General features: G+C 61.7%; 102 protein-coding genes (2 of these 102 cut by a window edge). 39 read left to right on the forward strand and 63 right to left on the reverse strand.

Annotated features, from left to right (window positions below; all coding sequences use genetic code 11):
- From MUN81_RS00725 to MUN81_RS00755, 7 genes are all read left to right on the forward strand, one after another.
- Positions 1–132, forward strand: partial view of a glycogen/starch synthase gene (locus tag MUN81_RS00725; protein WP_190926432.1) — the 3' portion only. 681 nt of this gene lie to the left of the window's left edge; only the last 132 of its 813 coding nucleotides appear in the window; the start codon falls outside the window, past its left edge; its stop codon occupies positions 130–132.
- A complete protein-coding gene (locus tag MUN81_RS00730; protein ID WP_245114493.1) occupies positions 116–1,663 on the forward strand; it encodes a DUF4270 family protein in 1,548 nt (515 codons plus the stop codon). The genes MUN81_RS00725 and MUN81_RS00730 overlap by 17 nt, the downstream gene beginning before the upstream one ends.
- A 67-nt stretch (positions 1,664–1,730) precedes the next feature.
- A complete protein-coding gene (gene glmS / locus MUN81_RS00735; protein WP_245114494.1) occupies positions 1,731–3,566 on the forward strand; it encodes a glutamine--fructose-6-phosphate transaminase (isomerizing) in 1,836 nt (611 codons plus the stop codon).
- 135 nt (positions 3,567–3,701) lie between these two features.
- Positions 3,702–4,085 (forward strand): RidA family protein, encoded by a 384-nt coding sequence (locus MUN81_RS00740; RefSeq protein WP_245114495.1) that lies wholly within the window; start codon positions 3,702–3,704, stop codon positions 4,083–4,085.
- Positions 4,086–4,143: 58 nt separating this feature from the next.
- Positions 4,144–4,335, forward strand: coding sequence for a hypothetical protein (locus tag MUN81_RS00745; RefSeq protein ID WP_245114496.1), 192 nt, complete (start codon positions 4,144–4,146; stop codon positions 4,333–4,335).
- 149 nt (positions 4,336–4,484) lie between these two features.
- Positions 4,485–6,041, forward strand: a complete 1,557-nt coding sequence (gene gltX, locus MUN81_RS00750) for a glutamate--tRNA ligase (RefSeq protein ID WP_245114497.1) — start codon at positions 4,485–4,487, stop codon at positions 6,039–6,041.
- Positions 6,042–6,162: 121 nt separating this feature from the next.
- Positions 6,163–6,555, forward strand: a complete 393-nt coding sequence (locus tag MUN81_RS00755) for a hypothetical protein (RefSeq protein WP_245114498.1) — start codon at positions 6,163–6,165, stop codon at positions 6,553–6,555.
- 9 nt (positions 6,556–6,564) lie between these two features.
- Here MUN81_RS00755 and MUN81_RS00760 read toward each other — a convergent pair whose 3' ends face one another.
- On the reverse strand, positions 6,565–7,149 hold the full coding sequence (locus MUN81_RS00760; RefSeq protein ID WP_245114499.1) for a hypothetical protein: 585 nt from the start codon (positions 7,147–7,149) through the stop codon (positions 6,565–6,567).
- Between the two features lie 152 nt (positions 7,150–7,301).
- Here MUN81_RS00760 and MUN81_RS00765 point away from each other — a divergent pair, with 152 nt between their 5' ends.
- Complete coding sequence (locus MUN81_RS00765) at positions 7,302–8,084, forward strand: TIGR00266 family protein (RefSeq protein WP_245114500.1); 783 nt, start codon at positions 7,302–7,304, stop codon at positions 8,082–8,084.
- An 18-nt stretch (positions 8,085–8,102) separates the two neighbouring features.
- On the opposite strand, the gene MUN81_RS00770 is transcribed toward MUN81_RS00765, so the two are convergent.
- The 3 genes from MUN81_RS00770 to lptB form a co-directional block, all read right to left on the reverse strand.
- Complete coding sequence (locus MUN81_RS00770) at positions 8,103–8,366, reverse strand: hypothetical protein (protein WP_245114501.1); 264 nt, start codon at positions 8,364–8,366, stop codon at positions 8,103–8,105.
- Between the two features lie 145 nt (positions 8,367–8,511).
- Complete coding sequence (locus MUN81_RS00775; RefSeq protein ID WP_245114502.1) at positions 8,512–10,065, reverse strand: GH3 auxin-responsive promoter family protein; 1,554 nt, start codon at positions 10,063–10,065, stop codon at positions 8,512–8,514.
- Between the two features lie 52 nt (positions 10,066–10,117).
- Entirely contained in the window at positions 10,118–10,849 is a 732-nt protein-coding gene (lptB, locus tag MUN81_RS00780; protein ID WP_245114503.1) for an LPS export ABC transporter ATP-binding protein, read from the reverse strand.
- Positions 10,850–10,998: 149 nt separating this feature from the next.
- Between lptB and MUN81_RS00785 the strand changes: the two genes are divergently transcribed.
- Together MUN81_RS00785 and MUN81_RS00790 are read left to right on the forward strand one after the other, a co-directional pair.
- Positions 10,999–12,285 (forward strand): outer membrane protein transport protein, encoded by a 1,287-nt coding sequence (locus MUN81_RS00785; protein ID WP_245114504.1) that lies wholly within the window; start codon positions 10,999–11,001, stop codon positions 12,283–12,285.
- A gap of 30 nt (positions 12,286–12,315) precedes the next feature.
- Positions 12,316–13,746, forward strand: coding sequence for an SGNH/GDSL hydrolase family protein (locus MUN81_RS00790; RefSeq protein WP_245114505.1), 1,431 nt, complete (start codon positions 12,316–12,318; stop codon positions 13,744–13,746).
- Between the two features lie 89 nt (positions 13,747–13,835).
- On the opposite strand, the gene MUN81_RS00795 is transcribed toward MUN81_RS00790, so the two are convergent.
- Complete coding sequence (locus MUN81_RS00795) at positions 13,836–14,810, reverse strand: YpdA family putative bacillithiol disulfide reductase (protein WP_245114506.1); 975 nt, start codon at positions 14,808–14,810, stop codon at positions 13,836–13,838.
- Between the two features lie 113 nt (positions 14,811–14,923).
- Between MUN81_RS00795 and MUN81_RS00800 the strand changes: the two genes are divergently transcribed.
- A complete protein-coding gene (locus MUN81_RS00800; protein WP_245114507.1) occupies positions 14,924–15,838 on the forward strand; it encodes a class I SAM-dependent methyltransferase in 915 nt (304 codons plus the stop codon).
- A gap of 146 nt (positions 15,839–15,984) precedes the next feature.
- Here MUN81_RS00800 and htpG read toward each other — a convergent pair whose 3' ends face one another.
- The gene (gene htpG, locus MUN81_RS00805) at positions 15,985–17,814 is read right to left on the reverse strand and encodes a molecular chaperone HtpG (protein ID WP_245114508.1); all 1,830 of its coding nucleotides are present in this window, start codon (positions 17,812–17,814) and stop codon (positions 15,985–15,987) included.
- 135 nt (positions 17,815–17,949) lie between these two features.
- The gene (locus MUN81_RS00810; protein ID WP_245114509.1) at positions 17,950–18,459 is read right to left on the reverse strand and encodes a hypothetical protein; all 510 of its coding nucleotides are present in this window, start codon (positions 18,457–18,459) and stop codon (positions 17,950–17,952) included.
- A gap of 144 nt (positions 18,460–18,603) precedes the next feature.
- Between MUN81_RS00810 and MUN81_RS00815 the strand changes: the two genes are divergently transcribed.
- The 11 genes from MUN81_RS00815 to MUN81_RS00865 all read left to right on the forward strand — a co-directional run bounded on the left by MUN81_RS00815 (position 18,604) and on the right by MUN81_RS00865 (position 27,807).
- The gene (locus MUN81_RS00815) at positions 18,604–18,954 is read left to right on the forward strand and encodes a hypothetical protein (protein WP_245114510.1); all 351 of its coding nucleotides are present in this window, start codon (positions 18,604–18,606) and stop codon (positions 18,952–18,954) included.
- Positions 18,955–19,045: 91 nt separating this feature from the next.
- Positions 19,046–21,526: a TonB-dependent receptor gene (locus MUN81_RS00820; RefSeq protein ID WP_245114511.1), complete on the forward strand. Its 2,481-nt coding sequence runs from the start codon at positions 19,046–19,048 to the stop codon at positions 21,524–21,526.
- A 174-nt stretch (positions 21,527–21,700) separates the two neighbouring features.
- Positions 21,701–22,255 carry a sigma-70 family RNA polymerase sigma factor gene (locus MUN81_RS00825; RefSeq protein ID WP_245114512.1) on the forward strand — a complete coding sequence of 185 codons (555 nt, stop codon included), beginning with the start codon at positions 21,701–21,703 and terminating at the stop codon, positions 22,253–22,255.
- A 3-nt stretch (positions 22,256–22,258) separates the two neighbouring features.
- Positions 22,259–22,513 (forward strand): hypothetical protein, encoded by a 255-nt coding sequence (locus tag MUN81_RS00830; RefSeq protein ID WP_245114513.1) that lies wholly within the window; start codon positions 22,259–22,261, stop codon positions 22,511–22,513.
- A gap of 161 nt (positions 22,514–22,674) precedes the next feature.
- Positions 22,675–23,367 (forward strand): ATP-dependent Clp protease proteolytic subunit, encoded by a 693-nt coding sequence (locus MUN81_RS00835; protein WP_280638247.1) that lies wholly within the window; start codon positions 22,675–22,677, stop codon positions 23,365–23,367.
- Between the two features lie 74 nt (positions 23,368–23,441).
- Positions 23,442–24,404, forward strand: a complete 963-nt coding sequence (locus MUN81_RS00840) for a cation diffusion facilitator family transporter (RefSeq protein WP_245114514.1) — start codon at positions 23,442–23,444, stop codon at positions 24,402–24,404.
- 46 nt (positions 24,405–24,450) lie between these two features.
- Positions 24,451–25,689: an MFS transporter gene (locus MUN81_RS00845; protein ID WP_245114515.1), complete on the forward strand. Its 1,239-nt coding sequence runs from the start codon at positions 24,451–24,453 to the stop codon at positions 25,687–25,689.
- A gap of 286 nt (positions 25,690–25,975) precedes the next feature.
- The gene (locus tag MUN81_RS00850) at positions 25,976–26,182 is read left to right on the forward strand and encodes a hypothetical protein (protein WP_245114516.1); all 207 of its coding nucleotides are present in this window, start codon (positions 25,976–25,978) and stop codon (positions 26,180–26,182) included.
- Between the two features lie 114 nt (positions 26,183–26,296).
- Positions 26,297–26,743 (forward strand): DUF6526 family protein, encoded by a 447-nt coding sequence (locus MUN81_RS00855; protein ID WP_245114517.1) that lies wholly within the window; start codon positions 26,297–26,299, stop codon positions 26,741–26,743.
- A gap of 110 nt (positions 26,744–26,853) precedes the next feature.
- Positions 26,854–27,156 carry a DUF4286 family protein gene (locus MUN81_RS00860; RefSeq protein WP_245114518.1) on the forward strand — a complete coding sequence of 101 codons (303 nt, stop codon included), beginning with the start codon at positions 26,854–26,856 and terminating at the stop codon, positions 27,154–27,156.
- Between the two features lie 63 nt (positions 27,157–27,219).
- Positions 27,220–27,807, forward strand: a complete 588-nt coding sequence (locus tag MUN81_RS00865) for an arylesterase (RefSeq protein ID WP_245114519.1) — start codon at positions 27,220–27,222, stop codon at positions 27,805–27,807.
- Positions 27,808–27,925: 118 nt separating this feature from the next.
- On the opposite strand, the gene MUN81_RS00870 is transcribed toward MUN81_RS00865, so the two are convergent.
- Positions 27,926–28,846, reverse strand: a complete 921-nt coding sequence (locus MUN81_RS00870) for a DUF72 domain-containing protein (protein WP_245114520.1) — start codon at positions 28,844–28,846, stop codon at positions 27,926–27,928.
- A gap of 347 nt (positions 28,847–29,193) precedes the next feature.
- On the opposite strand from MUN81_RS00870, the gene MUN81_RS00875 reads away from it, so the two are divergent.
- The 4 genes from MUN81_RS00875 to MUN81_RS00890 all read left to right on the forward strand — a co-directional run bounded on the left by MUN81_RS00875 (position 29,194) and on the right by MUN81_RS00890 (position 34,835).
- On the forward strand, positions 29,194–30,075 hold the full coding sequence (locus MUN81_RS00875; RefSeq protein ID WP_245114521.1) for a septal ring lytic transglycosylase RlpA family protein: 882 nt from the start codon (positions 29,194–29,196) through the stop codon (positions 30,073–30,075).
- A gap of 168 nt (positions 30,076–30,243) precedes the next feature.
- A complete protein-coding gene (locus MUN81_RS00880; RefSeq protein ID WP_245114522.1) occupies positions 30,244–32,694 on the forward strand; it encodes a penicillin acylase family protein in 2,451 nt (816 codons plus the stop codon).
- 55 nt (positions 32,695–32,749) lie between these two features.
- The gene (locus tag MUN81_RS00885; RefSeq protein ID WP_245114523.1) at positions 32,750–33,577 is read left to right on the forward strand and encodes a TonB family protein; all 828 of its coding nucleotides are present in this window, start codon (positions 32,750–32,752) and stop codon (positions 33,575–33,577) included.
- Between the two features lie 124 nt (positions 33,578–33,701).
- On the forward strand, positions 33,702–34,835 hold the full coding sequence (locus MUN81_RS00890) for an energy transducer TonB (RefSeq protein ID WP_245114524.1): 1,134 nt from the start codon (positions 33,702–33,704) through the stop codon (positions 34,833–34,835).
- A 103-nt stretch (positions 34,836–34,938) separates the two neighbouring features.
- Here MUN81_RS00890 and MUN81_RS00895 read toward each other — a convergent pair whose 3' ends face one another.
- The 4 genes from MUN81_RS00895 to MUN81_RS00910 form a co-directional block, all read right to left on the reverse strand.
- On the reverse strand, positions 34,939–35,256 hold the full coding sequence (locus tag MUN81_RS00895; protein WP_245114525.1) for a hypothetical protein: 318 nt from the start codon (positions 35,254–35,256) through the stop codon (positions 34,939–34,941).
- Positions 35,257–35,446: 190 nt separating this feature from the next.
- A complete protein-coding gene (locus MUN81_RS00900) occupies positions 35,447–37,024 on the reverse strand; it encodes a DUF1501 domain-containing protein (RefSeq protein ID WP_245114526.1) in 1,578 nt (525 codons plus the stop codon).
- A 19-nt stretch (positions 37,025–37,043) separates the two neighbouring features.
- On the reverse strand, positions 37,044–38,711 hold the full coding sequence (locus tag MUN81_RS00905) for a DUF1800 domain-containing protein (protein ID WP_245114527.1): 1,668 nt from the start codon (positions 38,709–38,711) through the stop codon (positions 37,044–37,046).
- A gap of 303 nt (positions 38,712–39,014) precedes the next feature.
- Complete coding sequence (locus MUN81_RS00910; protein WP_245114528.1) at positions 39,015–39,704, reverse strand: NlpC/P60 family protein; 690 nt, start codon at positions 39,702–39,704, stop codon at positions 39,015–39,017.
- A 335-nt stretch (positions 39,705–40,039) separates the two neighbouring features.
- Here MUN81_RS00910 and MUN81_RS00915 point away from each other — a divergent pair, with 335 nt between their 5' ends.
- Both MUN81_RS00915 and MUN81_RS00920 read left to right on the forward strand, forming a co-directional pair.
- Positions 40,040–40,390, forward strand: a complete 351-nt coding sequence (locus MUN81_RS00915; protein WP_245114529.1) for a hypothetical protein — start codon at positions 40,040–40,042, stop codon at positions 40,388–40,390.
- 183 nt (positions 40,391–40,573) lie between these two features.
- Positions 40,574–41,476 (forward strand): hypothetical protein, encoded by a 903-nt coding sequence (locus MUN81_RS00920; protein ID WP_245114530.1) that lies wholly within the window; start codon positions 40,574–40,576, stop codon positions 41,474–41,476.
- An 80-nt stretch (positions 41,477–41,556) separates the two neighbouring features.
- Here the strand turns inward: MUN81_RS00920 and MUN81_RS00925 are convergent, their stop codons facing one another.
- Together MUN81_RS00925 and MUN81_RS00930 are read right to left on the reverse strand one after the other, a co-directional pair.
- The gene (locus tag MUN81_RS00925; protein ID WP_190926340.1) at positions 41,557–42,483 is read right to left on the reverse strand and encodes an AraC family transcriptional regulator; all 927 of its coding nucleotides are present in this window, start codon (positions 42,481–42,483) and stop codon (positions 41,557–41,559) included.
- Positions 42,484–42,641: 158 nt separating this feature from the next.
- Positions 42,642–43,802, reverse strand: a complete 1,161-nt coding sequence (locus MUN81_RS00930) for an acyl-CoA dehydrogenase (protein ID WP_245114531.1) — start codon at positions 43,800–43,802, stop codon at positions 42,642–42,644.
- A gap of 192 nt (positions 43,803–43,994) precedes the next feature.
- On the opposite strand from MUN81_RS00930, the gene MUN81_RS00935 reads away from it, so the two are divergent.
- Entirely contained in the window at positions 43,995–44,351 is a 357-nt protein-coding gene (locus tag MUN81_RS00935) for a DoxX family membrane protein (protein ID WP_245114532.1), read from the forward strand.
- Between the two features lie 46 nt (positions 44,352–44,397).
- The gene (locus MUN81_RS00940; protein ID WP_245114533.1) at positions 44,398–44,979 is read left to right on the forward strand and encodes a hypothetical protein; all 582 of its coding nucleotides are present in this window, start codon (positions 44,398–44,400) and stop codon (positions 44,977–44,979) included.
- A gap of 4 nt (positions 44,980–44,983) precedes the next feature.
- Here the strand turns inward: MUN81_RS00940 and recJ are convergent, their stop codons facing one another.
- The 12 genes from recJ to pdhA all read right to left on the reverse strand — a co-directional run bounded on the left by recJ (position 44,984) and on the right by pdhA (position 59,658).
- Positions 44,984–46,723 carry a single-stranded-DNA-specific exonuclease RecJ gene (recJ, locus tag MUN81_RS00945; RefSeq protein WP_245114534.1) on the reverse strand — a complete coding sequence of 580 codons (1,740 nt, stop codon included), beginning with the start codon at positions 46,721–46,723 and terminating at the stop codon, positions 44,984–44,986.
- A gap of 350 nt (positions 46,724–47,073) precedes the next feature.
- A complete protein-coding gene (locus MUN81_RS00950; RefSeq protein WP_245114535.1) occupies positions 47,074–48,897 on the reverse strand; it encodes a tetratricopeptide repeat protein in 1,824 nt (607 codons plus the stop codon).
- 188 nt (positions 48,898–49,085) lie between these two features.
- Entirely contained in the window at positions 49,086–51,209 is a 2,124-nt protein-coding gene (locus MUN81_RS00955; protein WP_245114536.1) for a SurA N-terminal domain-containing protein, read from the reverse strand.
- A 176-nt stretch (positions 51,210–51,385) separates the two neighbouring features.
- Entirely contained in the window at positions 51,386–51,649 is a 264-nt protein-coding gene (locus MUN81_RS00960; protein ID WP_245114537.1) for a hypothetical protein, read from the reverse strand.
- Between the two features lie 24 nt (positions 51,650–51,673).
- Positions 51,674–52,237: an LPS export ABC transporter periplasmic protein LptC gene (lptC, locus tag MUN81_RS00965; RefSeq protein WP_245114538.1), complete on the reverse strand. Its 564-nt coding sequence runs from the start codon at positions 52,235–52,237 to the stop codon at positions 51,674–51,676.
- A 27-nt stretch (positions 52,238–52,264) separates the two neighbouring features.
- On the reverse strand, positions 52,265–53,608 hold the full coding sequence (locus tag MUN81_RS00970) for a hypothetical protein (RefSeq protein ID WP_245114539.1): 1,344 nt from the start codon (positions 53,606–53,608) through the stop codon (positions 52,265–52,267).
- A gap of 18 nt (positions 53,609–53,626) precedes the next feature.
- Positions 53,627–54,334, reverse strand: a complete 708-nt coding sequence (locus tag MUN81_RS00975; protein ID WP_245114540.1) for a type III pantothenate kinase — start codon at positions 54,332–54,334, stop codon at positions 53,627–53,629.
- Positions 54,335–54,478: 144 nt separating this feature from the next.
- Positions 54,479–56,422 carry a pseudouridine synthase gene (locus MUN81_RS00980; RefSeq protein WP_245114541.1) on the reverse strand — a complete coding sequence of 648 codons (1,944 nt, stop codon included), beginning with the start codon at positions 56,420–56,422 and terminating at the stop codon, positions 54,479–54,481.
- Between the two features lie 154 nt (positions 56,423–56,576).
- Positions 56,577–56,960, reverse strand: a complete 384-nt coding sequence (locus MUN81_RS00985) for a TraR/DksA C4-type zinc finger protein (RefSeq protein ID WP_190926318.1) — start codon at positions 56,958–56,960, stop codon at positions 56,577–56,579.
- A gap of 185 nt (positions 56,961–57,145) precedes the next feature.
- Positions 57,146–57,622, reverse strand: a complete 477-nt coding sequence (ribH, locus tag MUN81_RS00990; protein ID WP_245114542.1) for a 6,7-dimethyl-8-ribityllumazine synthase — start codon at positions 57,620–57,622, stop codon at positions 57,146–57,148.
- Positions 57,623–57,744: 122 nt separating this feature from the next.
- Positions 57,745–58,512: a tetratricopeptide repeat protein gene (locus MUN81_RS00995; protein WP_245114543.1), complete on the reverse strand. Its 768-nt coding sequence runs from the start codon at positions 58,510–58,512 to the stop codon at positions 57,745–57,747.
- Positions 58,513–58,626: 114 nt separating this feature from the next.
- Positions 58,627–59,658, reverse strand: a complete 1,032-nt coding sequence (gene pdhA, locus MUN81_RS01000) for a pyruvate dehydrogenase (acetyl-transferring) E1 component subunit alpha (RefSeq protein ID WP_245117442.1) — start codon at positions 59,656–59,658, stop codon at positions 58,627–58,629.
- A 212-nt stretch (positions 59,659–59,870) separates the two neighbouring features.
- On the opposite strand from pdhA, the gene recF reads away from it, so the two are divergent.
- Together recF and MUN81_RS01010 are read left to right on the forward strand one after the other, a co-directional pair.
- Positions 59,871–60,986, forward strand: coding sequence for a DNA replication and repair protein RecF (recF, locus tag MUN81_RS01005; protein ID WP_245114544.1), 1,116 nt, complete (start codon positions 59,871–59,873; stop codon positions 60,984–60,986).
- 71 nt (positions 60,987–61,057) lie between these two features.
- The gene (locus MUN81_RS01010; protein WP_245114545.1) at positions 61,058–61,366 is read left to right on the forward strand and encodes a DUF721 domain-containing protein; all 309 of its coding nucleotides are present in this window, start codon (positions 61,058–61,060) and stop codon (positions 61,364–61,366) included.
- 264 nt (positions 61,367–61,630) lie between these two features.
- Here the strand turns inward: MUN81_RS01010 and MUN81_RS01015 are convergent, their stop codons facing one another.
- Together MUN81_RS01015 and MUN81_RS01020 are read right to left on the reverse strand one after the other, a co-directional pair.
- Positions 61,631–62,074 (reverse strand): helix-turn-helix domain-containing protein, encoded by a 444-nt coding sequence (locus MUN81_RS01015; protein WP_245114546.1) that lies wholly within the window; start codon positions 62,072–62,074, stop codon positions 61,631–61,633.
- Between the two features lie 206 nt (positions 62,075–62,280).
- Positions 62,281–63,135, reverse strand: coding sequence for a glycerophosphodiester phosphodiesterase family protein (locus MUN81_RS01020; RefSeq protein WP_245114547.1), 855 nt, complete (start codon positions 63,133–63,135; stop codon positions 62,281–62,283).
- A gap of 135 nt (positions 63,136–63,270) precedes the next feature.
- Here MUN81_RS01020 and MUN81_RS01025 point away from each other — a divergent pair, with 135 nt between their 5' ends.
- Entirely contained in the window at positions 63,271–63,894 is a 624-nt protein-coding gene (locus tag MUN81_RS01025; protein WP_245114548.1) for a hypothetical protein, read from the forward strand.
- Positions 63,895–63,980: 86 nt separating this feature from the next.
- On the opposite strand, the gene MUN81_RS01030 is transcribed toward MUN81_RS01025, so the two are convergent.
- The 13 genes from MUN81_RS01030 to MUN81_RS01090 form a co-directional block, all read right to left on the reverse strand.
- The gene (locus tag MUN81_RS01030) at positions 63,981–64,250 is read right to left on the reverse strand and encodes a PLD nuclease N-terminal domain-containing protein (protein ID WP_190926304.1); all 270 of its coding nucleotides are present in this window, start codon (positions 64,248–64,250) and stop codon (positions 63,981–63,983) included.
- Between the two features lie 101 nt (positions 64,251–64,351).
- Positions 64,352–65,002: a rhomboid family intramembrane serine protease gene (locus MUN81_RS01035; protein WP_245114549.1), complete on the reverse strand. Its 651-nt coding sequence runs from the start codon at positions 65,000–65,002 to the stop codon at positions 64,352–64,354.
- An 85-nt stretch (positions 65,003–65,087) separates the two neighbouring features.
- Positions 65,088–66,059, reverse strand: a complete 972-nt coding sequence (locus MUN81_RS01040) for a polyprenyl synthetase family protein (RefSeq protein ID WP_245114550.1) — start codon at positions 66,057–66,059, stop codon at positions 65,088–65,090.
- A gap of 118 nt (positions 66,060–66,177) precedes the next feature.
- The gene (locus MUN81_RS01045) at positions 66,178–66,483 is read right to left on the reverse strand and encodes a DUF2695 domain-containing protein (RefSeq protein ID WP_245114551.1); all 306 of its coding nucleotides are present in this window, start codon (positions 66,481–66,483) and stop codon (positions 66,178–66,180) included.
- A gap of 149 nt (positions 66,484–66,632) precedes the next feature.
- On the reverse strand, positions 66,633–69,116 hold the full coding sequence (gene rnr / locus MUN81_RS01050) for a ribonuclease R (protein WP_245114552.1): 2,484 nt from the start codon (positions 69,114–69,116) through the stop codon (positions 66,633–66,635).
- Between the two features lie 334 nt (positions 69,117–69,450).
- A complete protein-coding gene (locus MUN81_RS01055) occupies positions 69,451–71,535 on the reverse strand; it encodes an ABC transporter ATP-binding protein (RefSeq protein ID WP_245114553.1) in 2,085 nt (694 codons plus the stop codon).
- A 128-nt stretch (positions 71,536–71,663) separates the two neighbouring features.
- Positions 71,664–71,954, reverse strand: coding sequence for a GIY-YIG nuclease family protein (locus tag MUN81_RS01060; RefSeq protein ID WP_245114554.1), 291 nt, complete (start codon positions 71,952–71,954; stop codon positions 71,664–71,666).
- A gap of 68 nt (positions 71,955–72,022) precedes the next feature.
- Complete coding sequence (locus MUN81_RS01065; RefSeq protein ID WP_245114555.1) at positions 72,023–72,385, reverse strand: hypothetical protein; 363 nt, start codon at positions 72,383–72,385, stop codon at positions 72,023–72,025.
- A gap of 97 nt (positions 72,386–72,482) precedes the next feature.
- A complete protein-coding gene (locus MUN81_RS01070; protein WP_245114556.1) occupies positions 72,483–73,151 on the reverse strand; it encodes a lipoprotein signal peptidase in 669 nt (222 codons plus the stop codon).
- A gap of 206 nt (positions 73,152–73,357) precedes the next feature.
- Positions 73,358–74,029, reverse strand: a complete 672-nt coding sequence (locus MUN81_RS01075) for a lipoprotein signal peptidase (protein WP_245114557.1) — start codon at positions 74,027–74,029, stop codon at positions 73,358–73,360.
- Positions 74,030–74,317: 288 nt separating this feature from the next.
- Positions 74,318–77,722 carry an isoleucine--tRNA ligase gene (ileS, locus tag MUN81_RS01080; protein ID WP_245114558.1) on the reverse strand — a complete coding sequence of 1,135 codons (3,405 nt, stop codon included), beginning with the start codon at positions 77,720–77,722 and terminating at the stop codon, positions 74,318–74,320.
- A gap of 161 nt (positions 77,723–77,883) precedes the next feature.
- Positions 77,884–80,328 (reverse strand): MMPL family transporter, encoded by a 2,445-nt coding sequence (locus MUN81_RS01085; RefSeq protein WP_245114559.1) that lies wholly within the window; start codon positions 80,326–80,328, stop codon positions 77,884–77,886.
- A 236-nt stretch (positions 80,329–80,564) separates the two neighbouring features.
- Positions 80,565–82,067 carry a glycine--tRNA ligase gene (locus MUN81_RS01090; RefSeq protein ID WP_245114560.1) on the reverse strand — a complete coding sequence of 501 codons (1,503 nt, stop codon included), beginning with the start codon at positions 82,065–82,067 and terminating at the stop codon, positions 80,565–80,567.
- A 289-nt stretch (positions 82,068–82,356) separates the two neighbouring features.
- Here MUN81_RS01090 and MUN81_RS01095 point away from each other — a divergent pair, with 289 nt between their 5' ends.
- Positions 82,357–83,766, forward strand: coding sequence for an inorganic phosphate transporter (locus tag MUN81_RS01095; RefSeq protein WP_245114561.1), 1,410 nt, complete (start codon positions 82,357–82,359; stop codon positions 83,764–83,766).
- Positions 83,767–83,953: 187 nt separating this feature from the next.
- On the opposite strand, the gene MUN81_RS01100 is transcribed toward MUN81_RS01095, so the two are convergent.
- From MUN81_RS01100 to MUN81_RS01160, 13 genes are all read right to left on the reverse strand, one after another.
- Complete coding sequence (locus MUN81_RS01100; protein ID WP_245114562.1) at positions 83,954–84,439, reverse strand: hypothetical protein; 486 nt, start codon at positions 84,437–84,439, stop codon at positions 83,954–83,956.
- Between the two features lie 133 nt (positions 84,440–84,572).
- Positions 84,573–85,067 carry a DUF4385 domain-containing protein gene (locus MUN81_RS01105; protein WP_245114563.1) on the reverse strand — a complete coding sequence of 165 codons (495 nt, stop codon included), beginning with the start codon at positions 85,065–85,067 and terminating at the stop codon, positions 84,573–84,575.
- A 918-nt stretch (positions 85,068–85,985) separates the two neighbouring features.
- Positions 85,986–87,620 (reverse strand): Ig-like domain-containing domain, encoded by a 1,635-nt coding sequence (locus MUN81_RS01110; protein WP_245114564.1) that lies wholly within the window; start codon positions 87,618–87,620, stop codon positions 85,986–85,988.
- Positions 87,604–87,879: a hypothetical protein gene (locus tag MUN81_RS01115; RefSeq protein WP_245114565.1), complete on the reverse strand. Its 276-nt coding sequence runs from the start codon at positions 87,877–87,879 to the stop codon at positions 87,604–87,606. Before MUN81_RS01115 ends, MUN81_RS01110 begins: the two co-directional genes overlap by 17 nt.
- A complete protein-coding gene (locus MUN81_RS01120) occupies positions 87,879–88,784 on the reverse strand; it encodes a class I SAM-dependent methyltransferase (protein ID WP_245114566.1) in 906 nt (301 codons plus the stop codon). The genes MUN81_RS01115 and MUN81_RS01120 overlap by 1 nt, the downstream gene beginning before the upstream one ends.
- 222 nt (positions 88,785–89,006) lie before the next feature.
- On the reverse strand, positions 89,007–90,875 hold the full coding sequence (gene mnmG, locus MUN81_RS01125) for a tRNA uridine-5-carboxymethylaminomethyl(34) synthesis enzyme MnmG (protein ID WP_245114567.1): 1,869 nt from the start codon (positions 90,873–90,875) through the stop codon (positions 89,007–89,009).
- 227 nt (positions 90,876–91,102) lie between these two features.
- Positions 91,103–91,828, reverse strand: coding sequence for a GNAT family N-acetyltransferase (locus MUN81_RS01130; protein ID WP_245114568.1), 726 nt, complete (start codon positions 91,826–91,828; stop codon positions 91,103–91,105).
- A gap of 193 nt (positions 91,829–92,021) precedes the next feature.
- Positions 92,022–92,519 (reverse strand): rRNA maturation RNase YbeY, encoded by a 498-nt coding sequence (ybeY, locus tag MUN81_RS01135; protein ID WP_317173387.1) that lies wholly within the window; start codon positions 92,517–92,519, stop codon positions 92,022–92,024.
- A gap of 16 nt (positions 92,520–92,535) precedes the next feature.
- Positions 92,536–92,982: an ATP-binding protein gene (locus tag MUN81_RS01140; protein WP_245114569.1), complete on the reverse strand. Its 447-nt coding sequence runs from the start codon at positions 92,980–92,982 to the stop codon at positions 92,536–92,538.
- A 166-nt stretch (positions 92,983–93,148) separates the two neighbouring features.
- A complete protein-coding gene (locus MUN81_RS01145) occupies positions 93,149–96,688 on the reverse strand; it encodes a DUF4175 family protein (protein ID WP_245114570.1) in 3,540 nt (1,179 codons plus the stop codon).
- 161 nt (positions 96,689–96,849) lie between these two features.
- The gene (locus tag MUN81_RS01150; RefSeq protein WP_245114571.1) at positions 96,850–97,620 is read right to left on the reverse strand and encodes an exodeoxyribonuclease III; all 771 of its coding nucleotides are present in this window, start codon (positions 97,618–97,620) and stop codon (positions 96,850–96,852) included.
- A gap of 66 nt (positions 97,621–97,686) precedes the next feature.
- Positions 97,687–98,070: a hypothetical protein gene (locus tag MUN81_RS01155; RefSeq protein WP_245114572.1), complete on the reverse strand. Its 384-nt coding sequence runs from the start codon at positions 98,068–98,070 to the stop codon at positions 97,687–97,689.
- Positions 98,067–98,486: a carboxymuconolactone decarboxylase family protein gene (locus MUN81_RS01160; protein ID WP_245114573.1), complete on the reverse strand. Its 420-nt coding sequence runs from the start codon at positions 98,484–98,486 to the stop codon at positions 98,067–98,069. Before MUN81_RS01160 ends, MUN81_RS01155 begins: the two co-directional genes overlap by 4 nt.
- A 221-nt stretch (positions 98,487–98,707) precedes the next feature.
- Here MUN81_RS01160 and MUN81_RS01165 point away from each other — a divergent pair, with 221 nt between their 5' ends.
- Positions 98,708–99,409, forward strand: coding sequence for a phosphoribosyltransferase family protein (locus MUN81_RS01165; RefSeq protein WP_245114574.1), 702 nt, complete (start codon positions 98,708–98,710; stop codon positions 99,407–99,409).
- 81 nt (positions 99,410–99,490) lie between these two features.
- Here MUN81_RS01165 and MUN81_RS01170 read toward each other — a convergent pair whose 3' ends face one another.
- The 3 genes from MUN81_RS01170 to MUN81_RS01180 form a co-directional block, all read right to left on the reverse strand.
- On the reverse strand, positions 99,491–100,774 hold the full coding sequence (locus MUN81_RS01170; protein WP_245114575.1) for an SUMF1/EgtB/PvdO family nonheme iron enzyme: 1,284 nt from the start codon (positions 100,772–100,774) through the stop codon (positions 99,491–99,493).
- Between the two features lie 68 nt (positions 100,775–100,842).
- The gene (locus MUN81_RS01175) at positions 100,843–101,886 is read right to left on the reverse strand and encodes a PorP/SprF family type IX secretion system membrane protein (RefSeq protein ID WP_245114576.1); all 1,044 of its coding nucleotides are present in this window, start codon (positions 101,884–101,886) and stop codon (positions 100,843–100,845) included.
- A gap of 92 nt (positions 101,887–101,978) precedes the next feature.
- The gene (locus MUN81_RS01180) at positions 101,979–103,187 is read right to left on the reverse strand and encodes an OmpA family protein (protein WP_245114577.1); all 1,209 of its coding nucleotides are present in this window, start codon (positions 103,185–103,187) and stop codon (positions 101,979–101,981) included.
- Between the two features lie 367 nt (positions 103,188–103,554).
- Between MUN81_RS01180 and MUN81_RS01185 the strand changes: the two genes are divergently transcribed.
- Together MUN81_RS01185 and MUN81_RS01190 are read left to right on the forward strand one after the other, a co-directional pair.
- A complete protein-coding gene (locus MUN81_RS01185; RefSeq protein WP_245114578.1) occupies positions 103,555–106,593 on the forward strand; it encodes an AsmA-like C-terminal region-containing protein in 3,039 nt (1,012 codons plus the stop codon).
- Positions 106,594–106,809: 216 nt separating this feature from the next.
- On the forward strand, positions 106,810–107,646 hold the full coding sequence (locus MUN81_RS01190; RefSeq protein ID WP_245114579.1) for a DUF4382 domain-containing protein: 837 nt from the start codon (positions 106,810–106,812) through the stop codon (positions 107,644–107,646).
- A gap of 75 nt (positions 107,647–107,721) precedes the next feature.
- Here MUN81_RS01190 and MUN81_RS01195 read toward each other — a convergent pair whose 3' ends face one another.
- The 6 genes from MUN81_RS01195 to fumC all read right to left on the reverse strand — a co-directional run bounded on the left by MUN81_RS01195 (position 107,722) and on the right by fumC (position 112,124).
- Positions 107,722–108,345 carry a thioredoxin family protein gene (locus MUN81_RS01195; protein ID WP_245114580.1) on the reverse strand — a complete coding sequence of 208 codons (624 nt, stop codon included), beginning with the start codon at positions 108,343–108,345 and terminating at the stop codon, positions 107,722–107,724.
- Positions 108,346–108,437: 92 nt separating this feature from the next.
- The gene (locus MUN81_RS01200) at positions 108,438–108,935 is read right to left on the reverse strand and encodes a DinB family protein (RefSeq protein ID WP_245114581.1); all 498 of its coding nucleotides are present in this window, start codon (positions 108,933–108,935) and stop codon (positions 108,438–108,440) included.
- Positions 108,936–109,013: 78 nt separating this feature from the next.
- A complete protein-coding gene (locus MUN81_RS01205) occupies positions 109,014–109,472 on the reverse strand; it encodes a hypothetical protein (protein ID WP_245114582.1) in 459 nt (152 codons plus the stop codon).
- Between the two features lie 89 nt (positions 109,473–109,561).
- A complete protein-coding gene (locus MUN81_RS01210) occupies positions 109,562–109,969 on the reverse strand; it encodes a diacylglycerol kinase family protein (protein WP_245117444.1) in 408 nt (135 codons plus the stop codon).
- The gene (locus tag MUN81_RS01215) at positions 109,962–110,555 is read right to left on the reverse strand and encodes a GNAT family protein (RefSeq protein ID WP_245114583.1); all 594 of its coding nucleotides are present in this window, start codon (positions 110,553–110,555) and stop codon (positions 109,962–109,964) included. Before MUN81_RS01215 ends, MUN81_RS01210 begins: the two co-directional genes overlap by 8 nt.
- 174 nt (positions 110,556–110,729) lie before the next feature.
- Complete coding sequence (fumC, locus tag MUN81_RS01220; protein ID WP_245114584.1) at positions 110,730–112,124, reverse strand: class II fumarate hydratase; 1,395 nt, start codon at positions 112,122–112,124, stop codon at positions 110,730–110,732.
- Positions 112,125–112,338: 214 nt separating this feature from the next.
- Between fumC and MUN81_RS01225 the strand changes: the two genes are divergently transcribed.
- Together MUN81_RS01225 and MUN81_RS01230 are read left to right on the forward strand one after the other, a co-directional pair.
- Positions 112,339–112,713 (forward strand): dodecin family protein, encoded by a 375-nt coding sequence (locus MUN81_RS01225; RefSeq protein ID WP_190926230.1) that lies wholly within the window; start codon positions 112,339–112,341, stop codon positions 112,711–112,713.
- A gap of 219 nt (positions 112,714–112,932) precedes the next feature.
- Positions 112,933–113,683: the 5' portion of a proline iminopeptidase-family hydrolase gene (locus MUN81_RS01230; protein ID WP_245114585.1), read on the forward strand. 332 nt of this gene lie beyond the right edge of the window; 751 of the gene's 1,083 nt are visible here — the first part of the coding sequence; it begins with the start codon at positions 112,933–112,935; its stop codon lies beyond the right edge, outside the window.

The following is a 113,683-nucleotide window of genomic DNA, read 5'->3' on the forward strand; positions in this document are numbered from 1 at the left end:
GACGAGGACTTCAGCGAAAACATGAACGGCATGTTCCACGAATACGCCCTCAACAACAAGCTCAGCCAGGTAGCCACCGACGAAAACCTGCACACTTCCTACCTAGCGCTTTACAATGAATTGGCTAACTAGCCGCAGTGCTCCCTTCGTGGCCCTGGCCGCCCTGGCGCTGGCCAGCTGCGACAAAGGCACGGACCTGAACGTTGACCTGCCCGACACCACGTCCGTCAGCACGGAGTACAAAGACCTTCCGTTGATAGCAAGCACCGTGCGCATTGCGCCGGTCCAAACGGCCAAAACCAATCAGTTCCTGGTGGGCCGCCTAGCCGACAACGTAGCCGGCAATACCACGGCCGCCGCGTACTTCAACGTGGTGGATGCCAGCGGTGTCAACGCCATCATTTCGGCCGGTGGCGGCACTCCCGCCGATTCGCTGCCTTCCACCGTTACTTCGCCGGCACTGGATTCGGTGGTGCTGGTGATGGGCTTCGACCGGGTGTATGGCAGCTCGACGACGCCCGTCAAGTTTGACTTGTTCAACCTGGCGGCACCGCTCGACGAGCGGCAGGTGTACAACGGCGCCACGCCGGTTGCGCTGGGGGCGCCCATTGCCCAGGGCCTCACCAGCCGCCTCGACCGTACCATCACCGTGGCCACCGCGGCCGTGGCCGCCACCTCCACCAGCCCGGCCATTCCGGCTGGCACCACCGTTACGCCCGACCCCACGGTGCGCCTGCTGCTACAACGGACGGCCGTGCCCCCGGGCCCGGGCCAGCCCGGCGTGCCGGGCGTGAGCTCGTCTTTTGCCACGGGACTGTACGCCAAGCTGAATACGGCTGGGTTCAACCAAGCCCAGTTGGATAGTTACCTGAAAGGCTTGGCGGTATTGCCCAATGTGGACCACAACAGCAGCATCGTCAGCTTTAGCAAAACCTACAAGTCGCGCATCCTGGTTTACTACCACCACAGCAAGTCACCTCCTGCGTACTCCACCATCTACTCCATCTATTTTGGCCCCGCTTACAGCGGCATAAGTACCACGTACTCGTCGGCGCGCGACCCGCGCTACTTTACCACCATCGACAACGTGCTGCCGCCTTCACTGTCGGCGCTGGCCGCGCGGTCGGGGTCGGTACCGCCGGCGCTGCTGGGCGGCACCAGCTACGTGCAGGAAGGCACTGGCCTAGCTACGCGCGTGCTGATGAAGGGCCGGGTTACGCTGAAACGCCTCATCGGCTCTAATGATACGGTGGGCGTGGTCATCAACCGGGCCGAGATTATTGTGCCCATTAAGCCGTTTACCAACGCCTTGTATGGCAACCCCGGCCAACTGTATGCCGTGGAAGTAAACGCCGCCAACGAGGTGTTGCAGCGCGTCATCAACTTCCTGCCCACCGACCGCATCGTGCAGGCCGATGGCACCAATCAGCAGGGTTCGGGCAGCCCGACCGCGGGCGTGCTCAACGCCAGCGGTGCGCAGTCGTATTACGCCATTCCGGTCACGGCCTACATGCAGGCCTATTTCTACAACAACCTGGGTGGCACGCCCGACGCCCTGGTGCTGGCGCCCAACATCCGTTCTTCCGCAGCGCTGACGCTGGACCGGGCCGCGCTCGACGCAGCCAACATCCGGCTGCGCGTGTACTACTCGCAGAAGCGCTAGGCTTTTCGGCCCAGCCAACCGGCCGCTCTGGCGCGTTCTCCTCATCCATTACTTAATCTAATTTGCCATGTGCGGCATTGTTGCTTACCTGGGCCATCGCGAGGCCTGCCCCATCATTCTCAAAGGCTTGCACCGGCTCGAATACCGGGGCTACGATTCGGCCGGTGTCGCGCTGCTCAACGGCGACCTGAACGTGTACAAGAAAAAAGGCAAGGTCAGCGACCTTGAAGCCTTTATTTCGACCAAGGACACGCACGCCAAGGTAGGCATGGGGCACACCCGCTGGGCCACCCACGGCGAGCCCAACGACGAAAATGCCCACCCCCACTACTCGACGTCGGAGCGCATTGCCATCATTCACAACGGCATCATTGAGAACTACGCGGCCCTGAAGACGCACTTGCAGCAGCAGGGCCACGTGTTTCATTCCGACACCGACACCGAAGTTTTCGTCAATTTGATTGAGGAAATCCAGAAGCAGAATGAATGTTCGCTGGAAGAGGCCGTGCGCCTGGCCCTGCACGAAGTGGTGGGCGCTTACGCCATCGTGGTGCTCAGCAAGGATGCTCCCAACCAGCTCATCGCCGCCCGCAAGGGCTCGCCAATGGTGATTGGCATTGGCGAAGGCGAGTTTTTCATTGCTTCCGACGCCACGCCCATCATCGAGTACACCAACGAGGTGGTGTATGTAAACGACTACGAAATCGTGGTGATTCGCGACGGCCAGCTGGAAATTCGCTCCAAGGAGGACGTGAGCCAGACGCCCTACATCCAGAAGCTGGAGCTGGAGCTCGACAGCATCGAGAAAGGCGGCTACGAGCACTTCATGCTGAAGGAGATTTTTGAGCAGCCCCGCTCAATTCTCGACTCCATGCGCGGTCGCCTGGAGCTGGAAGCCGGCCACCTGAACATGGGCGGCATTCGGGCTTACGAGCAGAAGTTCATCAACGCGCAGCGCATCATCATCGTGGCCTGTGGCACGAGCTGGCACGCCGGCCTGGTGGCCGAGTACCTCATTGAGGATTTGGCCCGCATTCCGGTGGAAGTGGAATACGCCTCGGAATTCCGCTACCGCAACCCGATTATCACGGAGCGCGACATTGTGATTGCCATCTCGCAGAGCGGTGAAACGGCCGATACGCTGGCCGCCATCGAGCTGGCCAAGAGCAAAGGTGCCACCATCTTCGGTGTGTGCAACGTGGTGGGCAGCAGCATTGCCCGCGCCACCGACGCCGGCGCCTACACCCACGCCGGCCCCGAAATCGGGGTGGCTTCTACCAAAGCCTTCACGGCGCAGGTGACGGTGCTCACGCTGCTGGCCATGATTATGGGCCAAAAGCGCGGCACCATCACCGACACCAAGCTGCGCGAGCTGATGGTGGAGCTGGACACCATTCCGACCAAAGTAACCAAGGCGTTGGAACTGGACGCCCAAATCCGCGAGATTGCCGAGGAGTTCAAGGACGCCACCAACTTCCTGTACCTGGGCCGCGGCTACAACTTCCCCGTAGCCCTGGAAGGCGCGCTTAAACTCAAAGAAATCAGCTACATCCACGCTGAGGGCTACCCGGCGGCCGAGATGAAGCACGGCCCCATTGCCCTGATTGACGAGAACATGCCGATGGTGGTGATTGCCACCCGCGACAGCTCGTACGAGAAGGTGGTGAGCAACATTCAGGAAGTGAAGGCCCGCAAAGGCCGCATCATTGCGGTGGTGAGCGAGGGCGACAAGGTGATTCCGGCCATGGCCGAATTCGTGATTGAAGTGCCTCACACCAGCGAAGTGCTGATGCCGCTGGTGTCGGTGGTGCCGCTGCAGTTGCTGAGCTACCACATTGCCGTGCTGCGCGGCTGCAACGTGGACCAGCCCCGCAACCTCGCCAAGTCGGTGACGGTGGAGTAAGGTGAGTTGGTGAAACAGTGAATTGGTGAGTTTTTTTGACTTACCGATGGGAAGCCGCTTCTGGAAACAGGGGCGGCTTTTCGCGTTATTTGCGTTACCTAAACTCACCTATTCACTGTTTCACCAACTCACCGCATGGCTCACCAGATTATTCTTACCGACCAGGCCCCGGCTCCCATCGGCCCCTACTCGCAAGCCGTGAAAGCGGGCAACACCGTATACGTTTCGGGTCAGATTCCGCTGGATGCCGGCGGTCAGCTCGTGCCCGGCGATATTGCGGCGCAGACGCACCAGGTGCTGAAGAACCTGACGGCCATTCTGGCCGCCGCCGGCCTCACGCTGGCCGATGTGGTGAAGTGCAGCATCTTCGTGAAGGACCTTGGCGATTTCGCCACCATCAATCAGGTGTACGGCTCCTATTTTGACGAGGCAACGGCGCCGGCCCGCGAGACGGTGGAGGTAGCCCGATTGCCGCGCGATGTGCAAGTGGAAATTTCCTGTATTGCCGTGGGTGCATAATATCCTGACGGAGCGGGCGTTGGCAATGCTTTATTTCCAACCATAAACCCCGCCTCGCATGAAAGAACTTGGACTCGGCTTGCTCATTATCGGGCTCATTTCGCTGGTGCTGCCGCTCATCAACCCCAACATTCACTACGTTTTTCTGACGTGGATTGACCGGTGGGGCCCGGCTGTGGCCTGGGTCATCCGGGGCGGCATCACGCTGCTGGGGCTGGTGCTCTGGCTGGGCTTCAAGAATAGGGACTAAAAAACCAGTTAGCAGTTGTCAGTGAACAGTTAGCAATGAGTAGTTGGCCTTGAATAGTTCATTGCTAACTATTCACTGACAACTGCTAACTGCCCTTGGCCTTACCTTTGCAGCGCGTTCCGAACTCCGGGGCGCGCTTTTCATTTGTTATGGCTGAAAGAGAAGTTCGGGTGCGCTTTGCGCCCTCGCCCACCGGGCCGCTGCACATCGGCGGCGTGCGCACCGCACTGTATAACTACCTGCTGGCCCGCAAGCTGGGCGGCAAGATGCTCCTGCGCATCGAAGACACCGACCAGAACCGCTTCGTGCCCGGCGCCGAGGAGTACATCCTCGAGGCCCTGGCTTGGTGCGGCATCGTGATTGACGAAGGCCAGGGCGTAGGCGGTCCCCACGGCCCCTACAAGCAGAGCGAGCGCAAGCCCATGTACAAGCAGTACGCCGACCAGCTCATCGCCGACGGCCACGCGTACTACGCCTTCGACACGCCCGAGGAGTTGGACGCCATGCGCGCCCGCCTGCAAGCCGCCAAGGTGCCCAACCCGCAGTACAACAGCATTACCCGCGCTCAGATGCGCAACTCCCTCACCCTGCCCGAGGACGAGGTGAAGCAACTGCTGGAGAGCGGCGCGCCCTACGTCATTCGCCTAAAAGTGCCCCGCAAGGAGGAAGTGCGCTTTCAGGATTTGATTCGCGGCTGGGTGGTGGTGCACTCGTCGGCCATCGACGACAAGGTGCTGATGAAGTCGGACGGCATGCCGACCTACCACCTGGCCAACATCGTGGACGACCACCTGATGGAGATTTCGCACGTCATTCGGGGCGAAGAGTGGCTGCCCTCGGCGCCGCTGCACGTGCTGCTCTACCGCTACCTGGGCTGGGAAAAGACCATGCCGCAGTTTGCCCACCTGCCCCTGCTGCTGAAGCCCGACGGCACCGGCAAGCTCAGCAAGCGCGACGGCGACCGCCTGGGCTTCCCGGTGTTCCCACTGGAATGGCACGGCATCGACGGCGAAACCGGTGAGCCCACCGTGAGCCGCGGCTACCGCGAGGACGGCTACCTGCCCGAAGCCCTGGTAAATTTCCTGGCTTTCCTGGGCTGGAACCCGGGCACGCAGCAGGAAATCTTCTCGATGGACGAGCTGATTCAGGCCTTTTCCATTGAGCGCGTGAGCAAGTCGCCGGCCAAGTTCGACCAGAACAAGGTGAAGTGGTACAACGAGCACTACCTGCGCGCCAAGTCCGACGCCGAGCTGGCGCCCTACCTGCTCACGGCCCTGCAGGAGCACGGCATCGAGTGCTCGCAGGAGAAAGCCGAGCAGATTGTGGGCGTGATGAAGGAGCGCGTGAGCTTCCCGAACGACTTCTGGCAGGAAGCCAAGTACTTCTTCGCGGCTCCGACGGAATACGACGAAGCGGTTATCAGCAAGAAATGGAACGCGCAGGTGAGCGCCGCCCTGGCGGCCTACGCCGACGCCCTGCCCGCCAACTCGGAGCCCAGCGCCAACGCCGAGGTTCTGAAAAGTATCTTCAACCAAACGGTGGAAGCCCAGGGCATGAAGCCCGGCCAGGTGCTGCAAGCCCTGCGCGTGGCCGTGACCGGTGCCGCCGCCGGCCCCGACCTGTTCGAAACGTTGGCCATTCTGGGCAGCGGCGAAGTGGGCACGCGCCTGCGGGCCACCGTGGAGCGCCTGGCATCGCGTGTGTAGCCGCATTTTTCCGGAATAGTAGAAAGGCTGGCCCTTGGGCTGGCCTTTTTTTATGCGCGGCCGGTTCACCCGCGGGCCCGAATTCGCGTAGAGTGGTGCACATCTGCCCAACTTTTCCGTCATGGCCAAAAAACCCGTCAAACCGAAGAAAGCCGCCGACCCCGACAAAAAAGCCCGCGTCCACAAGGAGCTCGAAGGCTTTGAGATTGGGGTGAACCCGCTCGGGGAAATCACCTCCAACTACAGCATCGAGCAAATCAACCAGTTTCTGGGCCGGCACGTGCGCGACAAAAAGCTGGTGGACCGCGCCGGCCAGTTCGGCGAAAAGCCGGGCCCCGACGAAACCGAAGATGAAGCCTTCCCCATTGCCGACGCCGAGCACGCGCCCGAACCCGAGGAGACGGACGAGGATTTCATGCGCCGCACCAGCCGCGAGGCCAAGCGCAAAAAAGCCGCAGAGGACCCCGACCGCGCTGCTGCCGAAACCCGCGGCGAGCTGCCGCTCGACGAGTAAACCGCCGCGCTACAAGGTATTGGTATTGCCCGTGCGGAGGCCTTTCTCAAAGGTTTCGACGCGAATGAGCTGGCCGTCCTGGTACGACTCTGTGCGGGTGGTTTTGTTGCCTTCGTAGGTTTCTACCTGCGTGAGCTTGCCGTCTTCGTATTTCTCGGCGCGCGTGATGGTGCCGTCGGTATAGGTTTGCACGTCGGTCACCTGGCCGGCGGGGTCGTAGCTCGTCCAGGGGCCATACCAGTAGAAGCGCGGGGCTTTGCCCTGCCCCGTGACCCATTGCGCGGTGCCGCGCCGCGCCACTTTGCCATCGGGGTGCCAATAGGTTACTTCGCACAGGCCGTCGCGCCCGTACACTTCGGAGCGCTCAAGCGCACCCGTGGGCGCGAAGTAGCGGAACGTGCGCACTGGGCGCCCGTGGCGGTACTGGCCGGTGGTGAAAAGCTGCTTGTTGGCGGCATCGTGGTAGGTGCGCCAGCGGCCCCGGGCCAGGCCGTGGCGGTCCGAGCGGTTGGGGTTCCAGAAGCCGCGCGCCCCGGCGCAGGCATTGAGAATGGCCGCGAGGCCGAACAGCAACAGCAAACGGGAAAGGCGCATGAGGCGAAGGGGTTAGCGACAACTATAAAGTTAGTTGTATTGGCTTTCCCAACGCAACAAATTCAAAATATTGTTCCCACGCCGATTTTTTGAAATGCAGGAATTTGAGCCGTTTCCTATCTTTGGCCGCTCACCTTTTCTGCTTTTGCGCCATGACCTCCCACGACGTTGATTACCGCATCCTCGGCTCCGACATTCAGGTGCTGGAAATTGAGCTCGACCCCAACGAAACCGTCATTGCCGAGGCCGGGGCCATGGTGTACATGGAAGAAGGCATTGCCTTCGAAACCAAAATGGGCGACGGCTCCGAGCCCGACCAGGGCTTCATGGGCAAGCTGTTCTCGGCCGGCACGCGCTTGATTACCGGCGAGTCGCTGTTTCTCACGCACTTCACCCACCGGGGCGGCTATGGCAAAAGCCGGGTAGCCTTTTCGGCCCCCTACCCCGGCACCATCATCCCCGTCAACCTGCGCGACATGCCCGCCGGCCTCATTGTGCAAAAAGACGGCTTCCTGGCCGCGGCGCGGGGCACCAAAATCAGCCTGCACTTCAACCAGAAATTCGGCGCCGGCCTGTTTGGCGGCGAGGGCTTTATTCTGCAAAAGCTGACCGGCGACGGCAAGGCTTTTGTGCACGCCGGCGGCACCATCATCGAGAAAAAGTTGAACAACGAGCTGCTGCGCGTCGATACCGGCTGCGTGGTGGCCTTCGAGCCCAGCATCGACTTCAGCGTGGCCCGGGCCGGCGGCCTCAAATCCATGATTTTTGGGGGCGAGGGCCTGCTGCTGGCCACGCTGCAGGGCACGGGCCGCGTGTGGCTGCAATCGATGCCCGTGAAGAAGCTCATTCGTGCCCTGGCACCCAGCGGCGGCAACGCCCAGAAGGAAAGCGGCAGCGTGCTGGGCGGCCTGCTGGGCAATATGCTGGACGAGTAGCGCGGGACGCGAACGCCGCTATGCAGCGGCGGGAAGCGCGGGCGCGGCCAAGGCCACGGGTACGGCCGGCGATGCGTCGCTGCTGTCGGCCATGCCCTTGATGGCAAAGCCCACCGCCAGCAGCAGCAGAAAGCCAACGCCCACCGCCACCTTTATCAGGAACTTGAAGTCGGCGCTTTCGTCGTGCTTGCGACGGTCGGCCAAGCGGCGTTGACTACGCGTTTTATACGGGCGCTGATAAGCCGTTTTTTTGGCCGCAGGTGCTTGAGTAGTATAGGACATAGGCATGAACGTTACGGTAATATTACCACTTTTTGCAATATTATCGTTGGGCAAGCCGCATTTAGTCGACTGAATGCCTCTTTATTCTCGCTAAAAGCCTGTTTTTACTCTGCCAGTCGGGCTTGCCGCCTTCACCAGCAACTGGTTAACGCCCCGGCTTGGCCGTGGCGCCGGCGGTGTGCAGCACGGCTTCGAGCACATCGCGGGTGTTGAGCAGGCGCGGCACCTTGTGCTGCCCGCCCAGCTTGCCCTGACTGGCCAGCCAGGCTTCGAAGGTGCCGGCGGGCACGGCCCGCAGCTGCGGCGGGGCCAAGGCCAGGCTGCGGTGGCGCTTGGCGGCGTAGTCGGAATTGAGTTCGCACAGCGTGGCGTCGAGCACGGCCCCGAAGCGGGCCAGGTCGGGCCGGGCGGGGCCGGTGGCAAACTCCACGGCCCATTCGTGCCCACCGCGCGAAGTGGCATTATCGGCCGCAAACCAGACCGGGGCCACGGTAAAATCGCGCACGGCGGCGCCGGTGGCCTGGCTGGCGGCGGCCACAGCCGCCTCGGCGTTCTCGATAACGACTTCTTCGCCAAATGCATTGAGAAAATGCTTGGTGCGTCCGGTGATGCGCACCCGGTAGGGCGCCAGCGAGGTGAAGCGCACGGTGTCGCCCACGAGGTAGCGCCACAGGCCGGCATTGGTGCTGATGACCAGGGCGTAGGGCCGATGCAACTCGACCTGAGCCAGCGGCACGGGGCGCGGGTCGGGGGCGTCCCATTGGTCGGCGGGCAGGAACTCGTAGTAGATGCCGTGGTCGAGCAGCAACAGCAGGTCCTCGCTGTCGGGCTGGTCCTGCAGGGCGAAGTAGCCTTCGGAAGCGTTGTAGATTTCGAGGTAGCGCATGCGCGCATCGGGAATCAGCTGCCGAAACAGCTCGCGGTAAGGCCCAAACGCCACGGCACCGTGCAAAAACAGCCGCAGCTGCGGCCACACCTCGGTGATGTTGTCGGCGCCGGCCAGGGCCACCACGCGGCGCAGCAGCACCACCATCCAGGTGGGCACGCCGGCCAGGGTGCGCACGTCCTGCCGGAGCACGTGCCGGGCAATGCGCTCGATTTTCTCTTCCCACTCGTCCAGCAGAGCCAGGCGCAGCGGCGGGGTGCGCAGCTGCTCGGCCCACCACGGCAGCTGCTGCATGATGACGGCCGACACGTCGCCGGCCCGCGAGGCGGGCTCCTGCGGCCGGAATGGGTTGGCGGCGTGGGCCCCGCCCAGCGAGAGCGTTTTGCCGGCCAGCAGCCGCTCCCGAGGGTAGAAGTGGGTGCTCAGGGCCAGCATGTCGCGGCCGGCGCGGTAGTGGCACTCGTGCAGCGACTCCGTGGTGACGGGGATGAACTTACTGCGGGCGTTGGTGGTGCCGCTGCTTTTGGCAAACCACTGCGGGCGGCCAGGCCACAGCACGTCGGGGGCGCCGCGCAGCACTTTTTCCAGCTCGGGATACAGCTGCTCGTAAGTGCTCACCGGCACCCGGCGGCCAAACTCGGCGGCCGATAATTGCTCCCGAAAGCCGTAGCGCCGGCCCCACTCGGTGGCTTTGGCCCGGCTCAGCAGGTGCGTCAGCAGCCGGGCCTGCAGGGCGTCGGGCTGCTCGCGCACGCGGGCCAGCCGGGGCAGGCTGCTCCATTGAACGGCGTGGGCGAGTAGCTGGTCGAGCATAGGCAATGTGCTGAGTGAAACGGAGGCCTGGATTTCTTTCGCTCCGCGGCCCTTAAAACGTGCGCTTGAGCTCGAAATTCTTGCCCAGGTACACGCGGCGCACGGTTTCGTCGCTGGCCAGCTCTTCGGCGGTGCCGGCTTTCAGCAGCTTGCCTTCGAAGAGCAGGTAGGCGCGGTCCACGATGTTGAGGGTGGCGTTCACGTCGTGGTCGGTGATGAGCACGCCGATGCCGCGGTGCTTGAGCTTGGCCACAATGCCCTGGATTTCTTCGGTGGCAATAGGGTCGACGCCCGCAAACGGCTCGTCGAGCAGCACAAACTTAGGGTCGACGGCCAGCGCCCGGGCGATTTCGGTGCGGCGGCGCTCGCCGCCGCTCAGCACCTTGCCCAGGTTTTTGCGCACGTGCCCGAGGCTAAACTCTTCGAGCAGCTCCTCAACCTTGGCCTGGCGGGCTTCCTTTTTGAGCTTGGTCATTTCGAGCACGGCCATGATGTTTTCCTCCACGCTCAGGTCGCGGAACACGCTGGCTTCCTGGGCCAAATAGCCCACGCCGAGCCGGGCCCGCTGGTAGATGGGCATGGTCGTGATTTCGGTGTCGTCGAGGAAAATGCGGCCGGCGTTGGGCTTCACCATGCCCACCATCATGTAGAAGCAGGTGGTTTTGCCAGCGCCGTTGGGCCCGAGCAGGCCCACGATTTCGCCCTGCTCCACGGTCACCGACATGTCGTTGACGACGGTACGGGCTTTGTATTTTTTGATGAGGTGGTCGGCGCGAAGAATCATAGGGCAAAGGTAGGGGCTTGCGGCACGGCGGCCGAACCCGGGAAATAAACGAAAGCAACGACAAAATCAGTCGGCTTGCCTAACAATTGACTTGAATTTTTCCGCTACTTTTAGCCTCTCAAAAAACCCCACCCCAAAATTTAAATTATATGACGGTAAAAACACTACTCCTCGCAGGAGGTGCGCTGCTTGCCAGTGCGTCGGCGGCGTCGGCCAGCGGCTTTCAGGTGAACCTGGGCGGACAGAAAAATATCGGCATGGGCGGCGTCGGCGTGGGCTTGTCGCTCGACCAGGCGGCCATGTTCTACAACCCCGGCGCCCTGGCCATGGTGCGCGACAACGGTGTGCAAGTGGGCGTGAACGCCGCCCTGGCCCGCATCAGCTTCCGCAGCGAAAACGACGGCGGCCAGCGCACCCTGCAAAACAGCGTGGTGACGCCCTTTAACTTCTACGCCGGCTTCGGCCCGAAGGACGCCAAATACAAGTTCGGCGTGGCCGTGTACACGCCCTACGGCAACAAAGTGAAGTACGCCGACGGCTGGGAAGGCCGCTACGCCCTCACCGAAATCGACCTGAAGGCGGTGTACGTGCAACCCACCTTCTCCTACGCCATCACGCCGCAGCTGAGCGTGGGCGCCGGCCTGATGATTCTGGCGTACGGCTCGGTGAACCTGCAGAAGGACCTGCCCCTGCCCACCGGCGCCGGCCACATCGAGCTCGATGGCAAGGCCAAGACGCAGTTTGGCTACAACGCCGGCGTCTTCTTCAAGCCCTCCGACAAGCTGGGCGTGGGCGTGAGCTACCGCTCGCAAATTGACGCCAAGGTTGAAAACGGCAAAATCACCTACACTGGTCTGCCCACGGGCGCCAGCGCTGGCGTTGTGAATCCTTCGTTCACGGCCAACCAGTTTGCCGCCACGCTGCCCCTGCCGGCCGTGGCCAGCATTGGCATCGGCATCAACCCCACCGACAAGCTGACCCTGGGCGTAGACGCCGCCCTGACGTTCTGGAGCAAGTACCGCACCCTCGATTTCGCCTTTAGCAGCGACAACGGCGGAACGGGCGTGGTAGGTGGCAAGCCCACCAGCACTTCCGTGCGCAACTACCAGGATGCCCTGGCCTTCCGCGTGGGCGGCCAATACATGGTGAGCGACAAGCTGGCCGTGCGCGCCGGCGCATCGTACGACTTCTCGGCCGTGCGCGACGGGTACGTGACCCCCGAAACGCCCGATGCTGACCGTGCCATTGGCACGCTGGGCCTCTCCTACCAGGTGACGGAAAAACTGGGCGTAGACGCCTCGTTCCTGTTCGAAGCCCTGGTGAAGCGCACCCAGACCCAGCAGGACCTGCAGAACCTGGGCACCACCGACCGCGTGGCCGGCACCTTCCGCACCAACGCCTACATTCCCGGCATCGGCCTGCACTACAAGTTTTAATTTCCCACCCGACCCTAAGTCTTTGCTCTTATGAAATTGTATATCAAACGTTCGGCACCGGTACTGGGCTTGTTGGGCCTGGGTCTGGCGGGCTGCCAGCCCGACATTGACGCCCCCAACATGAGCCCGGGTTCGGCGGATTTTTCCAGCTACGTAGCCGTGGGCAACTCCCTCACCTCGGGCTACTCCGACGGCGGCCTCTACAACGAGGCCCAGGCCACGTCGTATCCCGCCATTCTGGCCCAGCAATTTGCCAAAACCGGCAAGGGCCCGGCCGCCTTCGTGCAGCCCAGTTTCTCGGCCGCCCGCAAGGACGGCTCGGGCTTTGTGAAGCTGCTGGTGGTGAACGGCGCGCTGACGCCAGTAGCCCCGTCGCCCGGCCCGCCCCCCGGCGGCAACAACTTCCTGGGCGAGCAAGTGGCCTACACCAACAACACCCTGCCCGCCCCGCCTTTGGGTTCGGGCCAGCCCGAGCTGGAAGCCTACACCGGCGGCCAGCCCGACAACCTGGGCGTGCCCGGCATTTCGGTGCTGAGCGCCGACCGCACGGCCGCCTCCACGGGCTCAGCCGCGCTGGACGCGGCCACCCGCGCCACGGCCGGGGCCTACGGCAACGTGAACCCCTTCTTCCAACGCATTCTGCCCGCGGCCGACCGCGGCACCAAGGACTACGTGACATACATCGGGCAGAAGAACGCCACGTTCTACACCTGCTGGATGGGCAACAACGACGTGCTGACCTACGCCACCGGCGGCGGCGTCAGCAACCTGGCGGCCAACCCCTTCAGCGGCCTAACGGATTCCACCAGTTTCGGTCGGGGCTATCGCAACATCGTGAACACCATCTCGAAGGGTGGCACGGTGAAGGGCGTGTGCGCCAACATTCCGAACGTGGCCAACATCCCGTACTTCACCACCGTGACGGTGGGTGCGGTGCTGGCTGCTTATAAAGCCGCTAACCCGGCCATTGCCAACATTTACGTAACGGCGCGCACCTCGGCCACCACCACGGCCACGGCGGCCCGCGTGGCCACCGCCACCGACCTGCTGACGCTGACGGCCCAGTCCTACATCGCCGCCAACCCCGGCGTCGGTGCCTCGCCGCTGGCTCCCATTCCCAGCCAGTACGTCCTCGACCCCATCGAGCAAACCGAAGTATTGAACCGCACCACGCAGCTGAACAACATCATCGCCAAGACGGCCCGCCAGTACAAGGCCGGCCTGGCCGACATGAACTCGTTCTTCAACGACATCGTGGCTCGTGGCGTGGTGACCAACGCCGTGAGCAACTCGGCTACTTTCGCCTCCGGCAACCTCTTCAGCCTCGACGGCGTGCACCCCACGCCCCGCGGCTACGCGGTGGTGGCCAACGAGTTCATCCGCGTCATCAACGTTACCTACGGCGCTTCGGTGCCCACGGTAAACCCGAACGACTACCGCGGCGTGCTGTTCCCGCTCTAGCAGTCCGTTATGCTTGCGCAAAAAAGGCCTTTCCGAGTGGAAAGGCCTTTTTTATTGCACTGTGGTGTGCTTCCTAGGCTAAGCACAGGCTACGCGGCGCTAGGCACGTGCCCCGCCAGATGCGCAGCAATGAGCTGGGCGTGGTGCCGGCCGTTCTCGATAAACCAGCGGCTGGTGGCGCGGCCGCCGCACACGGTGCCGGCCACGAAAACGCCGGGCTGCGTGGTTTCGTGGGTGGCGGGGTCGAAGAGCGGGGCGCGGGCCTCGTCCTGGGGGTCGGGCTCCACGCCGAGGCGGCCGAGCAGGGCCTCGTCGGGGTGGTAGCCGGTGAGGGCGTACACGAACTGCGCCGGGATGGTGAGCGGCCCGTTGGGCGTGCGCACTTCCACGGCCTCGGGCGTGATGGCGGTGACGCAGGTGTTGAAATGCGCGGTGATGCGGCCTTCGGCAATGCGGTTGACGAGGTCGGGCCGAATCCAATATTTCACCGAATTACTGACTTCGGGGCCACGTACGATGAGCGTGACCTGGGCCCCGGCGCGCGTGAGCTGCAGGGCGGCTTTGGCGGAGGAATTTTTGGCCCCGATAACAACGACGTGCTGGCCCACGTGCTCGTACGGCTCTTTGTAGTAGTGCTTCACGTGGGGCAGGTCTTCGCCGGGCACGTCGAGCGGATTGGGCAGGTCGTAGAAGCCCGTGGCCACGATGACGTTGCGGGTCTGAATTTCGCCCTTGTCGGTGGTCACCGTGAAATTGCCTTGCTCGCCGCGCAGGCTCAGCACCCGTTCGTAGAGGCGCAAGTCCAGCTTTTCGGAGCGGGCCACGCGCTGGTAATAGTCGAGCGCGTCTTCGCGCAAGGGCTTGTAGTGCGCCGTGGGAAAGGGATAACCGCCGATTTCGAGCAGTTCGGGGGTGGAAAAGAATTCCATGTTGGTGGGGTAGCCAATGATGGAATTGACCAGCGCGCCCTTTTCCACAATGGCCACGCGAAGGCCTTTGCGCTGGGCTTCGAGGGCGCAGGCCAGGCCCACGGGGCCGGCCCCGATGATGAGAACGTCGAGCATATGATGTGGCGACGCGTATTAGCGTCTTGTCGTTGAACGATAATGGGGCAGCTTCTCTCAAAACCAACTAGCCCGGACGCAGAGACGCAAATATGCGTCTCTACCTTTGCGCCATGCGTACCTGTGACTTGTGCGGCAGCACCGATTTTAAGAAGCTGCCTTTCTACTACGAATTTGAAGGCCAACGGCTGCAAGGCACCCAATGCCGCGCCTGCGACCTGATGTTTCTGGACCCGCAGCCCACGCCGGCGCAGCTGGAACGGCTCTACGGCAAGGACTATTTCACGGAGCGCCCCAACTACGACCGCACCCAGCAGGACGTGGTGTTCATTGAGGAAAGCCAGAAGCAGGAAGCCATAAACCAGCTCCGGCCCGACAAGTTCACCAATTACATTCTGGCCAAGTACCCCAGCCGCAAATTCCGCTACCTGGAAGTGGGCTGCGGCCCCGGCTACACCCTCAAAAGCCTGGAGGCCATGGGCTGGGAAAGCCACGGCCTCGAAATATCGGAGCACGCGGCCGACTTCGCCCGCCGCGAGCTGCACCTGCCCGTGGTGACGGGCAACATCGAAACCACCGAAGACTTCCACGAGAACCAGTTCGACCTCGCCTACATGGGCGACGTGCTGGAGCACCTGCTTTCGCCCAGCGCCACGCTGGCCAAGTTTCACCGCATTCTGGAGCCGGGCGGGCTGCTGGTGCTGGCCCTGCCGGCCACGCTCAACCTGCCCACCGTGCGCCTCGGCTTTGCCGCTTATGGCGTGCTCGGCAAGGAACGCAAGATGGACATTCCGCCCTACCACTTGTTCGAATTTACGCCGGCCACCATCACCAAAATGCTCAAAAAGCAGGGCTTCGAAGTGGCAGAGCTACTGAACCCGGTGAAGCCGCCGAAGAACATCCGGCTGGGCGGCAGCCTGGTGGAGAAGGTGAGCAAGCTGGCCGGCCAGTACCCCACGTACTATCTCAACAAGCTGACCGGACGGTTCGGCGACCGGATGTTTGTGGTGGCGCGGAACGTGAAGTAGTCACCTCAAGGAGCCAAAAAGAACGTCGTGCTGAGCGAAGTCGAAGCATCTCTACCGCACCACTAATCATTTAGTATCGCGGTAGAGATGCTTCGACTTCGCTCAGCACGACGTTCTACTTATCAGCCGGAAGCTAGCGCTGGCGCCTACAGCAGCTCCGTGCTACGCTTCACAAACTGCGTCAGCGCCTCGCCTTTCAGCAGGCCTTGCGAGAGCAGGGCCAGGTCGAAGGCTTGCTTGGCCAGCTTGTCGCCGCCGTCGGCCAGCACTTTCTGGGTGAGCGGGTGGTTGGCGTTCACGGTCACGTCGTACGACTCGGGGAAGGCGCCGAACATCTGCATGCCGCCCCCGCCGCCGGTGCGCTGCATGTCCTTCATGCGGCGCATGAACTCGTTTTGGGTGATGACCACGGGCGCATCCTGGGGCGAGAGGGCCACTACTTTCACGTGCATGGCCGGATTGGCAATGGCGGTGGTGTAGGTTTCCTCCAGCTTTTTCTGGTCGTCCTCGGTCAACACGCTTTCGGTGTTGTCGTCCTTCTCGATGAGTTTGCTCACCGTGTCGGCGTCGACGCGCTTGAAGCTGGTTTTTTCCAGCTTCTGCTCCAGCAGGCCTACGAAATGCGGGTCGAGCACCTGGTCGAAATTCAGCACGTCGTAGCCCCGCTCCTGGGCGGCAGCCACGAAGCTGTGCTGGTGTTCGGCGTCGTTGGTGTAGAGCACCACCGTGTTGTCGTTCTTGTCCTTCTGGTTGGCCTGGATGTGCTCGGTGTACTCGTTCAGCGTGAACAGCTTGCCGTCCACGTTCTTGAGCAGCACGAAGTCTTTGGCCTTGTCGTAAAACTTGTCGTCCGACAGCATGCCGTACTTCACAAACAGGCCGATGTCGGACCATTTTTCCTCGTAGCCGGCGCGGTCCTGCTTAAACAGGCTGCTCAGCTTGTCGGCCACCTTCTTGGTGATGTAGGTGTTGATTTTCTTCACCGCCGCATCGGCCTGCAGGAAGCTACGGCTCACGTTCAGCGGGATGTCGGGCGAGTCAATCACGCCGTGCAGCAGCATCAGGAACTCGGGCACCACGTCCTTCACCTCGTCGGTGATGAACACCTGCCGCGAGTAAAGCTGAATCTTGTTGCGCTGGAACTGCAGCTCGTCCTTCACCTTCGGGAAGTACAGAATACCCGTGAGGTTGAACGGGTAGTCCACGTTGAGGTGAATCCAGAACAGGGGCTCGTCCATGCTCATGGGATACAGCTCCTGGTAGAATTTCTTGTAGTCCTCGTCGGTCAGCTCCGAGGGCTGCTTGGTCCAGATGGGCGTGGTCTGGTTGATGACCTCGCCCTCGAACTCAATTGGAATGGGCAGGAACTTGCAGTACTTGGTGAGGATGGTGCGCAGGCGGGCTTCCTCCAGGAATTCGTCGGAGTCTTCGGCCACGTGCAGCACCACGTCGGTTCCGCGCTCGGCTTTGGCGTGCTCGCCGGTGGGCTCGTCGAGGGTGAATTCGGTGCTGCCGTCGCAGGTCCAGTGGGCCGTCAGGGTGTCGTCTTTGTACGACTTCGACCAGATTTCTACCTCTTTAGCCACCATGAAGGCCGAGTAGAAGCCCAGGCCGAACTGACCGATAATCTGGTCTTTGGTGTTGGCGTCCTTCTCCTTGTACTGCTCCACAAACTCGGTGGCGCCAGAGAAGGCAATCTGGTTGATGTACTTCTTGATTTCCTCGGCCGTCATGCCCAGGCCGTGGTCAGAAATCGTGATTTTGCGGGCTTCTTTGTCCACGGTCACGCGCACTTTCAGCTCGCCCAGGTCGCCCTGGTACTCACCCAGCTGGGCCAGGCTTTTCAGCTTTTGGGTGGCGTCGACGGCGTTCGAGACCAGTTCCCGCAGGAAAATCTCGTGGTCGGAATACAAGAACTTCTTGATGATGGGGAAGATGTTCTCGGTGTGGATGGAGATGGAGCCGGTTTCTTGCATGATGGTAAGAAGTGGAACGGTTGATGTCGGACGGAATGGCCGGGCACACAGGGCCGGGCCGCGTACTACACGGCATTCAAAGCCCGTTCCAAGGCGCGGGGCGCTGTCAGATTGACAGCGGAGCAGCGGCGGCCGTTAGTATTCCAGACCGGTCCAGTAGGTGGCGTGCGGTTCGCTCGCGCCGCCGTGCACGGGGCCGCGGCCGTGGGCGGCGTCCCATTCGGCCAGCAGGCCGGGCACGCGGCCGGAGTAGTCGCTGAGCCAGTGCAGGCCAGGCACGGCCGTCGAAAAAAACTGAATGTCGAACTTGATAAAAGGACGAAACAGCGCAATCAGCGAGTCGATGGCCAGCTGGTTGTGCACGCGCCGGCGGTTGATGGCCAGCACCATGCGCTCGATGGGCAGCTTGACGAGTGCGGGCATCCAGCCCACGCCCAGCCACATTTGGTCGTACACGGCAATGTCTGGAAACGTATTCATTTCCAGCAAAATATTCCGTATGCTGTGCTGATTTATGACTTCCAGCAGCTGCTCGGCGGCGCTGCGAAAAGCGCGCATGTCTTCGCCGGCGGCCCATTCCACGCGCAACAAGCTCAGGGCTTCGTCGTACTGGAGGGACAGGCTGGCAATGGTGGTGAGTATCACAAAAATTCCGGGACTTCATCGGCCCGAGCCCGGGCGCGCGGGGGGGTACGTAAAAATCCCCCCTTCCGGATTGCCGGCGGCGGCCGTTGGGCAACTTTTTTTTTTGACTGAGCAGCTTCAGCGGCTTTCATCCATCTTTGCACCGTGCAAGCCCTGCGTTCCCATTTAGCCCTGCTGCTGCTGCTCTGCCTCACGCGGACGCTGCTGCCCGAGGCGTGGATACTGGCGCTGCACCCGCACGCCCACACCACCGACGAGCCGACGGTTCGCCCCGGCACGCGGCAGCCGGGCAAGGCGCACCTGAGCGCCAAGCACCAGCACTGCGAGGTGGAGCAGTTCTACGACGTGGCGTACCAGCCAGCGGCCCCCACGGTAGCGCCCTTGCCCCGCCTCACGCCGCACTACCCGGCCGTCGCTGCTCCCCTGGCCATTCGGCCGGCAGTGGGGCCCCTGCCGCGCCTGCTGCTCCTGCGCGGGCCGCCCAGCCAAGCCTGATTCCGGCGTTTCCTTTTTCCTGGTTTCACGCTGACCGCCCCGTGCCGTGCCCCTGTGCCCGGCCGGGGCTGGCGGCTTTGGCTTATTTCTAATGTTTGTTTTTCTGTACCGATTGCCGTTGCTGACGGCATTGGCGGCGGCCCCGGCCGTGCTGTGGGCCCAGCAGCCCACCCTGCCCGCCGCCCGAGGCCGCGCGGCGGCCTCTTCCCTCACCGGCCGCGTCGTCGACGCAGCCAGCGGCGAAGCCCTGCCGGGCTCAACTGTTTTGTTTGACGACCTGAAGCAGGGCGCGGCCACCGGGCCTGACGGCAGCTTCAGCTTCAACAACCTGCCCCGCGGGCGCTTCACCATGCAGGTGCGCTCGCTGGGCTACAACACCGTGACGCAGACCGTGGACACGGGCAGCGGCCAGCCGCTGGAAATCAAGCTGACGGTGGCGGCTACGGAAATCGGCCAGGTAGTGGTCACGGGCGTGTCGCAGGCCACGCAGCTGCGGCGCTCGCCGGTGCCCACCTCGGTGGTCGACCGCACGCGCCTGAACCAGACTTCGGGCTCCAACCTTGTCGACGCCATTGCGCACACGCCGGGCGTGGCCCAGGTCACGACCGGGGCGGCCATCAGCAAGCCGGTGGTGCGCGGGCTGGGCTACAACCGCGTGGTGACCCTCAACAACGGCGCCCGCCAGGAAGGCCAGCAGTGGGGCGACGAGCACGGCATCGAGATTGACGAGTTCAGCATTGACCGGGCCGAGATTATCAAGGGGCCGGGCTCGCTGCTGTACGGGTCCGACGCCATGGCCGGGGTCATCAACTTCGTGGCGCCCGACCCGGTGGCCGAAGGGCGCATTATCGGCACGGCCACGGGCAGCTACCAGGCCAACAACCACCAGCAGGGCTATTCGCTGCTGAACGCCGGCAACCTTAACGGCGTGAACTGGCTGGTGCGCGGCACCCGCAAAGTGGCCGGCGACTACCGCAACCGCTACGATGGGCGCGTGTACAACTCCGGCTTCAATGAGTGGGACGCCAACGGCTACGTGGGCGTGAACAAAAGCTGGGGCTATTCGCACCTCACCTTCAGCAGCTTCAACCAGCAACTGGGCCTGACCGAAGGCACCCGCGACGCCAACGGCCGCTTCACCAAAGACGTGCCCGCCGGGCTCGACCACACCGGCGCCGACAGCACGGCGAGCGTGCCCGTGACCGACGCCGACCTGCGCGGCTACGGCCTGGCCGTGCCCCGGCAGCAAATCAACCACCTGCGCTTAGGCACCGACAACAACTTCATTCTGGGCGACCAGGGCGGGCGCCTCACCCTGCAGGTGAGCTACCAGCAAAACCTGCGGCGTGAGTTCGGCAACGTGTTCGACCCAGCCGAAAACTCGCTCTACTTCCAGCTGCGCACCGTGGACTATGCCCTGCGCTACTTCCTGCCCGAACGCAACGGCTGGAACGTGACCCTGGGCACCAGCGGCCTGCACCAGCAAAACCGCAACCTGGGCGTGGAATTCCTGATTCCGGCCTACCGCGCCAACGAAGGCGGCGTGTTTGGCGTGGTGAAAAAGACCTTTGGCGGGCTCGACCTGAGCGGCGGCCTGCGCTACGACGTGCGCCAGATTACGGCCGATGCGCTGTACCTGAACGCGGAAGAGCGGCCCGTGCCCGGCCCGCGCGCCGGCGCCGAAACCAAGTTTGCGGGCTTTGTGAGCAGCTACCGCAACTACAGTGGCAGCGTGGGCGCGGCCTACAGCCTGAGCGAGCGGCTGACCGTGAAGGCCAACCTGGCCCGCGGCTTCCGGGCGCCCAACATTGCCGAGCTGGCCTCGAACGGCAAGCACGAGGGCACGCTGCGCTACGAAATAGGCAACGAGAACCTGGCCGCCGAAACCAGCCTGCAAGCGGACGCTGGCGTGAGCTACGTGACGGACCACGTGCGCTTCAGCGTCGATGCCTTTGAAAACAGCATCAGCAACTACATTTTCACGCAGCGCCTGCTCACGGCCGGCGGCGCCGACTCGTTGCGCGACGACACGGGCGCGTTTAAGTATGCCCAGGGCCGGGCCCGGCTATACGGCGGCGAGGTCAGCCTCGACTTCCACCCCCACCCGCTGGACTGGCTGCACTTCGAAAACTCGTTTTCGATGGTGCGCGCCCGCCAGCTCGACGTGCCCGCCGACCAGCAGTACCTGCCCTTCATTCCGGCCGACCGGCTGCAGTCGGAGCTGCGGGCCAACTTCCGCCGCCAGGGCAAGCGCATCGCCAACCCCTACGCGCGCCTGCAGATGGAGCACACCTTCGCCCAGAACCGCTTCTTCTCGGCCTTCGACACCGAGACGGCCACGCCCGGCTATACGCTGTTCAACGCCGGGCTGGGCACCGACGTGGCCAATGCCCAGGGCCGGACGCTGTTTTCGCTCTACCTCACGGCCAATAACCTGTTCGACGTGGGCTACCAGAGCCACCTCAGCCGCCTGAAATACGCTGATTACAACGCCGCCAACGGCCGCTACGGCGTGTTCAACCAGGGCCGCAACGTGGGCGTGCGCCTGGTGGTGCCGCTGAGTTTTAAGTAGCAGCGGCTGACCCGTGCCGTTGGCGCTGGCCAACATAATCCACTAATTATAAGGCGTCTTGCTTTCTGTCGAAAAGCAAGACGCCTTAATTTTTTACCCGGCTGGGTGATAGTTGGGCCGGAAATGGATTAATTAGTGTAGCCCCGCCCGCCAATGACTGCCTCGCCCCACCTCTTGTCCGCCACCGCCCTGCGCGATGCCCTGCTTGCCAACCGCGAGCAGGCCCTGACCCGGCTCTACCGCCAGGCTTTCCCGGCAGTGCGCCGCTACGTGAGCCGGCACGGCGGCTCGGCGGAAGATGCCCAGGACGTGTTTCACGACGCGCTGGTGATTCTCTACGAGCAGGCCACCGGCGGCAGCCTCGTTCTGACGGCGGCGGCCAGTACCTACCTGGTGGGCGTGGCCCGCAACCTGTGGCTGCACGAATTGCGCCGCCGCGCCCGCCTGCCGCAGGATGCCCTGCCCGACGACCCCGCCCAGCTGCCCGCCGAAGCAGCGGACGCCCCGGAAGAGCCGGCCTTGGCCGTGCTCGACTACGTGGAGCGGCTGGGGGACCGGTGCAAGAGCATTCTGCTGGCGTTCTACTACTTCGGGCAGCCCCTGACCCGCATTGCCGCCGACCACCACTTCGGCTCGGTTCGCTCGGCTACGGTGCAGAAATTCAAGTGTCTGGAGCGGCTGCGCAATTCGGTGCGCCGGGCGTTCAGGTCCGAAACCGTTGATTACTAAGCCATGCGCCCCGAGCTCGAACACCTGCGTCTGATTGAGCAGCAACTGCTGCCCGGCCGCGCCGCCCTCCCGCCCGAGGACTGGAACCTGCGCCTGTTGCTGGATGGCGAGCTGGCCGCCGATACCGAAAAGCAGCGCCTGATGTACCAGGGCCTGCGCCTGGCCGGCCGCCGGCAGCTGCGGCAGGAGCTGCGCACCATCCACGCCCGGCTGTACGGTGGATGGCTTGGCCGGCTGCGTGCCCTCTGGCCGATGTAGAGACGCGACACTTCGCGTCTCGGCGCCCGCGCCGTTCTGAAATTGTTCAACGCTGAGACGCAAAGTGTCGCGTCTCCACATCCCTTTAATCATGGGCCTTTCATCCCTCGCGATTTCGCCGGGCAGGCACCGCTTTGCCTTTTCCATTCCACTTTTTTCCGATGCTGAACCGAACTGAATTCCGCAAATTTGCCGTGCACGGCCAAGGCCTTAATGGCCTGCGCGTCGACCATTACCTGAACCATGTCGAGGGGCTGGCCCGGCCTTACGTGCAGGGCATGACCCGCTCGGTTATTGAGGAGCGGCCCACGCGCTTCGCAGAAATCGACGTGTTTTCGCGCCTGATAATGGACCGCATCATCTTCCTGGGCCAGGCCGTCGACGACAACATTGCCAACATCATCAACGCCCAGTTGCTCTTTTTGGAGTCGGCCAACGCCAAGAAAGACATTCTGCTCTACATCAACTCGCCGGGCGGCTCGGTGTATGCGGGCCTAGGCATGTACGACACCATGCAGTACGTGCGGCCCGACGTGGCCACCATCTGCACGGGGCTGGCGGCCAGCATGGGCGCGTTTCTGCTCTGTGGCGGTGCCCTCGGCAAACGCTCGGCCCTGCCCCACGCCCGCGTCATGATTCATCAGCCTTCGGGCGGCGTGCAGGGCCCGTCGGCCGACATCGAAATCACGGCCCGCGAGGTGGTGAAGCTGCGCCAGGAACTCTACGGCATCTACGCCGAGCGCACCGGCAAAACCTACCAGCAAATCCACGACGACTCGGACCGTGACTACTGGATGCGGGCGGATGAAGCCAAGGAATACGGGCTGATTGACGAGGTACTGACGCGGCAGTAGTAAGCCTACAGACCTGCCAATGCACCCAATACGGCCGGATTACGTTCTCCGCATAGCGCCAACGCTTTCCTGCCATGCCCCACGACCACGCCCACGCCGGCCACCAGCACGCCGCCCCGCCGCCCGGCGGCGGCTTTAATGCCGCCTTCGCCATTGGCATTGCTCTGAACCTGGTTTTTGTAGTAGCCGAAACCGTGGGCGGCCTCTGGGCCAATTCCGCCGCCCTGCTCTCCGACGCCGGCCACAACCTGAGCGACGTGCTCAGCCTGGCCCTGGCCTGGGGCGCGGCCTGGCTGGCGGGGCGCCCGGCCACCCGGCGCTACACGTTTGGCTACCGCGGCGCCACCATTCAGGCGGCGCTGCTGAACACGGCCCTGCTCTACGCCGCACTGGGCTTCATTCTGTGGGAAACCATCGACCACCTGCGCCACCCCGAGCCCGTGAACGGCCGCTGGGTGATGTTTCTCGCAGGCATTGGCATCCTCATCAACGGCGTCACGGCTCTGCTTTTCCGCAGCGGGCAGAAGGGCGACGTGAACGTGCGCGGCGCCTACCTGCACATGCTCACCGATGCGCTGGTGAGCGTGGGCGTGGTGGCGGGCGGCGGCCTGGTGCTGCTCACGGGCTGGGCCTGGCTCGACCCGGTTATCAGCTTTATCATTCTGGCCATCATTGCCTATAGCTCCTGGGGCCTGTTGCGCGACAGTCTGCGCCTGGGCCTGCAGGCCGTGCCCGACGGCATCGACCCCGAAGCTGTGCACAACTACTTGTTGCAGCAGCCCGAAGTGCAGTCGGTGCACGACCTGCACATCTGGAGCCTCAGCAGCTCGGGGCACGACGCGGCCCTCATGGCTCACCTCGTGCGGCCCGGCGGCGCCGATGCCCAGTGGCTGGCCGCCCTCTCCAAGGGGTTGGAAGAGGAATTCCACATTCACCACAGCACGGTGCAGGTGGAAGACGGCCCCACGCCCGGCGGCTGCCACAGCGGCTGCAACGACCCCAAAGGCACGGCCGAAGCGCTGTTAACGCATCAGTAAGCGCACAGAAGACGTCCGCAGGCGAAAGTTGGTGCTACATTTCGCCATGCAAGCTTCCTCTTCTGGTAAAACCGGACTCTTTTCCGCGGCCGTCATTGTGGCCGCTCTCGGCTACTTCGTTGACATATACGACCTTATCCTGTTCAGCATTGTCCGCGTTCAGAGCCTGACGGAGCTGGGCGTGGCGCCGGGCACGCCCGAAATGACCAACCAGGGCCTGTTCCTCATCAACATGCAAATGGGCGGCATGCTGCTCGGCGGCATTTTGTGGGGCATTCTGGGCGATAAGCGGGGACGGCTGTCGGTACTGTTCGGTTCCATTCTGCTGTATTCGCTGGCCAACATCGCCAACGGCTTCGTCACCACCATCGACCAATACGCCTGGCTGCGGCTCATTGCCGGCATCGGCCTGGCCGGCGAGTTGGGCGCGGGCATCACGCTGGTCAGCGAAAGCCTCTCGAAGGAGCAGCGTGGCTACGGCACCATGATAGTGGCCACCGTGGGCGTGAGCGGGGCCATGCTGGGCTACTGGGTGGCCAAGTTTGGCTGGCGCCCGGCCTACTTTGTGGGCGGCGGGCTGGGCCTGGCCCTGCTGGTGCTGCGCGTGAGCGTGTTCGAGTCGGGCATGTTTCAGCAGGTGCAGGCCCAGACCGAGGTGGTGCGCGGCAATTTCCTGAGCTTGTTCACCAACCCCGCGCGCCTGGGCAAGTACCTGCGCGTGCTGCTGATTGGGGTGCCGCTGTGGTTTGTGGTGGGCATTCTGGTGACGCTGGCGCCGGAGTTTGGCAAGGCCCTGGGCATCAGCGGCAACGTAGAGGCGGGGCTGGCCGTGTTCTGGTGCTACTTCGGGCTGGTGTTTGGCGACTTCGCCTCCGGGGCGCTCAGCCAGCTGTGGCATTCCCGCAATAAGGCGCTGAAAGTGTTTCTGGGCTTCTGTGCCACGCTGGTGGGCGTGTATCTGTTTGGGGTGAAGGGCGCTACGCCCACCGTCTTCTACGCCGTGTGCTTTGTGCTGGGCGTGTCGGTGGGCTTCTGGGCGCTATTTGTGACGGTGGCCGCCGAGCAGTTTGGCACCAATCTGCGGGCCACCGTGGCCACCACCGCGCCCAATTTCGCCCGCGGCGCCGTGGTGGGCCTGGTGCCCGCCTTCAAGGCCCTGAGCGGGGCACTGGGTTTTATTCCGGGGGCGGCCGTGCTGGGCGGCCTCACGCTGGTGGTGGCCTTCTGGGCCGTGAGCACCCTGCCCGAGAGCTACGGCAAGGACCTGGATTATGTGGAAGAATAAACCTGCTGAAAATCAATAAATAACCAACTTACGCTCAGGGCCTGCGTTTGAAGGTGCAGTCAGCCGTTGGCTGGCCGTAACCCCTTCCCATGAAAAGCCTACTCTTCGGCGCAGTCCTTGTGGCGGCCCTCACCGCCACCTCCCTCGCCCACGCCCAAACCGCGCCCGCTCCCGCGCCCGACCCGGCCGCGCCCGCTCTCACCCCGAGCAGCAAGCCCAGCGCGCCGCCGATGCCAAGGCCACCTACGACGCTCAGAAGCAGCAAAGCAATAGCAGTGACCAAGCCGTGCGCGACAGCCGCACCCAGCTCAAGGAAAACGCCAGCCAACAAAGCGACCTCAAGCGCCAGCTGAAAGAGCAGCGCGCCGCCGAAAAAGCCCAGAAAGCCCAGCTGAAAGAGCAGCGCCGCACCGCCAGCGAAGCCAAGAAGCAGGAGCGCGCCGCCCGCGCCATGGCCAAAGCTGAAAAGCAGCGCGCCAAGGAAATGAAGTAAACGCGCAGTCACTACGTCGTATTCGTGGAAAACTCCGGCTCCGGCCGGAGTTTTCTTTTGCCCCATTCCAGTCCTCACCCCCTACTTTCACCTCTTCAAATACCCTGCTCCCGTATGGCCACGCCCACCAAAAACACCGCCATGTATTACCCGTGGCACCACTTTGTGCTGCTGCCGCTGGCCTTGCTCATGGCTGGCTACGCCGTGCTGCGCTACACCAAAGTGGCCGGCGACGACGACCAGATAGCCCGGCTGTGGTTCACGGTGGCAGCACTGGCCGTCATCGGCCTCGGGGTGCTCCTGATGCTGCGCCAGCACTACGCCCTGCAGCTGCAGGACCGCATTTGCCGGCTCGAAGTGCGCCAGCGCTACTTTGAAGTGAGCGGCCAGCGTTTCGCTCCGCTCGAAAAGCAGCTCACCCTCAGCCAAATCTTGAGCCTGCGCCTGGCCGGCGACGCCGAGCTGCCCGCCCTGGCCCAGGCCGCTGCGACGGAAAAGCTTTCGCCAAAAGACATTCAGGCCCGTATTACCGATTTTCAGTTCGACGCCATGCGCGTGTGATTCAATGGGTGAATGGGCGAAGGAGCGAATGGGTGAATGATTTTCACCTTCCAGTCTGCGCCTCCGATTCATTCACCCATTCACTCCTTCGCCCATTCACCCATTGCCCCATGATTCTCTACAACGTCACCAGCAGCATTGAGCCCTCCGTGGCCGACGAATGGCTGGATTACATGCGCACCACCCACATGCCCGAGGTGATGGAAACCGGCTTTTTCCTCAAAAGCCAGCTCTGCCGCCTGCTCAATGAGGAAAACGACGGCATCACCTACGCCGCCCAGTACTACTGCCTGAGCGTGGAGCAGTTGGAGCAGTACCAGGAGTTGTGCGCCCCGGCCCTGCGCGCCGACATGGAAAAGCATTTTGCCGGCCGGTACGTCTCGTTCCGCACCGTGCTCGAAGTGGTGGAATAGACTGCGGTGGCGCAGCGGCCAGCGGGCACGAAAACGCCTTCAGTGCTGTTAAAAATGCACTGTATGAAAAACATCATCTTCTTCGGCGACAGTCTCACTGCGGGTCACGGCCTGCGCGCCAGCGAAAGTTTCCCCGCCCTGCTTCAGCAGCGCCTCGACGAGCAACACCTTCCTTATAAAGCCTACAACTACGGCGTGAGCGGCGAAACCAGCGCCGGCGGCCGCCAGCGCCTGGCCTCCGTGCTGGCCCGCCACCCCGTCGACGTGTTCGTGCTGGCCCTCGGGGCTAACGACGGCATCCGCGGCATTCCGGTGCGCGAAACCACCCAGAACCTGCAGTTTATCATCGACGCCGTGCGGCGCCAATATCCGGAAGCGCAGCTCGTGCTAGCCGGCCTGGAATTCCCCTTCGACCTGGGCCCGCTGGGCGGCCACCGCTTGGCGCACTACGCCACCGAGTTCAAGGCCCTGTTCCGGACCTTGGCCGAGAAAAACAGCCTGCCTTTCGTGCCCTTCCTGCTGCAGGGCGTGCTGGGCCGCCGCGAGCTCAACCTCCCCGATGGCGTGCACCCCAACCCGGCTGGCCAAAAAATCCTGGCCGAGAACGTGTGGCAGGTGCTGGGCCCGCTGCTCAGGCAGCCGGTTTTGTAACCCTACTCGTTTGTCATCCCGAGCGCAGCGAAGGACCTTATTACGCCAGAACTTTCTAACGTGATAAGGTCCTTCGCTGCGCTCTGGATGACAGGTGGTTAACGGATGTTACTGTTCCTCAAAACCCAAACAAATTTCCCTGCACCGGCTGCGGGATGATGAAGGGTGGCGGCACGGCAATGCCCGTGAGCAGGCGTATTTTTTCCAGAAAGTATTGGGCGAAGACCGGCGCGTGGCGCACGTCTTTCTGGTGGATGAAGAAATAGATGTCGTGCACGCCCTGGGCCACCCAGGCGGCCAGGCGCTCGGCCCAGGCGTCGGCGCGCTGGTAGTCGGTGCTGTGCAGGCCGTGGCCGTTGAAGCGAATGAAGGCCACCGACGTGGTGAGGCGCATGGGCAGCACGTCGCGCCGGCCGGCCACGTCGGTTATCACCAGCGTTTTGTTGAGGGCTTCGAAGGTGGCGAATACGGCATCGGCCAGCACCGGGTCGGAGTACCAGCGCGGGTGGCGCAGCTCTACCGCCAGCGGCACCGACTCCGGAAAGTCGAGCAGAAACCGTTCCAGCCGCGGCAGGTGCTCGGGGCCAAAATGGGGCGGCAGCTGCAGAAAAGCCCAGCCCAGGTTCTCTTCCAGCGCCGCGAAGGCCCGCTCCATGGGCACCACCAGGTCGTCGGCCTGAAACAGCTCCCGCTCGTGGCTGATGCTGCGCGGCAGCTTGGGGCAAAACTTAAAATTGGGGCCCACGGCCTCGCGCCAGCGCCGCACCGTGCCCGCATCGGGAATGCGGTAGTGCGTGGTATTCAGCTCGATGCTGTTGAACTGCTGCGCGTAGTAGTGCAGGTAGTCGGGCTCCTTGATGCCGGCCGGGAAATAGCTGCCCAGCCATTCCTTATTGGTCCAAATGGGGCAGCCCACGTGCAAACGAGCGGGCGCGGGCTGCGCAGGACGGGCCCGGGCCAGCACGCGGGCGGTTTCGGGGTGGTCGGGCGGCAGCCGAAAATCAACGTAGCGTAAGTCGGGCAGACGGCCGAAATCCATGGGGCAAAGGTAGCGCTTGGGGTGGAGCGGGCAGGCACTGCGCTTACGAAAAAACGGGGACTTTTGCAACCGGGCTTCGAAGAAGGCGGCGCTCCGAATGCCCGAATTTTATACCCGTCGCATAATCTAATTTTTGCACCTGCGCAATGGGTTGGCCTCGTTTCAACAAAATATAGTTTGAGGCGACCTCAAGGCTACTTTCAAGGCCAACACGAAGATTAATTAAATGCAAGTTTTCTAAATAAAGGACAATTTTCGACCTAATTCAATTAGTAGACGGATTGGAAACTTAGCATTCGCTTGGCGGGCTAGGCCTATGTTTGTTTTGCTCACCATCTGCAAAACGCATGATTTTATTTCGTCCCTCGGTAGTACTCGTCCTTTCCAGTTGCTTCTTTTTTCTGCTGACTTTCCTGGGCGCCCCGGCGCACGCCACCACTGCCCGTGGCACCCGCAAAACAGCAATTTCTGCCCCCAGCGCCGCCGGCACCACGGTATTGCGCGGCCGGGCCTCCTGGTACGCGAGTAGCTTTCAGGGACGACGCACCACCAGCGGGGAGCGTTACAACCGTTTTAAGTACACCTGCGCCCACAAAACCCTGCCTTTCGGCACCCGCCTGCGGGTCACCAATGTGAAGAACGGCAAGTCGGTGGTGGTGCGCGTGTCCGACCGTGGCCCCTTCCGCCACCAGCGCATTCTGGACCTGTCCGAAATTGCCGCCCGCCCGCTGGGCATCACCGAATGCGGCGCCGCCACCGTGGTGGCCGAAGTAGTGTCCGAAACCACGCCCCTGGGCCCCGCCACCACGCCCGACAACCTGGCCGCCCTCTACGCCGCCGACCCCAACCCCGACGCCGCTTTCACGACCTACCTGGTGCCCGCTGCGATTGACTCGGCTGCTTCGACCGTGAAGCCAGCGCTGGTGGCCGCATCGGCTACCCCCAAGGGCAAGGCCATCTCGCCGGCCGAAGCCGTGAACTGCCCGGTGGGCTTCCTCATTCAGGCCGGCTCGTTTGTGGATGCCGCCAACGCCCAAGCCGTGCAGGCCCGCATCAAATCCCTGCTGCCCGACGTGAACGTGACCATTTCGCAGGAGCTGCTCGACGGCCGGCAGCGCAGCCGCGTGCTGGTGGGCAACTTCGGTGAAAAGCCAGAAGCCGAAGCCGTACGCCAGCAGATGCTGGTGTGGGGCATTGGCGGGCTGGTGCGCGAAGTGGCGCTGCGGTGAGGCAGTTGCTTGTTATTGGTTGTCTGTTGTTAGGCAGCAAGCGTAAAAAGCTGCCATAGACATTGACTATGAACTACCATATGAAGGCCAATTGGCGACATTGTCGTTAATTGGCCTTTGCTTTTGCTCAATGACCTGGCAACCGACAACAAGCAACTGACAACTAGTATGATTAAAGCCCTGTTGGCCCTGGCTGCCAGTCTGACCCTGGTGTGGGTGCTCAACACCAAGCACGGCGATTTGCCGCCGTTTGGCAAGCTGCTGAGCCCCTACCGCGGCTTCTGGCAAAACGGCGAGGCGGCCGGTGACTTTCCGGCGCAGCAAACCCTGAAGCTGCCGGGCCTGCAGGCGCCCGTGACCGTGCGCTACGACGACCACCGCGTGCCGCACATTTTTGCCCAAAACGACCACGACCTGTACTTCGCCCAAGGCTACCTCACGGCCCGCGACCGGCTCTGGCAGATGGATTTCGTGACCCACGTGGCCGCCGGGCGGCTGGCCGAAATCGTGGGCCCGGCCCGGCTCGAAACCGACCGGTTTTTCCGGCGCATGGGCCTGCCCTTCGGCGCGGCCAATTCGCTGAAGGCGATGATGGCCAACCCCACTACCAAGGTGGTGCTGGATTCCTACTCGGCGGGCGTCAACGCCTACATCGGCCGGCTCACGCCGAGCACACTGCCGTTTGAGTACAAGCTGCTGGACTACCAGCCCGAGCCCTGGGAGCCGCTGAAGTGCGCGCTGCTGCTCAAGTACATGGCCTGGGACCTGAGCGGCCGCACCGACGACCTGCGCATGAGCAACATCCTGCGCAAGTACGGCCCGGCCGTGACCAAAGACCTGTTTCCGGACTACCCCACCCGCGAGGACCCCATCGTGCCCGTGGGCACGCCGCTGGATTTTAAGCCGCTGGCGGCGCTGCCGGTGCCCAAGTCGTTTGAGGTGGCCTACGCGGCCCAACAGCTGCGCGACGAGCCCGACCCCGAGCTGGGCTCCAACAACTTTGCGGTGAGCGGCGATAAGTCGGCCTCGGGCTACCCGCTGTTGGCCAACGACCCGCACCTGCAGCTGAATTTGCCCAGCATCTGGTACCAGGTGCAGCTGAGCGCGCCGGGCGTGAACGTGTACGGCGTCACCATCCCCGGTGCGCCCACGGTCATCATCGGGTTTAACGAGCAGGCCGCCTGGGGCGTAACCAACGTGGCGGCCGACGTGCTGGACTTCTATCAGTTGAAGTTTAAGGACAACGCCATGCGCGAGTACTGGCACGACGGCCGCTGGAAGCCGGCGCGCCGCGTGGTGGAGCACATCAAGGTGCGCGGGCAGCCCGACCGACTCGACACGGTGCTCTACACCCATCACGGCCCGGTGGTGTACGACAAGCCCGAAAAGCCTTTCCTGAACCAGACGCCCATTGCCCATGCCATGCGCTGGACCGCCCACGACGGGGCCGACGAGATAATGACGCTGTACCGGCTCAACCGCGCCCGCAGCTACGCCGACTACACCGCCGCGCTGGCCTCGTGGGGCTCGCCGGCGCAGAACTTCATTTTTGCGGATAATGAGAAGGACATCGCCATCTGGCCCAACGGCCGGTTTCCGCTGAAGTGGCGCGACCAGGGCAAGTTCATCCTCGACGGCACCGACCCGGCCTACGACTGGCAGGGCTGGATTCCGCAGGCCCAGAACCCCCACGTGAAAAATCCGGCGCGCGGCTTTGTGAGCTCGGCGAACCAGTTTTCGGCCGGCCCCGACTACCCCTATTACCTGAACTGGACCTTCGGCAGCTACGAGCGCGGCCACCGCATCAACGAGCGCCTGGCGGCTATGAGCCGCATCACGCCCGACAGCCTGCGCGCGCTGCAAAACGACGTGCTCGACCTCAATGCCCAGCTCATGCTGCCGCGCCTGCTGGCGCTGGTGACGGATGCAGCCGGCGCCACGCCCCCGGCCGCCAATTCGCCCGAAGCCCAGGTGCTGGCCGAAATGCGCCGCTGGCGCTACCAATACACCGCCGATGCCATCGGGCCCAGCGTGTTCAACTTGTGGTACAACGACTTGGTGAAGCGGCTGTGGGAAGATGATTTCCCCAACGACCCCAAGGGCCCGGCCTACCGCTACCCCGCCCGCGACCGCACCAATACCCTCATTCTAAACGAGCCCAATTCGCCCTGGGTCGATGACCGCCGCACTTCGGCCAAGGAAACGCTGCCCCAGCTGGCGCTGCAAAGCCTGCACTTTGCCACCGACTCCCTCACCCGCAAGTTCGGCCCGCTCTCGCCTAAATGGCGCTGGGCCAGCCAGAAAAGCACCGACATTCTGCACCTGCTTCAGCTCCCCGGCTTCGGGCAAATGGACGTGGACTGCGGCGGCGGCGCGGGCATCGTGAACGCCACCTCGGAGCGCAACGGTCCCTCCTGGCGCATGGTGGTGGCGCTGGGGCCGCAGGTGAAGGCCTACGGCGTGTACCCCGGCGGCCAGAGCGGCAACCCCGGCTCGCCCTACTACAACAACATGCTGGAAACCTGGCGCGTGGGCCAGCTCGATGAGCTGGTATTTCTGCGCTCGGCTCAGGAAGCCAACCCGCGGGTGAAGGCCGCCTGGACCTTAAGCGGCAGGTAGGTAGTTCCTGAGCGCCCTTCGTTTCTGCGTACCCTTCGCCTTTTCTGCTACAACAATGCTCCGCTCGTTCTCATTGCCCAGCCATCCATTTGCCTCACTGCTCTTCTTGTGCGTGGTGCTTGCAACTGCAACGCCGGCGAGGGCCCAGACGACGCCATCCACCAGCCAGGCAACACCGCCCGAAATTGAGAAAATTGAGGGCCAAGTGTATACCTACGTGGAACAAATGCCCCAGCTGCCCGGTGGCGGGGGCAACCGGGCCATTGTACTGGCCATTCAAGGCCTCATCAAGTACCCGCGCCAGGCACTTGCTCAGGGTATTCAAGGCCGTGTGTTGGTCAATTTCACTGTAGGCAAAAAAGGAGTGGTGCGCGACGTTCGCATTGCCCAGGGGATTGGCGGCGGGTGCGACGAGGCCGTCTTGGAGGCCGTTCGGCAGTTGCCGCGCTTCAAGCCCGGCATGCAGCAGGGCAAACCCGTCGCTGTGAGCTTCACAGTGCCCATCACGTTTCGGCTCCCCAGTGGCGGCGCCGTGGAAGCGCCGCAGGTGTACGCCCTCGTCGACCAAATGCCGGAGCTGCCCGGCGGCGGGGGCACCGCGGCCATTGCGCGGGCGCTGCAGCAGGCACTGGTGCTGCCCGCCGAACTTCCCGCCGCCGGAAAACCCAACAAGGTCTTCGTGGGCTTTATCGTGGACCCCAGCGGCACGGTGCACGACATCAAAGTAGTGCGGAGCCTCAACGCCTCGTGTGATGCCGCCGCGATAGCCGCCGCCGAAAAGCTGCCGCGCTTCGTGGGCGGCAAGCTGAATGGCAAGCCCGTTTCGGTGAGCTACGTAGCGCCCGTTGTGTTTGCTGCCCCAGCGGCAGAAGAGGCCAAATAGCGCCCTGCTTATCAACCCGGCGGCTTTTCTGCTTTTGCCGAGTCACTTGTGGCACCTTCTTGTGCCGCTCCAAATAGGAAAGCTTCCGTTCGGCTTGCGTTTGGCCGCGCTATAAATTTGCGACATGGCTTCCTCGGCTTATCCTTCCACACCGCCACCCATTTCCTTCGTCTCCCAGCCGCTCTTTTGGCTCGTCCTCTTCCTGGTCACGGCCATCTCGCACGCAGCGGCCGCCCAGTACTACGGCCGCTACGAGCCCGACACGGCGCAGGTATTCAGCTACGTGGAGCAGATGCCGGCCCTGCCCACCGGCGGCGGCAACCTGGCCCTGGTAAAAGCCGTGCAAAAGCAGGTGCAGCTGCCCGCCGAGGTGCGCGAGGGCCGCGTAGAAGGCCGCGTGTTTGTGCGCGTGGTGGTGGGGGTGAGCGGCGTGGCCCGGCAGGCGGCCGTGGTGCAGTCTCTGAGCCCCGCCTGCGACGCCGCCGCGCTGGTCGCCGTGCACCGTATGCCGCGCCTTGTGCCCGGCCGCTACAACGGCCAGCCCGTGGCCACGCTGCTCACCGTGCCGGTTATGTTTCTCTCGCCGCGCCACGTATTCGCCGCCAACGAGGTGGCGCAGGCGGCCCGCTTTCCGGGCGGGGAGGCCGCGCTGGAGCAATACGTGCAAAAGAACCTGAGCACGCCCGACGAAGTGCGCCTGCGCGACTTGCAGGGCCGCGTCGTGGTGCGCTTCGTACTGAAGCCAGACGGCCGCGTGGGCGCCACCGAGGTAATGAGCCCGCTCTGCGCCAGTTGCGACGAAGAAGCCCTGCGCCTGGTGCGCAGCCAGCCGCGTTGGCAGCCCGCGCTCGGCTACGACGACCAGCCCGTAGCCGTGTACCAAACGCTGAACATCTGGTTTCGGCCCCCGGCCCCGGCGGCCGGCACTGCGCCGCCCGTGCCCGAAAACCAGGTATATAGCCAGGTGGAACAAATGCCGGAGCTGCCGGGCCAAGCTGGCCCCAGCGCTTTGCAATCTGCTCTGCAAGAGCTTATTCATTATCCCGAGCGCGCCGCCAATGGCACAGGTCAGGTCAGTTTTGTGGTGGAGCCCGACGGCCGCGTGACCCGGCCCGTGATGCTCAAAAGCATTGCCGGGCCCGTGGACGAGGCCGTGGTGGCGGCCGCGCTGCGCCTGCCGCGGTTCACGCCCGGGCGGCACCGCGGGCAGGCCGTGGCGGTGCGGCTAGTGGTGCCGGTGCTGGTCGATATCCGGTAGCCCCCGGTCCTACGGCAAAGCCGCCCGACTGGGGCTCGCCTGCGGGCATAAAAAAAGCGGCACCTATTACTAGGCGCCGCTTTTTAAAGGGCTGTACTAAAGCCTATTTCTTATCCTGGTCTTTGCCACCCAGCTGACGCTTGTTGTCGCGGTTGCTCACGTCGTGGGCTTCGCCTTCGTGGTCGTCGCTGCTGGCGCGGTTGATGAGCACCACAGCCACGGCAGCCAGGGCCGCAATGCCCACCACCATTTGCGTGGGCGTGAAGCGCTGTGCGGCTTTGCGCAGCAGCACGCCGCCGTTTTTCAGCAGGTCATCCATGTGGTCGTGGTTGCCCTGAAACACGTGGTAGGCGCTCTCGAAGGTGCGGGCGAGGTCTTCGGGCAGGATTTTTTCGAGTTGTTGTTCGATTTGCGCTTCCATAAAGAAGGGAATGAAGGAGGAGGTGAAAGGAAAGCAGAGCACAATCAGGCTCCGAAAAATCCTCTACGCAAAAGGACTTGGCGGGGCTACCTTTTCAGTCACTTTTGCACAAAAAACCGCCAATAGCACCGGCCACCTCCCTGAGGCGAGGCCAGCACTATTGGCGGTTGTATTCTGACGGTTAGCGGGCTTACTCAACCACTACAATGCGCGAGCCGGAGCGGCTGGCTTCGCGCACCTGGCAGTAGTAGGCGCCGGGGGCCAGGCCACTCAGGTCCAGCGGCAGCTGCTGGGCGCCGCGGGGCAGCTCGCGGTCCACGGCGCGGCGCACTTCACGGCCCAGCGTGTCGAGCAACACCACCTGCACGTGGCCGCCGGCGCTGTCGTAGGCCACGGTGGTGCGGCCGTCGCGCGGCACCGGGTTCGGGTACACCGTGAAATCGGCCACCTCGGCCGGGCTGGCGGTGCCCAGCAGGGCGCCGGGCCGCAGGACGGGCACGTAGGGGAAGCTGCGCCCAAACAACTGCGTGAGCGTGGCCGGCGTCACCTGGAACCAGTCCTGCAAGATGCTGGTGTAGACGCTGCGGAAATCGAACTGCATGGCCACGTTGTCGTTCACGCCGGCGTTGGCGGGCAGCGTGGGATTGGGGCCGTGCACCATGGGGTTTACCTTGGTGCCGAACACCAGCAGCGGGGCCGCCGCGCCGTGGTCGGTGCCGTTGCCGGAGTTCGACTTGATGCGCCGCCCGAATTCCGAGAACGTGAGGCCCACTACCCGGTCCTGCACCGAATGCCGCCGCAAATCGTCCTGAAAGGCGTTCACGGCCTCTGCAATCTTACCCAGCAGGGTGGCGTGGGTGCCAGTAGTGGTGCTGCCCGTGGTAGGCACCTGCAGGGTGTGGGTATCGAAGCCGCCCAACGTGCACACGTAGATGCGCGTTTGCAGGCCGCCGGATACCAGCTGAGCCACTATTTTGAGCTGGTCGGCCAGGGAGTTCTGCCCGGCCGCGGGATACAAGGGCGAAAGCGTTTGCGCGCGCGCCGCGGCGGCCTGAATGGCCGTGGTGTATACCTGCGTCTGGCTCACCACCTGCCGAATGAACGTGAGCTCGTGCCCGGCCGGCGTGTTGGGGGCGGCATCCACCCCGCCGCTCAGCAGCTGCAGAAACGACGAGGTGCTGGCAATGGCCATGCCCATGTTCACGCTCGGGCCCTGCACGCAGTTGCTCACCACCGAGCCGATGCTGATGGCCAGCGGGTCGGGGTTCTGGGCATTGGGGAAGCCCATGGGAAAGCCGGGGTATTCGCCGTCGAGGTAGCGGCCGGCCCAGCCCGTGGTCAGCGTCACGTTCGAGTCGGAGCCCGAGGTCCAGATGTCGGTGGCCCGGAAGTGCGAGAAGTTGGGGTTGGGGTAGCCCACGCTTTGCACCACGCCCACCTGCCCGTTCTGGTAGAGGTTGTGCAGCGCCGCCATGGCCGGGTGAATGCCCGTGGCCGTGGTGAGCGGCAGCACCGACGTCTGGGGCAGGGCAATGTTGCCGCGCGCCGCCATCAGGGCCGGGTACTGGTCCAGCGGAATTATCATGTTCAGGCCGTCATTGCCGCCCTGCAGCTGAATGATGACCAACACCTTGTCCGACTGCGTGGTGGCGTTGGTGAGGGCCGCCAGCTGCGGCGAATAGCCATAGGCGCCAATGGGCATGCCGCTCAGCAGGGCGGTGCCGGCCGCCGCAGCGGCCGTGGTCTGTAAAAAATCGCGACGCTTCATAGTGAGGGAGCCGGTGGCGTTAAGACAAATGGTATTCGGCCAGGCCCATCAGGGCACGCAGCATGGCTTGCAGCTTGGTGGTCACGGCAGCTTTCTTGGCCGTGTTGGTAGGCGCGGCCTGATACTGCTGCCACTCCACGGTCCACTCAAAGTCGGGCAGGCCGGGCAGCAGCGCCGACTTCAGGAAGGTGAGCTGGTTGGCCGTCAGCGCAATGGGCACCATCAGCCGCACAAACTCGGCAATGAGCAGGTTGCAGTCCGAAGCCGTGGCGGCCGGCATGGCCAGCGTGAGCGCCAGCGGGTCAATCACGATTTTGACGCTGTTGCGCGTGTAGCCGCTGCCAATCAGCAGGTCCGTAATCTGGTTGCGGCGCGGCAGCGTCACAGCGTTTATCCACAGCTCGTGGAACTGCGGGGTTTGGTAGTAGGCCGCCCAGCCGGCCACGTTGGGCGGGTCGCCGAGGGTTTGCTGCTGCAGGGCCACCACGCCGTTGAGGTAGTTCCACATGCCGTATTGGGCCACCACGCTGGTGGCGGCCGTCGGAAACGCTATCTGCATCTGCCGGCACAGGCCCACCGTGAAATCGAGCGGGCTCTTGATGAGGCAGCCCATGTTCAACGCATCGAAGAAATGCTCGGAGCTCAGCAGGGCGCGCAGCACCGGCGCCACCTCGTAGTTGTTCTGAATCAGCAGCGTGGCCAGGGGCTGAATGATGTCGGTTTCCACCTGCGCATCAATCACATAGTACACAAACCAGCGGTAGAGCTTGCGCACCAGAAACCGCGCCGTTTCGGCCTGCTGAAAAATCAGGTTCACCAGGTCGATGTATTCGTTGGCGCCGTTGGGCGCGATGCGGGCGTTGCCGAAGGCCGACGAAAACACCTTGGTGGTGCCATCGTGGCGGCTGGCGGTGAAGTAGCTGCCTACCGGCGCCGCCTGGTCGCGCCAGCCCGTGAGCACCTTGGCGGCGGCCTGCACGTCGGCTTCGGTGTAGTTGGTGTAGTTGCCGGGCGCAATCAGCGGCCCCTTGCCCACGGTGAAGAGCTCCAGCAGCTCGCGGCCGTAGTTCTCGTTGGGGGCGCCGGCGGTGCTCTGGTTGCCGTTGAGGTAGCGCAGCATGGCCGGCGTGATGGTCACGTCCTTGGCCAACTGCTTCACGTTACCCAGGGCGTGCTGGCGCAGCAGCCGGCAGTACTCGTAGCCCATGCGGGCATCGTTGATGTCGCCCAGCTCCACCACGAAATGGTTGTGCCAGAACAGCGTCATCTTTTCGGCCAGCGAGGCGCCCTGGCCCAGCAGCTGCCCCAGCCACCAATCGCGCAGCGAGGTGCGCCGCACGCCCTCAAAATTCTGGTCAAACACCTGCGCCGTCCACGTCTGGCCGATGGGCACGCTGGTGTCGGTGGTCGACACGTTCACGGGCGGGTCGGGGGCAACAGGAGCCGTAAGCAGGCCGTTAAGCACGGCCGATAAGCTGGAAGCTGCCGCGGCTTGTATGTCGGGCCGCGTGGGGCCAAACATAGTCCGCCGTAGCAGGTGCGCGGCTTGCTCATAGCCCCATGGGCCCACATAGGGCGCCAGCGTGCTCGTGGCCCGCGACAGCCCGGTGGGCAGCACCTTGTTGGCGTAGCGGCTCACCTTTTCGGGCGGGTCCTGCGCGGCCGTGGCGGCCGTTGGCAATGCCATTGCTGCAACCGGAGTCTTGAGAACAGTGGCGTTTCGCTGGAGGAAAAGTCTACGATTCATAAGCAGGCAGGGGAAAAAAAGCCAAAAGCAAAGAAATTCAACCACCCACAGGCTTACTCTTAAAAGCCAACGGTTTACCATGGACCCACGAAGCCCCAGCAGGTTTAACTTCAATATCCAACTTTCTTAATAGAACCACCATTGCCTTCTCTGCCAATGGCTCCAAAGTCTCGGTAAACACCTAAAAAAAAGCGCCCGGCCGCAGGGGCCGGGCGCTTTGCCTTGCACATCGGTGCGGGGCGCTTAGTTGTCGGTGCCGTCGGCCTCGGCGGCGGCGCGCACGCGGCCGGCAGCGTAAAAATTGCGGTGGTAATACGGCTGGTTCAGCGAACTCACCATCACGCCGCCGTTGGTGGCGGAGTGGGCAAACTTGCCGTCTTTCAGGTAGATGCCTACGTGGTAAATCGGGCCTTTGCCCCGGCGGAAAAACACCAAGTCACCGGTTTCCATCTCGGCCTTGGCCACCCGCTTGGTGGTGCTGAACATGGCGCGCGACGAGTGCACCAGGTTGATGCCGTACACCTCCCGGAACACGCGGGTCACGAAGCCGGAGCAGTCGGTGCCTTTGCGCGAGTTGCTGCCATACGAATAGGGCGTCCCAATCCAGTCGGTCACGGTGCGAAGCAGGTCCTTGTTCTCGTCGAACGCCAGGCGCAGGCCCAGGGTTTGGGCATAGTAGTGGTAGGCCAGCGAGTCGCGCGAGGCGGCCAGTTCGGCGGCGGTGGGCGCGGCGGGCTTTTCTACGGGCGTATTGGCGGGCGTGCCGGCGGGTTTAATGGGCTCACTCATCGTCAGGGCCGGAAGCAGCGATGCTTCGGCTACGGCCGGTGCCGCGGTGGCACGAGCCGTGGCCGAAGCATCGGGAGCACGTTCGAAGAAGAAAGAGAGGGCCATGGAGCCAGCGGCGAGGCAATACAGAATGCTATGTTTCATTGTCCGTCGTTAGGGGTTGGGAGCACAAATCCGGGTTCTTGCAAAGTCGCAAAAAGAGCCGGGCTAGTAGTTTTCTTAGGCGATAGGCGAAGCCGTGCTGGGCCGGATGAAAAGAAGGGAAAAAGCAGTCGGACCGGGAAAATTATATTCCCCTTAGAATTGGTCGTTGGGTAAAGCTAGCCTAAACTTTTGATAAGCTCCACACTTTTTGTGAAAAAAATTCAAATTTTCTTTATTAAAGTCAATTTATTAGTTGAATAATATTTTTTATGCTTGCAACCATGGCTTCTGCTTTGCCGTAATAGCGCGGCTTCACTATTTCGCTATCTTGCTTTATGCAAAATCTCCGAACCTGGACCCGTTCTCCCCTCGCCCGCATAGCCCGCATGGTGTTGCGCGCCCCCCGCGTGGCCATGGTGGTGGGCCAGACCGTGCACCTGAGCGGCGCCACTCGCGAGGAGTTTCTGGCCGATGCCGAATGGGTAGCCCACGAAGCCGTGCACCTGCGCCAATACAAGGAGCACGGCCTGCTGCCCTTCCTCTGGAAATACCTCGTGGAGTCGGCTCGGGTGGGCTATTTCCACAACAAGTATGAAGTGGAGGCGCGCGAAGAAGCACGCCGCGTGGTGCTCGCCGACCCGGCCCACGTGCTCCGGCCCTTGCCCCGGCACGCCAGCCAAGCCTAAGGCCGCCCTGCCCGGCTGGCTAGGGTGGTGGAAATAGCGGGTTTGAGCCAACGTTGGCCAGGCAAAAGATTGAGTGCTAACGCAACTTATCCCGACGGACTTACGAATAAAAGCCCCCGTAGCCCTCGCGTTACGCCTAGCTTTTTCTTTCTATTTCCACCTCCACTTTTCCTTCCTTTCACCATGGATAACCAACCCAATCAACCGGGCTCGCCGATGGCGGGCGACGACGTGCGCAACCAAAACGCCGGCACCCCCACCGGCAGCACCGGCCTCGGCAACGACGCCGCAACCGGCAGCAGCCGCAAAGCGGCTTCGGGCCGCAGCACCAGCAGCGCGCAGAACACTTCGGCCAGCGCCGACGCTTCGAGCCAGACCTCTGCCAACGCCGGCGCTGACCGCCAGGGCGAAGGCCAGCAAACCAATGGCGACCAAGCCAACCTGCTCGATACGGCCATGGAAAGCGGCAAAAAATGGATTCAGGACTCGGGCGTGCTCGACAGCGTGAACCAGTTGCCGCAAGGCGTGAAGGACTGGGGCTCGCGGGCACTGTCGCGCGTGGGTGAGCTCAGCACCACTCAGAAAGTAGTGGGCGGCGCCATTCTGGCCGCCGGCTTAGGCTGGCTGGCCCTGCGCAAAGGCGGTAAGCCGTCGGACAGCACCTCGCGCTCTGACTATGGCCGCCAGAGCAGCGGCAGCTACGGCCGCCGCAGCTACGGGTACCAAGCCCCCGATGCCTCCACCAGCCGCCGCACGGCCTCAGGCGCCAGCAGCCGTCAGGATAGCGGCTCGCCCTACGGCAACAGCGGCAGCCGCTACGGCGGCAGCGGCTCTAGCTACGACAATTCCAGAAATTCGAGCTACGGCAGCAACAGCGGCTCCAGCCACAACAGCGGCAGCAGCTACAGCAGCAGCTCCACCAACGCCGACCGTGGCCACAGCAGCAACAGTGGCATTCTGGGCGGCAGCGGCCGTTCGGACAGCGGCTCGGGCTTCGGCTCGTCTTCGTCGGGCAGCGGCGACTCCGGTGCCCGCACCTCCGAAAACAGCTACCGCAAAAACGACGACTTCCGCAGCATCGAATAGACCGCCGGCGGATTGACCACAAAAAAGCCCCGCTTCAAGTTGAAGCAGGGCTTTTTTGTGGTCAATCCAAAACCGATGCCTTAGATGTTCATGGCCGACTCGCGGCGGCGCATTTTGCCGGCCGGGATGCCGAACATCATCTTGAAGCGACGGCAGAAGTAAGCCGTGTCTTTGTAGCCCACTTCCTTGCCGATGTCGCGGATGCTTTTCTTGGTGGTGCGCAGCAGGAACACGGCGCGCTCCATGCGCTGGTATTCGATGTAGTCCTGCGGGTTGATGTTGGTCAACATCTTGAAATACTGGCCCACGTAGTCCTCGCTCACGTTGGCCACGCCCGAGAGCACCTTGTTCGACAAGTCGCCGCCCAGGTTCTCCTTGATGTAGTTGAACAGGTCAATCAGGCGCGGGTCTTTGAAGTAGGTGCTGTTGGTGGCCAACTGCTCCACAAACATGTTGTTGCGCAGCACGTAGCGCACCACTTCCACCACGATGTTCTCGGTGTAGATGTTGATGAGGCGCTCGCGGCCCGGCAAGTCCTGAATGCTCTCCTCCACCACCTTAATCACGAGGTTGGCCAGCTTGGGCTGCCCCGAGATGAGGAAGGCCGGCACGTCGAGCGAGGCGAAGAAGTTCACCGAGTCGAACACCTTGGCCTCGAAGCTCACGAAGCTGTGGCTTTCGTCGGCTTCGCCGATGAGGTCGAGGTTGTCGTTGGAATGAAAGAACTTGTCCTTGTTGGTAATCAGGTCGTCGTTGGTAATGACGCGGCCTTTGGGGTCCTGGCCGTAGCTCACGCGGGTGGGCCGGCCGCCGGGGATGAACAGCATTTCGCCTTCTTCCACCACCATCTCTTCTTCACCGAAAGTGATGTGGCCTTTGTGCAGAAGGATGAGGTTATTGCCGACGTCGTAAGAATTGCGCACAGTGAAGGGCTGGTGCAACACCAGGTTCTTCGCCTTGATGTAGCGCACGCCCAACGATTCGATGACTTTATTGTAATCTTCCATAATTCAAGGTGCCAAAGCGGCGGATTTAGGGAGCGGCTGGGCCGGATATGCGGCTACCGCAGTGCAAGATAACACCTTGAAATTCACAAAAACTAAAAACCCAGCCAAAAAGTGGCTGGGTTTTGTGCAATGAATCTGAATTTTAGGCAATTCGCGGATTACTTGAGGATATCCCGCGAAATCACAATTTTCTGAATTTCAGAAGTACCCTCGTAAATCTGGGTAATCTTGGCGTCGCGCATGAGGCGCTCCACGTGGTACTCCTTCACGAAGCCGTAGCCACCGTGAATCTGCACGGCCTCCACGGCCGCATCCATGGCCACTTTGGAGGCGAAGAGCTTGGCCATGGCGCCCGAGCGGCCGTAGTCCTGGCCGGCGTCTTTGTCGGCGGCGGCTTGCAGGCAGAGCAGGCGGGCGGCGTCCACGTTGGTGGCCATGTCGGCCAGCTTGAACTGGATGGCTTGGTGCTGCGAAATCGGCACGCCGAAGGCCTTGCGCTCCTTGGCGTACTTTAGGCTAAGCTCCAAAGAACCAGAGGCAATGCCCAGCGCCTGGGCCGCAATGCCGATGCGGCCGCCGGCCAGCACCTGCATGGCAAACTTGAAGCCGAAGCCGTCGTCGCCGATGCGGTTTTCTTTGGGCACTTTCACGTCGGTGAACATCAGCGAGCAGGTGTCGGAGCCGCGGATGCCGAGCTTGTTCTCCTTGGGACCCTGGATGAAGCCAGGCATGTCCTTGTCGACGATGAGGACGTTGATGCCGCGCGACTTCAACTCGGGGTTGGTTTGGGCAATGACGAGGTAGACCGAGGCCGTGGTGCCGTTGGTAATCCAGTTTTTGGTGCCGTTCAGCAGGTAGTGGTCGCCCTTGTCTTCGGCGGTGGTGCGCTGGCTGGTGGCGTCGGAGCCGGCTTCGGGCTCGCTCAGGGCGAAGGCGCCGATGATTTCGCCCGAGCACAGGCGGGGCAGATACTTGCGCTTCTGCTCCTCCGTGCCGTATTTCTCTAATCCCCAGCACACCAGCGAGTTGTTTACGCTCATGATGACCGAGCACGAGGCGTCGACCTTCGAGATTTCTTCCATGGCCAGCACGTAGCTCACGGTGTCGAGGCCGGAGCCGCCGTACTCGGGGCTCACCATCATGCCCATGAAGCCCAGCTCGCCCATCTTCTTCACCTGCTCGGCGGGGAATTTCTGGTGCTCGTCGCGTTCGATGACGCCGGCCCACAGCTCGCTCTGGGCAAAGTCCCGGGCGGCGTCGCGCACGGCGAGCTGCTCTTCGGAGAGTTGGTAAATGTTAGAGGAAGTGGCGGTTTGCATGGGCGTGGTGGGAATGATTATTTGAGGACACAAAAGTACGTCCTAACGGGCGTTAGGCAAGGCGGGTCGTCCCGTCGGCCTGCCTTGCCTACGACAACTTACAGGAAGCAAAAGATTCTTGCGTCAGCTGCATTTTTCAGTATAAACCGCTACGGCCGCGGGGCGGCTTTCCGGTCCCACCTTTACGGCCTCATGACCGTTCACCTGCTCAGCCGCATTGCGTTGGCCCTGCTTTTTGTAGCGGCCGGCTGCTGGCATTTTGCGCACCCGGCTACTTATCTGGCCATTATGCCGCCGCAGCTGCCGCAGCCCCGGGCGCTGGTGTACGCCAGCGGTATTTTTGAGGTGCTGGGTGGGCTGGGGCTGCTGCTGAAGCCCACGCGAAAGCTGGCCGGCTGGGGTTTGCTGGCGTTGCTGGTGGCGGTGTTTCCGGCCAACGTGTACATGGCCCTCATTCACCATAAGCTGGGCATTCCCGGCTGGGTGGCCTGGGGCCGGCTGCCGTTGCAGCTGCCGCTGCTGTGGTGGGTATGGCGGGCCATGCGGTAAGCAAGTGCGCAGTAGCTTGCGCCCGTTTTCTACCAACCCGTCTTTTATGACAAGCAATGTTTTGCTGACCGGCGTGCTGCTGGGCAGCTCGGCCTGGGCCTGCGCCCAAACCACTCCCCAATCGGCCACTGCTTCGGGCATTACTGCCGACCAGCCCGCCCGCTACGCCGCCGCCCACGACTCGCTGATGCGCCGGGTGGAAGCCGTTCGCAGCGAAGCCGAAAGCCGCATGGGCTTTTTCAAGTCTTCGGAGGGCTCGCTGGGCAGTGCCCACCGCCGCGTGCAGGCCTACGCCAAGGCCAAGGGCGTGTCGTCGTTCTATTCCGGCGTGAGCACCCCGGCCGGGGCCGGCGTCGTCAAAACCCAAACCATCAAGCGCCGCTTCGGCGTGGAGCTGGATAAGGTGGTATTCTACGACGCTAAAGGCCGCAAAACCCTGATTGAGCGCCACGAAAACCACGTTCTCACGCGCCTGGAGCTGCTTGACTACGCGCAAGACCTCAACCTCCCCAATTCGCGGTGGCTGTTCGTGCGCGGCGACTACCTGATGCACATGGCTCAGCCCACGCTGGCTTTGTCCACCAAAAAAACCTTCTACTACTTCCGCGCCCTGCCGTCGGCCGACTAGCCGCCTACTCCCAGCGCACGTCCAGCAACCGCAGCTGGACACTGCGCTGGCCGCGGTACTCGTTCAGCTCCACCGTGTAGCAGGCGCTAAAGGGTTGGCCTTGCTCAATCTGCGGCAGGTAATCGGCTAGGCCGAAGCCGATGGCGTCGACGGCCGGGCCCTGCGCGTCGGCCGACGCCAGGCGCAGCTTGAGGTGGCCCTGGCCTACCACGCGGGCGCTGTGCGGCACGGCAATGAGGCGCTGCGAGGCAAAGACCGGGTTGGGGTTGCTGGGGCCAAAAGGTTCCATGCGGCGCAGCTCGGCGAAGAATTCTTCGTTGATGCGGCCAATGGGCAGTACGGCGGCCACTTCTACCGGCCGCACCAAGTGCTCGGTGGTGAGGGTGCCGGCCACCACTTCCTCGAAGCGGCGCTGGAAAGCGGGCACGTTCTCAACTTTCAGCGTGAGGCCAGCGGCAGCGCGGTGCCCGCCAAATTGGTCGAGCAGCGGCGCGCAGGCTTCCAGGGCCTCGTGCACGTCGAACCCCGCCACCGAGCGGGCCGAGCCGGTAGCCTTGCCATCGCGCTGCGTCAGGATGACGGTGGGGCGGTAGTATTGGTCGAGGCAGCGCGAGGCTACGATGCCGAGCACGCCTTGGTGCCAGTCGGCCTTGTAGAGCACGGTGGCGTGGGCATTTTGCAGCGTGGGGCTGCCCGCAATCATGTCCAGCGCCTCCTGGGTGGTGTGCTGGTCGGAGCCGCGGCGCTGCTGGTTCATCTGGTCCACCACTTCGGCGGTGTAGCGGGCTTCCTGCTGGTCGGGGGCCAGGAGCATGGCCACGGCGCGGCGGGCGTCGCCCATGCGGCCGGCGGCGTTGATGCGCGGCGCAAACCCGAATATCAAGCTGCTGATGCCCAACGGGCCCTCGCGCAGGGTGGCCAGCTCGCGCAGGGCCGCCAGGCCCGGGCGCAGCAAGTGGGCGTCTTCGTTGAAGCGGCGCAGCCCGTGGGCGGCCAGAATGCGGTTTTCGCCGGTGATGGGCACGATGTCGGCCGCAATGCTCACCGTCACGAGGTCGAGCAAATCGTGTAGCGGCTCCTGCGGCAGGCCGAGGTGCTCGCCCAACGCCTGCATCAGCTTGAAGCCCACGCCGCAGCCAGAAAGCTCCTTATAAGGGTATTCACAATCGGCGCGCTTGGGGTCCAGCACGGCCACGGCGGCGGGCAGCTCCTCGCCGGGCAGGTGGTGGTCGCAGATGATGAAATCGACGCCCCGACTCGTGGCGTAGGCCACCTGCTCCACGGCCTTGATGCCGCAATCGAGTGCCACAATGAGTGCAAAGCCGTTGTCAGCCGCAAAATCGACAGCTTTCTGCGAGATGCCGTAGCCCTCTGTGTAGCGGTCGGGGATGTAGTCGCGCAGGCGCTCGGCCCCAAACAAGGGCGTGAGGTAGCTCATCACCGTGGCCACGGAGGTAATGCCGTCCACGTCGTAGTCGCCCAGCACCAGCACCTTCTGGCCATCGTGCAAGGCGCGGGCGAGGCGGGCCACGGCGCGGTCCATGTCGCGCATCAGCAGCGGGTTGGGCAACTGGCGCAGGTCGGGGTGGAAAAAGGCCGCGGCCGCGGTGGGCGTGTCGATGCCGCGCTGCACCAGCAGGGCGGCTATCTCAGGGGCAATGAAGAGGGCCTGCGTCAGCCGGAGGGCGGCAGCGGGGTCGGTTTCGGGGATATAATTCCAGCGCTTACCAGCGGATATGGGCATCGGATACTTCGTCAAAATGGCTGCAAAAGTACGACCAAACCGGGCCCGCAGCGGCGCGGCGTACCTTTGCGCCGCGCCTCCCCCATTGCCGCAGACCATGAGCAAACTACCGGAATTTTACCGCAAATACCGCCAGTACATCCTGTCCGATGGCCTGATGTACGTCGTATTTATTCTGGCCCTGGCGCTGATGTTCGTGTTTTTCGGGTAAGAAATTTAGGGCAACAGGAAACTAGCCCGTCATGCTGAGCGAAGTCGAAGCATCTCTACCGTGGCAGTAATTATTCTCTCGCGGTAGAGATGCTTCGACTTCGCTCAGCATGACGTTCTTTTTACAGCCCCACCAAAACCTACACCCCGTCGCCGCGCAGCTTGCGGAAGCGCTTACGGGCCTCGGCCACGTAAATGCTGCCAGGGTATTTCACTATCAACTGGTTGTAGAGCTCCTGGGCTTTGCCTTTGTCTTTCAGGTCTTCCTCCTGAATGCGGGCCATGAGAAAGAGGGCGTCGTCGCTCAGCACGTCGTACTTCACGTTGTTGGTAATGCGCTCGAGCGTGGCAATGGCGCCGGGAAAGTCGCCGGTGCGGCGCTGCAGCTGGGCCTTCAGGTAGTACGTGTCATCGGACAACGAATGGCCGGGAAACTTCTCCAGCAGCGCATCCAGCCCCGCAATGGCCTCTTTTATCTTGTTCTGAAACACCAGCTGCTCCACGGCGGCGTAGGCCTTGAGGCCGAGGCCCAGCGTGTCCTCCACGGTGTTGTCCTGAATCAGCAGCGAAAGCTGCATGGCGTCGTTGGCAATCTCGCGGGTGGTGGCTTCTTTCAGAATGTCGAGATGACTCTGGGCCAGCTTGAAATCGCCGGCGTAGTAGCTCAGGCGGGCGTTGCGCAGCTTGGCCTCGTAGCCCAGCGGCGAGTCCTTATGCGTTTTCTCCACCTGCGAGTACAGCAGCGTGGCTTCCCAGGGCTCGCCTTTCAGCAGGTATAGGTCGGCCTGGGTGATTTTGGCCTCGTCCACCACTTCGTCGCTGGCGCGGGGCATGTCGATGACTTCCTGCAACAAGGCCATGGCCTTGGGCCGGTCGCTGAGCTGAAAGGCGTACAGGTTGGCCAGGTTGCGCAGCACGGGGGCCGTGTCAGGCGTGCGGCCCAGCTCGGTCAGCAGTTGCTCGTATTCCGTGACCAAGGCGCGCACTTTGGCCAGGTCGACGGGGTAAGTGGTGCTCACCTGGGCTTCGCGGGCCTGCAACAGGCGCTGACGAGCAAAATTGCCATACGGGCCGTTGCGGTATTCTTTGGCCACGTAGGCGAAGCCGTCGATGGCGCTTTCATAGTCCTTGTTCTGCTGCGCGATGGCGGCCAGTTCAATCACGCGGCGGCCTTCGCCTTTGCTGCGCCGGTCGAGGGCGCGGGCCTGCACTAGCGCCCCGCCGAAGTCCTTGCGCTGCACCTGTAGCCACAGCAACAGCTCGCTGTAAGCCGACTGGTCGGGGTGTTTCTGCGTAGCGGTCAGCAAGAGCTTTTCGAGGGCATCAAAATCCTTGTCTTCGCGCAGGGCGTTTTGCAGCATGTTGCGCACGAAGGGCAGCTGCTTCTCGTCCTGCGCTACCAAGTGCAGGGTTTCGGCCAGCACCTGGGGCTGGTTCTGGGTCTGGGTGTATAGTTGGATGAGCTGTGGCGCGTACTCGGTGTCGTTTTTGGCCAGGGCGCGGCCGCGCAGGTAGGTGCGCTCGGTCCACTCGGGCAGCTCGCGGCGGCTAAATTCGGTAGCCACCGGCACCACCTGTGCGGTGCTGAGCTGAGCCAGTACTTTCTGCCATTGCTTGTCGGCCGCGGCTTTGTCGCCGGCCGCAACGTACACGCCCCCCAACGCCACGCCGTAGGTGGCGTCTTCCGGGTGTAGCTTCACGGCTTTTTTGGCCACTTTTTCGGCATCCTTGTAGCGCTTTAGGGCCTGTAGCGAATTCAGATACACCGGAAATACAGCCGGGCTGGCCTGCTCTTCGGCCGACAGCTTTTCGAACAGAAACACCACTTTCTCGTGCTCGCCGCGGCGGGCATAGTCCTGGGCCAGCGCGGTGCTGCTCAGGGGGGCCCAGGTTTTGGTGGGCTGGGCCAGTCCAGGCAACGCCAGCAGCAGCGAGGCGGCCATAACGAGGGAATGCGGACGCATAAAAGAAGGAACAAGGTAAGGGCAGCCAACAAATAGGCACTGAACGCAAACGCCGGGCTCGGGCGCGTTCGTTCACTACCAACTGCGGGGGCAGCCGCCGGTTTGCTGCGCGGCGGCCAATGACGCTTACAAACGAAAAAGGGCCGCACCCGAAGGTACGGCCCTTTTCAACCTAGAAGCCGGGCGCCTTAGAAAAACTTGGCGCGGTTGTCTTTCACGTTGGCGTGGGCCTTGATGGCCTCGTAAATCTTGCCGTCCTGCTGCTGGGCGCGCTGCTGGGCCAGCTGCTGCTGCACGGCTTTCAGGTCGGCCGGAACCGGAGCGGTGGTCACGGTCTGGGGCTCCACCACCAGCACGCCCTGCTCACCCTGAATGGGGGCCGACTTCTGGCCGGTTTTCAGCGCGAAGGCTTTGCCCACGGCCAGGGGCTCGAAGCCCACGTTGGTGAGACTGCCCTGGCCGAGCACCACGTTGTCGGCGGTGCCTACCTGAGCGGTGGGGCCGTATTTGGCGGCCATTTCTTCCAGCGTGCCGGCGGTGGGCAGCTTGGCCATGATTTGCTTGGCCTTCTCTTCGTTGCGCACCAGGGCGGTGAGCTCGGGACGCAGGCTTTCCACGGTGGCGGTGCCTTTGGCGCGCTCGTCGGTGAGAACAGCAATGACGTACTGGTCGCCCATTTCGTACACTTCCGACACGTCGCCTACTTTGGTGGTCGAGCCGTTAGGGTTGAAGCCGAAGGCCCAGCGCACCATCTCACGGGCGTTCTGCAGGTTGTTCACGGTGCGGGCCGAAGCGTCGAGGTTCTTGGCTTCCTGCTTCACCAGGGTCTTGTCCTTGGTGGTGAGGGCGCGGAAGCTAGCCAGGTCCGTGGCCTGGCCTTTCAGGGCCTGGGCGCGGGTGTAGGCAGCGTCGCGGGTGGCGTCGCTCGGAGCAATGGTCTTCTTCACTTCAGCCACCTGGTAGGTCTGCTTGGTGGGAACGGCCGTGATTTTGATGACGTGGTAGCCAAACGACGTTTCCACCACGTTGGGCAGCAGGCCGGTGCTGGTGGCGCCGAAAATGGCTTTCTCGAACTCGGGCACCATGCGGCCCTGGCCGAACCAGCCGAGGTCGCCGCCCTGGTCCTTGGTGCCGTCGGTGCCGAACTGACGCGCCATAGCGGCAAAATCAGCACCGCCTTTGATTTTGTTGAGGATGTCCTGGGCCTTGGCCTTCGCGGCGGCTTTGGCTTCGGGCGTGGTGCCTTCGGGCTTGATGAGGATGTGGCTGGCGCGGGCAGCGGCGTCTTTGCCGGTGCTCATGCCCGTCACTTTGTACAGCGAGTAGGTGCCGGCTTCGGCGTAGGGGCCGTATACTTTGCCGGTGGAGAGGGGCAGCTGCTTGCGCAGCTCTTCGGGCAGGTCGGCGGGGCTGCGGAAGGCCTTGTTGTAGGGCTGCTCCGAGTTCTGCATCACAAACAGTGAGTCGACCGGAGCCGAGGCAAATTGCGTGGTCAGCTCGGCAATCTGGCTTTTCACGGCCGTGCTGTCTTCTTTCGAAGCCACCACCGGCACGGTGATGTACTCCACCGAGCGGCCTTCTTCTACTTTGTACTTGCTCTTGTTCTTGTCGAGGTAGGCCTGCAGCTGCTCGTCGGTCACCTTCACGGCCGAGTCCGAGATGGTGGCGTAGGGCACGAACAGGTACTTCACCACGGCTTTGGTGTTCTGGTTCATTTCGAAGCGCTTGGCTTCGGCCGAGGTCACGTACACCGAGTTTTTCAGCAGAGCGTTGTACTTGTTGGCCAGGCGCTCAGCGGGCAGGTTGGCTTCGAAGTTGCGCCAGGCGGCCTGGTTTTCGGGGGGCAGCTTGTCGAGGTTCTGCAGGTACTGGATGAGGCGGGCTTTGTCGAACTGACCCGTTTTCTGGTCGGTGAAGGCCTGCTTGATGCCGGGGTTCACGTTGTCGCCCTGCACCATGTCCCACAGCTCGTCGTCGCTCACGGTCAGGCCCAGCTTTTCCCACTCCGGCTGGAACGCCAGGCGGTAGATGGTCTGGTTCCAGGCCTGGTCGCGCAGGTAGCCGAGGGCCTGCTCGTCGGGCTGGCGCTGCTGCTGGGCCGCGAAGGCCTGCTTGGCCTGCTCCAGGGCGGCGTTGTATTCTTCAAGCTCCACCTTCTGGCCGGCCACTTCGCCTACCACGGTGTCGTTGCGGTTAAACAGGCGGTTTTTGCCGCCCACCAGGTCGCCGCCCACAATGAAGAGCAGCATGCCGATGGCCACAAGGCCCACCGCTACGCCTGATTTTTCCCGAATCGTGTTAATTAAAGCCATTTACTTGTCAAAAAATTCAGCGTCTGTATTGGTCAAAAGAGGCGCAAAATAACCAGAATTTGGCCGGGAATCAAAGTTTTGCCGGATTTAAAGTCCTAAACTAGCCCGCTAAAACCCACCTCGTTAGCCGTTATTGGCCAGGGCATGCGCTTCGCGGCGAACCCGGCGGCGCCGTCTTAGCGGCGCTTTTTGGTCGATTTGGCCGGCGTTTTGGCGCGGTTTTGCCGGGCCAGCTTGGCTTCCTGCTCGGCTATTTTGGCGGCCACCCGCTCCTGCTGCCGCCAGTACAGCAGCGGCATCCAGCACACCGTCGAAACCATGAAAATCCAGTAGTTGCGGCCCAGGTCGTTGTAGTAAATGGTCTGGTAGATGCCGATGACCAGCGCCACCACGCCCACGGCAAACAGGATGGTGCGCAACAGGGATTTGTCGAATTTCATAAGTAGCAACGCCGGCCGGGCGCGTTAGAGGCCCGCGCCCACCTTGTCGATGATGCCCGTGGGGTTGTAGATGCGGTAGGGGTTCAGGTCCTGCCGGGCCCACAAGCCGTGGCCGGACAGGATTTCCGTGGGCGTTTCTACCCGCACGGCCATGGCCGAGTCGGTGTAGATAATCTGCTTGTTCTTGTCGAAAAACAGCTCTTCGGTGTCCATGCGCTGGGCTTTGGGCACGTTCACCACCTGCACGTTGCCGCGCATGGTGTAGAGGTTTTTGGCCTTGTCGTACTTGCCGTACTTCGCCGTCAGGGTGTTCATGACGGTCTTCTTCCCGTCGGGCGAGTAGAAGGTCACCTTCACGCCCTTGGGCCACACAAAGTCGCTGTTTTCAAACTGCTGCTGCAGCGGCGCCGTGAGTTGAAACTTCAGCTTGGCCGAGTCGCTGATGAGCTCCACCACGTTGGTGGTTTCCATCAGCGGGCCGGTGTACACCAGCGTGGGGCCGGTCACCTTCTGCTTGTCGCAGCCGGCCAGCACCAGTGCTACCAGCACCACTGCGCTCCCCCACCCTTGCTGCTTGCTCGTGCGCACGTCGGTTGGCTGTGGTTAAAACAACAATTACTGCAGGCGGCGCTTGATGAACCAGCGGTTGTTCAGCGTGATGCCCAGCTGCCCGCGGATGTAGTTCTCCTGCACATTGCTGGTGCCCAACGACGCGTTCAGCACGTCGGTGTTGCCGCGCACGCCGTAGGTGAAGCCCAGGCTGATGGTGGTCGACTCCAGGGCCGAGGCCGTGGGCAGCGGGAAGCCGAATCCCCAGCTCACCGACCGGTCGTAGAGGGTTTTGCCGCTCACCTGGTATGGCATCTGGCCCAGGCTGATGCCGGCGCGGTACGACACGCGCTGGAAGTAATGCTCCACCGAGCCCGGGTCCGGGGTGATTTCACCGCCCAGGCCCACGCGCAGCGTGTTGCTCAGGGCCGGGCCCGTGCCATTGAAGTTGCTGAACTTCGACCACTGCTGCTGCGCGGCGTCGAGGTTGAGGCTCCAGTTTTTCTCATTATCAAAGCTCACGCCCACTTGTGCCAGCGCCGGCACAAAAGCGCTGCCGCGCCCGTCGCTGATGGTAGTGGGCACGCCGGTGAGGGTACCGTCGGCGTTTTCGCGCTCCTGGGTGTTGGTTTGCTGGCCCTTGAGGTTGTGCGCGAAGCTGTACACGCCGGCCACGTTCACACTCAGGTCCTTGGCAATGCTCTTGCGGTAGTGCCCGCCGGCCCGGAAGGCAAAGTCGGAGTACCGCGTGTGCTGCCGCTCCACCACTTTCACCGAGCTCACGCTGTTGTCGGCCGTCGACACGGTGGTGGCGGTGGTTTCGTCAATCACCCCAAACACGTACGACGCCGTGAAGCCCAGCGTCAGGCCCTTGGCCACGCGAAATCCCTGGCCCAGGTAGGCCTCCGAAATACCGCCTTCGCCCCGGTACTGCTTCAGCGACTGCGCGGGCTGGCCGGTGGGAGTGTTCACCACCGCCTGCAGGATGTTGGATTCGTAGTCGACGGCGCTCAGGGGCTTGAGGCCCACGGCGGCGGCCCAGCGCGAACTGAGCGGCACCGCCATGGACAGATAGCCCAGCGTGCCGCTGCCGCTGCGGTTGGAAGCCGTGGCGTTCTTCACCGTTTTGTACTGGCCATTGAAACCGGCCTCGAACGTGGTGCGGCTGGTGTAGTAGAGCAACGCGGGGTTCAGCTCGTTCACGTTCACTGCGTTGGGAGCCGCCAGGCCCACGCCGCCCATGCCCATCTGGCGCACGCCGCCGGTATTGGCGTTGAACTCGCCCAGGCCAATGCGCGAGTACGGCGAGTTGCCGAGGCCCTGCGCCTGCGCGCCGCCTGCCAACACCACCATCGACCCCACCAGCACCAGGCCCAACCCCGTGCGCCCCATCTCTTTATTTGACAACATGATAAGCTAAAATCCGATTTAGGCCGAGCAGCACCAGCTCAGGCACCACAAAGATACGAGCCGGGAGACGGGCCGACAGAAAAGCGGCATCGCCCCGGTAAGCAGCACGCCGAGGCGTGGGTAGCGCTGCTGGTAGTGCGCCAGCAGGCCCATGATTTCGGCCACGGTCCCGTTCACTACGCCGCTTAGCAGGCTCCCGGTAGTGGAGTCGCCCACCAGCGGAATCGTTGCATCGGGCGGGGGCAGTTCCAGCAGCGGCAGCCTTCCGGTGAAGTGGTGCAGCGCCCGCAGCCGCATGCTCAGCCCCGGCGCAATGCTGCCGCCGTGGTAGGTGCCGTCGGCCGTCACGAGGTCCAGTTTCAGGGCCGTGCCGGCGTCGATGATGAGCGTGTCCTGGCCGGGCCGTAGGCTGGCCGCTCCCACGGCGCCGGCCAGTCGGTCGGCGCCCAGCGTGTGCAGCGTGGCGTAGACACTGCGCAGGGGCACGGGCGTCGTGCCCGGGCTAAATGCCAGGATTTCGCCCGGCACCAAATCCTGCAGTTCTTCCACCGCCAGCACGGCCGCCTCGGCCACCGAGGCCACGATGAGGCGCTGCGGTGCCCAGCGCTTCACCAGCGCCCGCACTTCGGCTGCCGTGAGGCCGGCCGCCATTTCGCGAAGCGCCGGGCCATCGAAACAGCCGGCTTTCACCGCCGTGTTGCCAATGTCGAGGGCGAGGGTATGCATGTTTTTTACAGCTGGTTAAAAAAGGACGTCATGCTGAGCGCAGCCGAAACACTTCTACTGCGCAAGTAATAGTTACTCTCACGGTAGAAATGCTTCGGCTGCGCTCAGCATGACGTCCTTTTTTTCATTCGCGCCAATCAGCCCTTAGAGGAAGTACTTCATACGAATGACTTCCTGCTCGCTCAGGAAGCGCCACTTGCCGCGGGGCAGGTCCTTCTTAGTCAGGCCGGCGTACTGCACGCGGTCCAGCGCCACCACTTCGTAGCCGAGGTGCTCGAAAATGCGGCGCACGATGCGGTTGCGACCAATGTGAATTTCGATGCCCACGAAGTGCGCGTTGCCGGCTACTACGGCTACGTCGTCCACCACGGCCTTGCCGTCCTCCAGTTCCAGGCCGGCGGCAATTTTGCCCAGGTCTTCTTCCGTCAGCGGGCGGCTAAGCTCGACTTGGTAGATTTTCTTGTTCTTGTGCGAGGGGTGCGAGAGCTTCTGCGCCACTTCGCCATCGTTGGTGAAGAGCAGCAGGCCGGTGGTGTTCCGGTCGAGGCGGCCCACCGGGAAGATGCGCTCCTTCGAGGCGCCAGCCACCAAGTCCATCACCGTGCGGCGGCCTTCGGGGTCTTCGGTGGTGGTGATGAAGTCTTTGGGCTTGTTCAGCAGCACGTACACCGACTTCTCGCGGTTCAAGTTGGTTTTGCCGTACTGCACCGTGTCGGTGGGCTGCACCTTGTAGCCCATTTCCGTCACCACTTCACCATTCACCCGGATTTCGCCGGCGGCAATCAGCGCGTCGGCCTCGCGGCGCGAGCAGATGCCTGCGTTGGCGATGTAGCGGTTCAGGCGCGTCTCGTCGGTGCCGAAGTCATCGGCTTCCTCGCGCCGACGCTTGTTGCCGCGGTTCTTGTCCTGCTCGTAGTGCTTCAGGTTTTTGTAGTCGGGCGCCTCGCCGGGCTTTTCGCCGTAGCGGGGCTTGTCGGCGCGGTTGTCCAGTCCCGCGGGGCGAGCCGGGCGGGGCTTGTCGGTGCCCGAGCCATAAGCCGTGCCCGAACGGCGGACGCTGCGCTCTTGCGCTTTCAACGCTTCGCGGCGCTCGGCAAAGCTGCCGGGGGCCGGAGCCCAGCGCTCCTGGCTACGCTTCTCGTATGCCGCAGGCCGTTCGCCGGTGCTGCGACCGGCCGGGGCGCCGTCGCGCCGGCCAAAAGCGCCGGGCGTGAACTTGCGGCCAAAAGCAGCTTGGTCGGCGCGGTAGTCGGCGTCGCCTTGCTGGTCGCGGTCGGTACCAAATTCGCGGCGCTCGCCCCGCTCTTCGCGCGGCTGCGGCGGGTTGGCCTCGAAGGGCCGGGCGGCACGGATGGGACGGTTCGGACCCCGCTCCTCACCGCGCTGGAAATCTTCGGGCTCGTGCGGGGTGCTGCGGCCAAAGCTGCCACCGGGACGCGAATAGGTATTTTCGTCCTGGGGCGCGTTGGGGTTCTGCTTTTGGAACTTGCGGTTGCGCTCGCCGGGCAGGCCACGCGGCACAGCCTTCTCGCCTTCGCGGCGGTAGGGCTGGCCTTGCCAGTTTTCTTTGGGCTGATACTCGCGCACAGGCCGGCTGTCGGCCGATGCCGGACCGCGGCGCTCGTCGCGGTTGGCGCCGAAGCTGCCGCGCTCGGGCCGCGGCTCGGCGGTGCGGCCGTAACTGGTGCCGCTGCGCTGCTCTTTGCCTACGCGCGGGCGGTCACGGTCGGCACCAGGGCGGAAGCCGCCTTGCTCGCGCTGGCCAAATTCGCGGGGCGCAAATTTATTGCCGCCAAAGCCCTTGTTGAAGCCGCCGCTGCCGCCTTCGCGGTTGCCGGCGCCGTAAGCGCGCTTCTCGCCATCGCCGAAGCTGCGGCCCCCGAAGGCACCACCGGCCGGACGACCAAAGGCGCCGTTCGTGGGCGGACGACCATTGCCGGGCCGGGCGCTGGAATAGCCGCCCCGCTCGCCGCGGCCAGCCGAGCCGCCCTGGCCCGACCGCTCGTTGTTGCCAAAGCCGCCGGGGCCGCCCGTGTTGCGGCCGCCGCGACGGTCCGCATTGTTATCTGAAAAGTGCTTCTTGCCCATGGGGAGAAAAGTTGCGTGCCGTATCGCTACGGTACAGGTTAAAAAGAGCGGCCGGTACTGCGCCGGCAGTAGTCAGAGCGGTTGCACAAGGCCAACGCAAAAAATATTCTGACTACTGCCTACGCAGTACCGACCACCAGGAAAGTAATGCCGTTTAGTCGCGGCGCGCCATTTTGGCTTCAATCGAATGCTGGGTGTGGGGCACGGCCCGCAGGCGCTCTTTGGGAATGAGCTTGCCCGTGCCGATGCACACGCCGTAGGTACCGTTCTTGATGCGAACCTGGGCATTTTCCAACTGCTGAATAAACTTCATCTGGCGCGATGCCAGCTGGTTCATGCTTTCCTTCTCGGCGGTGTCGGCGCCGTCTTCCAGCACTTTGGCCGACGAGGCCGTGGTGTCGGTGCCGGAGTCGTTGCTGCGGTTCAGGGTCTCCTTGATGAAGGACAACTCCTTGCGAGCCGCCGTCAGCTTCTCCTGAATAATCTGGTCGAACTCGTTGAGGTCCTCCCGGGAATAGCGAATGTTGTCGTCGTTCATCGAATGGGTAAAAAAAGACTGCGAAGTATGGTATGAAACTGCCCCTTGCGCTGCATCGGCAACGCCACGGGCCGCTAAAAGGTTTAGCAGGCGCCAAAAACGACTTTTGCCTTGGCCCGAAGCCATTGCGTGCTTCATTTTGCGGCCGCAAAGTTACGCCTTTTAAAGCGCTTTTCCTTAACTGACTAAAACCCCAGCATTTGGATGGCCGCCACGGCGGCTTCCACGCCCTTGTTGCCGTGTTTGCCCCCGGCCCGGTCCCAAGCTTGCTCCAAGGTATTGGTGGTCACGAGGCCGAATATTACCGGTTTGTTAAACTTCAGCGCCACGTTGGTGATGCCTTGCGCCACGGCGTGGCAGATGTAGTCGTCGTGCTTGGTTTCACCCTGAATCACTACACCCAGACATATCACGGCGTTCATTTCTTCGTGCTGGGCCAAAAACTGGGCCCCCAGCGTCAGTTCGAAGCTGCCCGGCACGGTGTTGCGGAAGATGTTGTCGGGGTTGGCGCCGTGCTTCAGCAGCGTTTCGTAGGCGCCGGCGCTCAACACGTCGGTTATCTCGCGGTTCCAGTCGGCCACTACCAGCCCAAACCGCTTTTCGCTGATGTCGATGAAAGATGAGGCGTCGTAGTCGCTCAGGTTTTGGAGGGCAGTTGCCATGAAATGATGCGTAAAAAAGCGTCATCCTGAGCGCAACGAAGGACCTTATCACGGTTGAACGGGTTGCGTTCGGGTGCGACAAGGTCCTTCGCTGTGCTCAGGACGACGATGGGGTTGAAGCTTTATTTGGCCAGCTTGGCCTTGTACTGACGGGCTTCGGCTACTTCCTGGGCCGTGGGGTACTCGTTGATGATGCGGTCGTAGGCTTTCACGGCACCGTCGGTGTCGCCGGCTACTTCGCGGGCCGTGCCCTCCTTCATCAGGTAGCCGGGCGAGAAGTACTCGTTGGCGTTGTGGTCGGCAGCTTTGGCGTAGAGGTCGGCCGCTTCCTTGGGCTTGTTGAGTTCCAGCTGCGCGTCGCCCATCAGGGCGTAGGCGCGGCTCTGCACCAGGTAGTCGTCGGAGCTGAAGTCTTCGAGGTAATCGAGGGCTTCCTTGAACTTGCCTTGCTTCAGCGAAGCTACGCCGGCGTAGAAGTTGGCCAGGTTGCCGGCCTTGGTGTTGCCGTACTCGTTGGCCACGGTCACCAGGCCCGGCGCTTTGCCGTCGCCCTTGATGGCTTTGTTCAGCGAGTCGGCCTCCCAGTTGTTCACGGCGCGGAACATGCTGGACTGGGCTTTCTGGTCCTGCTGGTTGCGCCAGGTGTAGTAGCCGAAGCCGCCCACCACCGCCAGCACCACCACTGCCAGTATAGTCAGCAGCACACTGCGGTTGTTGCGCACAAAGTCCTCCGACTCGGCCAGGCGTGCAGCCAGGGCGTCCGGGTCTTCCAGCAACGGGTTTTCGGCCGGCAGGTTCTCGGCCGGTGCCAGCGGGTCAGCGGGCACGTTCTGGGTTACTTGCCCCTGGCGGGCCTGCTGGCTTTTGCCAGTGTAGGGAATCTTCGACATATCAGAGAAGCTGCTAGCTATTAGCTGTCAGCTGCTAGCTTGTTATTTAAAATCAGGGGGCTTAGAATCTGTAAAGCTAACAACTGGCAGCTATTAGCTCACAGCTATGCCTATTTAGTCGTGGATATAGGGGTAATCTTCCTGCACGTACACGTCCTTATAAAGCTCGTCGGGCGTGGGGTAGGGCGAATTCTCGGCAAATTCCACCGATTCGGCCACCTGCGCTTTCACGCGCTCATCAATGGCTTCGAGGTCGGCTTCCGTCGCCATGTTGTTGGTGAGGATGGTGTGGCGCACGGCTTCGATGGGGTCGCGGTGACGGTAGTTTTCCAGCTCTTCCTTGGTGCGGTACTTGGCCGGGTCGCTCATCGAGTGGCCCTTGTAGCGGTAGGTCTTGAACTCGAGCAGCGTGGGGCCTTCGCCGGCACGGGCGCGCTCGGCGGCGCGGGACACGGCTTCGTGAATGTCTTCCACGCGCATGCCGTTCACCGGCTCCGACGGCATGTCGTAGCTCAGGCCAATCTTGTAGAGGTCGGTCACGTTGGAGGTGCGCTGCACTGAGGTGCCCATGGCGTAGCCGTTGTTCTCAATCACGAAGATGACAGGCAGCTTCCACAACATAGCCATGTTGAAGGCCTCGTGCAGCGCTCCCTGGCGCACCGCGCCGTCGCCCATCGAGCAGATGCACAGCTTGCCGGTCTTGTTATACTTCTCGGCAAAGGCAATGCCGGCGCCCATGGGCACCTGGCCGCCCACGATGCCGTGGCCGCCCATGAATCCAACCTCCTTATCGAACATGTGCATCGAGCCGCCTTTGCCTTTCGAGCAGCCGGTGGCTTTGGCAAACAGTTCGGCCATCACGGCATTGGGCGAAGTGCCCAGGGCCAGCGGGTGGGCGTGGTCGCGGTAAGCGGTGATGTACTTATCACCTTTTTCCAGCGCCGACACCTGCCCCGCCACGCAGGCCTCTTGGCCGATATAGAGGTGGCAGAAGCCTTTGATTTTTTGCTGACCATATAGCTGGCCGGCCTTGTCCTCAAACTTGCGCATGAGCTGCATTTGCTCGTACCAGCGCAGGTATGTTTCCTTTGGGAAGTCCGTGCCAGCCTTGGCCTCCTGAGAGAGGTCCGTGCCAGACGCGCCCATCTCAGGGGCATCGGTGCCGGGCATCACCGGGTCGGGTTGGCCACCGGTAGTGGCGGCGTTGCCTGTTGCTTTGGCTGCAGCTGCGCCATTAGATGCTTTCGGTTTTTTGGAAGCAGCTTTTACTTTCGTATCCGCCATAGCAATTTCAAGGAAAAGAATATTTCGCGTTGGGAGGGCGAAATTACGTAAAAGTGCTGGCAATACCGAACCTTATGACCCTCGACTCCCTCCAGCTGCTTTTTTTTAAAAACTACGACGACGCGGCGCTGCGCCTCTCTCCCGGCCTCAACTGCTTCATCGGCGACAATGGCAGCGGGAAAACCAATCTGCTCGACGCCATTCATTATCTGTCGCTCACCAAGAGTGCCATCACGACTTCCGATGCCCTTTGTATTAAGCAAGGCGCTGATTTCTTTGTAGTTAAGGGAGTTTTCACGTCAGAATTACCTTCCAGTCCTGAAACTATCCAAGTCAGTCTTCGCTCAGGCCAAAAAAAGACCCTCACCCACAACAAGCAAGCATATGAGCGTATGGCCGACCACATTGGCCGCTACCCGGCCGTGTTGATTTCGCCTTACGATACCGACCTCATTCGCCAGGGCAGCGAGGAACGGCGCAAGTACTTCGATAGCCTCATGGCCCAGCTCGACCACGAGTTTCTCGAATTACTCATTGCTTATAATGCCCTGCTTCGCCAGCGCAATGCGGTGCTTAAACAGGGTAGCGACCGGCCTGCCCATGGCTTCGACCGCGAATACCTGTTGGCTCTTGACGAGCAGTTGGCACCCATTGGCCAGCAGTTAACCGTTCTACGGGAAGCTTTCCTGGCCGAGTACGTCCCCATTTTTCAGCGGCACTATCGGCAGCTGGCAGATGGCCGGGAGGTGGTTACCCTTACTTATAAGAGCCAGCTGATTGGCGTCGACTTCGCAAAATTGCTTCGGATGAATGAGCGGCGCGACTTTGCCTTGCAACGCAGCACCACCGGTTCACACCGCGACGACTTCGTTTTTCTCATGGACGAGATGCCCGTGAAAAGCCACGCATCCCAAGGCCAGCAGAAGTCTTTCGCTATTGCCCTGAAGCTAGCCCAGTTTGAGATGCTTGCGGCCAAGCAGCAGCATAAGCCGCTTCTGTTACTAGATGACATCTTCGACCGCTTAGACGACAAACGAATTGCGCGTCTCCTCGAGTTGGTAGCCGACGAGACTTTTGGGCAGGTATTTCTGACCGACACCAACCTTGAACGCACCGACCAGGCCCTGGCCAGGGTTACTATTCCCATCCTCCGTTTTCGGGTACAGGATGGCAGCGTAGCGCCCGTTTAGCGCGGCTCTGGAGCTACCTTTGCGCTGTAAATAATGGGCTCCTGAGCCCGCGCGTTTAGGTTGATATTCCTGTGAAAAAGCCCCCCTCCTCTTCCCGCACCGGCGACATCTCTCTCAAAGAAGGACTCGAAGCGTTGGTTCGGACCTACCGTTTGCAGGGCAAGCTCAATGAGGTGACGGTGGTGTCGAGCTGGGAGCGGGTAATGGGCAAAGCCGTGGCGTTGAAAACCCAGGAAGTGTACGTCAACAAAGGACGCCTGTTCGTGCGCCTCACTTCCGCGCCTCTCAAGCATGAGCTTCTCATGGCAAAGACACGCGTAGCCGAACTTATCAATGCCGAAGTGGGCGAGACGGTGGTTACGGAAGTTATTTTTCTGTAAGGGCGCCTCAGTGCTTTTCTCACCCTGCTGCCTCCCGCATTTCCATGCGACTTAAGTAAGGACCTTACGGCCCTTCCCCTTCTTTCCTGCGCCTCGCTAATTGCCTTTGCGGATGTCAGTCTATTCGGCTGCTACGCTGACACTGTCAAATTACAGTAGCGAGATTTCTGTTAGCGCCGTTGCAGTGTAGCGCCACCGTTCTGTTTCTCGTTTTGACCGCACCTCCTTGGGATGAACAAAAATGTTTCACGTGGAACATTTTTGTCACTTAGGCCCATACACCTTCAACAGGAGGTCATTGTAGGCTTCTAGAAGGGCAATGTACTTGGACTGTAGTATTAAAAGTTGCTTAGCCGGGTCAGAATCTGCTGTTTGAGTATTTGTTACACGCGGCGTTACAGCTGATGTAACAACATGTTTTTGAACAGGCGTTACAAACGAAAGACTAGATTGCTGTAACGATGTAAAATCATTTGAAAAGTCGTGATTTATTATATCACCAATCTTTTTTACAAAGCTGTAATCAACTGTCTCTTCTTTGAATTTACGGTAAATGGTTGGACGTGTAATACCCATTTCCTCTACGATACGCGTAATGGAAATACCGCTGTTTTTGATGGCATCCTGCAGGATTTCGCCTTGATGTGGCATATTGAGAGTGTTGCGTAACGCTGATGCAAATATGTTACCTGTAATCTTATAAAACAAAAATGTACGAACAAAATGTGTACAGCACAGAGTAAATTAATTACATTTTACAAGAACAATACACAATACGTTTACAATGATGCAGTGTTACAAATTACTGTTACACGTGTTACATTATCAACTGTGTTACAATAATTAAATTAGCAAGTTTGGTTACACTGGCTGGGTTTGTGCTACCCACAAAGCTTCTCAAGAAAATAATTAGTTTATAATGGGTAGCCAAGGAGCGATAAAAGCCGGTTGGGGTAATCGGTAGTGATACCGTCCACTTCGAGCCGAATCAGGCAGTCCATATCAACTGGTGTGTTTACAGTCCAGGGAACAAGACGAAGGCCGGGAAATGTGGCACGGAGGGCTGTAACAGCAGCAGCAGAGACAGCATGGGAATCGGGCCCCAAAGTGGTTGGCACGAAACCTAACTGTTGGATGCCCTCGACCCATGGCTGATGCGCTTCGACAAGAAGGCAGGTAGCGAGGGAGGGCAAAGAGTGATGGGCCAGCTGCAGGATGCGCGCATCAAAACACAGAAGTGTGGTGCGCGGCAGCACTGCCATGGAGGACAACTCAGCCAGTACCAATGGCAAAAATTCGGAAGGCGGTGGCGAGAAAATATTGTCGAGCTCGGGGCTGCTTTTTATCTCGATGGAATAACCAACCGGGGGGCGGCCCAATCGGGAAGTTGCGCTTTCTACGGCGGCCAGAACTTCTCTCAGTAGGGGCTTGTGGGAAGGAGTAGCTACCTGCTCAGGGAAGCCCGGATGCGGCTGCCCACAGTCGCATTGGCGAATGGTAGCATAAGGCATCTGGTACAGGTTGTGCTGCTGGGGAGGCGTGCCCGTGGCAATAGGCTGCCCCAGCGGATTAAGGCAGAACAGCGGATTGAGCCAGGGCTCGTGCGAGACGACCACCTGCTTATCGGCGGAGATGACAACGTCCAGTTCCAGTACGTCAACGCCCAACGCCAGCGCGTGAAGGAAGGCCGGGATGGTGTTCTCGGGGCGCAGGCCCCGGCAGCCGCGGTGGCCATGGATTTCGGGCCGATGATGAAGAGGAGAAATCATGGGTAGTGGTGGATGGAATAACAGAAAACGAACCGCTAATGGGCCCGCCGGGATGTGCGGCGGAACGAGGGTACTGGCTACTTATAAAGCGTGCTATGGGTACTTTTGCGGCTCACTTATCAAGCATACGCTTTCATGAAAAAACTGCTGCTACTTATACTGTTGCTGGCGCTGGGTGCCGGAGGCTATTACTACTACCGTAGCCTGAAGACTGGCCCTAAAGGCGCATTGGTATCGGCCGCGGCGGCGGTGCAGGCCCACGACATGGCTTCGTTTGAAAAATACGTGGACGTGAACAGCGTCACCTCGCACTTAGTAGATGATGCGGCGCAGCAGAGCTCGGCGCTGACGTCGCTGTTGCCGGGCGGCAGCCTGATGATGGGCGGAGCGCTGCGCATGCTCAAGCCAACGCTGGCAAAAGCCGCACGCCAGGAGGTGCAGCGCTACGTAGAAACGGGCTCACTGGAGGCCGCTGCTGCCGCTGCACCCAAGCGGCTGGTGAACATCTCGCTGACCGGCCTGGCTGGCCGCGTGGTGGGCCCGGAAAGCGAGTTTAAAGGCATCAAGTACACCCGAGAGGAAGGCGACAATGCTTTCGTTGGGATAGAGGTAACGCAGCCGAAGTATGACACCACGATGGTGGTAGAAGTGAAGATGCGCCGGCAGGGCGACCATTGGCAAATGACGCAAATCACGAACAGCGGCGAGTTGCTGCGCGGCGTGGCCCGCCTGGAAAAGCAGCGCTTGTTGAATCGATAGCTGGCCGCTTCAGCCTCGCACACGGCAGCAAAAAAGCCCCGACCAGATGAGGTCGGGGCTTTTTGTTTTTAGGCAGGGCAGGATGCCTACTTACGGCCCGAGAAGAGGAAATAGATAATGGAACCGCCGATGGGAAAGAACCAAATGATGACGCCCCAGATGAGTTTCTTGCCCAGGCTCCAGTCCTGCTTCAGCAGGCTGATGACAGCGGCAATGGCGAGAATGAGGTAGATAACGCCGGCAATGGAAAGGCTACCGTTGTCGTTGTAGCGGCTGCAGGAAGTGGCCAGCAGCATGAGGGGCAGCAACAGGGCCGTGAGTGGCAATCGTGAGGCGAAGTGGCGAAGGGTATTCATGATAAGAAGGACAAGGTGAAAGATTGAACTTGCCCCTCATTACGCAACGCTACGCAAATAGATTATCCAAAAGCAATATTTATATGTTAAATATCTGTAAATCAAAACTTTGACTGAATAAACAAGCCGATTTGCTGCATGAAAGCCGGACCGGCAGCCGGCAGAAGGGCCAGCAGCAGCACCACGCCGTAGAGGGCGCCGTAGAAATGGGCGTCGTGGTTCACATTGTCGGCCCGGCGGCGGGCCATGTAGTAGGAATAGGCGAGGTAGAGGAAGCCAAACAGGAAGGGCTGGATGGGGAAGGGAATGGGGAAGATGATGATGCCCCCGCCATTGGCGCTAACGGGCATTAGCACGATGCTGGCGAATAGCACCGACGCCACCCCGCCCGAAGCTCCCAGGCTGCGGTAGCCGCGGTCGTCGCGGTGTTTGAAATAAGTGGGCAAATCGGAAAGGATGATGCCGCCCAGGTAGAGCAGCAGGAACAGGCCGAGGCCGGGTAGCTCGCCATAGCCATCATACAAAGTCCCGAGCACCACCGGGGCGAAGGAGTAGAAGGCAAACATGTTAAAAAACAGGTGGGCGATGTCGGCGTGCAAGAAGCCGGAAGTGAGCAGCCGGTACCATTGCCCACCGGAGCGAGCCATGCGGTAGGGCTCCATTATCCAGGAATCCATCAGTTCCTGCTTGGACCAGGCGTAGACGGAGATGGCAACTGTGAGGCCGATGATGATGAGAATGGGATTGAGCACGGGATATAGGAAAGTAGCACAGGCTTTGGTCTGCGCAAGGAAGAAAGGCACAAGCGTGGGCCTGGGCTAGGAGGCAATAAAGCACCTAGCTTTCGCGGTCCATGAGCTGAAGCGCCAACTGATGCAGGGGTTGCTTGCGCTCATTTGGGGCCGCTACGCGCTCCAGATGCTGCAAGGCATCTTGGAAGTAGTCGTTGATGAGAGCTTCCGTCTGAGGGCGAATTTCGAGCTCGTCGTAGATGGCCCGCACGGCCTGGACTTTGGCTTCGGCATCGGGCACGGGCTGGCCGATGTGCTGGGCCAAGGTAGCCTGCTGGGCGGGGCCGGCCTGGGCCTGGGCGGAGAGCAAGAGGAAGGTTTTCTTGTCGGAGATGATGTCGCCGCCCACGCGCTTGCCGAAGGTGGCGGCGTCGCCGTACACGTCGAGCAGGTCGTCGCGCAGCTGGAAGGCCAAGCCGATGTCGGTGCCGAACTGGCGGAGGTGCTCGGCGTCTTCTTCTGAAGCGCCGGCGAGGCGGGCCCCCAGCTCTAGGCAGAAGCCGAGGAGGACGGCCGTTTTCAGGCGAATCATATCCAGGTATTGGGCGATGCTGACCTGGGGTTCGGTCTCGAAGTTCATGTCCCACTGCTGGCCTTCGCAGACCTCGGCGGCCGTCTGGCTGAAGCGGGCGAGGATGCGTGGGAGCAGCGCGGGCGGCACGTCTAGGAACAACTCGTAAGCGCGCACCAGCATCACGTCGCCGGAGAGGATGGCCACGTTGGGATTCCACTTTTCGTGCACGGTGGCCTTGCCGCGGCGCAGAGGGGCCTGGTCCATCAGGTCGTCGTGGAGGAGGGTGAAGTTGTGGAATACCTCCGTGGCCAGAGCCGGCTTCAGGATGCCGCTGAGGTCATCGGTGAAGAGGTGGGCGCCGAGCAGCGTGAGCAGCGGCCGGATGCGTTTGCCACCCAGGCCCATGATGTAGCGGATGGGGGCGTAGAGGGTATCGGGAGCTTGGCCGTAATCGAGTTCGGCGAGGGCGGCGGTGATGTTAGCGGGGAAGTCGGCTGGGGTCATAGGTGGTGCAAAGAACGAGGGCATCTGTCATTGCGAGTGAAGCGCAGCGGAACGCGGCAATCTGTCCTCTCGATGCGACCAGCCCTGAGACGCGACAACCCAAACAGACAAGCCCAGGTTATGGTAACAAGCCCTCGTACTCCTGCTCCACGTTTGCTAACGCTTCGCAGTCACAGTAGCCGCCAAAGTCGCCCAGCCATTGCTTAATGGGTTCAAAAGCTAGGTTGTGGCTGGCGGCGTATTCCTGAGCGAACCGTAGCGTGTCGTCGCAACCATGCTCCGACAGTTGCTGGTCAAGGTGGTCGAAAAAAGACTGCAGCGTCTCCTTATGCATCGGCAGCGCCGCGAGTTTCTCGGTGTTGGCGTTTTGCCGCAACTCGTTTTGAATGGCTTTACGGCGTTGCTTTTCTTCTTGGGATGGCATGGATGAAAGGCGAATACGTTCGGGATAAAACTAGACCAAAAAGCCCCGACTCTGGGTAGAGCCGGGGCTTGTCACATCTCAAGGTTGGTCGCATCGAGAGGAAGGATTGCCGCGGTTCGCTGCGCTCCCCTCGCAATGACAGGCGACGGCTAGCGGCGCTTGTTGCCCTTGTGGCCGCCCTTGCTGTGGCCCTTACCGCCGCTGTGGTCGCGGTAGCCGCGGGGCTCGCTGCTGCGCTGCTTGCGCTCGTCGGCTTCGCGTTGCTTCACATGGGCGGGGCGGTCGTCGACCAACTCGAAGTCGATGGTACGGTCGAGCAGGTTGGCGGATTTTACGACTACCATCATCTCGTCGCCGAACTGGATGATGCGCTTGTTGCGGCGGCCCACGATGCGGTAGTTGTCCTTGTCAAGCTCGTACTCGTCGCCGGGAATGTCGCTGATGCGGACCATGCCCTCGCACTTGTTCTCCTCGATTTCAATGTACATGCCGCGCTCCGTCAGGCCCGATACCACGCCCTTGAAGGTGTTGCCGATTTCATCAGCCATGAACTCGACCTGCTTGAATTTAATGCTGGCGCGCTCGGCGTTGGCGGCCAGTTTTTCGCGGGCCGAGGAGTGCTTACACTCTTCTTCCACGGGCTCGACGGCCACGTTCTTGCCGCCGAGCAGGTAGTGCTCCAACAGGCGGTGGGCCATCATGTCCGGGTAGCGGCGGATGGGCGAGGTGAAGTGCGAGTAGTGGTCGAAGGCCAGGCCGAAATGGCCGAGCGGCTCGGTGGTGTAAATGGCCTTGCTCATGGTCCGAATGGCCAGGCCCTGGAGCACGTTTTGCTCGGGCTTGCCCATCACCTCGGAACTGAGGTTGTTGAGCTCGGTGCTGATTTTTTTCGGGTTTTCGAGCTTGAGCTTGTAGCCGAATTTCTGGGCGAAGAGGGCGAAGGTTTGGAGGCGTTCGGGCTCGGGCGCGTCGTGGGTGCGGTACACCATGGTGAAGCGCGGCTTGGTCTTTTTGAGGTTGAACACGAACTCGGCCACCTTGCGGTTGGCCAGCAGCATGAACTCCTCAATCATCTTGTGGGCGTCCTTCCGCTCCTTCACATACACGCCGAGGGGCTTGCCGTTCTCGTCGAGCCGGAACTTCACCTCCTGGGTTTCGAAGGTGATGGCCCCCTGCTTGAAGCGCAGCGCACACAGCTTATGCGCGATGCCGTTCATCAGATTTATCTCCTCGGCGTAGTCGCCCTCCTTGCTTTCGATGCGCTCCTGGGCCTCCTCGTAGCTGAAGCGGCGGTCGGAGTGAATGATGGTTTTGCCGAACCACGACTCGTAGAGCTTGCCGTTTTCATCGAGCTCGAACACGGCCGAAAAGGTCAGCTTGTCCTCATGCGGGCGTAGCGAGCAGAGGCCGTTGCTCAGGCGCTCGGGCAGCATCGGAATCACGCGGTCGACGAGGTACACCGAGGTGGCGCGGTGCTTGCCCTCGCGCTCCAGCTCGGTGCCGGGGCGCACGTAGTGGGTAACGTCGGCGATGTGCACGCCGATTTCCCAATGGCCGTTTTCCAGCTTCTGAATGCTCAGGGCATCGTCAAAATCCTTGGCGTCGGCGGGGTCGATGGTGAAAGTGGTGATGTTGCGGAAGTCGCGGCGGCGGGCAATTTCATCCTCCGCAATGACCTCGCTGATGCCTTCCGATTCCTCCTCCACTTCCGAGGGGAATTCAAAGGGCAAGCCGAACTCGGCCATGATGGCGTTTATCTCGGCTTCATTGCCGCCGGCCGCGCCGAAGTTGCGGATGACCTCGCCCACCGGCTGCCGGCTGCTGTCCTCCGGAAACTCATTGATGCGGACCAGCACCTTGTCGCCGTTGCGCGATTCGTGCAGCAAATGCGGCGGCACGAACACGTCGAAATACACCTTGCGGTTGTCCGGCTTCACGAAGCCGAGCGTACCCTGAATCTGGATGCGGCCCACGATTTCGGGGCGCACCCGCTTGAGGACTTCCACCACATCGCCCATCGGTCGGCCGTCGCGGGAGCCGCTACGCAGGCGCACCCGCACCACATCGCCCTGCAGCGCAAACTTGAGCTGGTCGGTGAACACGCGGATGTCGTCGTGCTCGCCCGTGCCCTCCGGCACCACGAAGGCGAAGTTGGGCGTGGCCAAATCGACGGTGCCGATGACGGTGTTCGAGGGGGCGCGCTCGGGACGGTCGTCGCCGTCCACGTAGTCGAAGCCAGCCGAGCGGCGGCGGTGCACGATGGGGTCCTGACCGAACTCGGCCTGTACCGAACGGTTGCGGGGCGGGGCAATGGGCGAGTCGCCTTTTTTGGTTGATTTCCGGGCGCTGGACGGCATCAAAGCCGCCGCCACGGCGTCGGTATCGGCGAGGCGGTATTCGTCGTTTTGGAGCAGTGTAATGAGGCCGTTTTTGCGCAGCACCTTGATGTGGGCAAAAATCTCCTCGCGCTGGCCCTTGGTCGTGACGCCGAGACGGCGCGAGAGCTGGCGGTAGGCGAGGACTTTGGTGGGGTTGTCGGCGAAGACGCGCAGGACTTGGTCTTGGGTGATGGCCGCGGGTTCGGGCTTTTCGCGCTTGGCGCGGGGAGCCCGGGAGTTTTCGGGGGTATTCATTTGGGTAAAAGTGGCCGCCGAAAAGTGGTTTGGTCGCAGGCGGCGAGAGCGGAAAAATGAGTGGCTGGCTGGGCCGCGCCGCTTAGTGAAACGCGGGCCGGGCCGGGAGGTTGTAGCGCGGGCTCTGCGAGTCCGCGCGGGGTTGGGATTGACGCGGTAGCCGCCAGAAGCTGGAGCTTCGCTGGCGCTGCTTGAGTAGCATCTGGCGGCGCAAGGTATTGAGGCAAGCGCGGAGTAGCGTGTTGCTGTAGCGTGGACTCTGCGAGTCCGCGCCTGGGCGAACGATATACCGCCCAACGATGCGCGGACTCGCAGAGTCCACGCTACAGCCCAGCTATGCCCGGCTGGCTACGGCGGCTTCAATGTCGGCCAGGCTGTCCTTCGGGATGGCGGCTAGCAGGCCTTGGGTGTATTCGTGTTGGGGAGCGGCGTAGATGGCCGCCGCCGGGCCGCTTTCCACGATGCGGCCCTGGTGCATGACCAGCAGCCGGTCGCTCATAAACCGGGCCACGGACAGGTCGTGCGTGATGAACAGATAGGTGATGCCGAACTCGCGTTTGAGGTCGTTGAGCAGGTTCAGGACCTGCGCCTGCACCGAGACGTCGAGGGCCGAAACCGACTCGTCGCAGACAATCAATTTGGGCTGTAAGGCCAGCGCCCGGGCAATACAGATGCGCTGCCGCTGCCCACCGCTGAACTCGTGCGGGTAGCGCTGGAAATGCTCGTCGCGCAGCCCCACGGTGCGCAGCAGCTCCAGCACCCGCGCCTTTTGCTGCTGGCGGGTGCCGCCCACGTTGTGCACGCGCATCGGCTCCCAGATGGCCTCGCCCACGGTCAGCATCGGGTTGAGGGCCGCGTAGGGGTCCTGAAACACCAGCTGCAAATCGCGCCGACGGCGGCGCAAGTCACCGCTCGACAGCTTCGCCAAATCGGTCCCTTCAAACAGGATGCTGCCCGCCGTTGGTTCCGTGAGGCGGAGCAGGGCCCGACCCAGCGTGGTCTTGCCGCAGCCCGACTCGCCCACGAGGCCGATGGTTTCGCCGGGGTAGAGCGTGAAGCTGACATCGTTCACGGCCCGCACGTAATCGGTGGCGCGGCGGAAGAAACCCTTGCGGAGCGGGAAGTAGACCTGGATGTTTTTTACTTCTAGGAGCGGCGCGGTTCCGTTTACCTCACCCCCCGGCCCCCTCTCCCGCGGAGAGGGGGAGCCTGGCGATTGGGTTGAGTCATCGGATAAACTCGGAGCGGAAGACGAGTTCAGAGCAGCCGATGAAACTGAAGCATCAGAAGCGGCTAGAGCTTCTTCTGAAACATTGGATTCTTCATCGCGCAGAACTGGTGCCCCCTCTCCGCGGGAGAGGGGGTCAGGGGGTGAGGTGAACGGAACCGCGACCTTTTCCACCCGTGGAACATCCCCCAAAACGCCATGTTCCACGGGGAACGTTTTGGCGGTTTCGATTTTATCGTGTAACTGCTGGGCCTCCACTTCGGGCGAAGATTCCGCAAGTGCCTCATCTGGCAGCGGAAGCACGGGCGCGGGCTGGGCCAAAAGCTGCCCGCTGGCGTCTTCCCGCATGAAATCGGCCACCACGGGGAGGCGTTTTTTGCCCACCGAGAGGCGCGGACGGCACGCCAACAGGCCTTTTGTGTACGGATGTTGCGGATTTGAAAAAATATCCAGCACCCTCCCCTGTTCCACGACCTTGCCCCGGTACATCACCAGAATGCGGTCGGCGATTTCGGCCACCACGCCGAGGTCGTGGGTGATGAAGAGGACGGCCGTGTTGTGCTGGCGGCGCAGGTCGTCAATCAGGCGCAGCATGCGGGCCTGCACGGTCACGTCGAGGGCTGTGGTGGGCTCGTCGGCGATGAGCAGGGCCGGGCGGCAGGCCATGGCCATGGCAATCATGACGCGCTGCTTCTGGCCGCCCGAGATTTCGTGCGGGTAGCTGCCGAAAATGGCCTCGGGCCGCGGCAGCTGCGCCTCGGTGAATAGCTCGATGGTGCGGGCCTTGGCGGCGGCTTCGCTGAGGTCGGTGTGGAGGCGCAGGGCTTCCACCACCTGGCTGCCGCAGGTGTACACGGGGTTCAGCGAGGTCATCGGCTCCTGGAAAATCATGCCGATGTCGTTGCCGCGCACCTGGCGCAGGTCGGTTTCGGAGAGTTTCAGCAGGTCGGTTTGGCCCAGCTTTTCGGATTGGAAGAGGGCTTGGCCGCTGGCAATGCGGCCGGGCGGCATCGGAATCAGCCCCAGCAGCGCCAGCGACGTCACGGATTTGCCCGAGCCGGATTCGCCCACAATGGCCAGCGTTTCGCCCTGGTGCAGCTCAAACGACACGTTGTTCACGGCCCGCACGTCGCCGCGGTGGCTGGAGAAGTCAATGGTGAGGTTGGAAACGGTGAGCAGCGGGTTGGGCACGGAGGGAATTGTGGGTGGCAGTTTGGGATAGTTTTAAGCCGGTTTAAGCAGTTTGAGTACGCAAGAACGTCAATACACCAGAACGTCATGCTGAGCGAAGCCGAAGCATCTCTACCGCTTCGTTGGAATTAGCCTTCCCAAGTATCTAAATCAATGGCTTTCCACGTCGGATTAAATGCAGTAATCAGCGCGTCTTTCTTCCGGCGTGTCCAGCCTTTCAGTTGCTTTTCCCGTGCTATGGCCTGCATAGCATCGGGTGAAATTTCAAAGTAAACCAGCAAATCAGCCTGATACCGCCCAGTAAATTTCCCCGCATCTCCCCGGCCGCTGCTGTGCTCATAAAGCCGCCGCGTGAGGTCGTTGGTGACGCCGATGTACAGAACGGTTTGGGTTTGATTTGTCAGGATGTAGACGTACATGCTAAGGCCTTTAGAACGTCATGCTGAGCGTAGTCGAAGCATCTCTACCGCTTCGTTGGTGAATTCAATCACTTCAGCATTTTCCATAGTAAGAAAAGTAGCGCAGCAGCAATCAGTATCAACCCACCAATACCTTTCATGCGGTCTGTTATTTTAATTCGTTGCACATGAGCAATTGCTATTTCTAGAGGCAGAAAATAACCGCGCCATGCGTTGTCAGGAGATGAAAGCGCCCATATTTCATTGCAACTACTGCACTGATAATAGCCATCTACTGCCGTTAAATTATGGCTTGATGCAATTGATGCTGGCTTTTCTATTAGCAATAATTGTCCTGCTTCTTGCTTGGCCTCTAGGATTTGAATGAAAGATTCAAAATCCTGCCAAGTTGCGAAGGTGTCAATACGTTTTAAGAAGCAGTCCTTACACATCAGGTTTTAAGAAATACGTTTTCAACGAAGCGGTAGAGATGCTTCGACTGCGCTCAGCATGACGTTTTAACGGTTTCGTTGCCGAACCTCTCCCCTACTATGCCAGTTTCTCAGCATCGGCAGCGACCAGGGGCTGGGGCTCGTTGGGAGCGGCGGCGGGTTGCGATTCGTTGAAAAAGCGGCTCTGGTTGAGCAGAATCAAGGCGACGCCGATGAAGATGGACGAATCGGCGATGTTGAAGATGGGGAAGCCACCGCTGTACGTGCCGCCGATGAGAGGCCAGGATTTGGGGAAATAACCCACGTACAGCGGCACGAAAATCATGTCGATGACCTGACCGTAGAACCAGCGCGTGGGCGAGCCTAGAGGGGCATTATTGTAGATAATTCCGTAGAAAATCGAGTCAATCAGGTTGCCCACCGCGCCGCCGAGGATGAGGGCCATGCAGGCGATGTAGCCGGCCGCCACGCGCTGGCGGCAAAGGCGAATAATGTAGTAAATAAGCCCGCCCACGGCCAGCATGCGGAAGCCGGTGAGCACCAGCTTGCCGTAGGGCGCGGGCAGTTCGGCCCCGAAGGCCATGCCGGGGTTCAGCGTGTAGGTGAGCTTGGCCCACTGGCCGAAAATCGGAATCTCACCGGCCGAACCGAGCTGCATGTAGGTGTGCACCAAATACTTCGAAAGCTGGTCGAGCGCGATAATGAGCAGGGCCAGCAGGAAGAATTTAGCCGCAGAATGCTGGCGGGTGGTGAGCGTTGGGTGCATTTGGGAGGGTGCCCGTGGGCGGAATTGGCGGGCAAAAGGCAATAAAAAACGTCATGCTGAGCGAAGCGCAGCGTAGTCGAAGCATGTCTACCGCTTCGTTGTGGGGAGTGAAATTACGACCCCGGTAGAGATGCTTCGGCTGCGCTATGCTTCGCTCAGCATGACGTTCTGAGGTTCAGGGCTCCATAAGCCCAGCAGAAAACGGCTTACCCCAGATTCTCCGAGTCCGGAGCTACTAGTGGCTCACGCTGTTTATCAGTCACGGCAACGGGCTCTTCCTGCTTGAAAAAACGGCTCTGATTGAGCAGAATCAAGGCTACGCCGATGAAAATGGCCGAATCGGCGATGTTGAAGATGGGCCAGAGCGAGACGTACTTCCCTCCTACCAGCGGCCAGTTTTGGGGCAGGAAGCCTTCGTAAATGTCCACGTAGAGCATGTCGATGACCTGGCCGTAGAACCAGCGCGTGGGCGAGCCAAACGGTGCGTTGTCGTAGATGACGCCGTAGAAAACCGAGTCAATCAGGTTGCCGACGGCGCCGCCGAGGATGAGGGCCATGCAGGCGATGTAGCCGCCGGCGGCGCGCTGCTTGCAGAGGCGGATAATGTAGTAGCTCAGGCCAAACACGGCCAGCAATCGGAACCCGCTGAGCACCAGCTTACCATACGGCGCGGGCAACTCGGCGCCGAAGGCCATGCCGGGGTTGAGCGTGTAGTGCAGCTTGAACCAGTGGCCGAAGACCGGGATTTCGCCCGCCATGCCGGGCTGCATGTAGGTGTGCACGGCCCACTTCGAGAGCTGGTCGAAAGCAATGACGAACAGCGCCAGCAGGAAGAATTTAGCCGCGTTTTGCTGGCGAGTGGTGAGGGTTGGGTGCATTCTGGGTGGTTGGAATTCTATTGAACGTCATGCTGAGCGCAGCCGAAGCATCTCGCTCGCATCGTTGAACAGGAGGTCAGCGCAGCTAAAAAATGAGTTACTACCACACGCGAGATGCTTCGACTTCGCTCAGCATGACGTTCAATTGTGCAGCCTGTTTTATTACCGTCCTTTTGTACCTTTTACAACTGATTGTCTGAGGTTTTGTACGACCGAAGACGAGCTTATTGAGCGTTTGTGCGGCAGAGGACTCGCCGAGGATTCCACCTCCCGACGAGTCGTTCAGCATCAGCTAGTTGCGACCTCCAACCAAACCGGCACGGAGTAGTCATCAAATTCGAGCACCGAGCCGCCGTTTACATCGGCGGCGAAGTCGAGCGCGAGGGCCTGCGTTTCGGTGCGGATGTAGTCGCCGAACGCGGCCACGGCGGCCGTGAGCTCGGGCTGCTGGTCTGCCAACGTGACGCGGATTTTGTCCTGCACTTCCAGGCCCGAGTCTTTGCGCAGGTTCTGCAGGCGGTTCACCAGCTCGCGGGCGAGGCCTTCCTGGCGCAGCTCGTCGGTCAGGGTCACGTCGAGAGCCACGGTGAGGGGGCCGTCGGTGGCCACGAGCCAGCCGGGCAGGTCGTCGGTGCGGATTTCCACATCGTCGGGGGCCAGGGTGATGGGCTGGCCATCAACCTCCACGGCGAGGCTTCCCTCCTTCTCCAGCTTGCTGATTTCAGCCGCCGTCATCACCTGAATGCGGGCACCCACGGCCTTCAGGCGTGGGCCGTATTGCTGGCCGAGGCGCTTGAAATTGGGCTTCACCGATTTCACCAGCACGCCGCTTTCGCTTTCGTCGTCGAGGAATTCGATGTGCTTCACATTGATTTCGGCGCAAATCAGGTCCTCCACGAGGCCGACTTGCTCCTTGGTCGAGTCGTTCAGCACCGGCACCAGGATGCGCTGCAGGGGCTGGCGCACCTTCAGCACCGACTTTTTGCGCAGCGAGTGGGCCAGCGAGCTGATGCGCTGGGCCAGCTCCATGCGCTCCTCCAGCTTCGGGTCGATACGGGCCGTATCGGCTTCCACCAGTAGCGTCAGGTGCACCGATTCCGGGGCCAGGGGCGTGTTTTTGGCCACGGCCTCGGCGCGCATGCCGTCGGTCATGTTCTTATACAGCCACTCGCCGAAGAAGGGCGCGATGGGCGACATCAGCTGCGCCACCACCACCAGGCATTCCTGCAGGGTTTCGAAGGCAGCGCGCTTATCCTGAGTCAGTTCGCCCTTCCAGAAACGGCGGCGCGAGAGGCGCACGTACCAGTTCGAGAGCTGGTCGGTCACGAAATCCTGGATGGCGCGGGCGGCCTTTGTGGGGTCGTAGTTGTCGAGGTGGCCGCGCGCTTCCACAATCAGCGACTGCAGCTTGCTCAGCACCCAGCGGTCCAGCTCGCTCAATTCGGCGTGCGGCACGCGGTCGAATTCGCTGGTCTGAAACTCGTCCAGGTTCGCGTAAAGCGCATAGAACGAGTACGTATTGAAGAGCGTGCCGAAGAAGCGGCGCTGCACTTCGGTCACGCCGGCGGGGTCGAACTTGAGGTTGTCCCACGGTGGCGCGTTGGCAATCATGTACCAGCGGGTGGCATCGGGGCCGAACTGCTTGATGGTGGCAAACGGGTCGACGGCGTTGCCGAGGCGCTTGCTCATCTTGTTACCGTTCTTATCCAGCACCAAGCCGTTGGCAATCACGTTTTTGAAAGCCACCGAGTCTTCCAGCATCACGGCCAGGGCGTGCAGCGTGAAGAACCAGCCGCGCGTTTGGTCCACGCCTTCGGCGATGAAATCGGCGGGGAAATTCTTCTGGAACTGGCCCTCGTTTTCAATCGGGTAGTGCCACTGCGCGTAGGGCATGGCGCCGCTGTCGAACCACACGTCGATGAGGTCGGGCTCGCGGTACATGGGCTGGCCGGTGGGCGAGACGAGGAAAATATCGTCGACGTAGGGCCGGTGCAGGTCCACTTTTTCGCCGTTGGCGTAGGGGTTGTGGGTCATGATTTCGGCCGCCACGGCCTTGTCAATCTCCGCCTTCAACTCGGCGATGCTGCCGATGCAGATTTCCTCCGTCCGGTCCTGGCTGCGCCAGATGGGCAGCGGCGTACCCCAGTAGCGGGAGCGACTTAAGTTCCAGTCTACCAAGTTTTCCAGCCAGTTGCCGAAGCGGCCGGTGCCGGTGCTTTCGGGCTTCCAGTTGATGGTTTTGTTGAGCTCGATGAGCCGGTCCTTCACCGCCGTGGTCTTGATGAACCAGGAATCGAGCGGGTAGTAGAGCACGGGCTTGTCGGTGCGCCAGCAGTGCGGGTAGGTGTGCTCGTACTTCTCCACTTTGAAGGCCGTGCCGTCGCCCTTCATCTTGATAACGATGCTTTCGTCCAGCGTTTTATAGTCGGCGCCGGTTTCGTCGTGGCCGTCGTAGTTCTTCACCCAGCGGCCCGCAAACTCGCCCATTTGGGGCACGTAGCGGCCCGTCCGGTCCACGATGGGGCCGAGCGTGCCTTCGGCATCCGGCACCATCAGGGCCGGGATGTCAGCCAGCTGCGCGGCCCGGAAGTCGTCGGCGCCAAACGTGGGCGAGATGTGCACGATGCCCGTGCCGTCCTCCGTGGTCACGAAGTCGCCGTTGATAACGCGGAAAGCCCGCTCCTGCCCTTCAAACGGCGTGAAATCGAACAGTCGCTCGTACTTGATGTCCACCAAATCAGCGCCCGTAAACTCGCCTTCCACGCGCCAGGGCAGCACCTTGTGGTCGCCTTCGGCATAACCTTCCAGCGGCGCAGCGGCACCCTTTTCGTTGAAATAACGGCTCACCAACGCCTTCGCCAGCACCACGTGGATGGGCGCGTAAGTGTAGGGGTTGAAGGTGCGGATGAGCTGGTACGGGATGTTCTTGCCCACCGCCAAACCGGTGTTGGCGGGCAGGGTCCAGGGCGTGGTCGTCCAGGCTAGGATGTACACGTTGGCATCAGCCCCGGCCGCGGCGAAAAGCTTCTCCGACTTCTCATCCCGCTTCACCTTGAACTGCGCCACCACGGTCGTGTCCTTCACGTCCTTGTAGGTGCCGGGCTGGTTCAGCTCGTGCGACGACAGGCCGGTGCCGGCAGCCGGCGAGTACGGCTGAATGGTGTAGCCCTTGTAGAGCAAGCCTTTATCGTAGAGCTTCTTGAGCAGCGCCCAGCAGCTCTCGATGTATTCCGGCTCGAAGGTCACGTAGGGGTCGTTGAGGTCGACCCAGTAGCCCATTTTCTCGGTCAGGTCGTCCCACTGCGCCTTGAAGCGCATGACGGTTTCCTTACAGCGCTGGTTGTAGTCCTCCACGCTGATTTTCTTACCGATATCCTCCTTGGTGATGCCTAGCTCCTTCTCCACCTGCAGCTCGATGGGCAGGCCGTGGGTGTCCCAGCCGCCTTTGCGGGGCACTTGCTTGCCCAGCAGCGTCTGGTAGCGGCCGAAGATGTCCTTCACCGTCCGGGCCATCACGTGGTGGATGCCGGGCGCGCCGTTGGCCGACGGAGGGCCTTCGTAAAACACGAACGTGGGCTGGCCTTCGCGGCTGCTCACGCTCTTTTCAAAGATGCCGTGCTCCTTCCACCAGGCGAGGATGTCCTCGCCGAGCTGGCCGTAGTTGAACGGCTGCTTGTATTCGGGGTATTTCATTGGGGATTCAGTCAGTCGTCGGTCAGTAAGGCCGTCATGCAGAGCGCAGCGAAGCATCTCGCATGGGGCAGTAATTCAATCGTTTTGGTGTCAATGATTACTACCACAAGCGAGATGCTTCGCTGCGCTCTGCATGACGTTCTGATAGTACATGACGTGAATTAAATCGAGTAATCGCCTTCGTAATCAGAGGCTTTGTGCATTTCTTTCAGGTTTAGGTCGGCATCATCGTCCTCCTCGTGGTACGACTCATCGTAGTGGCGAATGAGGGCGTTGGTATCTGTGTCGCCCTTGCCGTGCTCAAACGTCACGAGTAGCGAGGGAAGCAGTATCAGGTTGGAGAAGTTGGTTATTAACAGCGACGCCGACATTAGCATTCCCAGCGCCTTGGTACCGCCAAATTCGCTGAAGGCGAAGATGCTGAAACCCACGAACAACACGATGCTCGTGTATATCATGCTGGTGCCCGCCTCGCTCAGCGTCACGGATACGGCTTCGCGCACCCGGCCGCCGTTCAGAGCCATTTCCTGTCGGAATTTCGCCAGCAGGTGAATGGAGTTATCCCCATCAATCCCCAGCGCAATCACGAAAATCAGGGCCGTGCTGGGCTTGAGCGCGATGTTGAAATAACCCATAATGCCGGCTGTGAGAATCAGCGTGACGGCATTAGGGATAAGCGCGAAAAGGACGGTTTTGAACGAGCGGAAGAGGAACAGCACCACCAGGCCCACCAGCCCGAAAGCCATGAACAGGCTGTCGCGCAGGGTGTGAATAACGTATTCGTTGCCCTTGGTAAAGATGATGGTCGTGCCTGTGGGGCGAATATCCATGCCCGTCCCTTTGAAGATGCGATTCATCTCCGGGATGATTTTCGTGTTCATCAGCGTGTCCAGGTTCTGGGAGCCGATGTCGGCAATTTTCAGGCTGATGCGCGCTTTCTGGCTGGTACTGTCCATAAAAGAGCGCAGCAGCTTGCTGTTCATTCCTGCGCCACCAGCGGAACCGCCCGAATTGGCCAAGGCGCTTAGGATGAAGTTCTTTTCCGAGTTGTCCGGCAGGCGGTAAAACGACGGGTTGCCGTTGTAAAACGCCTGGGTGCTGGCCTTGAGGAAGGTCACCAGGCTAACGGGCGGCGACAGTTCCGGCTGCGTGCGCAGGTACTTCTCAAACTGGTCGATTTTCTCCAGGTTCTTCAGCTTGAACAAGCCCTTTTTCTTGTGCGTATCGACTTCGAATTCTAGCGGCATCACGCCGTTGAAATGGCTTTCGAAAAAGGCCAAGTCGGAGTTCACGGAGCTTTTCTTGGGCAGGTCGTCCACCATGTAGGACACGGCTTCGATGCGCGAAATGCCGATGGCGGCACCCGCCACCAGCACCAGCGCGGCGATGTACACGGTTGGCCGGCGGTCGAGCACGAGGTAGTCGAAGAACTCGAGCAGCTTGGTGAGGGGCGCGGCATCAAGGTGCTCCAGTTGCTTGGGCGTGGGCGGCGGCAGGTAGGTAAACACGGCCGGAATCAGGATGAAGCTGATGACGAAGGCTGCGAAAATGTTGATGGTGGCGACCAGGCCGAACTGGTAGAGAATGGCAATATCCGTGAAGGCAAACACGATGAAGCCCACGGCGGTGGTCGTGTTGTTCATCAGCGTGACGAGGCCGATTTTGCGGATAACCCGCGTCATGGCCAGCATCTGGTTGCCCGATTTGCGGTAGTCGTAATGGTATCGGCTCAGCAGATAAGTGCAGTTCGGGATGCCGATAACGATGATAATACTCGGAATCAGGCCCGTGAGCAGGTTGATTTTGAAGCCCAGCAGCACAATCGAGCCAATGCACCAGATAACCGTGACGCCCACCACGATGAGCGGAAACAGCACCGCCGACCACGTGCGGAAGAACACCAGCAGCGTAATGCCCGTCACAATCATGGCCAGGATGGTGAAGAATTTCATCTCCCCGGCCACTTTGCTCGTCATCGTGGAGCGCACGTAGGGCAGGCCGGCGTAGTGGAGCTTGATGCTGGTTTTCTTCTCAAACTGCGTCGCGAAGCCCAGGATATTGTTCATCACCGCCTGCCGCTTCGAGGAGTTCAGGTACTTGGGGTCCATGGTTAGGGCCAGCAGCGTGGCCCCGGTATTGGGGCTGATGAGCTGGCCTTTGTAGAACTCCACGCTGTTCACCACGCGCATCAGGCTGTCGAGTTCCTTCTGCGAGCGCGGCGGGGTGTTGAAAATAGGCGCGGCTTTGAAGCTATTCGTAGCCGTGTCCTTGCTGATATTGAGCAACTTGCTTACGCTCAGCACGCCATTCACGCCTTCTACTTTGGCGAGGGTATCGGTCAGGATGCGAAACTCATTGAAGTTGCCCAGCTTATACACTGAGCTGTCCTGCAGGCCGATAACCAGCACGTTGCCATCTTCCCCAAACGTCCGCTTGAACTGTTTGAAGTAAATCATGTCCGGGTCCTGCTCGCTCACCACTTGGGCGAAGTCGTAGGTCATTTCCACGTCCTTGGCCTTCCAGGCCATGAACGCGGTAATGACGGCCAGCACCGCAATCAGCGACAGGCGAAACCGGATGATAAAGACGGCAAGTTTTTCCCACATAATATCCTGTAAAGCGGCAAAGTTACGCGAAGGGGCGCTGGGCTAACCTCACCCCCGGCCCCTCTCCAAAAGAGAGGGGAGCCTGACGCCTTTGGAAATTTCAAAACACGGCTTCATTATCAACAAAAAGCCCCGCCTCTGAATTGAGGCGGGGCTTTAAATGACAACCAGATTACGTCAGGCTCCCCTCTCTTTTGGAGAGGGGCCGGGGGTGAGGTTAGCCCAGCGCCGTGCTTCTACAGCTGCTCGAAGATGCGGCGGAAGCTCACAGCCTCGCCGATGTAGCTGCGCAGTTCCGAAATGGCCATGCGGGTTTGCTCGCGCGAGTCGCGGTGGCGCACGGTCACGGTGTTGTCTTCCAGGGTCTGGCCATCTACCACGATGCAGAAGGGCGTGCCGATGAGGTCCTGGCGGGTGTAGCGCTTGCCGATGGCGTCCCGCTCTTCCAGCACCAAGCGGAAGTCGAACTTCAGGGCGTCGAAGATTTCCTGGGCCTTCTCGGGCATGCCGTCTTTGCGCACCAGCGGGAAGATGGCGGCCTTCACCGGGGCCAAGGCCGGGTGCAGCTTCAGGAACGTGCGGGTTTTGGTTTGCTGGGCATCGCCCTCGCCTTCCGTGATGGTTTCTTCCTGGTAGGCGTTGCAGAGCGTGGCTAGGAACAGACGGTCGGCACCCACCGAGGTTTCGACCACGAAGGGCACGTAGTTGCCATAGGCCTTGCCGGTGGCGGGGTCGAGGTCAGCGTCGAAGTACTGCTGCTTCTTGCGGCTCAGGTTCTGGTGTTGGGTCAGGTCGAAGTCGGAGCGCGAGTGGATGCCCTCGATTTCCTTGAAGCCGAAGGGGAACTCAAACTCGATATCCACGGCCGCCTTGGCGTAGTGGGCCAGCTTGTCGTGGTCGTGGAAGCGCAGCTTGGCGGCGGGCAGGCCAATGGCTTCGTGGAAGCGGCGGCGGGCGGCTTTCCAGGTGTCGTACCACTCGCCTTCGGTGCCAGGGCGCACGAAAAATTGCATCTCCATCTGCTCGAACTCCCGCATCCGGAAGATGAACTGCCGGGCCACAATCTCGTTGCGGAAGGCCTTGCCAATCTGGGCAATGCCGAACGGAACCTTCATGCGGGCCGACTTCTGCACGTTCAGGAAGTTCACGAAGATGCCCTGAGCCGTTTCGGGGCGCAAGTACACGGGCGGCGCATCACCGTCCACGGCCGAGCCCTGAGTGGAGAACATCAGGTTGAACTGGCGCACCTCCGTCCACTTGCCGGTGCCCGACACAGCGCACTTGATGTCCTCGTCGATGATGAGCTGGCGCACGCCGGCCAGGTCGTTTTCCGTCAGTAGGCGGCCCATCTCGGCGGTGAGGGCGGCGCCGCGGGCGGGGTCGCCGGCTTTTTCGTACTCGGCGGCTTTTTCTTCGAGCAGCACATCGGCGCGGTAGCGCTTTTTGCTGTCGAGGTTGTCAATCATGGGGTCGTTGAAGCCAGCCACGTGGCCGCTGGCTTCCCAGGTGCGGGGGTCCATGAAAATGGCGGCGTCGATGCCCACCACGTTGCCGTGCAGCTGGGTCATGGCGTCCCACCACAGGCGCTTGAGGTTGTTTTTCAGCTCCACGCCGTTGGGGCCGTAGTCGTACACGGCGGCCAGGCCGTCGTAGATTTCCGAAGACTGGAACACGAAGCCGTATTCCTTGGCGTGAGCCACGATATCTTTTAGTTGTGCGGGTTCTGCTGCTGGGTTCATGTGTGCAAAAGTAGGCCGATGCGGCGCAAGCTGAAACTTCTGCGTAGAAGGCGCGAAATCTGGAACGTGATTAGAACCCCATTAAAAGAAAGCCCGCCAAACGCCGCGGAATACTTCAACCGTCCCAGGGAGCATGATTCCCTCGCGGCCAAGGTGCATTGGCTTCCGCCGCGGTAGGTTCTCTACATTTACCCGCGCTGCTGTTCACAATTCGGTAACATGCCGGCTGTGAGCCACCTCCCTACCTTTGACCCATGATTACACTCAATTTCCCACAAAACCGCCTTTTATGTTTGGTTTAGGTTTAGAGCCTCACGTGCTTATTCTGCTCGTTCTGTGCCTGCTTGCGGCCTGCGCGTTCGAGTTCGTGAACGGCTTCCACGACACGGCCAATGCCGTGGCCACCGTGATTTACACCAACGCCCTTCGGCCGTGGGTAGCCGTGGTCTGGTCGGCGTTCTGGAACTTCATTGGCGTATTTGCCGGCGGCATCGGCGTGGCCATGGGCATTATTTACCTGCTGCCCGTCGAAACGCTGGTCGACCAGAACGTTTACCACGGCATTTCCATGGTGGGCGCGCTCATTCTGGCCGCCATCATCTGGAATGTGGGCACTTGGTACTACGGCATTCCGGCGTCGAGCTCGCACGCCCTCATCGGGTCCATTCTGGGCGTGGGCATTGCGTTTTCGCTGCTGCCCGAATCCAAGGGCGCGGCCGTGAACTGGAGCAAGGCCGGCGAAACCGGCATTGCGCTGCTCGTGGGCCCGCTGCTGGGCTTTGCGCTCACCATCGGCCTCATGTTCCTGTTCAAGCGCTTCGTGCGCAGCAAGGCCATTTTTAAGGAGCCCCACAAGCGCAAGCCCCCACCCCTCTGGATTCGCCTCACCCTGATTACGACCTGCACGCTGGTGAGCTTCTTCCACGGCTCTAACGACGGCCAGAAGGGCGTGGGCCTGGTGATGCTGATTCTGATTGGCATCGTGCCCTTCCGCTTCGCCCTCGACGAAACCAAGAACCCGCTCGACCTGCGCGAGTCGCTCACCAAGGTGGAGTACGTGATGAGCCGCGTGAACACCGCCGACCTCAGCCCCACCGACCAGAAGACCCTGGCCGAAATTCAGGCCGAAACCGCCGACCTCGACCGCATTTTCGCCGGCAAAACCGACATCAAGCAACTGCCCCAGCAAACGCGCTTCGAGATTCGCCGCGACGTGCTGCTGCTCACCAGCAAGGCCAAAAAGCTCCTCGGCTCCGAGAAAGTGAGCTTGAGCTCAGCCGACCGCAAAACCTACGACGACGCCACCAAGGAAATGAAGACCTTCACCGACTATGCCCCCTGGTGGGTGCTGCTGATGGTGAGCCTCTCGCTGGCCGTGGGCACCATGATAGGCTGGCAGCGCATCGTGAAAACCATCGGCGAGCGCATCGGCAAGGAGCACCTGAGCTACGCCCAGGGCGCCAGCTCGGAACTGGTGGCAGCAGCCATGATTGGCGCCAGCACCTGGCTGAAACTGCCTTCGTCGACCACCCACGTACTCACGTCGAGCATCGCGGGCAGCATGGTGGCCAGCCGCGGCGTCAAGAACATCAACCCCGGCATGGTGCGCAACATTGCGCTGGCTTGGGTGCTCACGCTGCCCGTTACCATGGTGCTGTCGGGCTTGCTGTTTCTCTTGTTCCGAGCGGTGCTGGGCTAGCCCCGTTTCGACGGCCAATCACAAAAAAGGCTGCCCCTCAACGGGGCAGCCTTTTTGTTTGCACGGTTTGTTAGCAAAACGGGAGCTTGCTAGCGAAACGTAAAATCTGGGGGATAACCCCACTGTTTTTAGTTACTTATCCACTTATCCACAGCAAAAAAGGACCCAAATGTGGATAACCAGCCCCTTATTTGGGCCACTGCACCTCCATGTCGTCGTTGATGAAGACGCCGAAATTGACGAACTGCAGCTCGCCTTCTTCGAAATACAGGTCAATCATCGACTTCTCGTAGGAGAGGCGCACGGCCCCTTCTTCCATGGTTTCGATTTCGGGCGTGGGCTGGTTGTGGCGCTGCATGAGGGCTTTCACCTGGTCGATGCTGCGGCCGGCAATGGCCTCGCCGAAAAGGCGCATGTTGGGGTTGTCGGTTTCGATGCAGCTGAGACGGAAGTCGTCTTCGCGGTCGAAGTAGAGGGAGAGGAGGTAGTCTTCCTCGTGGTAGTTCCAAGCTTGGTGCTCGAAGTCGTCGTCGTCGTCGGACTCGTCAATTTCTTCGGGCTCGCCCACCAGGGTACGCACCTCGTCCATGGTGGCGCCGAAGCGCAACGGGCCCATGCCGGTGCCCAGAATAATTTCGTTTTCCTCGATGCTGGAGGATTGGGGAGTGCTCATGGCGTTGGGGTGAAGGGTAGTAGGCAAAGGTAGGCTTGGTGCATGGTTGTTGGTACCTGGTGCTTGGGTTTGCACGGCTTCGGGTAGACAGAAGCCATCCCCAGGCACTGGGTGCCAGCAACCACGCACCGCCTTATTTGCCGTACTTCTCGATGAAGGCTTCCTTCTGGCGCAGGTACTCGGGATTTGTTTTGGCCTGGTCCCACTTGCGCTTGAAAATGGCAGCGGCTTCCACCTTGTCCGGGTCGGGGTGCGTGGTGCGGGGCAATTCGGCGCGGCCGTGAGCGCCGCTCTGGCCCTTTTTGTCGTCGGGCACAGGGCCGGCGTACTTCTTGCCGCCTTTGTGGTTGGCGTAGCGCCGGGCCCGCGTAAAGCCCATCTGGATGAATTTGCGGGCCATGTCGGCGCCCACAAAATCGTGGGCTTTCAAATACGCCTCAAATAGCGCGTAAATCGTCTCCGACGACTCCCGGGCCGCCGCGGCGTCTTTGAAGCGCCAGTGGGGCAAAATTTCGCCCTTGTAGGGCTGCACCAGCAGCACGCCCTGCTCGCCCCGGCCCACCCGGTACAGCTCGGGGTGCTGGCGGAAGTCGACCGTATGGAAATCGAGGGTGTAGTCGAAGGGCATAACGAGTAGGGGAGGTGTGCCCGTTTTTACGCAAGCGGTGGAAAACCGACGAGGGCAGGTGGAAAACCCAACACTTGCAAAGCAGGGTTGCGGACCACAACGCTTGAGCCGGACCACAACGCTTGAGCCGCGTTTTCCCCAACCTTAACTTTTTATTAAATTTTTTTCTAAAAAACTCTTTTTGTTTCCACTCATTAGGGACGTTGATAAGTGGATAAGCCAAAAGGGTTATCCCCAGCGGGGAAAACGTGGGGGTAAGATGCGTCTTTTCCACGCACTATCCACTGGCATTGTGGATAATATTTTATTGTATTACAGGTACTTATACTATTTTTCAACATCAGCACCGGGTTTCCACATTTTTCTTATCCCCGCCTAAATGGGCTTGTGGGAAGGGCCGCTGGCTCGGGGAAGTTATCCCCGGTTATCCCCGTGGGAAAACCCCTGTGAGGGGCGGGAAACGACCAAAAAAACTTGTGCCCGCTTTATCCCCCGCCCAGCCCAATGTTTCCACCAGGTTATCCCCGAAATTTCCCACAACGCCAAAACCGTGTGGAAAAGCCCGTGGAAAAACGGTGGATTAGTGCCCGAAATGGCCCTCAGTAACTGGAATCAGGCATAAGTTTTCCACGAAATGGGCATAACCGAGCCATAAAACGACTTAATACAAGCGTCAGCGCGGCCAGCATCCGGCAGGGCAGTTCCTGCGTGCGGAGGTTGAGTCAAATTGGCCGGAAGAAGTGAGCGACGGTCAGAAGCTAGCCCCTCTCCTGGCGTACCGACGACGGGGATGCCGCTTAAAAGCCAGGATTAGCTGCTGAAGCTTTTCAGCAGAAAGCAACCTAACAAAAAGGGCCCAGACGACTTTTGGCATCTGGGCCCGTTGCAGTATGCCGTCTCAACCGCCGGGCGGGCAGCTTAAAAGCTAAGTGGCTCCTCGAGGTCGAAGCCGGCGCGCACCTGCTGGGGGCGCGGGTGGATGTACACGGGCTCGGCGGGGAGCAGCAGGTTGGGGTCGCCGTCGCGCCAGCGCCCGTCGCCGTCAGCGTCGATGAGTACGCGCAGGCGGTAGGTGCCGGGCGCAATGTCGGAAAAGACGTAGCGGCCTTTGGGCGACGCCAGGCTGGCCACTACCTGGTATTTATCGTCGAGCAATTGCAGCTCAAAATTCTTTGCCTTGGTCGTAATAGGACCCCCCAGACTGGTGGATACGTCCTGCTGGCTGATGCCGAGGCGCAGGGGCTTCAGGCGCAGGTTCTGGCCGGTGATGGTGGTAATGGCCGTGCTGTCGAGCAGAATGTCGAGGCGGTTCCGGGCCCGGCTGTTGAAGCGCACGGTGAGCTGGCTGCGGTCGGCGCTGAGGGTGCCGTCGGCGGGCAGGCGCAGGGGGCGGCGGCGCAGGGAGTCTTCCACCAGCGTGCCGAAGGGCTTGTCGGCGGCCACGCGCACGGGCACGGCAAACTGAAAGCGCACCATGCCTTCGGGAAACACGCTGCGCGGCGAGCCTTCCACCGAATACAGCGGCGGGTTGGCCACCTTGCGGGCCGAAGCCGGCGGCACCGGAAACTTCACCGCCAGCGTGTCGCGGCCCACGTTGCCGGTGCTGTCGGTCATGGTGAGGAGGTAGCGCCCGTCGCCCACGGCGGGCGTTTTGTAAAGAATGAGGCCGCGGCCGCGGTCGGTGAGCTGCGCCGCCTCGGTCACGGCGGCGGCCGAGGCGCTGCCGCCCAACGGCGCCAGTACCGCCGAGCGCAGGCCTTCGTTGAAGTTCAGGCGCACCTGCGTGGGGCTGGGCGTGCGGGTAGTGAGCAGCGGCGGGCGCCGGTCGGGCCGCGTGAAGCTGAGGGAAAGGGGCTGACCGGTGCTGCCGACGATGGTAATGGGCGCGGGCAGGTAGGCTATTTTCTCGCCGTCGTCGTAGCGGCCGTTGTTGTTCTTGTCGCCTACGGCGTAGATTTTGTACGTCCCGGCCTTCAAAAAGCCCAGGCTGAATTTGCCTTCTTTGTCGGTGAGGGTAGTGTAGTAGGGTCGGCCGCGGCGCACGCCGGCCGTGTCGGCCTCGCGGTAGAGGCCGATGCTGGCTTCGCCCACGGGCTTCAGCGTGAGCACATCGGTGAGCAGGCCGCTCACCCGCCCAGAATCCAGCACGGCGCCGGTGCTGAAGTTCAGCACGGCGTTTTTGGCGGGCAGGCCTTCGGTAATGTCCACCACGCCGTCGCGGAAGTTGAAGCTGTAGGTGGTGTTCGGGTCGAGGGGCTTGTCGAAGAGCAGCGTGATGGAGTTGCGGTCTTCGCGCAGCTTGTAGGAGTTGTCTTCGGGCAGCTGGGGCGTAATGAGCAGGTTTTTGCTCAAGTCCTTGGTCACGACAGGCTCCGAAAAATTGAGCCGCACAAACTGCTGGCTCACGTTGCGGGCCGCGCTGTCGGGCGAGCTGCTGATGCGGCGCGGGGGCGTGCGGTCGCGCGGGCCGCCCAGGGGTGGGGCCACGGCGGCGCAGCCATCAAGCAGGGCAACCAGCGCCAGCAAAGCCAGCAGTTCAGCGCGAACGGACATTATAGAGAAGCAGCGTGGAAAGCGTAAGAACAACAATGGCCGCCCCGATGCGCCACGCCAGCGGGCGCGTGACCACATTGCTCGGCTCGGTGGTGACGACGGTAACCGTGCGGGCGGTATCGACCACAAAGGTCGGCGCTGGCGTTTTGAGCGAGTCGGGCCGCGCCGGCGCAGCGGGCACGGTTTGGGCGCGGGCCGCTGGCAGCACACAGGCGGCCAGCACCAGGCCCCTCCCCCACCGCCCCGCCGCGCGCCGCATCAGGCCGCCGGGGTGCGCCGCCCGGCCACGTAGAGCAGGCTCGAATACTGCCCCTCGTGCTGCTCCGCGTATTGGTTCGATTTGTAGCCGGCCTTCAGCACCGTGAGCAGGCCGCCGGCGCGCTCGGCCTTATACTTCTCGCTAAGCATGCTCACGTAGTAGGCGTCGAGGGGCATAGGCAGCGTTTCGCGCACGAACAACTTGTGCTTTTTGAGCAGCTGGGCCATGGTTTTGGGCGCGAAGTGGTAGAGGTGGCGCGGCACGTCATAGGCGGCCCACAACTCGCGGTAGTGCTGGGCATCGAGGCTTTCCACGTTGGGCACGGCAATGAGTAGCACGCCGTCGGGCTTCAGCAAAGCCACCAGCTGGGCCAGCGTTTCGTTCAGGGTATGAATATGCTCCAGCACATGCCAGAGCGTAATGGCATCGAAGGTGCCGGGCTGAAATTGGGCCAGGCTTTCCTGCCCGATGGGTTGGCCGAGGCGCTGGCTGGCTTCCTCGCGGGCGCGGGCATTGGGCTCCAGGCCGGCCACCTGCCAGCGCGCCGCCTTGGCCGCGGCCAGGAAGTGCCCCGTGCCGCAACCGTAGTCGAGCAGCTTGCCGCGGCGGGGCGCAAACTTATTCAGCAGCCCCACCTTGCGGCGCATGGTGAAGAAGCGGGCCACTTTGTAAGCCTGGTTCACGAGGCCCACGGCGGCGCTGTTGTGCGACACGTAGTCGTCGGATTCGTAGTAGCGGCCGATGTCGGCCTCCTGCGGCCGCGGATTGGTGAATTGAAACCCGCAGCCCGCGCATTGCACAATGGCGAAGCTTTCGTGGCTCACCGTGCGGTCTTCCACCACCAGCTTGTTGCGAAACTCGCTTTTGCCGCACACCGGGCAGTTGTCTAAACGTTCGTAGGACACGGATACTTCTAAATGGCAAAACCGGCCACGGGTGAGGCGGCGCGGCAACTTTCATAGCCCGGCAAAGTTCGCAAGTTTTTCGTGGGAACGGAACGAGGCGGTTATTGGTGAAAAAAGAACGTCATGCTGAGCGCAGCCGAAGCATCTCCACCGCGTAAGTATTCATTTACTTCAGCGGTAGAGATGCTTCGGCTGCGCTCAGCATGACGTTCAGGAATTGAGTTACCGGCCCAAATACACCATCAGCACCGACACATCGGCGGGCGAGATGCCGCTAATGCGGGAGGCCTGCCCGATAGTCTCGGGCTGAATCTTGAGGAGCTTTTCGCGGGCCTCGTGCGAGAGAGCGGGCATGGCGCGGTAGTCGAGCCGGCCTTGAATCACGAAGTTTTCCAGCTCCTGCATGCGCTCGGCCTGTTGCTGCTCCTTCTGCAGGTAGGTTTCGTACTTGATGTTGATGATGGCCTGCTCCAGCGCCTCGGCGTCGTAAGCGGCCAGGGCTTCATTCAGCGCGGGCAGGGCGCGGCGCAGGTCGGCCAGCTCCACGTTGGGGCGGCGCAGCAGATTCACGGCACGGGTTTTCTCGTGAATTTCGGCCGAGCCCAGCTCCACCAGCAGCGGGTTGATTTCGGCGGGCTCGATGGCGAATTTCTGGAACAGCGCGCCGATTTCGGCGGTCTGGGCTTCCTTCATCCGCACGCGCTCCAGGCGCTCATCGGAGGCCAGGCCCAGGCTATGGCCCAGGGGCGTGAGGCGCAGGTCGGCGTTGTCCTGACGTAGCAGGATGCGGTGCTCGGCGCGGCTGGTGAACATGCGGTAGGGCTCGTCGGTGCCCTTGTTCACGAGGTCGTCGATGAGCACGCCGATGTAGGCTTCGCTCCTTTTGAGGACGAAGGGCGCCTTGCCGTGGACCTTGTTGTGGGCGTTGATGCCGGCCATCAGGCCCTGGCAGGCGGCCTCCTCGTAGCCCGTAGTGCCGTTAATCTGGCCCGCGAAATAGAGGTTCTGCACGCGCTTGGTTTCGAGCGTGAGCGCCAGCTGCGTGGGCGGGAAGAAATCGTATTCGATGGCGTAGCCGGGGCGGAACATCTTGGCGTTCTCGAAGCCCGCGATTTCGCGCAGGGCGCGGTACTGCACGTCCTCGGGCAGCGAGCTCGAAAAGCCGTTCACGTAGCATTCCACGGTGCTCCAGCCTTCGGGCTCCACAAAAATCTGGTGGCGGTCCTTGTCAGCGAAGCGGTTGATTTTGTCCTCCACGCTGGGGCAGTAGCGCGGACCCAAGCCCTTGATGCGGCCCTGAAACATGGGCGACTTCTCGAAACCTTCGCGCAGGATGTCGTGCACCCGCTCGTTGGTGTAGGTGATGTAGCAGGGGCGTTGCTGCGTGAGGCGCGGCGTATCGAGATAGGAGAACTTGCTCGGCACCTCGTCGCCGCCCTGCGCTTCCATTTTGGAATAGTCGAGGCTGCGGCCGTCCACGCGGGGCGGGGTGCCGGTTTTCATGCGGCCGGCTTCAAAGCCCAGCTCCACCAACTGCTCGGTGATGCCGCGGCTGCCTTTCTCGGCCGCCCGGCCACCGCCGAAGTTCTTCTCGCCGATGTGGATGAGGCCGTTCAGGAAGGTGCCGTTGGTCAGCACCACCGACTTGCCCCGGAACTCGATGCCGAGCTGGGTTTTCACGCCCACCACCGCGTCGTTTTCCACCACGAGGCCGGTCACGGCTTCCTGCCAGAAATCCACGTTGGCGATGCCTTCCAGGGCCAGGCGCCAGGCTTCGGCGAAGCGCATGCGGTCGCTTTGCGCGCGCGGGCTCCACATGGCGGGGCCTTTCGAGCGATTCAGCATCCGAAACTGAATCATGGTCTGGTCAGTGATGATGCCCGACTGGCCGCCCAGCGCGTCGATTTCGCGGACAATCTGGCCCTTGGCCACGCCGCCCATCGCGGGGTTGCACGACATCTGGGCGATGGTGTTCATGTTCATCGTCACCAGCAGCACTTTCGAGCCGAGGTTGGCGGCGGCGGCAGCGGCTTCGCAGCCGGCGTGGCCCGCGCCCACTACAATGACGTCGTATTCGGAGGTTTGAAACATAATCGAGAGAAGAACCCCTGCGGGTTCCGGATAAAGCACCGCGCCAACCGGCGATAAGTAACGTGCAACGCGAAACGGCCCGTCCGGCGTTCCGGCATTGAGGACTACAAAATTACGCAATCAAAAACCCACCGCCGGTTTCACGTGAAACGAGTTGCGGGTTTCAGGATTTGGATGTAAGCAGCACTGTTGGGGCAACCGAAGGTCAGCGTAATTAAGCCGCGCCCCTATACCGTGAGGCCGCCCAATTCTTCCGGCAGCCAGTCGGCCAGCAACTCGGCTGAATGGGCTGTTACGACGTCCCAGGAAAACGGCAGCCACAGGCCCCGCACGCTGTCGAACACTTCGGTGGCGGCCGGGCAGGCGAAGAGCTTGTAGTCGAACTTGGGGTAGCCGTGCACCAGGTAGCCGGGGTAATAATAGTCGAGGTGCTGGCGGCGGGCGTGGTCGGTTTTCAGCAGCAGCAGGTACTTGCCGAGGCTGTGCTTGCGGTAGGCCGGGTCGTAGAAATTGAGGATGCCGGCCAGGGTGCGCTCGCCGCGGTCGAAGACGCCGGCGGCAATCAGGCGCTCGCCGTCGCGCAGCTCAATGACCTGGGTATTGAAGACGTTGTGCGCCTCCCCGCCGAGCAGCACGGCTTCGATGGTGGGAGCGGCGTCGAAGTTGATGGAGGCGCGGTAGCGGGCGTACAACTCTTCGTATTCAGTTGTAATGCGGAATTGGCGAATGGTGGCCGAAAAGCGGGCGTTGCGGCGCAGCAGCGCCCGTTGCTCCGGCCCCCAACTGATGCGGCCCAGCGCCAGCCGCAACCAGTGCGCCGTGTAGAGGCGGCCCGCAAACGGCACGAAGTGGCAGGTGAACAGCTCCTGCTGCATCCGATAGTAGCCCTGGGCGAGGTAGAAATCCAGGGCTTCGCCGCGAATGATGGGTAGCTCGGAAGGAAAAGCGGACATAGAGAGTGCGGGCAGCAGAAACGCAAAAAGGACCAGAACGAGTCTCGGCGGTGAACATTGTCGTTGCACGACACGGTACCGGTCGTTCGACGAAGAGACGCAAAATATTGCGCCTCTACCCCACACATGCCAAACGCCCGCTTGTAGCGGGCGTCGGGTGGTTTCAATCAGCAAACAGCAAACAGCAAAGTGGCTAAAAAGTGCGCAGCGACAGGCAGTCGTCTTCCTTTTTGCGCATGGCTGTCTGGCTCAGCAGGTCTTTGTCGTGGTAGCCGAGCAGGTGCAGCACGCCGTGAATCATGACGCGGTGCAATTCGTCGCGGAAACTCACACCTAGGTCATGGGCGTTGTCGCGCACGCGCTCCACGCTGATGAAGATGTCGCCTTCCAAGATGTCGGCGTCGTCGGAGTTATCGAAGGTGATGACGTCGGTCAGCGTGTCGTGGTCGAGGTACTCGACGTTGAGCTGATGCAGGTAGTCGTCGGAGCAGAAGATGTACGTCAGCTGCACGATGCGGTGCTCATGCACAGCCGCCACGCGCTCAATCCAGCCAATGAGCTCCTCGGCGTCGGCGAGCTCGAATTCGGGCACGTCTTCCACCATGAACTCAATGCCCGGGGCTTCGTGGTGAAGCTCGCCGGGAGGAAAGTTGTCGTGGTGGGGCGGCCCCACCGGCGGGTGACTCATCATGCGGCAAACGGCAGCTTTAAGCGGCCACGTGGTCGGTGGTCGGGGTTTCGTCGGCGGGGGCGGGCGTGAGCTGGAAGGTGAGCTGCACGCGGCGGCCTTCTTTGCTGAACTCTACCTCATCGGCCAAATGGCGGATAAGGAAAATGCCGCGGCCCCCCGGGTTCTCCAGGTTTTCGGGTGCCGTGGGGTCGTCAAGGTTGTCGTAATTGAAGCCCGCGCCCTCGTCCTCAATCTCAAATTTGAGCTGCTGCGGCTCCACGTAAAGCGACAGGTAGACGTTTTTGTCTTTGTCGAACTTGTTGCCGTGGCGAATGGCGTTGTTCACCGCTTCGGTCACGGCCACCATGATGTTGCCGTAGATATCGTCCTCAATCTGAAAGGTATCCTTGGAGTTGTCAATGAAACTCTCGACCACGCGGATATTTTCAACGAGCGACGGAATCTGAATTTTTACCTGCTTCATAAGGCGGTTTGATAGGTAGGGCGGCAGCGGGTTAGGGGCGGCAAAAATAGTCTTTTAAACGGCAAAGCGCCACAACAATTTCTGCCGCAGTCCGGAAGCCCGGTTTAAGCAGAACGCTAAACACTTAACGAAACGGCTGCCGGTTTGGATGGTAGCCGCCGGCCGCTTACTTGATTTTCTGGAAATACTCCCCCACTTCGCGCTGGTAGTACGGGGTGAGGTTCGGGGGTGTACTACGTAGAAGTTCTGTCTGGCGTTCCTTGCTGCCCTTGTATTTATCAAACGCCGGCGGAAAAACCGGGGGTTTATACTGAGCGGCCTGGGCTTCGCGCTTGGTGTCCTGGTCGCGCTCGCGGGCCGATTTTTCCACTTCCAGCAGGCGGGTCAGGATTTGCTGCTGGCGCATGATGGTTTCCTCGGTGAGGCGCTTGTTCACGAGGTCGGTTTCGGTTTGCTCCATCATCTTTTTGATGTCGCCGGTGCCGCCCCCGCCCTCTTCGCCTTTGCCGTCCTTGCCGTTCTGGCCGCCTTCTTTTCCTTCCTTGGTGCCCTCCTTGCCGTCTTTGCCTTCGCCGGCCTGGCCCTGGCCGGGTTTGCCGCCGGGCTTGCCCTGCCCCTGTTGCAGCTTGTCGAGCTGCTGCATGGCTTGTCGCAGCATCTGCTGCTGGGCGGCCAGCTTGGCCAGCTCTTCTGACATCTGCCGGCCCTGCTTGCCGCTTTGCGAGAGCTTCTGAATCTGCTCGTTGAGTTGCTGCTGCATCTTGCCCATGTTGCCGGGGCCGGGCTTGCTGCCCTGGCCCTGCCCTTTGCCCTTGCCTTTTTTCTTGCCGGGCTTGCCCTGGCCGTCCTGCGGCTGGCCTTTGCCGGCCTGCTGCTCCTGCTGCATCTGGTCGAGGGAGCCTTGCAGCATCAGGGCCAGGTTGTTCATGCTGGTCATGGCCTGCTGCTGGGTGGCGGTGGCGCGGCCGGGGTCACGCTGCTGAATGTGGGTGAGCGACTCGTCCATGCGGCCGTTCATCTCGCCCACCTCGCGGGTCACGAAGCTCTGGATTTTGGGCTCTTTCTTGGCCAAGGCGTAGAGCGAGTCCTGAATGATTTTGGCGTCGTCGCGCAGCTTGCGCTGGGTCTGGCCCAGCTGTACGAAGCGCGGGTCGGACTGGTCTACCCGGCGGAAATCCTTCATCAGGTTTTCCTGGTCGAAGCTCAGGGTGAGCAGGTTTTCGAGGATGTCGCGCAGGTCGTCGATGTTCTGTTGGGCCTGGTCGCTTTCTTCCTCGCTCATCTGGTCGCGCATTTTCTGCGCCATCTTTTTCATGCGCTGGGCGGCGCTTTTCTGCTTGGCGGCGGCCTTTGAGTTCTGGTTTTTGCCGAGCTGTTGCTGGCTTTCCTGCATGTCCTGGTCGGTCTGCTCCTGGTCGGGCTTTTGCTCATCCATGCCGTTCTGGTCGCCGAGCTCCTTGTCCATCTGCTTGAGGTCCTGCAGGTCTTTTTTCAGGTCCTCAAACTCCTTTTGGTTCTCGGCCTGCTGCTGCTTCAGCTGCTCCTGCTGAGCCTTTTGCTCTTGGTTCGAAAGTTTGTTGTCGGGGTTTCCCTTGTCGTTCTGCTGGGTTTTTTCGGCCAGCTTTTCTTCGTCCTTGGCCAACTCGTCGAGCTTATTGGCGGTTTCCTCCACCTTCTGCTCCAGCTGCATCTGCTTGAACATTTCAAGCGCGCGGTCCAGCTCCTTCTGCAAAGTATCTTCCTTGTTTTCGAGCTGCTGCAGCAACTTTTGCATCTCGGCATCGGGCTGCTTTTGCTCTTCCAGCAGCTTTTTCAGCTTGTCGTAGAGCTTCTTGGTTTCGGGGTCGAGCAGGTCGGCCATCAGCTTTTTTAGCTCCTCGGCCTTCTTGGCCAGCTCCTCGCTTTTAGGGTTGGCCTGGTCTTGCTTCTGCTGCAGCTGCTCAAACATCTTCTGCATCTGCTCCATTTGCTGGTTCATCTGGTTTTTTTGTTCCAGCATGTTTTCCAGCTGCTTCCGGTCCTGGAAGCTCATGTCGCGCTTGGTCTTGAGCTTGTCCTGGGCCTTGGCCAGCTCGCGCTCCAGCTTTTCGCTTTGCTTGGCGGCCTGGCTCATCTGGCTGGCCACCGATTCGGCCTGGGCGTTCAGCTCTTGGCGCATCTCGCGCCGGCCGGGCAGGCGGAACTCCGCCGGGCGGGTGCGCGTGGCCTTCGGCCCGTGCACGCCGTCGTTGTCCCAAGCCTCCACGTAGTATTCCAGCCGGTCGCCGGGCCGCAGGTTCAGCGGGTTGAGGTTCCAGGTGTAGGCGTAGGTGCCCGAGCTCTCACGCGGCAGTGCCAACGCCACGGTTCCCTGGCGGCTGGGCGCCGCATTGGGGCCTTGCCCGTCGCGCCGCAGGGCGTAGTGCAGCGCCAGACGGGTCAGGCCGTAGTCGTCGCGCACGGTACCGCCCAGGGCCAGGTAGCGACGCGTCACGGTGTCGGCAAAGGCTTCCAGCGTGAGCGTGGGCGCTAAATCCGGCACGGCCGTGAGCTGGTAGGAAATGGGGTCGCGGTTCAGGCTGGCCGGGTTTTTCAGGCGCAGCAGGTAGGGCTGGGAGTGCAGCACCCGCCGCACGGCCACGAAGGTGCCATCGTCGCCGGTGGCGGCCAGCGTCTCGTCCGGGTTCTGGAACACCAGCGCCAGCTCATCGGTGGCCGCCGTGGCAAATTCCCAGCGCACCGTGCTGCCTTCCGGCACCGTCAGGTTGCCGCCGTTTTCGATGGTTTCGGCGGCTTTGCCGGTGTAGGCCGGGTAGGTGATGTTGACTTTGAAGTCGCGCAGGTTGGGCCGTTCCAGCACCGTCAACTCGTATTCCGGCGAAGCAAATCCCGCTCCCTTGAGCTGAAAGGTCACATTGCCTTGCGGCTGCTCGAAGGTGTAGCGAAACTGGTCGCCGCGGCCGGCCACCTTGCTCAGGCGACGCTCGCCGTCGTTGTAGGCAATGCTTACATCGGCCGGCAGCGCATTGCCCGCCACGGCCACATCCAGCGTAAAATCTTCGCCCCGAAATGCCGTGAGCTTGGGGTTTTTAATCAAGAACTGAAACGGTGCCGGCGGCGAGTAGGCCCGCTTGTAGTGCCAGATGCGCTCGGTGCCCTGCACCAAAAAGCTGGGATAAAACGCCAGCAACAGCAGCAGCACGGCCGCGGGCACGGCCGCGTATTTCCACAGCGGCTTGCTCTGCTGCTTGATGTCGATGCCGTTGGCAAAGGAGATATTGCCCATTTGGGCGGCGCGCTGTTCTAGGCTGGCCGCAATGAGGGCATTGTCGCGGGCCTGGCCCTGCAGCTGCAGGGCGTTCAGCAGGCGGTCCTGCACGTCGGGGAAAAGCTCCCCTACCCTTCTGGCCGCCTGCTCGTCGCTCAGCAGCCGGCGCAGGTTGGTGAGGGCGGCCAACGGCGTCCAAATCCAGCGCGCAAAGCTGTAAATCGTGAGGCCGATGAATCCGAAGAGCAGCCCCGCCCGCACCGCCGTGGGCAGGTAGAGGAAATATTCGAGCCCGTTGAACACCACGAAAAACGTGAGCAGCAGCCCGCCGGCCACCAGCCCGCCGCGCACCAGCAGGTTCAGGTAAAACTTGCGCTTGAAGGCTTCCAGCTCCGTTCGCACCCGCGCCAGGGCGGGGTACTCGGCCGCCGCAGCGCCGCGCTCCATCAGCATCGCCATAAATGAGGTCTTATTCAGGAAAGATACATCAGGACGCGGCGCTTGGTTCGTAATGGGGGGCGTCTGTCATCCTGAGCGCAGCGAAGGACCTTCTCACGCTTGAATTATTTGTTCAGGCTTGACAAGGTCCTTCGCTGCGCTCAGGATGACAGACGCCGGCGCTACATTACCTCTACCCAAGCCGGGCAATGGTCGGAATGCACCACGTCGGGCAACAGACCCGCGCCGGCCAAACGGGGTTGCAGAGCGGCATCGGCCAGCCAGTGGTCGAGGCGCCAGCCCACGTTGCGGCTGCGTGAGCCGGCCCGGTAGCTCCACCAGGAGTAGTGCCCCACGGCCTCGCCGTGGTGGTGCCGGAAGGTGTCCACCAGCCCATCGGCCAAGAAGTCCTTGAACCACTGCCGCTCCTCGGGCGTGTAGCCGGGGCTGTTCTGGTTGGCCTTGGGGTTGTGCAGGTCGATGGCCGTCTGGCAGCAGTTGAAGTCGCCGCCGATGAGCAGCGGCGTGGTGCTGCCATCGGCCCGCAGCCGGGCCACGTAATCGCGGAAAAAGTGCAGCCATTCCACTTTGAAGGCCTGCCGCTCCGGCCCGCTCGTGCCCGAAGGCATGTAGGTGTTCAGCACCGACACGTCCGCAAAATCCAGCCGTAGCACGCGGCCTTCGTCGTCGTAGCAGCTTTGGCCGCAGCCGTGGATGACGGCTTTCGGCGCCACTTTCGTGAACGTGGCCACGCCGCTGTAGCCCGGCTTTTGGGCCGGATGCAGGTAGGCCGCGTAGCCCAGCGCCTCAAAGCCGGAAACGTCCATGGGCTCGCGGCTGGCTTTGATTTCCTGCAGGCACAAGACGTCGGGCGCGGCCTCGGCCACCCAGTCCAGCAAGCCCTTGCTCACCGCCGAACGCAGGCCGTTGACGTTATAAGAGACGATTTTCATTGGTTGATTATGCGGAGGAAAAAGTCCGTCATGCTGAGCGCAGCCGAAGCATGACGTTCTATTGGGTTACAGGTCGTCGCCGGGGTCGAGCGCGAAATACTCCAGCACGTGCCATTTCAGCATGCGCTCCTGCTCCTTCAGGTTGGCAAACGGCACCGGGCGCAGCAGCTTGTAGTGCGGCCAGCCGTCTTCGTCCACGCGCTCCAGCTCGTAGTGCCCGCTGAGGCTGAAGAGCCGGCAGGTGGCGATGTGCATCAGGTCCTGCTTCTGCTCCTTGGTGAAGGTGGTGATGCCCTGGTTCAGCTCCTGAATGCCGATGAGCAGCAGCAGCGCGTTCAAATCGGGCCGCTTGCCGAAACGCTCCTGCATCTCCAGCATCAGGGTTTCCCAGCGGGCTTCGAAGTCTTCTTCGGCCTCGTGGGTTTGGGCGGGGCTTAGGTCCTCGCTCATGCGGCGGGCTCGTTGCCGTGCGCGGCTTTGTGAGCGGCCAGGTCGGCCTGTTCGCCGGCCCGGGCCTCGCTGCCCGCTTCCGCTTTCAGGATTTCCCAGTACTCCACCGCGCGGCGGAAGTGCGGAATCACGATGCTGCCGCCGATGATGTTGGCAATGGCAAACACTTCGTAAATCTCCTCGTCGGTGAGCTTTTCCTCAAAGCACTTGCCCACGTGGTACTTAATGCAGTCGTCGCAGCGCAGCACCATGGAGCAGGCCAGGCCCAACATTTCCTTGGTTTTCACGTCGAGCGCGCCGGCCGCGTAGGTGTTGGTATCGAGGTTGAAAAACCGCTTGATGACTTTGTTGTCGGCCGCCATGATGGTGGCGTTCATCCGCTGGCGGTACTCGTTAAATTCGGTTACTTGAGACATTCGATTGATGTGCTAATTTTTTGATTTGCTGAGTTGCTGGCTATTGTGAGCCATTCAGCGTAGCTTGGGAGCCGTGGCACGAAACAGCCAAAGCGCCCGGCACTGTATGAGTGACCAGAAGGTACAAAGAACGGCCTTTCGTGCCAATCCCCGTAGAATGGCGGCCTTTCCCTATTCAGCCAAAAGCACATCAGCACATCTACCAATCAGCAAATCAATCTATGCTTCGCACCCTGTGGAATGATTTCGTCGGCCTCATCTACCCGCGCCTGTGCCTGGCGTGCCAGGAGCCGCTGGTGTCCGGCGAAAACCACCTCTGCACCGGCTGCCGGGCCGAGCTGCCCTATACCGATTTCCACCGCCTGCCGCCCGACCAAAACCCGCTGGGCCGCCGCTTCTGGGGCAAGCTGCCCATTCGCCATGCCCTGAGCTACCTGCGCTTCGTGCGCCACGGCCGGGTGCAGCATCTGCTGCACGAGCTCAAATACCAGGGCCAGCGCGACGTGGGCACCGCCCTAGGCCAGCTCTACGGGGCCGAGCTGCACGCCGCCGGTCTGGCTGCCGATTTCGACCTGGTGGTGCCCGTGCCGCTGCACCCTAAGAAGCTGGCGAAGCGCGGCTACAACCAGGCCGCAGCATTTGCCTCCGGATTATCCGATGGCCTGAAAGTGCCAGCAGGTATCACCACCCTCCGCCGCAACACCAACACCAAGACCCAAACCAAAAAGAACCGCGCCCAACGCTGGGAAAACGTGGCTACTGTGTTTGAGGTGGAAGACTCCGCACCCATTATTGGTCGCCGCATCCTGGTAGTCGACGACGTGCTCACCACCGGCGCCACCCTCGAAGCCTGCGGCGCCGTGCTGCTGGCGGCCGGCGCGGCCGAGGTCAGCATCGCGACAATCGCCTGCGCCGATAGGTAATCTTCGTCTCCGCATCGGGCAAACAAACAAAAAGGCCGCTCCTGATTCAGGAGCGGCCTTTTTGTTTGCTTGGGCTGAAGCTTACTTGTTCGAGCCGGCGTTAATCATCGCGCAACGGAAACCAATGGTAGCCGTGGCCGAGTCTTCGGCCATGAAGCGGCGCGTGCCGGGCGAGAGCCAGTAGGCCACATCGCGCCACGAACCGCCTTTGTACACGCGCACGTGGTCGTCAATCAAGGACTGGTAGCCTTTCTTGTCGTACTTCTCGGCAGGGTCACCCACGCCGTTGCGACGGAAGGGGTTCAGGTCTTCTACGTCTTGGAACGACAGGGGGCGGTACACGTCCTGCACCCACTCGTTCACGTTGCCGGCCATGTTATACAGGCCGTAGTCGTTCGGCGGGTAGGAGTAGATGTACTCCGTAATCATAGCGCCGTCGTTCAGGCTGCCGGCAATACCGGCGTAGTCGCCGCGGCCGCGCTTGAAGTTGGCCAGGAACTGGCCCTGCTTCTTGCCGTAGGCATTGCGGGTCGATTTGCCATCCCACGGGTAAATGCGCTTCTCTTCTTGGTTTTCGTTGCCCACTTCCTGGGTGCCCACGAGGGCCTGCGCGGCGTATTCCCACTCGGCCTCGGTGGGGAGGCGGTAGTTGGGCAGCGTGTTGCCTTTTTCGATGGAAACACCGCTTTTGCCGTCGGCCAGAGCACCAGCTGCACCCGTGGTTCCTTCGGCACCAGCTGCGGCGCCTTCGCCGGTGGCTTTGTCTTTCTTCTTGCCGAAGAGGCCTTTGCCTCCGCCGGGCTTGGCATCGCCGCCCGAGGCCAGACGCTCGTTTACCTTGGCCGTACGCCAGGTGCAGTAGTCATCGGCCTGCAGCCAGCTCACGCCCACCACGGGGAAGTAGCGGAAGCCGGGGTAACGCAGGTAGTACGTCACGTAGGGGTCGTTGAACGACAGGTCGCGGGCCCACACCGTGGTGTCGGGCAGGGCCGAGCGGTAAAATTCCTCGGCCGAGTCGGCGCGAATGAAGTGCAGGTATTCCAGCCAGTGAATGTTGGCTACCTCGGCTTCGTCCATGTAGAACGAGGCGATGGTCACCGTGCGCTCGATGTTGTCGTGAGTCTGGGTTACGTCCTCTTCTTGCGAACCCAGCACCGTGCGGCCGCCTTCAATGAACACCAGGCCGGGGCCTTCGGGGATTTTCTTGAAGTTGGCGACGGCCATGCCTTTCTCCGTATTATATTCAATACCCGTCGTAGAAGAATATTTACCCGGTTTCTGGGCCGTGGGCGGGCCTTTCTTGCCGCAGCTCGCCAAGACTACCAGGCCAAGCACGGATAGGCGTAGATAATTGGTTAATTTCATAACAAAGTTAAAATGAGTATGGGGCTGAGGAGTTATCTAAGGCAATTAGGACGCAATAATACAAAATATTAGAATGCCGGACAAGGTGCTGCCGGGTAAACTCTTCTTTTTAGGCGACGATGGGCGTTTTCCAATCGGTCAAATGCGCGAAGGGCCAGAGTTAGTTCGTGAGCGCCGCCCAAATCGGCGCTTAGGCGGCTGAGTCCCACGTCATAGCTGTAGCCCAGGCGCAGGCCGCCAGCCTGCACCCCGGCCACCACGGCCAGCACGTGCTGCACATCAACGTTGCCGAGCGGAGAAATATTGCGGTACACCGCCCCCAGCGTGACGGGCGAGGCCGTGACGTAAAGGCCTGTCTCCAAGCGCTGCGAGCCGCCCTGGCGGGTGTAGGCGGCCACGGGCGTGTAGCTCACCTCACGCGTGGCAATGCCCGGCCCGGGCTTGACGGCGAAGAACTTGTAACCCCCCGAAACGCTCAGCAGCAGGGGCAACTCGCTCTGTTGGCGAAAGCCCAGGTTAGGCTGGTTGAGGTGCTGACCCGCCACGCTGAGCCAGAACTGCTCGGTGTAGAGCACGGCACCGGTGCCCAGGCTGAGGTAGTTGGCGGGCGCAAAGTCGAGGGCTTCGGCCGTGGGCCCGGTCACGCTGCCGTCTTCCCGAATCTGGTCGCCAAACACGAAATTGTCATATCCGATGCGCTGGCGACCATAGCTGGCGCGCAGCCCGCCGCTGAGCGCCAGCTTTTCCTTGATGCGGGTGTGATATGCATAAAGCCCGCCGATTTCGAGCCGCGTATAGCCCACCGAGCCGGCCCGGTCCTGGTTGATGAGCAGGCCGAGGGCGTGGTGCTGGCCGGTTTGGTTGAGGCGCAGGTCGCCGGCCGCCTGGGTGCTCACAAAGGAGCCGGCCAGGGTGGGCAGCTGGTTGCGGTAGCTCAGCGTCACGCTATAGTCGTCGACCAAGCCGGTGAAAGCCGGGTTGGTGTGCAGGCGCGTGGCGAAGGGCTGAGAGAAGTACACGTCCTGCCCGCGGACGCCCAACGCCAGGCCCAACAGGCTGACCAGCAAGGCCGGCCGCAGGAGCTGAGAAAACGAAAGGAAACGCTGGAGCATGAGGACCGGGTAACGCCGCGGGGCCCGCCGTTAGTGTGGCCCCCGAAAGCGAAGGTACAGCCGCGGGCAGCACCGACGCCCGCGCGCCCGCCTCACTTTTGCAGCACTTTCACGCTGAGGCGGCGGTTCATGGCGCGGCCCTCCTCGGAGGTGTTGGGCGCGATGGAGTAGCGCGGGCCGTAGCCGCGGGCGTCGATGCGGCTGGGGCTGATGCCCATTTCCACGAGGCTGGCCCAGGCGGTGCGGGCACGGGCTTCGCTCAGTTGCTTATTCACTTTGTAGGTGCCGGTGCTGTCGGTGTAGCCGCCCAGCTTGATGCGGGCCGTGGGATAGGCCTTGAGCAGGGCGGCAATGTTGCGCAGCTGGCCCACCGACTCGGGTGCGAGCGTGGCCTTGCCGGGCATGAAAAATACACGGTCGAAGTTATACCAGCCCTTGGTGAGGTCGGCGGTGTCGACGCGGGCCGTGGGGTCGGACAGGAAACGGTAGAGGAAGCTTTCGGTAGAATTGGCACCAACTTCCGCAATGCTGGCGCCATTGGGCAGCTTCAGGGTAGTGGGGGCGCCGGTGTGGTAGAGGTAGTTGCCGCTTTTGGCATCGAAGTGGCCAGGCACGATGGGGTCGGTTACTTTTTTGGGCGCGTAGGGCTTGCCAGGGGTATAGGGGCGCCGACGGTAGCGCGCGGCAGGGCCCGCCGGCGAAGCACTTGGTTGCGAATTTGCCGGGCTTGACGGGGCCGGGCTTGCGGTGGGCACGCTTGCCACGGGCGTGCTTACGGTGGGCATGGCGGTGGGCGCCGCCGCGGGTGGGCGTGCCGCGCTGCCGCCTGAGCGCGGCCGGTTGGGCGTCAGGGTCACAAGCACGGGGCCACCCACCGCGGCTTCCTTGGCCAGGGTCATGGTGGTGCCTTGCGGCTCGGCCGCGGGGTTCTGGGCCTGGGAAGCAGAGTTGCGAGGGGCTTCAGCGGTCAGTCGGTTGAGCACCAAGGTGAAATTGGCAGTTTTGCCAGCTTCCAGAAAAATATTCTCCACGGTTTGGGGCCGGTAGCCGCCTTCGCCTACCCGTATCAGATAGGGCCCGCCCACCATCAGGTTCGGCACCATGAAGCGGCCGGCTTGGTCGGATGCCGTGGCGTGGCGCACGCCGGACGGCATGTGAATGACCGTTACGGCGGCCCCGGGTATGGCCCGCTGGTCGTCGGACTGCACATTTCCCATCAGGCTCAAGGTGCTGACTTGAGCGCGGGAAGCAGGGGTAAACGCAACCAGCAATGAAAAAAGCGAGATAAAGAACAATTTCATAATTGAAAAAGATGATTTCAGGAGAGCAAATATACCTGCCAAACAGGCGTTATAATAATTTGATAAAACTTTGTAACTTATCTAATTATCCAAATTGGTTTATACCAAGAGAATTTACGTTGTAGACCGCGCTGAGCCGACCATTGCGGTCGACCAGTGACCCGAAAATAAAGTTGCGCAACTGGTGCCAATATGCCGAATGCAACAGCTCAAACCGGGTTTCGGTGGCTTGACCAAAGACCAAAACTGAGCTATGGGGCACATTTTTACGCAGAAACTCCTTATGTCTTTGATTCGGGCCCGATTGTAAAAAACACAGTAGCTCGTCCGTTCTACCTTTGTTCACACTACTTTATTCGTTTCAGCTATGCGAAAAATTCTGTTGGGAGTCGTCGGGTTTTTGGTGGTGCTGGTGGTGGCCGTGGTGGCCGCGCCGTTCCTGTTCAAGGACAAGCTGCGGGCTTTGGCCGACAAGCAGATTGCCCAGCGTGTGCGCGCCCAGGTGCAATACGACCCCGCCAACATCGACGTGAGCGTGCTCCACTCCTTCCCGGATTTGACGCTCGATATCAAAAACCTGCGCGTGATTGGCCTCGACTCGTTCAGCCGCGACACGCTGGCCTTCCTGCCCAACCTGCGCGTGGGACTGGACGTGATGACCGTCATCAAAGGTCAGGAAATCAAGATTAACAGCGTGGAGCTGGAGCGGCCCGACCTGAGCCTGCGCCGCCTCAAGAGCGGCCTGGCCAACTGGGACGTGGTGGTTTCGGATTCGGCCGCCGCGGCCAAGGGCCAAGATACCGCTCAGGTGAACCTCGCCATCAAAGGCTGGAAGCTGACCGATGCCCACCTGCGCTACGAGGACCTGACCCTCCCTTTCCGCATGGAAGCCCGCGGCGTGAACCACTCGGGCAGCGGCGACTTCGCCAGCAACGTGTTCGATATGAAGTCGCAAACCACGGCGGCCGACCTCGACATGAGCTACAACAACGTGGCCTACGTGACCGATAAGCAGCTCGACGCCGACGTGACGATGAACATGGACCTGAACAAGAACCTGTATACGTTCAAGGATAACAAGATTAAGCTCAACGAATTCCCGTTCAGCTTTGCCGGCGCCATTGGCCTGCCTAATGCCACCGACATTACCTACGACATCACCTTCAAGGCGCTCGAAACGGACTTCAAAACCCTGCTGAGCCTGGTGCCGGGCGTGTTTACGGAGAAGTTCAAGAACATTGAGACCAGCGGCAAAGTGGCCTTCGACGGCTACTACAAGGGCACGCAGAACGCCCTGCACATGCCCGGCTACGGCGTGAACCTGGTGGTAAGCAACGGCCAGTTCAAGTACCCCGACCTGCCCCAGGCGGCCAGGAACATCAACCTGAAAATGCAGGTGGACAACCCCTCCGGATACACCAACAACGTGAAGGTGAACATCCCGCAGTTTCACCTCGACCTGGGCCCGAACCCCGTGGACGGCAACATCGCCATCGACGGCCTGGAGCCGATGAACGTGAACGGCCGCGTGAAAGCCAACGTGAACCTGGCCGAAGCCCTGAAGGTGTACCCGGTGAAGGACCTGACCATGCGCGGGCAGTTTTTTGTGGACGGCACGGCCAAGGGCGTGTATTCCAAAACCCAGATGCCGGTGGTGAACGCCGCCATCCGGCTGACCAACGGCTTCGTGAAATCGGCCAAATTCCCGGCTCCGATTGAGAACATCAACCTCAACGGCACGGTGGTGAACACCACGGGCAAGGTGAACGACACGCAGATAAACCTGCCCCAGTTCAAGATGGTGCTGGAGGGCGAGCCGCTGGAGGGCCGCCTAAGCGCGCACAACATCGACAAGCCGGTGTTCGACACCAACGTGCGCGGCACCGTGGACCTTACCAAAATCACCAAGATTTTCCCGCTCGAAGGCATGACCGTGACCGGCCGCGTGGCCGGCGACATTGCCGCCAAGGGCAACATGGCCGACGTGGAAGCCGGTCGCTACCAGAACGTGGTGGCCAGCGGCACGGTGCGCGCCAACAACGTGACCTACAAGAGCAAAGACCTGCCGCAGGGCGTGAAAATTAGCTCCGGCACGGCCACGTTCAACAACAACCAGATTGCGGTGCAGAGCCTGAACGGCACGGCCGGCAGCTCCGACTTTGCGGCTTCGGGCACGGTGAGCAATTATTTGGGCTACCTGTTCACGCCGGGGCAGTCGCTGAAGGGCAACCTGACGGTGAACTCGCGCAACTTCAACGTGAACGAGTGGATGGTGGACGAGGTATCGGCCAAGCCCACGGTGAAGGGCGCGGCGGCCCCGGCCAAGGCCGACGGCGTGTTGCAAATTCCGAAATACTTCGACCTGGTGCTGAACAGCCACGTCGACAACGTGACTTACGACAACCTGAAGCTGACCAACGCCAACGGCACGGTGACGGTGCGCGACCAGACGGCCGTGCTCAAGAACATGAACTTCAACACGCTGGGGGCCAGCTTTGGCACCACGGGCAGCTACAGCAGCAAGAACCTGGCGCACCCCAAGTTCGACTTCGGGCTGAATATCAAGGACCTGAATTTCCAGAAGGCGTTTGCGGCCTTCAACACCATCAAGACGCTGGTGCCGCTGGCCAGCCAGGTGGAAGGCGTGTTCGGCACCAACTTTAGCGTGAGCGGCGAGATGGGCCCTGACATGATGCCCAACCTGGCCACGCTGAGCGGCAAGGGCTTGTTCGACATTGTGCGGGCGGCCGTGAACCAGTCGGAGGTGATGACCAAAATTGCGAGCCTGACCACCCTGCCCGAGCTGAAAACCATTCTGGTGGTGGATAAGAAAATCCAGGCCAACATCGTGAACGGCAACCTCGTGGTGCAGCCGTTCGACCTGACCGTGGGCGACGTGAAAATGACCCTGGGCGGCTCGAACAGCCTCACCGGCGCGCTGGCCTACGTCACGGCCCTGAACGTGCCCACCGGCAAGCTCGGCAACGCCCTAAACAGCAAGCTCACCCAGCTCACCGGCGTGAAGGACATCCAGGGCACCGACCGCGTGACCCTGGGCCTGAACATTGGCGGCACCGTGAAGGCGCCCAGTGTGAAGCTGACCAGTGGCAGCGTGAAAGACCAGGGCAAAGCCATTGTGACCAACGTGGTGAAAACCAAGCTCACCGACGCCCTGCTGGGCCTGGCCACCAAGAAGAAAGCGGCCCAGGACAGCACCAGAGCCAGCACCGACGCCGCCGAGCAAACCGCCGAGGAAAAGGCCCGCATTGTGCAGGAGAAGGCTAGGCTGGAAGCCCAGGCCCGCCTCAAAAACCAGATTGGTCAGGGCCTGAACGGTCTCTTCGGCAAACCCAAGCCCAAGCCAAAACCCGCCGACCCCGAACCGGCGGACACGACCAAAAAATAAATTTCCCCCGAGAGAAGGCCGGCGCAACAACGCCGGCCTTCTGCGTATTGTACTATTTCAACGAGGGGCGGGACGCTGCTGATAAAATGGCGAGCCGGAGACCGAAAAACGCCAGGGAGCGAAATTCTGGCAGTATTGTTGGCAGCAGAGGCCCGGCAACCACCGGGGCGGCCAGGCCGTTTCAGGCTCCACAAGTATTATCCAATTCAATTTCCTATGAAAATCACTCGCCTATTTCCGCTTGCCTGCGCCGCGCTGCTGGGCCTGGCCAGCTGCTCCAAAGATTCGGACGGCAACACTTCGAAACTAGAAGTTCGGCTGATGGATGCGCCCGGCGATTTCCGCAGCGTGGTGCTGGATGTGCGCCAGATTGAGGTGCACCTGAAGGAAGAGAAAGACCCGGACGGCTGGAAAACCCTCGGCTTCACGCCGCAGGCCGTCAACGTGCTTGAGTACGTAAACGGCCGCTCGGCCTTGCTCGTGAGCGAAGACTTTGCCCCCGGCGACCTCAAGGAGATTCGCCTCATTTTGGGGCCCGACAGCTACGTCATTGGCACCGACGGCCAGCGCTACGACCTCAAAACGCCCAGCGGCCAAACTTCGGGCGTGAAGCTGAAGCTCGACAAAGCCTCCCTGCGCGAGCGCCAAACCTATCAGCTGCTGCTTGATTTCGACGTGGCCAAGTCCATCGTGGAGCGCGGCAACTGGCGCCCCGGCAACGACAAAAAGGAGCGCTACCTGCTCAAGCCCGTCATCCGCGTGGTGGCCCAGGACCTGCGCGCCGGCATCCGCGGCACCGTGACGCCGGCCGCCGCGCGGCCCCAGGTGCTGGCCATCCGGTCCACCATCCTTGGCCCCGACACGGTGAGCACCTCGGCCGACGCTTCGGGCGCGTACCAGCTTACCGATTTGGCCGCCGGTACCTACCGCGTGGAGTTTTTCCCCAGCACCACGGCGCCCGTGGGCCAGCCGACCTACCGCACGGCCGTGCGCACCGGCGTGGTGGTGACCAACGACCAGATTACCGACCTCGGCGCGGTGAGCGTGCAATAGCGCCTTCGCTTTCCAGACCAGCAAAGAGCCCCGACCTCACCTGAGGCCGGGGCTTTTTGCTTGCGGAAATAGCGGCTAGCGCAGGCGCTTGAGCAGCTCCAGCAACTCGCGCTGGGTGCTGCGGGTGCGGTCTTTGGCGTACCAACTATGCAGCTGGGTGGCAAAATCTTCGTAAGAAACGCCTTCCTGTTTGAGGCGCACAAACAGCTCCTGGGCGGGCGCCGGACGTGGGCCCCAGGTAGCCGCTTCGGTCAGGGTGTCGGTGTGCAGCACGACGAGCTTGGGAATGGAGCGGCCGCCGTTGGTGAGGTAGCGGTCCATGAGGTCGAGGTTTTCGTCGCGCAGCACGTAGCGGGTGGCAATTTTGCCCTGGCTGGCCTGAGCCACGGCTTCGAGCACGGGCACAATCTGGGCGGCGTCGCCGCACCAGCCCTCGGTTATCACCAGCCACTCGTAGCCTTCGCTGAGGTTGTCGAGGGCTTTCCGCACCTCGGGCAGCAGCTCAATGGTTTTGTCTAGGCGCTGCATGCGTTGGATGTTGAGGCGGGCGTACTGCACAATCTGCTCCGTTTGATTGGTGCCGGTGGTGCGGTTGTCGGCCATCAGCTCGTTGATGAGCTGGCGGTAGCTGGCGTAGGAATAAGCGCTGTTCAGGCGTTCGGCGGTGAGAACGGGAGTAGCGGCAATAAGCTCAGACATAAGCGAAAGCGTGGGGGTGGGTTTGGTAGGATGTTGGCACTAAAAAACCCCTCCGGGACCGGAAGGGTTTCGAAGCCACTTGCGGTGAGCGGCTACAGGCTGGGCACGGCCGTTTGGGCCGCCGCGCTCAGCTCGCGGCAGTAGGTGATGAAGTCGGAATTGACGGGCTCAAAGCCGTGGTCGCGCAGGCGGGTGGCCACCTGGGCGCGGTGGTAGCTGGCGTGCACCACGGCGTGGGTCAGAATGTCGTGCACCAGGCTGTCATAGCTGTCGCCCAGCGAGTTGGTGTATGAAATGAGGCGCTGCAGCTCGGTTTCGTCGGCGTTCACCATCAGCTGGTGCAGGGGATCCGAGGCTTGCTCGTGCAGGCGGTGCAGGGTGGGCAGGTCGTGCTCCTGCCACACTTTCACGGGGCTGGGCACGCCGTTGATGCGCGAAATCCAGATGGCCTGGGCATTGAGCACGTGGCTGAACAGGCGCAGCACCACGGCCGGAATTTCCTGGCCCGAAGCGGCAATCTCGTCGAGGCGGTTGAGCACGGTGTCGTTGGCCCACACATTAAAAGCGCCGAGTTTTTCTAAGGTATTCATATAGGTGAAATAGTGAGTGGGCGAAATGGTGAGTCTCTAGCGCGACGAACAAGGTTTCAATAGCTCACCATTTCACCGCTATCGGGGGTCTTGCCAGACCAGTTTCTCGTCGGTTTTGTTTTTGTCGAAGTCGGGGCACTTGCCGTCGCCCTTGCCGGTGATGCCGCCGTCGGGCTGGCAAATCAGCTTGCCTTTGGTGTCGAACACATTGGAGTATTGGTCGCAGCACGGGGCCGAGATGTAATACACCGTCTGGCCGCCGTAGCGGTAACGCAGAATGCGGGTGATGGGGTTGCGCTTGCGCTCGGCTAGCACCGCGGCAATGCGGTCTTTCAGCCAGAGCGGGCGGGAAGTGGTGTCCGATTCGGCCACGCGGGCGGGCACGGGGTCCACGGTGTTGGCGCTGGTGGGCGCGGGCGTGGCCGGGCCGTTCACTTGGCCGGTGGCGGGCGGCGTGGTGGGGGTGGTCACGCTCACTTGGTTGTGGGCGCAGGCCGAAGTCAGCAACAGAGAAGCGGCAAGAAAAAGCAGGCGCATGGGAAAAGAGTAAAAGATGAGACGCCCGGAATGGACAACCCGAGTATGGGTACGCCCGCTGCCCGCAATGGTTCAGGTGCGGCCGGCGGCTAGCGGCCAAACACGTAGGGCCAAAACACCAGCGCCCCCACCGCCACGGCGCCTAGCGCGGCCAGCAGCACAGCCCCGGCGGCTACATCTTTGGCCTTGCCCGCCAGCGGGTGGTATTCGGGCGAGGCCAGGTCGGTGAGGGCTTCAATGGCCGTGTTCACCAACTCGGCCGACCACACACAAGCCACCGAAATGGCCACCAGTGCCCATTCGAGGCGAGTGATGCCGTAGAAGAGCCCCAGCCCGACCACCACCACCGTGGCCAGGGCATGAAAGCGCAAATGCACCTCCGAGCCCAGCGCCGCCCACACGCCCCGAAAGGCATGGCCGAAGCTGGCCACGCGGCGCCGCCACAGCCCCTCGGGCGGGCGCAGGCGGCCGGAGCCGGGTTGGGCCGGCTCAGCCACGGGCTTCAAAGGGCTGAAACGTGGTTTGGCGCAGCTCCGACCAATCCGGCTTGATGACGCTGAAGATGACCGTGTCGCGCCGGATGCCGCCCTGCGTGGGCCGGTGGCTGCGCAGGGTGCCTTCCTCGGTGGCGCCCATGCGGGCCATGGCCGTGCGCGACTTGTGGTTGCGCGAGTCGGTTTCGAGCTCTACCCGCTCGTAGCCCAGCTGCCCGAAAGCGTGGCACAGCAGCAGGTGCTTGCAGGCCCGGTTCAGGCCCGAGCGCTGAAACTTGGTGCCCACCCAGGTGTAGCCGATGCTCAGGCGCCGGTCGGCGGCCGAGTCGTTGTAGTAGCTGGTGCTGCCGGCCAGCTCCCCGGTTTCGCGGTCGATGATGGCGAAGGGGTAGCGCAGGCCCTGCTCGCGCGCTTCCAGCGCCTGGCGGATGTAGGCGGCCAGGCTCACGGCGTCATCGCCGCGCGTGAGGGTATACTTCCACAGGTCGGCGTCGAAGGCCACAGCTTTGAGGGCTTCAAAATCGCCGATTTCCAGCGGGCGGAGGCGGGCCCGGTTGTTTTCGAGAACGAGGTGGGCAGAGAAATCCATGCGGCCGCAAAGATGCTGGGAAAAAAGAAAAGCCGCCCTTCCGGAACGGACGGACGGCTTTCAATTCGGCTGTCATCCTGAGCGGAGCGAAGGACCTTATCACGTTAGGACAGCCGTTGTTCAAACGTGATAAGGTCCTTCGCTCCGCTCAGGATGACAGTACTGGGAAGGCAATTACATGCCCACCATTTCCTCGGGCTTCAGCCACTCGTCAAACTGCGCCTCGGTCACGTAGCCCAGCTTCAGGGCGGTTTCCTTCAGCGTCGAGCCGTTTTTGTGGGCCGTTTGGGCAATTTCGGCGGCTTTGTAGTAGCCGATGTAGGGGTTAAGGGCCGTCACGAGCATCAGGCTGCTGTCGACGTGCTTCTTGATGTTGGCCTTGATGGGCTCGATGCCCACGGCGCACTTGTCGGTGAAGCTCACGCACACGTCGCCGATGAGGCGGGCCGAGTGCAGGAAGTTGTAAATCATCACCGGCTTGAACACGTTCAGCTCGAAGTGGCCCATGGAGCCGCCCACGGTGATGGCCACGTCGTTGCCCATCACCTGGGCCGCTACCATGGTCATGGCCTCGCACTGGGTGGGGTTCACCTTGCCGGGCATGATGCTGGAACCAGGCTCGTTGTCGGGGATGTCGATTTCGCCGATGCCGGCGCGCGGGCCCGAGCTGAGCATGCGGATGTCGTTGGCAATTTTCATCAGGCTCACGGCCACGGTTTTGAGGGCGCCGTGGGCTTCCACGATGGCGTCGTGAGCGGCCAGGGCCTCAAACTTGTTTTCGGCCGTGACGAAGGGCAGCTTGGTGAGGTCGGCAATGTGCTTGGCCACGTTCTCGGCGTAGCCTTTGGGCGTGTTGATGCCCGTGCCCACGGCGGTGCCGCCCAGGGCCAGCTCGCTCAGGTGAGCCAGCGTGTTCTTGATGGCGCGCAGGCCGTGGTCGAGCTGGCTCACGTAGCCCGAAAACTCTTGGCCCAGCGTGAGCGGCGTGGCGTCCATGAAGTGCGTGCGGCCGATTTTGACGATGTGCATGAAGTCTTCCGACTTCTTTTTCAAGGCATCCCGTAGCTTCTCGATGCCCGGAATGGTGGTCTCGACCAGGATTTTGTAGGCCGCGATGTGCATGGCCGTCGGGAACGTGTCGTTCGAGCTCTGGCTCTTGTTCACGTCGTCGTTGGGGGCCAGCACCTTCTTCTCGTCGGTGAGCTGGCCGCCCTGCAGCACATGGCCGCGGTAGGCAATCACCTCGTTCACGTTCATGTTGCTCTGCGTGCCCGAGCCCGTTTGCCACACCACCAGCGGAAACGAGTCGGCCAGCTTACCGGCCAGAATTTCGTCGCACACCTTGCCAATGAGCTCGGCTTTGTCGGCGGGCAGCACGCCTGCGTCGCGGTTGGTGAAGGCCGCGGCTTTCTTGAGGTAGGCAAAGGCGGCGATGATTTCCTTGGGCATCCGGTTGATGTCCTGGGCAATGGGGAAATTCTCGATGGAGCGCTGGGTCTGGGCGCCCCAATACGCGGTAGCAGGCACCTGCACGGTGCCCATGGTGTCCTTTTCGGTGCGGAAATCCATTCGTTGAATGTGCTGGTTAGTGGATGTGCGAACGTGCGGGCTCGGGCCGGAACGGTGCGCAAAAGTACACCGCCGCGTAACGGCCGCTTTTATTCTCAACCGAAATAGCTGCCAAATGACTTCCCGCGTACAGGGAATTACCAGAAATCAACAAAAGCCGACGGCTCGTGTAGGCGCTCGGCACATCCACCCATCACAGAATCACTTCTTCCGCATGTCTTCCATCAAACAAGTCATCGAAATCCTCGCCTCGTCCGACAAAAGCTTCGAGGATGCCCTGCAGCGTGCCGTGCAGAGCCTGAGCACGTCGGTGCCCAACATTTCGTCTATCTACATCAAAGACCAGAGTTGCAAGGTGCGCGACAACCGCATTGTGGAGTACCGCATCACGGCCAAGGTGAGCTTCGGCACGCCAGTAGAGGGCTTCGACCTGAGCGAAATCGAGCGCACCTTCGACGAAGCCCCCGAGCCCGCCGGCAACGGCGCCCCCGACTACAGCCACGTCGATTTTCTGGCCAAGCCCACGCTGGATGTGGAGCCCGGCGGCAGCGCCACCGAGCCCGAAAGCGGTGGCGGCTACTCGGGCTAAGGGCCTTTTTCGTTAAGAGGCCACCCGGCTCAACGGCCTGCGAATGATTGCCTGACGGCCGCGCTGCTTCTCAGGAGGCAGCGCGGCCGTCTTCGTATAGGGGGCGTACGCAAAAAGCTTGAGGCCGAGATAGCGCAACTGGTTGGTTTGGGCTACCTTTCACCGGGATTACCGGGCACGGTTCCGGCAGCGAATCCTGCTAACCCTTCGCTTGTGCATATGCCTGCTTTCCGCTCCTTGCGTATCTCCGCCGCGCTGCTCAGCGCCCTGCTTTTTGCCGGCTGCAACCAGCCCAACAGCCCGGGCGAAACCGATACGGCCACGCCGGCCGCCCCTGCGGTGGCTTCCTACTTCGCCCCCACCGAAACCGGCGTACAGGACGGCGGCGTGCACGTCATCCCCATTACCACGCCCAAGGGCAAGTTCAACGTTTGGACCAAGACCTTCGGCAACAACCCGAAGATGAAGGTGCTGCTGCTCAACGGCGGCCCCGGGGCCACGCACGAGTATTTTGAGTGCTTCGAGAATTTCCTGCCCCAGGAAGGTATTGAGTTCATTTACTACGACCAGCTGGGCTGCGGCAACTCCGACAACCCGAAGGACACGGCCATGTGGAGCCTGCCGCGCTACGTGGAAGAAGTGGAGCAGGTGCGCCAGGCTCTGCAGCTCGACAGCACCAACTTTTTCCTGCTGGGCCACAGCTGGGGCGGCATCCTGGCCGCTGAGTACGCCTTCAAGTACCAGCAGAACCTCAAAGGCCTCATCATCTCGAACATGATGATGAGTTGTCCCGACTACGGCCGCTACGCCGATGAGGTGCTGGCCAAGCAGATGAAGCCCGAAGTGCTGGCCGAAATCCGGCAGATTGAAGCCAAAAAGGATTTCAGCAACCCGCGCTACATGGGCCTGCTCGAACCCAATTTCTACGCCGAGCACCTGTGCCGCATCGTGCCCAATCCCGAGCCCGTGA

This window comes from Hymenobacter sp. 5317J-9, from assembly GCF_022921075.1.
Classification (GTDB): domain Bacteria; phylum Bacteroidota; class Bacteroidia; order Cytophagales; family Hymenobacteraceae; genus Hymenobacter.

Bases quoted from the DNA above. Each gene is read 5' to 3' on its own strand.
- MUN81_RS00910 (WP_245114528.1), bottom strand. From the start codon at position 39,704: ATGAAACATAGCATTCTGTATTGCCTCGCCGCTGGCTCCATGGCCCTC.
- MUN81_RS01075 (WP_245114557.1), bottom strand. From the start codon at position 74,029: ATGCACCCAACCCTCACCACTCGCCAGCAAAACGCGGCTAAATTCTTC.
- MUN81_RS00885 (WP_245114523.1), top strand. From the start codon at position 32,750: ATGCTCCGCTCGTTCTCATTGCCCAGCCATCCATTTGCCTCACTGCTC.
- MUN81_RS01140 (WP_245114569.1), bottom strand. From the start codon at position 92,982: ATGAAGCAGGTAAAAATTCAGATTCCGTCGCTCGTTGAAAATATCCGC.
- MUN81_RS00865 (WP_245114519.1), top strand. From the start codon at position 27,220: ATGAAAAACATCATCTTCTTCGGCGACAGTCTCACTGCGGGTCACGGC.
- MUN81_RS00995 (WP_245114543.1), bottom strand. From the start codon at position 58,512: ATGTCGAAGATTCCCTACACTGGCAAAAGCCAGCAGGCCCGCCAGGGG.
- MUN81_RS01200 (WP_245114581.1), bottom strand. From the start codon at position 108,935: ATGAATACCTTAGAAAAACTCGGCGCTTTTAATGTGTGGGCCAACGAC.
- MUN81_RS00820 (WP_245114511.1), top strand. From the start codon at position 19,046: ATGTTTGTTTTTCTGTACCGATTGCCGTTGCTGACGGCATTGGCGGCG.
- MUN81_RS00775 (WP_245114502.1), bottom strand. From the start codon at position 10,065: ATGCTCGACCAGCTACTCGCCCACGCCGTTCAATGGAGCAGCCTGCCC.
- MUN81_RS01090 (WP_245114560.1), bottom strand. From the start codon at position 82,067: ATGAACCCAGCAGCAGAACCCGCACAACTAAAAGATATCGTGGCTCAC.
- MUN81_RS00925 (WP_190926340.1), bottom strand. From the start codon at position 42,483: ATGGAAGATTACAATAAAGTCATCGAATCGTTGGGCGTGCGCTACATC.
- MUN81_RS00800 (WP_245114507.1), top strand. From the start codon at position 14,924: ATGCGTACCTGTGACTTGTGCGGCAGCACCGATTTTAAGAAGCTGCCT.
- ileS (WP_245114558.1), bottom strand. From the start codon at position 77,722: ATGAAATACCCCGAATACAAGCAGCCGTTCAACTACGGCCAGCTCGGC.
- MUN81_RS01115 (WP_245114565.1), bottom strand. From the start codon at position 87,879: ATGCGGCGCGCGGCGGGGCGGTGGGGGAGGGGCCTGGTGCTGGCCGCC.
- MUN81_RS01180 (WP_245114577.1), bottom strand. From the start codon at position 103,187: ATGAAATTGTTCTTTATCTCGCTTTTTTCATTGCTGGTTGCGTTTACC.
- MUN81_RS01095 (WP_245114561.1), top strand. From the start codon at position 82,357: ATGTTTGGTTTAGGTTTAGAGCCTCACGTGCTTATTCTGCTCGTTCTG.
- MUN81_RS00875 (WP_245114521.1), top strand. From the start codon at position 29,194: ATGATTTTATTTCGTCCCTCGGTAGTACTCGTCCTTTCCAGTTGCTTC.
- MUN81_RS01070 (WP_245114556.1), bottom strand. From the start codon at position 73,151: ATGCACCCAACGCTCACCACCCGCCAGCATTCTGCGGCTAAATTCTTC.
- MUN81_RS01060 (WP_245114554.1), bottom strand. From the start codon at position 71,954: ATGTACGTCTACATCCTGACAAATCAAACCCAAACCGTTCTGTACATC.
- lptB (WP_245114503.1), bottom strand. From the start codon at position 10,849: ATGATTCTTCGCGCCGACCACCTCATCAAAAAATACAAAGCCCGTACC.
- MUN81_RS01110 (WP_245114564.1), bottom strand. From the start codon at position 87,620: ATGTCCGTTCGCGCTGAACTGCTGGCTTTGCTGGCGCTGGTTGCCCTG.
- MUN81_RS01155 (WP_245114572.1), bottom strand. From the start codon at position 98,070: ATGAGCGAGGACCTAAGCCCCGCCCAAACCCACGAGGCCGAAGAAGAC.
- mnmG (WP_245114567.1), bottom strand. From the start codon at position 90,875: ATGTTTCAAACCTCCGAATACGACGTCATTGTAGTGGGCGCGGGCCAC.
- MUN81_RS00930 (WP_245114531.1), bottom strand. From the start codon at position 43,802: ATGCAAACCGCCACTTCCTCTAACATTTACCAACTCTCCGAAGAGCAG.
- MUN81_RS01190 (WP_245114579.1), top strand. From the start codon at position 106,810: ATGAAAATCACTCGCCTATTTCCGCTTGCCTGCGCCGCGCTGCTGGGC.
- MUN81_RS00955 (WP_245114536.1), bottom strand. From the start codon at position 51,209: ATGGCTTTAATTAACACGATTCGGGAAAAATCAGGCGTAGCGGTGGGC.
- htpG (WP_245114508.1), bottom strand. From the start codon at position 17,814: ATGCAAGAAACCGGCTCCATCTCCATCCACACCGAGAACATCTTCCCC.
- MUN81_RS01150 (WP_245114571.1), bottom strand. From the start codon at position 97,620: ATGAAAATCGTCTCTTATAACGTCAACGGCCTGCGTTCGGCGGTGAGC.
- MUN81_RS01175 (WP_245114576.1), bottom strand. From the start codon at position 101,886: ATGCTCCAGCGTTTCCTTTCGTTTTCTCAGCTCCTGCGGCCGGCCTTG.
- MUN81_RS00890 (WP_245114524.1), top strand. From the start codon at position 33,702: ATGGCTTCCTCGGCTTATCCTTCCACACCGCCACCCATTTCCTTCGTC.
- MUN81_RS01225 (WP_190926230.1), top strand. From the start codon at position 112,339: ATGTCTTCCATCAAACAAGTCATCGAAATCCTCGCCTCGTCCGACAAA.
- MUN81_RS00785 (WP_245114504.1), top strand. From the start codon at position 10,999: ATGACGGTAAAAACACTACTCCTCGCAGGAGGTGCGCTGCTTGCCAGT.
- MUN81_RS00985 (WP_190926318.1), bottom strand. From the start codon at position 56,960: ATGAACGACGACAACATTCGCTATTCCCGGGAGGACCTCAACGAGTTC.
- MUN81_RS00920 (WP_245114530.1), top strand. From the start codon at position 40,574: ATGGATAACCAACCCAATCAACCGGGCTCGCCGATGGCGGGCGACGAC.
- MUN81_RS01105 (WP_245114563.1), bottom strand. From the start codon at position 85,067: ATGCCCTTCGACTACACCCTCGATTTCCATACGGTCGACTTCCGCCAG.
- MUN81_RS01025 (WP_245114548.1), top strand. From the start codon at position 63,271: ATGAAAAAACTGCTGCTACTTATACTGTTGCTGGCGCTGGGTGCCGGA.
- MUN81_RS01020 (WP_245114547.1), bottom strand. From the start codon at position 63,135: ATGATTTCTCCTCTTCATCATCGGCCCGAAATCCATGGCCACCGCGGC.
- MUN81_RS00880 (WP_245114522.1), top strand. From the start codon at position 30,244: ATGATTAAAGCCCTGTTGGCCCTGGCTGCCAGTCTGACCCTGGTGTGG.
- MUN81_RS00790 (WP_245114505.1), top strand. From the start codon at position 12,316: ATGAAATTGTATATCAAACGTTCGGCACCGGTACTGGGCTTGTTGGGC.
- MUN81_RS00740 (WP_245114495.1), top strand. From the start codon at position 3,702: ATGGCTCACCAGATTATTCTTACCGACCAGGCCCCGGCTCCCATCGGC.
- MUN81_RS00870 (WP_245114520.1), bottom strand. From the start codon at position 28,846: ATGGATTTCGGCCGTCTGCCCGACTTACGCTACGTTGATTTTCGGCTG.
- fumC (WP_245114584.1), bottom strand. From the start codon at position 112,124: ATGGATTTCCGCACCGAAAAGGACACCATGGGCACCGTGCAGGTGCCT.
- MUN81_RS00895 (WP_245114525.1), bottom strand. From the start codon at position 35,256: ATGGAAGCGCAAATCGAACAACAACTCGAAAAAATCCTGCCCGAAGAC.
- ybeY (WP_317173387.1), bottom strand. From the start codon at position 92,519: ATGATGAGTCACCCGCCGGTGGGGCCGCCCCACCACGACAACTTTCCT.
- MUN81_RS01040 (WP_245114550.1), bottom strand. From the start codon at position 66,059: ATGACCCCAGCCGACTTCCCCGCTAACATCACCGCCGCCCTCGCCGAA.
- MUN81_RS00840 (WP_245114514.1), top strand. From the start codon at position 23,442: ATGCCCCACGACCACGCCCACGCCGGCCACCAGCACGCCGCCCCGCCG.
- MUN81_RS00860 (WP_245114518.1), top strand. From the start codon at position 26,854: ATGATTCTCTACAACGTCACCAGCAGCATTGAGCCCTCCGTGGCCGAC.
- MUN81_RS00755 (WP_245114498.1), top strand. From the start codon at position 6,163: ATGGCCAAAAAACCCGTCAAACCGAAGAAAGCCGCCGACCCCGACAAA.
- MUN81_RS00830 (WP_245114513.1), top strand. From the start codon at position 22,259: ATGCGCCCCGAGCTCGAACACCTGCGTCTGATTGAGCAGCAACTGCTG.
- MUN81_RS00980 (WP_245114541.1), bottom strand. From the start codon at position 56,422: ATGGGCAAGAAGCACTTTTCAGATAACAATGCGGACCGTCGCGGCGGC.
- MUN81_RS00730 (WP_245114493.1), top strand. From the start codon at position 116: ATGAATTGGCTAACTAGCCGCAGTGCTCCCTTCGTGGCCCTGGCCGCC.
- MUN81_RS01085 (WP_245114559.1), bottom strand. From the start codon at position 80,328: ATGTGGGAAAAACTTGCCGTCTTTATCATCCGGTTTCGCCTGTCGCTG.
- MUN81_RS00835 (WP_280638247.1), top strand. From the start codon at position 22,675: ATGCTGAACCGAACTGAATTCCGCAAATTTGCCGTGCACGGCCAAGGC.
- MUN81_RS00770 (WP_245114501.1), bottom strand. From the start codon at position 8,366: ATGTCCTATACTACTCAAGCACCTGCGGCCAAAAAAACGGCTTATCAG.
- MUN81_RS01165 (WP_245114574.1), top strand. From the start codon at position 98,708: ATGCTTCGCACCCTGTGGAATGATTTCGTCGGCCTCATCTACCCGCGC.
- MUN81_RS00795 (WP_245114506.1), bottom strand. From the start codon at position 14,810: ATGCTCGACGTTCTCATCATCGGGGCCGGCCCCGTGGGCCTGGCCTGC.
- MUN81_RS00970 (WP_245114539.1), bottom strand. From the start codon at position 53,608: ATGTTGTCAAATAAAGAGATGGGGCGCACGGGGTTGGGCCTGGTGCTG.
- MUN81_RS01145 (WP_245114570.1), bottom strand. From the start codon at position 96,688: ATGGCGATGCTGATGGAGCGCGGCGCTGCGGCGGCCGAGTACCCCGCC.
- MUN81_RS00760 (WP_245114499.1), bottom strand. From the start codon at position 7,149: ATGCGCCTTTCCCGTTTGCTGTTGCTGTTCGGCCTCGCGGCCATTCTC.
- glmS (WP_245114494.1), top strand. From the start codon at position 1,731: ATGTGCGGCATTGTTGCTTACCTGGGCCATCGCGAGGCCTGCCCCATC.
- rnr (WP_245114552.1), bottom strand. From the start codon at position 69,116: ATGAATACCCCCGAAAACTCCCGGGCTCCCCGCGCCAAGCGCGAAAAG.
- ribH (WP_245114542.1), bottom strand. From the start codon at position 57,622: ATGGCAACTGCCCTCCAAAACCTGAGCGACTACGACGCCTCATCTTTC.
- MUN81_RS01185 (WP_245114578.1), top strand. From the start codon at position 103,555: ATGCGAAAAATTCTGTTGGGAGTCGTCGGGTTTTTGGTGGTGCTGGTG.
- pdhA (WP_245117442.1), bottom strand. From the start codon at position 59,658: ATGGGCGCGTCTGGCACGGACCTCTCTCAGGAGGCCAAGGCTGGCACG.
- MUN81_RS01045 (WP_245114551.1), bottom strand. From the start codon at position 66,483: ATGCCATCCCAAGAAGAAAAGCAACGCCGTAAAGCCATTCAAAACGAG.
- MUN81_RS00915 (WP_245114529.1), top strand. From the start codon at position 40,040: ATGCAAAATCTCCGAACCTGGACCCGTTCTCCCCTCGCCCGCATAGCC.
- MUN81_RS01195 (WP_245114580.1), bottom strand. From the start codon at position 108,345: ATGTCTGAGCTTATTGCCGCTACTCCCGTTCTCACCGCCGAACGCCTG.
- MUN81_RS00845 (WP_245114515.1), top strand. From the start codon at position 24,451: ATGCAAGCTTCCTCTTCTGGTAAAACCGGACTCTTTTCCGCGGCCGTC.
- MUN81_RS00975 (WP_245114540.1), bottom strand. From the start codon at position 54,334: ATGCATACCCTCGCCCTCGACATTGGCAACACGGCGGTGAAAGCCGGC.
- MUN81_RS01160 (WP_245114573.1), bottom strand. From the start codon at position 98,486: ATGTCTCAAGTAACCGAATTTAACGAGTACCGCCAGCGGATGAACGCC.
- MUN81_RS00745 (WP_245114496.1), top strand. From the start codon at position 4,144: ATGAAAGAACTTGGACTCGGCTTGCTCATTATCGGGCTCATTTCGCTG.
- MUN81_RS00935 (WP_245114532.1), top strand. From the start codon at position 43,995: ATGACCGTTCACCTGCTCAGCCGCATTGCGTTGGCCCTGCTTTTTGTA.
- MUN81_RS01215 (WP_245114583.1), bottom strand. From the start codon at position 110,555: ATGGATTTCTCTGCCCACCTCGTTCTCGAAAACAACCGGGCCCGCCTC.
- MUN81_RS00905 (WP_245114527.1), bottom strand. From the start codon at position 38,711: ATGGCATTGCCAACGGCCGCCACGGCCGCGCAGGACCCGCCCGAAAAG.
- MUN81_RS01205 (WP_245114582.1), bottom strand. From the start codon at position 109,472: ATGCGCCTGCTTTTTCTTGCCGCTTCTCTGTTGCTGACTTCGGCCTGC.
- MUN81_RS00940 (WP_245114533.1), top strand. From the start codon at position 44,398: ATGACAAGCAATGTTTTGCTGACCGGCGTGCTGCTGGGCAGCTCGGCC.
- MUN81_RS01130 (WP_245114568.1), bottom strand. From the start codon at position 91,828: ATGTCCGCTTTTCCTTCCGAGCTACCCATCATTCGCGGCGAAGCCCTG.
- MUN81_RS00900 (WP_245114526.1), bottom strand. From the start codon at position 37,024: ATGAAGCGTCGCGATTTTTTACAGACCACGGCCGCTGCGGCGGCCGGC.
- recF (WP_245114544.1), top strand. From the start codon at position 59,871: ATGACCCTCGACTCCCTCCAGCTGCTTTTTTTTAAAAACTACGACGAC.
- MUN81_RS00855 (WP_245114517.1), top strand. From the start codon at position 26,297: ATGGCCACGCCCACCAAAAACACCGCCATGTATTACCCGTGGCACCAC.
- MUN81_RS00765 (WP_245114500.1), top strand. From the start codon at position 7,302: ATGACCTCCCACGACGTTGATTACCGCATCCTCGGCTCCGACATTCAG.
- MUN81_RS01100 (WP_245114562.1), bottom strand. From the start codon at position 84,439: ATGAGCACTCCCCAATCCTCCAGCATCGAGGAAAACGAAATTATTCTG.
- MUN81_RS00950 (WP_245114535.1), bottom strand. From the start codon at position 48,897: ATGCGTCCGCATTCCCTCGTTATGGCCGCCTCGCTGCTGCTGGCGTTG.
- MUN81_RS01030 (WP_190926304.1), bottom strand. From the start codon at position 64,250: ATGAATACCCTTCGCCACTTCGCCTCACGATTGCCACTCACGGCCCTG.
- MUN81_RS01170 (WP_245114575.1), bottom strand. From the start codon at position 100,774: ATGAAATTAACCAATTATCTACGCCTATCCGTGCTTGGCCTGGTAGTC.
- recJ (WP_245114534.1), bottom strand. From the start codon at position 46,723: ATGCCCATATCCGCTGGTAAGCGCTGGAATTATATCCCCGAAACCGAC.
- MUN81_RS01065 (WP_245114555.1), bottom strand. From the start codon at position 72,385: ATGTGTAAGGACTGCTTCTTAAAACGTATTGACACCTTCGCAACTTGG.
- MUN81_RS00960 (WP_245114537.1), bottom strand. From the start codon at position 51,649: ATGAAATTCGACAAATCCCTGTTGCGCACCATCCTGTTTGCCGTGGGC.
- gltX (WP_245114497.1), top strand. From the start codon at position 4,485: ATGGCTGAAAGAGAAGTTCGGGTGCGCTTTGCGCCCTCGCCCACCGGG.